This window comes from Arsenicicoccus piscis (genome assembly GCF_022568835.1).
GTDB lineage: Bacteria > Actinomycetota > Actinomycetes > Actinomycetales > Dermatophilaceae > Arsenicicoccus > Arsenicicoccus piscis.
In genome coordinates, this window is the sequence record NZ_JAKZHV010000002.1 from 56,725 (window position 1) to 168,936 (window position 112,212).

The 112,212-nt window shown below is 70.7% G+C and carries 108 protein-coding genes, 2 tRNA genes and 6 pseudogenes (1 of these 116 only partly in view); 55 read left to right on the forward strand and 61 right to left on the reverse strand.

The window, feature by feature from the left end; all coding sequences use genetic code 11:
- The 11 genes from metK to pyrR form a co-directional block, all read right to left on the reverse strand.
- On the reverse strand, positions 1–479 hold the start of the coding sequence (gene metK, locus MM440_RS03255) for a methionine adenosyltransferase (protein ID WP_241441835.1). The gene continues 736 nt to the left of window position 1, outside the view; only the first 479 of its 1,215 coding nucleotides appear in the window; the start codon lies at positions 477–479; the stop codon falls past the left edge of the window.
- Between the two features lie 41 nt (positions 480–520).
- Positions 521–1,900, reverse strand: a complete 1,380-nt coding sequence (locus MM440_RS03260; RefSeq protein WP_241441836.1) for a bifunctional phosphopantothenoylcysteine decarboxylase/phosphopantothenate synthase — start codon at positions 1,898–1,900, stop codon at positions 521–523.
- Entirely contained in the window at positions 1,900–2,163 is a 264-nt protein-coding gene (gene rpoZ / locus MM440_RS03265; protein WP_241441838.1) for a DNA-directed RNA polymerase subunit omega, read from the reverse strand. Before rpoZ ends, MM440_RS03260 begins: the two co-directional genes overlap by 1 nt.
- Positions 2,164–2,179: 16 nt before the next feature.
- Positions 2,180–2,740, reverse strand: a complete 561-nt coding sequence (gene gmk, locus MM440_RS03270) for a guanylate kinase (protein ID WP_241441840.1) — start codon at positions 2,738–2,740, stop codon at positions 2,180–2,182.
- On the reverse strand, positions 2,740–3,054 hold the full coding sequence (gene mihF / locus MM440_RS03275) for an integration host factor, actinobacterial type (protein WP_241441841.1): 315 nt from the start codon (positions 3,052–3,054) through the stop codon (positions 2,740–2,742). Before mihF ends, gmk begins: the two co-directional genes overlap by 1 nt.
- A gap of 250 nt (positions 3,055–3,304) precedes the next feature.
- Entirely contained in the window at positions 3,305–4,189 is an 885-nt protein-coding gene (gene pyrF / locus MM440_RS03280) for an orotidine-5'-phosphate decarboxylase (RefSeq protein WP_241441842.1), read from the reverse strand.
- Positions 4,189–7,491 (reverse strand): carbamoyl-phosphate synthase large subunit, encoded by a 3,303-nt coding sequence (carB, locus tag MM440_RS03285; protein WP_241441843.1) that lies wholly within the window; start codon positions 7,489–7,491, stop codon positions 4,189–4,191. The genes pyrF and carB overlap by 1 nt, the downstream gene beginning before the upstream one ends.
- Positions 7,491–8,672 carry a glutamine-hydrolyzing carbamoyl-phosphate synthase small subunit gene (gene carA, locus MM440_RS03290; RefSeq protein ID WP_284284265.1) on the reverse strand — a complete coding sequence of 394 codons (1,182 nt, stop codon included), beginning with the start codon at positions 8,670–8,672 and terminating at the stop codon, positions 7,491–7,493. Before carA ends, carB begins: the two co-directional genes overlap by 1 nt.
- Complete coding sequence (locus MM440_RS03295; protein WP_241441847.1) at positions 8,672–9,964, reverse strand: dihydroorotase; 1,293 nt, start codon at positions 9,962–9,964, stop codon at positions 8,672–8,674. Before MM440_RS03295 ends, carA begins: the two co-directional genes overlap by 1 nt.
- The gene (locus tag MM440_RS03300; RefSeq protein WP_241441849.1) at positions 9,961–10,908 is read right to left on the reverse strand and encodes an aspartate carbamoyltransferase catalytic subunit; all 948 of its coding nucleotides are present in this window, start codon (positions 10,906–10,908) and stop codon (positions 9,961–9,963) included. The genes MM440_RS03295 and MM440_RS03300 overlap by 4 nt, the downstream gene beginning before the upstream one ends.
- A complete protein-coding gene (pyrR, locus tag MM440_RS03305) occupies positions 10,905–11,513 on the reverse strand; it encodes a bifunctional pyr operon transcriptional regulator/uracil phosphoribosyltransferase PyrR (protein WP_420914125.1) in 609 nt (202 codons plus the stop codon). The genes MM440_RS03300 and pyrR overlap by 4 nt, the downstream gene beginning before the upstream one ends.
- 385 nt (positions 11,514–11,898) lie before the next feature.
- Here pyrR and bldD point away from each other — a divergent pair, with 385 nt between their 5' ends.
- The gene (gene bldD, locus MM440_RS03310) at positions 11,899–12,396 is read left to right on the forward strand and encodes a transcriptional regulator BldD (protein ID WP_241441851.1); all 498 of its coding nucleotides are present in this window, start codon (positions 11,899–11,901) and stop codon (positions 12,394–12,396) included.
- A 77-nt stretch (positions 12,397–12,473) separates the two neighbouring features.
- Here the strand turns inward: bldD and nusB are convergent, their stop codons facing one another.
- The 4 genes and pseudogenes from nusB to MM440_RS17240 all read right to left on the reverse strand — a co-directional run.
- Positions 12,474–12,899, reverse strand: coding sequence for a transcription antitermination factor NusB (gene nusB / locus MM440_RS03315; RefSeq protein ID WP_241441853.1), 426 nt, complete (start codon positions 12,897–12,899; stop codon positions 12,474–12,476).
- A 1-nt stretch (position 12,900) separates the two neighbouring features.
- Positions 12,901–13,461: an elongation factor P gene (gene efp, locus MM440_RS03320; RefSeq protein WP_241441855.1), complete on the reverse strand. Its 561-nt coding sequence runs from the start codon at positions 13,459–13,461 to the stop codon at positions 12,901–12,903.
- A 163-nt stretch (positions 13,462–13,624) separates the two neighbouring features.
- Entirely contained in the window at positions 13,625–13,936 is a 312-nt protein-coding gene (locus tag MM440_RS17235; RefSeq protein WP_338155600.1) for a dienelactone hydrolase family protein, read from the reverse strand.
- A 17-nt stretch (positions 13,937–13,953) separates the two neighbouring features.
- Positions 13,954–14,124, reverse strand: a pseudogene (locus MM440_RS17240) (dienelactone hydrolase family protein); the annotation flags it as partial.
- 107 nt (positions 14,125–14,231) lie between these two features.
- On the opposite strand from MM440_RS17240, the gene MM440_RS03330 reads away from it, so the two are divergent.
- The 3 genes from MM440_RS03330 (at position 14,232) to MM440_RS03340 (ending at position 17,274) form a co-directional block, all read left to right on the forward strand.
- Positions 14,232–15,869, forward strand: coding sequence for an FMN-binding glutamate synthase family protein (locus tag MM440_RS03330; protein ID WP_241441856.1), 1,638 nt, complete (start codon positions 14,232–14,234; stop codon positions 15,867–15,869).
- 74 nt (positions 15,870–15,943) lie between these two features.
- A complete protein-coding gene (locus MM440_RS03335; RefSeq protein WP_241441857.1) occupies positions 15,944–16,633 on the forward strand; it encodes a response regulator in 690 nt (229 codons plus the stop codon).
- A 203-nt stretch (positions 16,634–16,836) separates the two neighbouring features.
- Positions 16,837–17,274, forward strand: a complete 438-nt coding sequence (locus tag MM440_RS03340) for a DUF4342 domain-containing protein (protein WP_241441858.1) — start codon at positions 16,837–16,839, stop codon at positions 17,272–17,274.
- A 32-nt stretch (positions 17,275–17,306) separates the two neighbouring features.
- Here the strand turns inward: MM440_RS03340 and ftsY are convergent, their stop codons facing one another.
- The 4 genes from ftsY to MM440_RS03360 all read right to left on the reverse strand — a co-directional run bounded on the left by ftsY (position 17,307) and on the right by MM440_RS03360 (position 22,909).
- A complete protein-coding gene (gene ftsY, locus MM440_RS03345; RefSeq protein ID WP_241443341.1) occupies positions 17,307–18,560 on the reverse strand; it encodes a signal recognition particle-docking protein FtsY in 1,254 nt (417 codons plus the stop codon).
- A gap of 70 nt (positions 18,561–18,630) precedes the next feature.
- Positions 18,631–18,861 carry a hypothetical protein gene (locus MM440_RS03350; protein WP_241441859.1) on the reverse strand — a complete coding sequence of 77 codons (231 nt, stop codon included), beginning with the start codon at positions 18,859–18,861 and terminating at the stop codon, positions 18,631–18,633.
- A 79-nt stretch (positions 18,862–18,940) separates the two neighbouring features.
- A complete protein-coding gene (smc, locus tag MM440_RS03355) occupies positions 18,941–22,525 on the reverse strand; it encodes a chromosome segregation protein SMC (RefSeq protein WP_241441861.1) in 3,585 nt (1,194 codons plus the stop codon).
- A 57-nt stretch (positions 22,526–22,582) separates the two neighbouring features.
- Complete coding sequence (locus MM440_RS03360) at positions 22,583–22,909, reverse strand: acylphosphatase (RefSeq protein WP_241441862.1); 327 nt, start codon at positions 22,907–22,909, stop codon at positions 22,583–22,585.
- A gap of 53 nt (positions 22,910–22,962) precedes the next feature.
- On the opposite strand from MM440_RS03360, the gene MM440_RS03365 reads away from it, so the two are divergent.
- Positions 22,963–24,924 (forward strand): M3 family metallopeptidase, encoded by a 1,962-nt coding sequence (locus MM440_RS03365; protein ID WP_241441864.1) that lies wholly within the window; start codon positions 22,963–22,965, stop codon positions 24,922–24,924.
- Positions 24,925–24,942: 18 nt separating this feature from the next.
- Here MM440_RS03365 and MM440_RS03370 read toward each other — a convergent pair whose 3' ends face one another.
- The gene (locus MM440_RS03370) at positions 24,943–25,920 is read right to left on the reverse strand and encodes an NAD-dependent epimerase/dehydratase family protein (protein WP_241441865.1); all 978 of its coding nucleotides are present in this window, start codon (positions 25,918–25,920) and stop codon (positions 24,943–24,945) included.
- A gap of 501 nt (positions 25,921–26,421) precedes the next feature.
- Between MM440_RS03370 and MM440_RS03375 the strand changes: the two genes are divergently transcribed.
- The gene (locus tag MM440_RS03375; protein ID WP_241441866.1) at positions 26,422–26,679 is read left to right on the forward strand and encodes a type II toxin-antitoxin system Phd/YefM family antitoxin; all 258 of its coding nucleotides are present in this window, start codon (positions 26,422–26,424) and stop codon (positions 26,677–26,679) included.
- A 2-nt stretch (positions 26,680–26,681) separates the two neighbouring features.
- Positions 26,682–26,942 carry a Txe/YoeB family addiction module toxin gene (locus MM440_RS03380; RefSeq protein WP_241441868.1) on the forward strand — a complete coding sequence of 87 codons (261 nt, stop codon included), beginning with the start codon at positions 26,682–26,684 and terminating at the stop codon, positions 26,940–26,942.
- Positions 26,943–26,987: 45 nt separating this feature from the next.
- Here the strand turns inward: MM440_RS03380 and MM440_RS03385 are convergent.
- A pseudogene (locus MM440_RS03385) lies at positions 26,988–27,143 on the reverse strand (zinc finger domain-containing protein); the annotation flags it as partial.
- Between the two features lie 89 nt (positions 27,144–27,232).
- Entirely contained in the window at positions 27,233–28,477 is a 1,245-nt protein-coding gene (locus MM440_RS03390; protein ID WP_241441595.1) for an IS256 family transposase, read from the reverse strand.
- 671 nt (positions 28,478–29,148) lie between these two features.
- Here MM440_RS03390 and trxB point away from each other — a divergent pair.
- The 8 genes and pseudogenes from trxB to chrA all read left to right on the forward strand — a co-directional run bounded on the left by trxB (position 29,149) and on the right by chrA (position 35,130).
- Positions 29,149–30,123: a thioredoxin-disulfide reductase gene (trxB, locus tag MM440_RS03395; RefSeq protein WP_241441869.1), complete on the forward strand. Its 975-nt coding sequence runs from the start codon at positions 29,149–29,151 to the stop codon at positions 30,121–30,123.
- Complete coding sequence (trxA, locus tag MM440_RS03400; RefSeq protein ID WP_241441871.1) at positions 30,120–30,446, forward strand: thioredoxin; 327 nt, start codon at positions 30,120–30,122, stop codon at positions 30,444–30,446. Before trxB ends, trxA begins: the two co-directional genes overlap by 4 nt.
- Positions 30,443–31,552: an ACR3 family arsenite efflux transporter gene (gene arsB / locus MM440_RS03405; RefSeq protein WP_241441872.1), complete on the forward strand. Its 1,110-nt coding sequence runs from the start codon at positions 30,443–30,445 to the stop codon at positions 31,550–31,552. The genes trxA and arsB overlap by 4 nt, the downstream gene beginning before the upstream one ends.
- Positions 31,549–32,541, forward strand: coding sequence for a metalloregulator ArsR/SmtB family transcription factor (locus tag MM440_RS03410; protein ID WP_241441874.1), 993 nt, complete (start codon positions 31,549–31,551; stop codon positions 32,539–32,541). Before arsB ends, MM440_RS03410 begins: the two co-directional genes overlap by 4 nt.
- A 16-nt stretch (positions 32,542–32,557) precedes the next feature.
- Positions 32,558–32,956, forward strand: a pseudogene (locus MM440_RS03415) (arsenate reductase ArsC); the annotation flags it as partial.
- Positions 32,957–33,010: 54 nt separating this feature from the next.
- Positions 33,011–33,403: pseudogene (locus tag MM440_RS03420) on the forward strand (arsenate-mycothiol transferase ArsC); the annotation flags it as partial.
- A 178-nt stretch (positions 33,404–33,581) separates the two neighbouring features.
- The gene (locus tag MM440_RS03425; protein ID WP_241441875.1) at positions 33,582–33,917 is read left to right on the forward strand and encodes a PadR family transcriptional regulator; all 336 of its coding nucleotides are present in this window, start codon (positions 33,582–33,584) and stop codon (positions 33,915–33,917) included.
- Entirely contained in the window at positions 33,910–35,130 is a 1,221-nt protein-coding gene (chrA, locus tag MM440_RS03430; protein WP_241441876.1) for a chromate efflux transporter, read from the forward strand. The genes MM440_RS03425 and chrA overlap by 8 nt, the downstream gene beginning before the upstream one ends.
- A gap of 316 nt (positions 35,131–35,446) precedes the next feature.
- On the opposite strand, the gene mutM (MM440_RS03435) is transcribed toward chrA, so the two are convergent.
- The 3 genes from mutM (MM440_RS03435) to MM440_RS03445 form a co-directional block, all read right to left on the reverse strand.
- Positions 35,447–36,286, reverse strand: coding sequence for a bifunctional DNA-formamidopyrimidine glycosylase/DNA-(apurinic or apyrimidinic site) lyase (gene mutM / locus MM440_RS03435; protein WP_241441877.1), 840 nt, complete (start codon positions 36,284–36,286; stop codon positions 35,447–35,449).
- A gap of 657 nt (positions 36,287–36,943) precedes the next feature.
- Positions 36,944–38,452, reverse strand: coding sequence for a multicopper oxidase family protein (locus MM440_RS03440; protein WP_241441879.1), 1,509 nt, complete (start codon positions 38,450–38,452; stop codon positions 36,944–36,946).
- Positions 38,453–38,656: 204 nt separating this feature from the next.
- Positions 38,657–39,103: a DUF6153 family protein gene (locus tag MM440_RS03445; RefSeq protein WP_241441881.1), complete on the reverse strand. Its 447-nt coding sequence runs from the start codon at positions 39,101–39,103 to the stop codon at positions 38,657–38,659.
- A gap of 151 nt (positions 39,104–39,254) precedes the next feature.
- Between MM440_RS03445 and MM440_RS03450 the strand changes: the two genes are divergently transcribed.
- From MM440_RS03450 to MM440_RS03515, 14 genes and pseudogenes are all read left to right on the forward strand, one after another.
- Positions 39,255–39,464, forward strand: a complete 210-nt coding sequence (locus tag MM440_RS03450) for a heavy-metal-associated domain-containing protein (RefSeq protein ID WP_241441883.1) — start codon at positions 39,255–39,257, stop codon at positions 39,462–39,464.
- 145 nt (positions 39,465–39,609) lie between these two features.
- Positions 39,610–41,879 (forward strand): annotated as a pseudogene (locus MM440_RS03455) (heavy metal translocating P-type ATPase).
- A 52-nt stretch (positions 41,880–41,931) separates the two neighbouring features.
- A complete protein-coding gene (locus MM440_RS03460) occupies positions 41,932–42,204 on the forward strand; it encodes a YHS domain-containing protein (RefSeq protein ID WP_241441884.1) in 273 nt (90 codons plus the stop codon).
- A 145-nt stretch (positions 42,205–42,349) separates the two neighbouring features.
- Positions 42,350–42,937, forward strand: a complete 588-nt coding sequence (locus tag MM440_RS03465; RefSeq protein WP_241441885.1) for a YdhK family protein — start codon at positions 42,350–42,352, stop codon at positions 42,935–42,937.
- 43 nt (positions 42,938–42,980) lie between these two features.
- Positions 42,981–45,164, forward strand: a complete 2,184-nt coding sequence (locus tag MM440_RS03470; RefSeq protein ID WP_241441887.1) for a heavy metal translocating P-type ATPase — start codon at positions 42,981–42,983, stop codon at positions 45,162–45,164.
- Positions 45,165–45,175: 11 nt separating this feature from the next.
- Complete coding sequence (locus MM440_RS03475; protein ID WP_241441889.1) at positions 45,176–45,526, forward strand: metal-sensitive transcriptional regulator; 351 nt, start codon at positions 45,176–45,178, stop codon at positions 45,524–45,526.
- Positions 45,527–45,577: 51 nt separating this feature from the next.
- Positions 45,578–46,102 carry a carboxymuconolactone decarboxylase family protein gene (locus tag MM440_RS03480; RefSeq protein ID WP_241441890.1) on the forward strand — a complete coding sequence of 175 codons (525 nt, stop codon included), beginning with the start codon at positions 45,578–45,580 and terminating at the stop codon, positions 46,100–46,102.
- 332 nt (positions 46,103–46,434) lie between these two features.
- Positions 46,435–46,935 carry a hypothetical protein gene (locus MM440_RS03485; RefSeq protein ID WP_241441891.1) on the forward strand — a complete coding sequence of 167 codons (501 nt, stop codon included), beginning with the start codon at positions 46,435–46,437 and terminating at the stop codon, positions 46,933–46,935.
- Positions 46,936–47,379: 444 nt separating this feature from the next.
- Entirely contained in the window at positions 47,380–47,952 is a 573-nt protein-coding gene (locus tag MM440_RS03490) for a hypothetical protein (protein WP_241441893.1), read from the forward strand.
- Positions 47,953–48,225: 273 nt separating this feature from the next.
- A complete protein-coding gene (locus tag MM440_RS03495; RefSeq protein WP_241441895.1) occupies positions 48,226–48,615 on the forward strand; it encodes a TlpA family protein disulfide reductase in 390 nt (129 codons plus the stop codon).
- Between the two features lie 51 nt (positions 48,616–48,666).
- Positions 48,667–49,434: a cytochrome c biogenesis CcdA family protein gene (locus MM440_RS03500; protein WP_241441896.1), complete on the forward strand. Its 768-nt coding sequence runs from the start codon at positions 48,667–48,669 to the stop codon at positions 49,432–49,434.
- A gap of 51 nt (positions 49,435–49,485) precedes the next feature.
- On the forward strand, positions 49,486–49,845 hold the full coding sequence (gene cmtR, locus MM440_RS03505; protein ID WP_241441897.1) for a Cd(II)/Pb(II)-sensing metalloregulatory transcriptional regulator CmtR: 360 nt from the start codon (positions 49,486–49,488) through the stop codon (positions 49,843–49,845).
- Positions 49,842–51,782 carry a heavy metal translocating P-type ATPase gene (locus tag MM440_RS03510; protein ID WP_241443344.1) on the forward strand — a complete coding sequence of 647 codons (1,941 nt, stop codon included), beginning with the start codon at positions 49,842–49,844 and terminating at the stop codon, positions 51,780–51,782. The genes cmtR and MM440_RS03510 overlap by 4 nt, the downstream gene beginning before the upstream one ends.
- Positions 51,783–51,900: 118 nt before the next feature.
- Positions 51,901–52,068, forward strand: a complete 168-nt coding sequence (locus tag MM440_RS03515; protein WP_241441899.1) for a hypothetical protein — start codon at positions 51,901–51,903, stop codon at positions 52,066–52,068.
- A gap of 338 nt (positions 52,069–52,406) precedes the next feature.
- Here the strand turns inward: MM440_RS03515 and MM440_RS03520 are convergent.
- The 3 genes and pseudogenes from MM440_RS03520 to MM440_RS03530 form a co-directional block, all read right to left on the reverse strand.
- Positions 52,407–52,526 (reverse strand): annotated as a pseudogene (locus tag MM440_RS03520) (zinc finger domain-containing protein); the annotation flags it as partial.
- 362 nt (positions 52,527–52,888) lie between these two features.
- On the reverse strand, positions 52,889–54,133 hold the full coding sequence (locus tag MM440_RS03525; protein ID WP_241441595.1) for an IS256 family transposase: 1,245 nt from the start codon (positions 54,131–54,133) through the stop codon (positions 52,889–52,891).
- 200 nt (positions 54,134–54,333) lie between these two features.
- Entirely contained in the window at positions 54,334–55,260 is a 927-nt protein-coding gene (locus tag MM440_RS03530; RefSeq protein ID WP_241441900.1) for an alkene reductase, read from the reverse strand.
- Positions 55,261–55,307: 47 nt separating this feature from the next.
- On the opposite strand from MM440_RS03530, the gene MM440_RS03535 reads away from it, so the two are divergent.
- Positions 55,308–56,569, forward strand: a protein-coding gene (locus MM440_RS03535) for an IS3-like element ISTesp3 family transposase (protein WP_241441902.1) whose coding sequence is annotated in 2 segments (ribosomal slippage) — positions 55,308–55,656 and positions 55,656–56,569 — 1,263 coding nt in all. Because the reading frame shifts where the segments join, the coding sequence is not laid out codon by codon here.
- On the opposite strand, the gene MM440_RS03540 is transcribed toward MM440_RS03535, so the two are convergent.
- On the reverse strand, positions 56,547–56,780 hold the full coding sequence (locus MM440_RS03540) for an oxidoreductase (RefSeq protein WP_241441903.1): 234 nt from the start codon (positions 56,778–56,780) through the stop codon (positions 56,547–56,549). The genes MM440_RS03535 and MM440_RS03540 overlap by 23 nt on opposite strands.
- A gap of 440 nt (positions 56,781–57,220) precedes the next feature.
- Here MM440_RS03540 and MM440_RS03545 point away from each other — a divergent pair, with 440 nt between their 5' ends.
- Positions 57,221–58,309 (forward strand): IS110 family RNA-guided transposase, encoded by a 1,089-nt coding sequence (locus MM440_RS03545; protein WP_420914133.1) that lies wholly within the window; start codon positions 57,221–57,223, stop codon positions 58,307–58,309.
- A gap of 1 nt (position 58,310) precedes the next feature.
- Positions 58,311–59,549: an IS256 family transposase gene (locus MM440_RS03550; protein ID WP_241443346.1), complete on the forward strand. Its 1,239-nt coding sequence runs from the start codon at positions 58,311–58,313 to the stop codon at positions 59,547–59,549.
- Positions 59,550–59,682: 133 nt separating this feature from the next.
- On the opposite strand, the gene MM440_RS03555 is transcribed toward MM440_RS03550, so the two are convergent.
- The 5 genes from MM440_RS03555 to MM440_RS03575 all read right to left on the reverse strand — a co-directional run bounded on the left by MM440_RS03555 (position 59,683) and on the right by MM440_RS03575 (position 63,035).
- Positions 59,683–60,333, reverse strand: a complete 651-nt coding sequence (locus MM440_RS03555; protein WP_241441907.1) for an NAD(P)-dependent oxidoreductase — start codon at positions 60,331–60,333, stop codon at positions 59,683–59,685.
- Positions 60,334–60,374: 41 nt separating this feature from the next.
- Positions 60,375–61,283, reverse strand: a complete 909-nt coding sequence (locus MM440_RS03560) for an NmrA family NAD(P)-binding protein (RefSeq protein WP_241441909.1) — start codon at positions 61,281–61,283, stop codon at positions 60,375–60,377.
- A gap of 80 nt (positions 61,284–61,363) precedes the next feature.
- Positions 61,364–62,245, reverse strand: coding sequence for an NmrA/HSCARG family protein (locus MM440_RS03565; RefSeq protein WP_241441910.1), 882 nt, complete (start codon positions 62,243–62,245; stop codon positions 61,364–61,366).
- Entirely contained in the window at positions 62,242–62,601 is a 360-nt protein-coding gene (locus tag MM440_RS03570; RefSeq protein ID WP_241441912.1) for a nuclear transport factor 2 family protein, read from the reverse strand. The genes MM440_RS03565 and MM440_RS03570 overlap by 4 nt, the downstream gene beginning before the upstream one ends.
- Positions 62,598–63,035 carry a DUF6069 family protein gene (locus MM440_RS03575; RefSeq protein WP_241441914.1) on the reverse strand — a complete coding sequence of 146 codons (438 nt, stop codon included), beginning with the start codon at positions 63,033–63,035 and terminating at the stop codon, positions 62,598–62,600. The genes MM440_RS03570 and MM440_RS03575 overlap by 4 nt, the downstream gene beginning before the upstream one ends.
- 84 nt (positions 63,036–63,119) lie before the next feature.
- Between MM440_RS03575 and MM440_RS03580 the strand changes: the two genes are divergently transcribed.
- The 5 genes from MM440_RS03580 (at position 63,120) to MM440_RS03600 (ending at position 66,900) form a co-directional block, all read left to right on the forward strand.
- Positions 63,120–63,590, forward strand: a complete 471-nt coding sequence (locus MM440_RS03580) for a MarR family winged helix-turn-helix transcriptional regulator (RefSeq protein WP_241441916.1) — start codon at positions 63,120–63,122, stop codon at positions 63,588–63,590.
- Positions 63,587–64,366 carry an SDR family NAD(P)-dependent oxidoreductase gene (locus MM440_RS03585; RefSeq protein WP_241441918.1) on the forward strand — a complete coding sequence of 260 codons (780 nt, stop codon included), beginning with the start codon at positions 63,587–63,589 and terminating at the stop codon, positions 64,364–64,366. Before MM440_RS03580 ends, MM440_RS03585 begins: the two co-directional genes overlap by 4 nt.
- Positions 64,363–64,794 (forward strand): nitroreductase/quinone reductase family protein, encoded by a 432-nt coding sequence (locus tag MM440_RS03590; RefSeq protein ID WP_241441920.1) that lies wholly within the window; start codon positions 64,363–64,365, stop codon positions 64,792–64,794. The genes MM440_RS03585 and MM440_RS03590 overlap by 4 nt, the downstream gene beginning before the upstream one ends.
- 69 nt (positions 64,795–64,863) lie before the next feature.
- On the forward strand, positions 64,864–65,775 hold the full coding sequence (locus MM440_RS03595) for an SDR family oxidoreductase (protein ID WP_241441921.1): 912 nt from the start codon (positions 64,864–64,866) through the stop codon (positions 65,773–65,775).
- A 366-nt stretch (positions 65,776–66,141) separates the two neighbouring features.
- Complete coding sequence (locus MM440_RS03600) at positions 66,142–66,900, forward strand: Abi family protein (protein WP_241441922.1); 759 nt, start codon at positions 66,142–66,144, stop codon at positions 66,898–66,900.
- Between the two features lie 69 nt (positions 66,901–66,969).
- On the opposite strand, the gene mutM (MM440_RS03605) is transcribed toward MM440_RS03600, so the two are convergent.
- The 8 genes from mutM (MM440_RS03605) to MM440_RS03640 all read right to left on the reverse strand — a co-directional run bounded on the left by mutM (MM440_RS03605) (position 66,970) and on the right by MM440_RS03640 (position 74,655).
- Entirely contained in the window at positions 66,970–67,815 is an 846-nt protein-coding gene (mutM, locus tag MM440_RS03605; RefSeq protein ID WP_241441925.1) for a bifunctional DNA-formamidopyrimidine glycosylase/DNA-(apurinic or apyrimidinic site) lyase, read from the reverse strand.
- A 15-nt stretch (positions 67,816–67,830) separates the two neighbouring features.
- Positions 67,831–68,598: a ribonuclease III gene (gene rnc / locus MM440_RS03610; protein ID WP_241441927.1), complete on the reverse strand. Its 768-nt coding sequence runs from the start codon at positions 68,596–68,598 to the stop codon at positions 67,831–67,833.
- Between the two features lie 13 nt (positions 68,599–68,611).
- Positions 68,612–68,806, reverse strand: coding sequence for a 50S ribosomal protein L32 (rpmF, locus tag MM440_RS03615; protein WP_241441928.1), 195 nt, complete (start codon positions 68,804–68,806; stop codon positions 68,612–68,614).
- A gap of 1 nt (position 68,807) precedes the next feature.
- Complete coding sequence (locus MM440_RS03620) at positions 68,808–69,380, reverse strand: YceD family protein (protein ID WP_241441929.1); 573 nt, start codon at positions 69,378–69,380, stop codon at positions 68,808–68,810.
- Between the two features lie 157 nt (positions 69,381–69,537).
- Positions 69,538–70,041 (reverse strand): pantetheine-phosphate adenylyltransferase, encoded by a 504-nt coding sequence (gene coaD / locus MM440_RS03625; protein ID WP_241441931.1) that lies wholly within the window; start codon positions 70,039–70,041, stop codon positions 69,538–69,540.
- Positions 70,038–70,658: a 16S rRNA (guanine(966)-N(2))-methyltransferase RsmD gene (gene rsmD / locus MM440_RS03630; RefSeq protein WP_241441933.1), complete on the reverse strand. Its 621-nt coding sequence runs from the start codon at positions 70,656–70,658 to the stop codon at positions 70,038–70,040. The genes coaD and rsmD overlap by 4 nt, the downstream gene beginning before the upstream one ends.
- Positions 70,658–72,940 carry an ATP-dependent DNA helicase RecG gene (locus MM440_RS03635; RefSeq protein WP_241441934.1) on the reverse strand — a complete coding sequence of 761 codons (2,283 nt, stop codon included), beginning with the start codon at positions 72,938–72,940 and terminating at the stop codon, positions 70,658–70,660. The genes rsmD and MM440_RS03635 overlap by 1 nt, the downstream gene beginning before the upstream one ends.
- Before the next feature lie 2 nt (positions 72,941–72,942).
- Positions 72,943–74,655 (reverse strand): DAK2 domain-containing protein, encoded by a 1,713-nt coding sequence (locus MM440_RS03640; RefSeq protein WP_241441935.1) that lies wholly within the window; start codon positions 74,653–74,655, stop codon positions 72,943–72,945.
- Positions 74,656–74,937: 282 nt separating this feature from the next.
- Here MM440_RS03640 and rpmB point away from each other — a divergent pair, with 282 nt between their 5' ends.
- Entirely contained in the window at positions 74,938–75,132 is a 195-nt protein-coding gene (gene rpmB, locus MM440_RS03645) for a 50S ribosomal protein L28 (RefSeq protein ID WP_241441936.1), read from the forward strand.
- Positions 75,133–75,248: 116 nt separating this feature from the next.
- Here rpmB and thiL read toward each other — a convergent pair whose 3' ends face one another.
- Entirely contained in the window at positions 75,249–76,340 is a 1,092-nt protein-coding gene (gene thiL, locus MM440_RS03650) for a thiamine-phosphate kinase (RefSeq protein ID WP_241441937.1), read from the reverse strand.
- A gap of 102 nt (positions 76,341–76,442) precedes the next feature.
- Here thiL and MM440_RS03655 point away from each other — a divergent pair, with 102 nt between their 5' ends.
- Positions 76,443–76,676, forward strand: coding sequence for an Lrp/AsnC ligand binding domain-containing protein (locus MM440_RS03655; RefSeq protein WP_241441938.1), 234 nt, complete (start codon positions 76,443–76,445; stop codon positions 76,674–76,676).
- Between the two features lie 11 nt (positions 76,677–76,687).
- A complete protein-coding gene (locus MM440_RS03660) occupies positions 76,688–77,173 on the forward strand; it encodes a DUF3515 family protein (protein ID WP_241441939.1) in 486 nt (161 codons plus the stop codon).
- Positions 77,174–77,204: 31 nt separating this feature from the next.
- Here the strand turns inward: MM440_RS03660 and MM440_RS03665 are convergent, their stop codons facing one another.
- Positions 77,205–78,335, reverse strand: coding sequence for a D-alanine--D-alanine ligase family protein (locus MM440_RS03665; protein WP_241441941.1), 1,131 nt, complete (start codon positions 78,333–78,335; stop codon positions 77,205–77,207).
- A 66-nt stretch (positions 78,336–78,401) separates the two neighbouring features.
- Here MM440_RS03665 and MM440_RS03670 point away from each other — a divergent pair, with 66 nt between their 5' ends.
- A complete protein-coding gene (locus MM440_RS03670) occupies positions 78,402–79,505 on the forward strand; it encodes a trans-sulfuration enzyme family protein (RefSeq protein WP_241441942.1) in 1,104 nt (367 codons plus the stop codon).
- Here the strand turns inward: MM440_RS03670 and MM440_RS03675 are convergent.
- Together MM440_RS03675 and MM440_RS03680 are read right to left on the reverse strand one after the other, a co-directional pair.
- Positions 79,502–80,506, reverse strand: a complete 1,005-nt coding sequence (locus MM440_RS03675) for an NAD(P)H-dependent glycerol-3-phosphate dehydrogenase (protein WP_241441943.1) — start codon at positions 80,504–80,506, stop codon at positions 79,502–79,504. The genes MM440_RS03670 and MM440_RS03675 overlap by 4 nt on opposite strands.
- Positions 80,503–81,288 carry a lysophospholipid acyltransferase family protein gene (locus MM440_RS03680; protein ID WP_241441945.1) on the reverse strand — a complete coding sequence of 262 codons (786 nt, stop codon included), beginning with the start codon at positions 81,286–81,288 and terminating at the stop codon, positions 80,503–80,505. Before MM440_RS03680 ends, MM440_RS03675 begins: the two co-directional genes overlap by 4 nt.
- A 125-nt stretch (positions 81,289–81,413) precedes the next feature.
- Between MM440_RS03680 and cofC the strand changes: the two genes are divergently transcribed.
- Positions 81,414–82,037, forward strand: a complete 624-nt coding sequence (gene cofC, locus MM440_RS03685; protein WP_241441947.1) for a 2-phospho-L-lactate guanylyltransferase — start codon at positions 81,414–81,416, stop codon at positions 82,035–82,037.
- A gap of 59 nt (positions 82,038–82,096) precedes the next feature.
- Here cofC and MM440_RS03690 read toward each other — a convergent pair whose 3' ends face one another.
- The 3 genes from MM440_RS03690 to leuC all read right to left on the reverse strand — a co-directional run bounded on the left by MM440_RS03690 (position 82,097) and on the right by leuC (position 85,208).
- On the reverse strand, positions 82,097–82,774 hold the full coding sequence (locus tag MM440_RS03690; protein WP_241441948.1) for an HU family DNA-binding protein: 678 nt from the start codon (positions 82,772–82,774) through the stop codon (positions 82,097–82,099).
- A 413-nt stretch (positions 82,775–83,187) separates the two neighbouring features.
- Positions 83,188–83,787: a 3-isopropylmalate dehydratase small subunit gene (gene leuD / locus MM440_RS03695; protein WP_241441950.1), complete on the reverse strand. Its 600-nt coding sequence runs from the start codon at positions 83,785–83,787 to the stop codon at positions 83,188–83,190.
- A gap of 5 nt (positions 83,788–83,792) precedes the next feature.
- Entirely contained in the window at positions 83,793–85,208 is a 1,416-nt protein-coding gene (gene leuC, locus MM440_RS03700) for a 3-isopropylmalate dehydratase large subunit (RefSeq protein WP_241441952.1), read from the reverse strand.
- Between the two features lie 177 nt (positions 85,209–85,385).
- Here leuC and MM440_RS03705 point away from each other — a divergent pair, with 177 nt between their 5' ends.
- The gene (locus MM440_RS03705; protein ID WP_241441953.1) at positions 85,386–86,114 is read left to right on the forward strand and encodes an IclR family transcriptional regulator; all 729 of its coding nucleotides are present in this window, start codon (positions 85,386–85,388) and stop codon (positions 86,112–86,114) included.
- Between the two features lie 121 nt (positions 86,115–86,235).
- Here the strand turns inward: MM440_RS03705 and MM440_RS03710 are convergent, their stop codons facing one another.
- Positions 86,236–86,901, reverse strand: coding sequence for a FadR/GntR family transcriptional regulator (locus MM440_RS03710; protein WP_241441954.1), 666 nt, complete (start codon positions 86,899–86,901; stop codon positions 86,236–86,238).
- 53 nt (positions 86,902–86,954) lie between these two features.
- Between MM440_RS03710 and MM440_RS03715 the strand changes: the two genes are divergently transcribed.
- The 4 genes from MM440_RS03715 to MM440_RS17565 all read left to right on the forward strand — a co-directional run bounded on the left by MM440_RS03715 (position 86,955) and on the right by MM440_RS17565 (position 90,529).
- Entirely contained in the window at positions 86,955–87,947 is a 993-nt protein-coding gene (locus MM440_RS03715; RefSeq protein ID WP_241441956.1) for a fumarylacetoacetate hydrolase family protein, read from the forward strand.
- 67 nt (positions 87,948–88,014) lie between these two features.
- Complete coding sequence (locus MM440_RS03720; RefSeq protein ID WP_241441957.1) at positions 88,015–88,776, forward strand: alpha/beta fold hydrolase; 762 nt, start codon at positions 88,015–88,017, stop codon at positions 88,774–88,776.
- Positions 88,777–88,865: 89 nt separating this feature from the next.
- Positions 88,866–90,170 carry a metal-dependent hydrolase family protein gene (locus MM440_RS03725; RefSeq protein WP_241441959.1) on the forward strand — a complete coding sequence of 435 codons (1,305 nt, stop codon included), beginning with the start codon at positions 88,866–88,868 and terminating at the stop codon, positions 90,168–90,170.
- Complete coding sequence (locus MM440_RS17565) at positions 90,167–90,529, forward strand: DUF1636 family protein (protein ID WP_420914126.1); 363 nt, start codon at positions 90,167–90,169, stop codon at positions 90,527–90,529. Before MM440_RS03725 ends, MM440_RS17565 begins: the two co-directional genes overlap by 4 nt.
- Positions 90,530–90,585: 56 nt before the next feature.
- Here the strand turns inward: MM440_RS17565 and MM440_RS03730 are convergent.
- Together MM440_RS03730 and MM440_RS03735 are read right to left on the reverse strand one after the other, a co-directional pair.
- A tRNA-Glu gene (locus tag MM440_RS03730) sits at positions 90,586–90,658 on the reverse strand.
- 105 nt (positions 90,659–90,763) lie between these two features.
- Positions 90,764–90,838, reverse strand: a tRNA-Gln gene (locus MM440_RS03735).
- Positions 90,839–91,050: 212 nt separating this feature from the next.
- Here MM440_RS03735 and MM440_RS03740 point away from each other — a divergent pair.
- Complete coding sequence (locus MM440_RS03740; protein WP_241441960.1) at positions 91,051–92,373, forward strand: chymotrypsin family serine protease; 1,323 nt, start codon at positions 91,051–91,053, stop codon at positions 92,371–92,373.
- A gap of 371 nt (positions 92,374–92,744) precedes the next feature.
- Here MM440_RS03740 and MM440_RS03745 read toward each other — a convergent pair whose 3' ends face one another.
- On the reverse strand, positions 92,745–93,476 hold the full coding sequence (locus MM440_RS03745; RefSeq protein ID WP_241441962.1) for an HAD family hydrolase: 732 nt from the start codon (positions 93,474–93,476) through the stop codon (positions 92,745–92,747).
- A 23-nt stretch (positions 93,477–93,499) separates the two neighbouring features.
- Here MM440_RS03745 and MM440_RS03750 point away from each other — a divergent pair, with 23 nt between their 5' ends.
- Positions 93,500–95,203, forward strand: coding sequence for a glutamine--tRNA ligase/YqeY domain fusion protein (locus MM440_RS03750; protein ID WP_241441963.1), 1,704 nt, complete (start codon positions 93,500–93,502; stop codon positions 95,201–95,203).
- A gap of 4 nt (positions 95,204–95,207) precedes the next feature.
- Here MM440_RS03750 and gltX read toward each other — a convergent pair whose 3' ends face one another.
- Positions 95,208–96,719: a glutamate--tRNA ligase gene (gene gltX / locus MM440_RS03755; protein ID WP_241441964.1), complete on the reverse strand. Its 1,512-nt coding sequence runs from the start codon at positions 96,717–96,719 to the stop codon at positions 95,208–95,210.
- Between the two features lie 117 nt (positions 96,720–96,836).
- Here gltX and MM440_RS03760 point away from each other — a divergent pair, with 117 nt between their 5' ends.
- Entirely contained in the window at positions 96,837–97,523 is a 687-nt protein-coding gene (locus MM440_RS03760) for a hypothetical protein (protein WP_241441965.1), read from the forward strand.
- Between the two features lie 21 nt (positions 97,524–97,544).
- Here the strand turns inward: MM440_RS03760 and MM440_RS03765 are convergent, their stop codons facing one another.
- Both MM440_RS03765 and MM440_RS03770 read right to left on the reverse strand, forming a co-directional pair.
- Entirely contained in the window at positions 97,545–98,330 is a 786-nt protein-coding gene (locus MM440_RS03765) for a fumarylacetoacetate hydrolase family protein (protein WP_241441968.1), read from the reverse strand.
- 49 nt (positions 98,331–98,379) lie between these two features.
- Positions 98,380–98,904 (reverse strand): DnaJ family domain-containing protein, encoded by a 525-nt coding sequence (locus tag MM440_RS03770; RefSeq protein ID WP_241441969.1) that lies wholly within the window; start codon positions 98,902–98,904, stop codon positions 98,380–98,382.
- Between the two features lie 17 nt (positions 98,905–98,921).
- On the opposite strand from MM440_RS03770, the gene MM440_RS03775 reads away from it, so the two are divergent.
- The gene (locus MM440_RS03775) at positions 98,922–99,827 is read left to right on the forward strand and encodes a 3-methyladenine DNA glycosylase (protein WP_241441970.1); all 906 of its coding nucleotides are present in this window, start codon (positions 98,922–98,924) and stop codon (positions 99,825–99,827) included.
- 109 nt (positions 99,828–99,936) lie between these two features.
- Here the strand turns inward: MM440_RS03775 and cimA are convergent, their stop codons facing one another.
- Positions 99,937–101,577, reverse strand: a complete 1,641-nt coding sequence (gene cimA / locus MM440_RS03780) for a citramalate synthase (protein ID WP_420914127.1) — start codon at positions 101,575–101,577, stop codon at positions 99,937–99,939.
- A gap of 119 nt (positions 101,578–101,696) precedes the next feature.
- Here cimA and MM440_RS03785 point away from each other — a divergent pair, with 119 nt between their 5' ends.
- Positions 101,697–102,746, forward strand: coding sequence for a type IV toxin-antitoxin system AbiEi family antitoxin (locus MM440_RS03785; RefSeq protein WP_241441973.1), 1,050 nt, complete (start codon positions 101,697–101,699; stop codon positions 102,744–102,746).
- Between the two features lie 159 nt (positions 102,747–102,905).
- Positions 102,906–105,017: a phosphocholine-specific phospholipase C gene (locus MM440_RS03790; protein WP_241441974.1), complete on the forward strand. Its 2,112-nt coding sequence runs from the start codon at positions 102,906–102,908 to the stop codon at positions 105,015–105,017.
- A 70-nt stretch (positions 105,018–105,087) separates the two neighbouring features.
- On the opposite strand, the gene MM440_RS03795 is transcribed toward MM440_RS03790, so the two are convergent.
- From MM440_RS03795 to selA, 4 genes are all read right to left on the reverse strand, one after another.
- Positions 105,088–106,182 carry a branched-chain amino acid aminotransferase gene (locus MM440_RS03795; protein ID WP_241441976.1) on the reverse strand — a complete coding sequence of 365 codons (1,095 nt, stop codon included), beginning with the start codon at positions 106,180–106,182 and terminating at the stop codon, positions 105,088–105,090.
- A gap of 128 nt (positions 106,183–106,310) precedes the next feature.
- Positions 106,311–107,387 (reverse strand): 3-isopropylmalate dehydrogenase, encoded by a 1,077-nt coding sequence (locus MM440_RS03800; RefSeq protein ID WP_241441977.1) that lies wholly within the window; start codon positions 107,385–107,387, stop codon positions 106,311–106,313.
- Between the two features lie 73 nt (positions 107,388–107,460).
- Positions 107,461–109,242 carry a selenocysteine-specific translation elongation factor gene (selB, locus tag MM440_RS03805; RefSeq protein WP_241441979.1) on the reverse strand — a complete coding sequence of 594 codons (1,782 nt, stop codon included), beginning with the start codon at positions 109,240–109,242 and terminating at the stop codon, positions 107,461–107,463.
- Positions 109,230–110,639: an L-seryl-tRNA(Sec) selenium transferase gene (selA, locus tag MM440_RS03810; RefSeq protein ID WP_241441980.1), complete on the reverse strand. Its 1,410-nt coding sequence runs from the start codon at positions 110,637–110,639 to the stop codon at positions 109,230–109,232. The genes selB and selA overlap by 13 nt, the downstream gene beginning before the upstream one ends.
- Positions 110,640–110,725: 86 nt before the next feature.
- Between selA and MM440_RS03815 the strand changes: the two genes are divergently transcribed.
- Together MM440_RS03815 and MM440_RS03820 are read left to right on the forward strand one after the other, a co-directional pair.
- The gene (locus MM440_RS03815) at positions 110,726–111,742 is read left to right on the forward strand and encodes a serine hydrolase (RefSeq protein ID WP_241441982.1); all 1,017 of its coding nucleotides are present in this window, start codon (positions 110,726–110,728) and stop codon (positions 111,740–111,742) included.
- A 69-nt stretch (positions 111,743–111,811) separates the two neighbouring features.
- Positions 111,812–112,177 carry a hypothetical protein gene (locus MM440_RS03820; protein ID WP_241441984.1) on the forward strand — a complete coding sequence of 122 codons (366 nt, stop codon included), beginning with the start codon at positions 111,812–111,814 and terminating at the stop codon, positions 112,175–112,177.
- Positions 112,178–112,212 lie beyond the last annotated feature (35 nt).

Consider the following 112,212-nt stretch of genomic DNA (forward strand, 5'->3'; position numbering starts at 1 on the left):
GCGGTCAGCTGCTCGGCGAGCCGGTGCGCGAGGAAGATCGGCAGCGGCATCAGCTCGGGCGTGTCGGTGCAGGCGTAGCCGAACATCAGGCCCTGGTCCCCGGCGCCCTGCTTGTCGAGCGCGTCGACCCCACCGGTCCGCGACTCGTAGGCCGTGTCGACGCCCTGGGCGATGTCGGGGCTCTGCGCGCCGATCGAGACCTCGACCCCGCACGAGGTGCCGTCGAAGCCCTTGGTCGAGGAGTCGTAGCCGATGCGCAGCACCGTGTCGCGCACGACCTGCGGGATCTCGACATAGGCGGAGGTGGTGACCTCGCCGGCGACGTGGACCAGACCCGTGGTCACCATCGTCTCGACCGCGACCCGGGCGTGCGGGTCGTCGGTGAGCATGGCGTCGAGGATGCCGTCGGAGATCTGGTCACAGATCTTGTCGGGGTGGCCCTCGGTGACGGACTCGGAGGTGAAGAGGCGTGCAGACACGAATGAACTCCTGTGGGGCAGCGGCTGCTGACCCGGTCACTCTAGTCAGGCAGGCGGGCTTCCCCTGCACCGGTCCACGACCTGTCGCCACGGGCGGCCACGACGTCCCAGATGCCGTGGCTCACCACGGTCTTGCTGGCCGGGCCGAGCGGCACCGGCTCCCCGCCGTCTCGGTCGAGCACGGTGACGGTGTTGTCGTCCTGGCCGAAGGTCACCGACCGGCCGACCTCGTTGACGACCAACAGGTCGCAGCCCTTGCGGGCGACCTTCTCGCGACCGAGCTCGAGCACGCTGTGCCCGGTGTCACCGGTCTCGGCGGCAAAACCGACGATGAGCGGGCGACGACGCGAGCCACGCTCCCGGACCAGCCCGGCGAGGATGTCGGGGTTGCGGACCAGCTGCAGCGTGGGGGCCGAGTCGTCCTCGGTCCCGTCGGCGGCGGTGCGGTGAGACTTCTTGATCTTGGTCTCGACGTAGTCGACCGGGCGGAAGTCGGCCACCGCGGCGGCCATCACGACCACGTCGGCGCTGTCGGCGAGCACGGTCATGGCGGCCTGCAGGTCCAAGGCGGACTCGACCCGCACGACCTCGATGCCGTCCTGCTCGGGCAGCGGGACCTCGACGTGGGCGGCGACCAGCGTGACGGAGGCGCCGCGGGCCGCGGCCGTCTCGGCGAGGGCTACGCCCTGCTTGCCGGACGAGCGGTTGCCGAGGAAGCGGACCGGGTCCAGGGCCTCACGGGTGCCACCCGCCGACACCACCACCCGTAGACCGTGCAGGTCACCGGAGGGGGCCGCGGCGCCGGGCACCGCGTCGCGCGCCGCGGGACCCGCGCCCGTGTCTACCGGGGTGAGCGGCGCCGCCGCGTCGACGACGGACATGGCGGCCGCGTGGATGTCCTGCGGCTCGGGGAGCCGACCGGGGCCGGAGTCCTTGCCGGTGAGCCGGCCCGAGGCGGGCTCGATCACGGTGACGCCACGGGCGCGCAGGGTGGCAACGTTGGCTACCGTGGCAGGGTGCTGCCACATCTCGGTGTGCATCGCGGGGGCGAGCACGACCGGGCAGCGGGCGGTGAGCAGGGTGTTGGTGAGCAGGTCGTCGGCGAGCCCGTGGGCCGCCTTGGCCAGCAGGTCGGCGGTGCAGGGGGCGACGAGCACGAGGTCGGCGCCCTGGCCGAGCCGCACGTGCGGCACCTCGTGGACGTTCTCGAAGACGTCGGTCTCGACGCGGTTGCCGGAGAGCGCGGCCCAGGTGGGAGCTCCGACGAACCTCAGCGCCGAGGCGGTGGGGACGACGTCCACCGCCCAGCCGTCCTCGCTGAACAGGCGCAGCAGCGAGACGGCCTTGTAGGCAGCGATGCCCCCGCCCACACCCAGAACGACACGGCGTGCCCGGGCAGGGCGGGGGTCATCGGGAGTCATCACTCCTCGAACGGCTCGGAGGCCAGCAGCCCGTCGTTGATCTCGCGCAGGGCGATGGAGAGCGGCTTCTCGTGGACCTGGGTCTCGACGAGGGGCCCGACGTACTCGAGCAGGCCCTCGGAGAGCTGGCTGTAGTAGGCGTTGATCTGGCGAGCGCGCTTCGCGGAGTAGATCACCAGGGCGTACTTGGAGTCCGCTGCCTCGAGCAGGTCGTCGATGGGCGGGTTGGTGATCCCGATCGGGTTGGCCACGGTACCGGGCACGGTTCGTCTCGCTTCGCTAGTCGACAGGGGGTGAACTCATCAATGATACGAGTTCCTCGCCGGCCTCGCGAACATCCCGGTTGACCACGGTGACGTCGAACTCCGAGGCCGCCGCCAGCTCGCGCCGCGCGGTGGCGAGCCGGCGCTCGCGTTCCTCGGCGTCCTCGGTGCCCCGGCCGACGAGCCGGCGCACCAGCTCCTCCCAGCTCGGGGGCGCGAGGAAGACGAACAAGGCCTCCGGCATCGACGCCTTGACCTGGCGGGCGCCCTGCAGGTCGATCTCCAGCAGCGCCATCCGGCCGGCGGCCAGCGCCTCCAGCACGGGCCGGCGCGGGGTGCCGTAGCGGTGCCGGCCGTGGACGACGGCCCACTCGAGCAGCTCGCCGTCGGCGACGAGGCGGTCGAAGGCCTCCGGGGTCACGAAGTGGTAGTGCCGACCGTCGATCTCGCCGGGACGCGGGGGCCGGGTGGTCGCCGACACCGACATCCACACCTCGGGGTGCTCCCGGCGCACGTAGTCGGCCACCGTCCCCTTGCCGACCGCGGTGGGGCCGGCGAGGACCGCCAGCCGGTGCACTACTCCCCGAAGCGGTCCAGCAGGGCCGCGACCTGGTTGGCACCGAGGCCGCGCACGCGACGGGTGCGCGAGATGCCGACCTCTTCCATGATCTGGCGGGCGCGGACCTGGCCCACGCCCGGGAGCGACTCGAGCAGCACGTAGACCTTCATCTTGCCGATGATGTCGTCGGTCTTGCCGTCCTCGAGCACCTGGCGCAGCGAGCCCTGGCCGTACTTGAGGCGATTCTTGACGGCGGCCCTCTCGCGACGGGCGATGGCGGCCTTCTCGAGCGCCTGTGCTCGTTGTTCCGCGGTCAAGGTCGGCAGGGCCACGTCGTTCTCCTCAGGCTGGCAGCGTTTCGAGCCTCGGGGGCTCGCGTCGGGCAGAGCCTCAACCTACTGATGTCGGAGTCCCGACCGCAACGTGCGGGAAGATCCTCCGGCAACGCAGGAGCGGCGCCTCGATCCTAGCGCGCGAGATCGGCTCGACACGGTTTGGAATCCGGTCTCAGAACATTCCGGACGGTTCGTGGGCAAATGGCCTCCCGCGTCGGAATCTCCACGCCCGCAAGCCCTTTCAGCTTCAACTACTGCTGGGTAGGGTCCGGCTCCTGGGCACGGCGTCGGCCGTCGCACGGGCGGTCGAGCGCAGCGCCGCCACGTCCGGTCCGGCGCCGAGCACCTCCCGGCTCGAGGACACCAGCACCTGGCCGAGCGCCGGGCCGAACACCCGGCGGAGGTCCTCGCCCGTGCCCCCCTGGGCGCCGAAGCCGGGAGCGAGCAGCGGGCCGCCCATCGCCGCGAGGTCCAGGTCGAGGTCGGACACGGCCGACCCGACGGTCGCCCCCACGACGAGCCCGACGCTGCCGAGCTCGCCGCGGGCGCGGGCCGGGGCGTTGTCGACGGTCGCTCCCGCCACGACTCCCCCGGCCACCGAGCCGGCTCCGGTAGACCCCCCGCTCCGGGCGTGCTGCACCGCCGCGCCCTCGGGGTTGGAGGTGAGGGTGAGGACGAACACTCCCCGCCCGGTCGCCGCGGCGAGGTCGAGGGCCGGCCGCAGCGAGCCGTAGCCCAGGTAGGGGCTCACGGTGATCGCGTCGGCGCGCAGCGGCGAGGCCTCGTCGAGGTAGGCGTCCGCGTAGGCGCCCATGGTGGAGCCGATGTCGCCGCGCTTGACGTCGAGCAGGCTGAGCGTGCCGGCGTCCCGCAGCCCCGCGAGCGTCGCCTCGAGCACCGCGACCCCGCGCGACCCGAACCGCTCGAAGAACGCCGACTGCGGCTTGACGCACGCGACCTGACCGCCGAACGCCTCGACGCAGGTGGCGGCGAACCGCTCGAGCCCCTCGACCGAGTCGGGCAGCCCCCAGGCGCCCAGCAGCCCGGCGTGCGGGTCGATGCCGACGCAGAGCGGGCCGTGCTCGGCCATCGCGGCGGCGAGCCGGGGACCGAAGGGCTGGGCGGCACCCATCAGCTCGCCCGACCCGCGCGCAGCTGCTCGGCGTGCTCCTGCAGCGACATCACCCGCAGCGTGCCGGCGCGCTGCGCCTCGATGCCCTGGACGGCTGCCGCGAGCTCCTGCACGGTCGTGATGATCGGCTTGTCCATCGCCGTCGTGGACGCGCGGATGGCGTAGCCGTCGGCACGGGCCTCCTGGCTCTCCGGGGTGTTGACGACCATGTCGACCTGGTTGTCGTAGATCAGGTCGACCACCGTCGGCTCGCCGTCCGGGCCACGACCGGTGCTGTGCTTGCGCACGACCTCGGCGCGAACCCCGTTGCGGCGTAGGACGTCGGCGGTGCCCTCGGTGGCCATCAGCCGGAACCCGAGGTCGGCCAGCCGCTTCACCGGGAAGATCATCGCCCGCTTGTGCCGGTTGGCGACCGAGACGAAGACGGTGCCGTCGTTGGGCAGCCCGCCGTAGGCGCCGAGCTGGCTCTTGGCGAACGCCGACCCGAAGTCGGTGTCCAGGCCCATGACCTCGCCGGTCGAGCGCATCTCGGGGCCGAGCAGGCTGTCGACGACCTCGCCCTCCTGGGTGAGGAAGCGCTTGAACGGCAGGACCGCCTCCTTGACGCACGTCGCCGCGTCGGGCGGCAGGGTGGTGCCGTCCCCCTCGGCGGGCAGCAGGCCGTCGCGGCGCAGGTCGGCGATGCTCTCCCCCAGCATGATCCGGCTCGCGGCTTTGGAGATCTGCACGCCGGTCGCCTTGGCGACGAACGGAACCGTTCGGCTGGCGCGGGGATTGGCCTCGAGCACGTAGAGGATGTCCTGGGCGAGCGCGAACTGGACGTTCATCAGCCCCCGCACCCCGATGCCCTCGGCGAGCTTGCGGGTGGACTCGCGCACCCGCCCTACCTCGGCCCGTCCGAGGGTGACCGGCGGGAGGACGCACGCCGAGTCGCCGGAGTGGATGCCGGCCTCCTCGATGTGCTCCATGATCGCGCCGATGTAGAGGTCCTCGCCGTCGTAGAGCGCGTCGACGTCGATCTCGATCGCGTCGTCGAGGAAGCGGTCGATGAGGATCGGGTGGTCGGGCGAGGCGAGGGTGGCCTTGGCCACGTACTCGCGCAGCGAGTCGTCGTTGTAGACGATCTGCATGCCCCGACCGCCGAGCACGTAGGACGGGCGCACCAGCACGGGATAGCCGATGCCACGGGCGATCTCGAGCGCCTCGTCGACGGACGTGGCGGTGCCGTACTTCGGGGCGGGCAGCCCGGCCGTCGCGAGGACGTGACCGAACGCGCCGCGGTCCTCGGCGAGGTGGATGGCCTCGGGGCTGGTGCCGACGATCGGCAGCCCCTCGTCCTTGAGCGCCTGGGCGAGCCCGAGCGGGGTCTGCCCACCGAGCTGCACGACCACGCCCGCCACCGGGCCCGCCGCGGCCTCCGCGTGGTAGACCTCCAGCACGTCCTCGAGCGTCAGCGGCTCGAAGTAGAGCCGGCTGCTGGTGTCGTAGTCGGTGGACACCGTCTCGGGGTTGCAGTTGACCATGACGGTGTCGAATCCCTTGTCGCGCAACGCGAACGACGCGTGCACGCAGGAGTAGTCGAACTCCACGCCCTGGCCGATGCGGTTCGGCCCGGAGCCGAGGATGAGGACGGCGGGGCGCTCGCGCGGGGCGACCTCGGTCTCCTCGTCGTAGGTCGAGTAGTGGTAGGGCGTCTGCGCGGCGAACTCCGCGGCACACGTGTCCACCGTCTTGTAGACCGGCCGCACACCGAGCGCCTGCCGCACCCCTCGGACCACCGGCTCGCTCATCCCGGCCAGCTGCGCCAGCTGGGCGTCGGAGAAGCCGTGCCGCTTGGCGAGACGCAGCAGCTGGGGGTCGAGCGACGGGGCCGCCGCGACGAGCTCGGCGACCTCGTTGATCAGCGCGATCTGGTCGAGGAACCACGGGTCGATCTTGGTGACCTCGTGCACCTCCTCGACACTGAGGCCGGAGCGAAGTGCCTGCTGCAACAGCACGATTCGTCCGTCGGTCGGCCGCTGGGCCTGAGCCAGCAGCTCGCGCCCCTCCTCCTGGGTGGGGGTGGCACCGCGCCAGTGGAAGGCCGAGTCGCTGCGCTCCAGAGACCGCAGCGCCTTCTGCAGCGCCTCGGTGAAGCTGCGGCCGATCGCCATCGCCTCACCGACCGACTTCATGGTCGTGGTGAGCGTGCTGTCGGCGAGCGGGAACTTCTCGAAGGCGAACCGCGGCACCTTGACGACGATGTAGTCGAGGGTCGGCTCGAACGACGCCGGGGTCTCCTTGGTGATGTCGTTCGGCACCTCGTCGAGGGTGTAGCCGATGGCCATCTTGGCGGCGATCTTGGCGATCGGGAAGCCGGTGGCCTTGGACGCCAGGGCCGACGACCGGGACACGCGCGGGTTCATCTCGATGACGATGATGCGCCCGTCCTCGGGGTTCACCGCGAACTGGATGTTGCAGCCGCCGGTGTCGACACCCACCTCGCGGATCACGGCGATGCCGATGTCGCGCAGCCGCTGGTACTCACGGTCGGTCAGGGTCAGCGCGGGAGCGACCGTGATGGAGTCGCCGGTGTGCACACCCATCGGGTCGAAGTTCTCGATGGAGCAGACCACGACCACGTTGTCGGCGTGGTCGCGCATGACCTCCAGCTCGTACTCCTTCCACCCCAGGATGGACTCCTCGAGGAGCACCTCGGTGGTCGGCGACGCGAACAGGCCGGCTCCGGCGATCCGCCGCAGCTCCTCCTCGTCGTGGGCGAAGCCGGAGCCGAGGCCACCCATGGTGAACGACGGACGCACCACGACCGGGTAGCCGAGATCGTTTGCGGCAGAGAGGCACTCGTCCATCGTGTGGCAGATGAGCGAGCGCGCCGACTCGGCGCCGCAGCGCTCGACGACGCCCTTGAACCGCTCGCGGTCCTCCCCGAGCTGGATCGCCTCGACGTTGGCGCCGATCAGCGGGCAGTCGTAGCGCTCCAGCACGCCCCGCTCGTAGAGCTGCATCGCGCAGTTGAGGGCGGTCTGCCCACCGAGGGTGGCGAGCACCGCGTCGGGCCGCTCCTTGGCGATGATCGCCTCGACGACCTCGGGCGTGATCGGCTCGACGTAGGTCGCGTCGGCGAACTCGGGGTCGGTCATGATCGTCGCCGGGTTGGAGTTCACCAGGATGACCCGGATCCCCTCCTCGCGCAGCACCCGGCAGGCCTGGGTGCCGGAGTAGTCGAACTCGCAGGCCTGGCCGATGACGATGGGCCCGGACCCGATGACGAGGACGCTGCTGATGTCGGAACGCTTGGGCATCAGGCGCTCTCTCCCTTGCTGGTGCTCATGAGGTCGACGAATCGGTCGAACAGGTAGGCGGAGTCGTGCGGGCCGGCGGCGGCCTCGGGGTGGTACTGGACCGAGAAGGCAGGCAGGTCAAGGCATTCCAGCCCCTCGACCACGTCGTCGTTGAGGCAGACGTGCGACACCCGCACCCGACCGTAGTGGGTCTCGCTCTCGCGGTCGATCGGCGCGTCCACGGCGAAGCCGTGGTTGTGGGCGGTGACCTCGACCTTGCCGGTCGCGCGGTCCATGACCGGCTGGTTGATGCCGCGGTGGCCGTACTTCAGCTTGTAGGTGCCGAATCCCAGTGCGCGGCCGAGCATCTGGTTGCCGTAGCAGATGCCGAAGAACGGCACCCGGGCGTCGAGCACCTGGCGCAGCACCTCGATCTCGTGGGTGGCGGTGGCCGGGTCGCCCGGCCCGTTGGACATGAACACGCCGTCCGGCTCGAGCGCGAGGATCTCCTGCGCGGTGGCCGACTGCGGCACCACGTGGACCTCGATCCCGCGCTCGGCCATCAGCTCGGGGGTCATCCCCTTGATGCCGAGGTCCATCGCCACGACCCGGTGCCGCCGCTCGCCCTGGGCCGGCACGACGTAGGTCTGGTCGGTGCTGACCTCGGCGGCGAGCGCGGCACCGACCATGGCCGGCTGCTCGGTCACCTGGGACAGCAGCTCGGCCACCGGGCGGGCGGCCGCGGCACCGCTGAACACGCCGACCTTCATCGAGCCGCGCTCGCGCAGGTGCCGGGTCAGTGCCCGGGTGTCGATGCCGCAGATGCCGACGACGTCCTGGGCGGTTAGCGCGTCCTCGAGCGTCCCGGTCGAGCGCCAGCTCGAGGGGCGCACGGCGGGGTCACGCACGACGTAGCCGGCGACCCAGATGCGCGAGGACTCGTCGTCCTCGTCGTTGAACCCCGTGTTGCCGATGTGCGGCGCCGTCATCACGACGACCTGACGGTGGTAGGACGGGTCGGTCAGCGTCTCCTGGTAGCCCGTCATGCCCGTGTTGAAGACCGCCTCTCCCACGGTCTCCCCCACGGCGCCGTAGGACTGCCCGGTGAAGGTGCGGCCGTCCTCGAGGACGAGCACGGCTGGTTGACGGGAGGCGAGTGGGTTCACGTGCGAGGGTCCGTTCGGGTCGGAGGGAATCAGCATCAGTCGACGAGCTCGCCGTCGCGCGCCGTGACCCGGCCGCGCAGCATGGTGAGCGACACGGCACCGGTGAGCGTGCGACCGTGCCAGGGGTTGTTGCGGGACAACGACTTCGAGCGCGCGCGGTCGATGGTGACCGTGGCGTCCGGGTCGACGAGCGTGAGGTTGGCGGGCTCCCCCACCGCCAGCGGCCGGCCCTGGTCCTCGAGCCCGGCGATCGTCGCGGGCGTCGTCGACATGACCCGCGCGACGTCGGACCAACCGATCAGCCCGGGGCGCACCATGACCTCGCTGACGACGGCCAGCGCCGTCTCGAGGCCGAGCATGCCGAACGCCGCGGTGACGAACGCGTGCTCCTTGTCGTTGCGCGCGTGCGGGGCGTGGTCGGTCGCGACGACGTCGATCGTGCCGTCGGCGAGCGCCTCGCGCAGCACCTGCACGTCCTCGTCCGGACGCAGCGGCGGGTTGACCTTGTAGACCGGGTCGTAGCCCGCGAGCAGGTCGGTCGTCAGCATCAGGTGGTGGGGCGTGACCTCGGCCGTGACGGGGATGCCCTGCGCCCTGGCCCAGCGCAGGATCTCGACCGACCCGGCCGTCGACACGTGCGCGACGTGCACCCGCGCCCCGGTGTGCCGAGCCAGCATCACGTCGCGGGCGACGACGACCTCCTCGGCGACGCCCGGCCAGGACGGCAGCCCGAGCCGGCCGGACAGCTCGCCCTCGTGGCAGCAGGCGTTGGCGTCGGCCAGCTGGGAGTCCTGCGAGTGCTGGGAGATCACGCCGCCAAAAGCCTTGACGTAGTCCAGGGCTCGCCGCATCAGCCGCGCGTCCTGGACGCACCGGCCGTCGTCGGAGAAGACGCGCACCCGCGCGCGGGACCGCGCCATCAGGCCCAGCTCGGCGAGCTCGGCGCCGGCGAGGCCCTTGGACACCGCACCGACCGGCTGCACGTCGACCAGTCCCACCCGGCGGCCGAGGTCGTAGATCCGCTCCGCCGCCTCGGCGGTGTCCGTCACGGGCTCGGTGTTGGCCATGGCCAGCACGGCGGTGTAGCCACCCACGGCGGCCGCCGCCGACCCGGTGCGGATCGTCTCGGCGTCCTCGCGCCCCGGCTCGCGCAGGTGGGTGTGCAGGTCGACCAGACCCGGCAGAGCCACCAGGCCGTCGGCGTCGACGACCGTGGCGCCGGCGGGACGGTCTACGGAGCCTGCGGCGCGGATGACGCCGTCCTCGACGAGCAGGTCGCCGCGACCCGCCCCGGCCAGGTCGGCCCCGGTGATCAGGGTGGTCGTCACTGCACGTTCCCTTCGCCGGCGAGCAGGTGGTAGAGGATGGCCATCCGCACCGCGACCCCGGCCGAGACCTGGTCGAGGATGACCGAGGACGCGGCGTCGGCGGCCTCGGGGCTGATCTCCAGGCCGCGGTTCATCGGGCCGGGGTGGGCGATGACGGCACGCTCGTTGCGGCTCATCAAGGTCGCCAGGCGGTCTCGCGTCAGTCCGTAGCCCTCGGTGTACTCCCGCTCGGTCGGGAAGAACCCGCCGCTCATCCGCTCCCGCTGGACCCGCAGCATCATCAGCACGTCCGGGCCCGCGGCGAGCGCCTCGTCGAAGTCGTAGGTCAGCGCGAAGCCGTCCCTGGCCGCCCAGTCGCGGATCCCCGACGGCATCAGCGTCGGCGGCGCGACGATGGTGACGTCGGCGCCCTGGGTGCGCAGCGAGATCAGGTTGGAGCGCACCACGCGCGAATGCAGCAGGTCGCCGACGATGGCGACCTTGAGGCCCTCCACCCGGCCGTGGTGCTGCTTGATCGTGTAGGCGTCGAGCAGCGCCTGGCTGGGGTGCTCGTGGGTGCCGTCGCCGGCGTTGATGACGACCGCGTCGACCCACTGGGCCACCTGGTGCGCCGCGCCGCTCGCGCTGTGCCGCATCACGAGGGCGTCGACGCCCATCGCGCAGATCGTGAGCACCGTGTCGCGCAGCGACTCGCCCTTGCTCGTCGACGACCCCTTGCCGGAGATGTTGATGGTGTCGGCCGACATCCACTTGCCCGCGATCTCGAAGCTGGACCGGGTGCGGGTCGAGTCCTCGAAGAACAGGTTGATGACGGTGCGCCCGCGCAGGGTCGGGATCTTCTTGACGTCGCGGTGCTGGACCTCCTGCATCTGCACCGCGGTGTCGAGCAGCAGCTCGATGTCGGCGAGGCTGAGGTCGGCCATGGAGAGCAGGTGCTTGTTCATCGACGTCCTTGCAGGATGCGGACCTCGTCGCGGCCGTCGGTCTCGGCGAGCCGCACCGAGACGCGCTCGCTGCTCGAGGTGGGGAGGTTCTTGCCGACGTGGTCGGCGCGGATCGGCAGCTCGCGGTGGCCGCGGTCGACGAGGACCGCGAGGCGCACGGCGGTGGGGCGGCCGAGGTCGGCGAGCGCGTCCAGCGCCGCCCGGATCGTGCGGCCGGAGTAGAGCACGTCGTCGACGAGCACCACGGTCGCGCCGTCGATGCCGCTCGGCGGGATGGACTGACCCGCGAGCGCACGGATCGGCTTGGCGCGCAGGTCGTCTCGATACATCGTGACGTCCAGGGTGCCGTGCGGGAGCCGCACCCCCTCGGACTCCTCGATCATCGCGACCAACCGGTCGGCGAGCGGACCGCCGCGGCGCGGGATCCCGAGTACCACCAGGCCGTCGGTGCCCTTGTTGCGCTCGATGACCTCGTGGGCCATCCGGCGCAGCGCCCGGGCCATCTCGGCGTCGGTGAGGACGACGCGCCCCTCGCCCTCGCCGTCGGGGGTCGTCGGGCCAGGGTCGCTGTTGGGACTGGGCTTGCCTTCTGGCGTGGGCGCCACGGCGCTCCCTCCTTCCCCGCCTCACGGGACGGGTCTTAAAGGACGGTCTCCTCGCGATCCGCGAGGCGGTCCTCATCGTAGACCCTTCCCCAGCCCCAGCCGGTCGGCCGTCCACGCGCCGTCGCTCCGTCCCGCAGCCTCCCCTGCCGACCTTCCCCGGGTGGTCACTCAAGTGGCGGACTAGTCCCAGATGATGCGTCCGGTTGGGTGTATTGGTCGGTATCAACCGACCACACCAAGAGCGCCGTTTCAACTACTATGTGCGCCGATGTCCTGCCCTAAGGATGAATCCTCAGGAGGGTTTCACGATTTGACTTGCTGAAACCGTGACGTTCCGTAGCCTTGATGGTGTTACACACAGTGACCCGATCGGAGACGTGACAACATGGCGAGCGACTACGCCAAGGCCCTCGGAGCGCGGCTGCGGTCCATCCGCACCCAGCAGGGGCTGTCCCTGCACGCCGTGGAGGAGCGGTCCGGGGGGAAGTGGAAGGCGGTCGTGGTCGGCTCCTACGAGCGGGGCGACCGCGCGGTGACCGTGCAGCGCCTCTCCGAGCTCGCCGACTTCTACGGCGTGCCGGTCTCGGCCCTGATGCCCGACTCGGAGGTCCCCGTGGCCACCGAGGCGCCGGCCAAGCTGATCATCGACCTCGAGGCCCTCGCGCAAGTGTCTGCCGAGCGCGCCGGCCCGCTCGCGCGCTACGCCGCCACGATCCAGAGCCAGCGCGGGGACTACAACGGCAAGGTGCTGTCCATCCGCCAGGAGGACCTGCGCACCCTCGCCGTGATCTACGACACCTCGGCCGGCCAGCTGGCCGACGAGCTCGTGGGCTGGGGCGTGCTCGACCCCGCCGCCCGCCGCGGGATCCCGGACAACCAGTAGGTCGAGCAGGCCCGCCGGTGGCGCCGCCACGGCCCACCGGCACCGCCCGCCTGAGGCGCCACCAGCCAAGCCGACCCTCACACGAGGGTCGGCTTGACCTCTTGCAGGCGCGAGAGCAGCCCGTTGACGAACGTCGGCGAGTCGTCGGTCGACAGCTCGCGCGCGAGCGCGACGGCCTCGGAGATCGCGACCCCCTCGGGCACCTCGGTGGAGAAGAGCACCTCGTAGGCCCCGATCCGCAGGATCGAGCGGTCCACGGCCGGCATCCGGTCCAGCGCCCAGCCCTGGCTGTAGGTGCCGAGCGCGTCGTCGATCGTCGCCCAGTGGGCGACGACGCCACGGACCAGGTCAGCCGCGAACGGCGCGACCGGGTGGTCCTCCTGACCCGCGCGACGCGGGTCGAGGATCCGCTCGTCGAGCAGGGTCACGGCATTGACGCCGCGCTGCTCGGCCTCGAAGAGGATCTCGAAGGCCCGCTTGCGGGCCTTGCTGCGGGCCGACACGTCAGTTGACGCGACCGAGGTAGGACCCGTCGCGGGTGTCGACCTTGACCTTGGTGCCGGTCTCGAGGAAGAGCGGGACGCTGATCTGCGCGCCGGTCTCGAGGGTGGCCGGCTTGGTGCCACCGGTCGAGCGGTCGCCCTGCAGGCCCGGCTCCGTGTAGGTGATCTCCAGGACGACCGACGCCGGCAGCTCGACGTAGAGCGGGGTGCCGTCGTGGGTGGCGACGATCGCCTCCTGGTTCTCCAGCATGTACTTCGCGGCGTCACCCACGAGCTGCTCGGAGACGTAGAGCTGGTCGTAAGTCTGACCGTCCATGAAGACGTAGTCGGTCGCGTCCTTGTACAGGTACTGCATGGTGCGCTTGTCGACGTTGGACGTCTCGACCTTCACACCGGCGTTGAAGGTCTTGTCGACGACCTTGCCGGACAGGACGTTCTTGAGCTTGGTGCGCACGAAGGCCGGGCCCTTGCCGGGCTTGACGTGCTGGAACTCCACCACGGACCACAGCTGGCCCTCGAGGTTGAGCACCATGCCGTTCTTCAGGTCGTTCGTCGATGCCACGTAGTCGTCACTCTCGTCTGCCGGGCACGCTCGCGCCCGTGTCTACCGTCGGGTTTTCCGCACCAGTCTACCGGTCCGCGCAGCAGGCACCGCGCGTGCCCGGGGTGGTCGCGCGCCTGGTCGGACCTGGTCGGACATGGGCGGACATGGTCGCGCGCATGGCCTAGGGACGCAGGTGCCGGTCGAAGAACGCCTCGATGCGGTCCCAGGCGTCGCGGGCCGAGGCGGGCTCCGGCCCGGCGCCCATGATCTTCATGAGCGGGCGCAGCGGCGCGGGTCCGTTGGGGGCGTCGGCGAGGAACGAGTGCCCGGCGTCCGGGTACTCCCGCACGTCGTGCTCGACCCCCAGCCGGTCGAGGGCGTGGTCGAGCTTGGCCGCCGCGCCGCGCAGCGACCTGTCCTTGCCGCCGTAGCTCGCGACGACCGGGCAGGCGCCGCGAGCGCGAGGTAGCCGAGGGAGGCGAGGTGGTCGCACTGGCGGCGCAGCACGTCGTCGACGCCCCACGCCTCCTGGAGGACGACGACGCCCGGCCACGGTCCCGGCGTCGTCGGACGGGCGAGGTAGCCCGTGAGCCCGGGCGAGGTGCCGACGGCCGATTCGGCTGAGGCGGCCGGGTCTGCTGCGGGGCTCGAGGCGGCGGGCGTGAGGTCGACGATCGGCATGGACCGACTCTACGAACTCTGCGGGGAGGGCACCCGGCGAGACGGGCGCGAGGCGCGCTGGTGCGGCGTTGCTTGCCCAGGGCACCCGCCGGGCACACACTGACCGCATGTCGCTCACCAAAGCCGCTGGGCTCGCCGCCGCTGCCGTCGCCGGGGTCGGCGCCCACGACCTGTTGCAACGCAAGCACAGCCTCCTGCGCAACTTCCCCGTGATCGGCCACGGGCGCTACCTGATCGAGGCGATCGGGCCCGAGCTGCGCCAGTACATCGTGGCGGGCAACGACGAGGAGCGACCGTTCAGCCGCGACCAGCGCCGCTGGATCTACACCTCGGCGAAGGGCACCAACAACTACTTCGGGTTCGGCACCGACAACAACCTCGAGAGCGCGACGAACTACGCCGTGATCAAGCACCGCACGTTCGCGGGACCGACTCCCCCGACTCACTCGCACGCCGGCGAGATCGAGCCGCTGCCGTGCGCCAAGGTGATGGGCCGGGCCCGCGGACGCGCGAAGGCGTTCCGGCCCGAGTCGGTGGTGAACGTGTCGGCGATGAGCTTCGGATCGTTGTCCGCCAACGCGATTCGCTCGATCAACGAGGGCGTGGCGCTGACGGGGGCGATGCACAACACGGGTGAGGGCGGGCTGTCCCAGCACCATCAGCACGGCGGTGACCTGATCTGGCAGATCGGCACCGGCTACTTCGGCTGCCGCGACGAGCAGGGCCGGTTCGACCTCGACCGGCTCGTCGAGACCGCCGCCGCCAACCCGGTGCGGGCCATCGAGATCAAGCTGTCCCAGGGGGCCAAGCCGGGCCTCGGCGGGGTGCTGCCGGCCGCGAAGGTCACGCCCGAGATCGCAGCGATCCGGGGCATCCCCGTCGGCCACGACTGCATCAGCCCCTCGCGCCACGGCGAGTTCACCGACGTCGACTCGATGCTCGACTGGATCGAGAAGATCGCCGACGCCACCGGGCTCCCGGTCGGCGTCAAGTCGGCGGTCGGCAACATGGAGATCTGGGAGGAGCTCGCCAACCGGATGGCCGAGGAGGACCGGGGCGTCGACTTCATCACCATCGACGGTGGCGAGGGCGGCACGGGCGCCGCGCCCCTGACGTTCTCGGACTCGGTGTCGCTGCCGTTCCGCGAGGGGTTCGCCCGGGTCTACGGGACCTTCGCGGCGCGCGGCATCACCGACGACGTGGTGTTCATCGGCTCGGGCAAGCTCGGGCTGCCGGACAACGCCGTGGTCGCCTTCGCGCTGGGCGCCGACATGGTCAACGTAGCCCGTGAGGCGATGCTCGCGATCGGCTGCATCCAGGCGCAGAAGTGCCACACCGACCGCTGCCCCGTCGGGGTCGCCACCCAGGACCCGTGGCTCTCCCGGGGCATCGACCCCACGTTGAAGTCGGTGCGGCTCGCGAGCTACCTGCGCACCGTGCGCCGCGACCTGGTCAAGGTGGCCGAGGCGTGCGGCGTGTGGCACCCCAGCCTGATCACCGCCGACGACATCGAGCTGCTCGACGGGCAGGGCGCGTCGGTCAGCCTGCGCGAGCGCTACTCCTACCAACCCGGCTGGGGGGAGCTCGGTCCCGAGCTCGTCGAGGAGATCACCGAGCTGATGCGATTGCTCGCTCCGGTCGGCGGCTCCGCCCCGCCCTCCGAGGACGCCGAGCGGCCCGCAGGTCAGCCCGCCGCGACACAGGGGTCGACGAACCTCGCCGGCCGTCGGTCGCGGATGCCCTGACCCGGGTCGCGCTAGCCTGGCGCAGGACGCAGGCGGGAGGCCCGTAGGGGCCGTGAGGTGACGGGGGACGCGGGATGCACGAGGGCTTCGAGGAGGACCGCTCGGTCCGGGTGCTGCTGGTCGACGACGACGCCTTGGTGCGGGCCGGGCTACGGCTCATCCTGGGCGGCCGGCCCACGATCGAGGTGGTCGGCGAGGCTGCCGACGGGATCGAGGCCGTGGCCGCGGTCGCGGCGCACCGCCCCGACATCGTGCTGATGGACATCCGGATGCCGCGCCAGGACGGCATCACCACCACGGCCCAGCTGCTGGACGGCGCCCGCGGGGACGCGAAGGCACCGCAGGTCATCGTGCTCACGACCTTCGACGCCGACGACCACGTCGTCATGGCGCTGCGGGCCGGCGCGAGCGGCTTCCTGCTCAAGGACACGCCGCCGGCGCAGATCGTCGAGGCCGTGCTCCGCGTCCACGCGGGCGAGCCGATGCTCAGCCCGAGCATCACCCAGCAGCTCATCGGAGCCGTGGCGGCCGGCACTCCGGACCCCCGCAAGGCCGACGCGGTGCGCCTCGTCGAGACGCTGAGCGACCGCGAGCGCCAGATCGCCGTCGCCATCGGCGAGGGGTGCACGAACGCGGAGATCGCCGCGCGGCTCTACCTGTCGGTGGCCACCGTCAAGGCGCACGTGACCCACCTGCTCACCAAGCTGGACGCCGAGAACCGCGTGCAGATCGCCATCCGCGCCCACGACGCCGGCCTGCTGTAGACCTCTTCAACAGGTTGGGGGCAGAGCTCCGGTCGGGCTCAGGGTCAGGGTCGAGTGGGTGCCGGGTGGGGGTCGTCCCCGAGGGGGCGGGCGGATCGGGTCGCTCTACGGTGAAGGGACCGGGTCGGCGAGATGGCGGCCCCTCTCTTCCATCTACCCTTCACCCCATCCCTTCACCCCATCCCTTCACCCAGGAGCGATCGATGAACGACTCGACCCACGACACCCACGACAGCCAGGGCCCTCAGGACACCCAGGACACCCGCAAGAGCTTCACCGAGCGGATCGAGGTGGCCGGCGACCAGCTCGTCTCGACGGTCAACCAGCTGGTCAAGGACGGCAACGCCCGACGCGTCATCGTGCGCGACCAGCATGGCAAGGAGCTGATGAGCATCCCGCTCAACCTGGGTGTCGTCGGCGGCGGCCTGGTCACCCTCGCCGCCCCGGGGCTCGCCGCCGTCGGTGCCCTGGCCGCCCTCGTGGCCAAGGTCCAGCTCGACATCGAGCGCGTCCCCGACGCCGGCGACGTCCCGGCGGCCAGCCCTACCGACACCGACACCTCGACGGACGAGGCGGCGGTGAACGAGCCGGGCGCACACGACGACGGCGCGGAGCACGACACCCCGCCCACCGCCGACTGACCGCGACCCGGCCCCGGTGGGGTCCGGACGATCTACTCGAGGATGGCGTCCACGAAGGCGACGGGGTCGAACGGCGCCAGGTCGTCGGGCCCCTCGCCGAGGCCGACGAGCTTGACGGGGACGCCGAGCTGACGCTGAACGGCGACGACGATGCCACCCTTGGCGGTGCCGTCGAGCTTGGTGAGGGCGATGCCGGTGATGGCGACCTCCTGGGCGAAGACCTCCGCCTGGCGCAGGCCGTTCTGCCCGGTCGTCGCGTCGAGAACAAGGATCACCTCGTCGACCGGCGACTGCTTCTCGACGACCCGCTTGATCTTGCCGAGCTCGTCCATCAGGTTGGTCTTGTTGTGCAGGCGACCGGCGGTGTCGAGTATGACGACGTCGACCTCGCCCTCGATCCCGGCCTTCACGGCGTCGAACGCCACGGCCGCGGGGTCGGCGCTCTCGCGGTCGGAGCGGACGGTGGGCACACCGACTCGAGCGCCCCAGGTCTGCAGCTGGTCGGCGGCCGCCGCGCGGAAGGTGTCGGCCGCTCCCAGCAGCACGTCCCGGTCCTCGGCGACGAGCACGCGGGCGAGCTTGCCGACGGTGGTGGTCTTGCCGGTGCCGTTCACCCCGACGACCATGATCACGGCCGGGCGGCCCTCGCCGTCGTCGGTGGGCCGGCGCGAGGACGCGATCCGGCGGTCCATGGTCGGGTCGACCAGGCGCACGAGGTCCTCGCGCAGCCAGGTCCGCACCTCGTCCTCGGCCGACGAGCCGTCGACCTTGACCTGGGTCTTGAGCGAGGCCATCAGCTCGCTGGTCGCCTGGGTGCCGAGGTCGGAGAGCAGGAGCGTCTCCTCGACCTCCTCCCAGGCCTCCTCGTCCAGCTTGCCGCTGGAGAGCAGGCCGAGCAGCGCCCTGCCGAACGCCGTGTTGGAGCGGGCCAGCCGCGAGCGCAGCTTGCGCATCCGGCCGCGCGCCGACTCCGGCTGCTCGATGCGGGTGCCGGTCGTCTCGCGCGGCGTGACCAGCTCGACCTCGTCCGCGGCGTCCGTGCCGTCCGTGCCGTCGGTCGCGTCACGCAGGGTGCCCTGGCGCGTCTCGGCGGGGGGTGACTTCGGCTCGAGGACGTCCGACCAGGTGGGGGCCGGGCCGTCCGTCGAGGTGCGGGTGGGCGGCGGTGGTGCCTGCTTGGTGCGGCCCCCTCGGCCGCGCACGAGCCCGATGAGGGCACCGACGCCGACGACCGCGATGGCGACGACGAGAAGGAGGATCTCCTGGAGTTGGCTCACGGGCCCCAGTGTGGCAAACCGGACCCGGGCCTGCCCAACCCGTCCGGCGGCCCGGCCAAAGGCACAGTCTGCGAGCCGGTCAGCGGGCGGAGCTGCCGACCTTGTCCCGCACGACGCTCACGGCCTCGCCGGTGGCGCTGCGGACGGCGGACACGGCAGTGCCGGTGCGGTCGACGATCTGGTTGACCGTCGCCTCGCCCTCCGCGGTCCAGAAGCTCTCGCCGTCCCGCTGGGCGGGGACCGCCACGGCTGCGACGACGAACAGGGCCAGCGCGATGCACACAAGCATCCCAAGGATCACCATCAACATGAGTCCCAGGGTGCCCGTGCGCCCCAGCCCGTCCCCGACCCACCGGGCCGCGCGTGCCCAGATGGTGACCGGGTCGTGATCAGGCCGTGACCAGCCGCTCGTGGTCCACGTCGGCGAGCCGCTGGGACACCACGGTGGTCACGCCGTCGCCGCGCATGGTCACGCCGTAGAGCGCGTCAGCGACCTCCATCGTGCGCTTCTGGTGGGTGATGACGATCAGCTGGGACGAGTCGCGCAGCTCCTCGAAGAGCGAGATGAGCCGCCCGAGGTTCGCGTCGTCGAGCGCCGCCTCCACCTCGTCCATGATGTAGAACGGGCTCGGCCGGGCCTTGAAGATCGCCACCAGCAGGGCCACCGCCACGAGCGACCGCTCGCCGCCCGACAGCAGCGAGAGCCGCTTGATCTTCTTGCCCGGGGGCCGTGCCTCGACGTCGATGCCGGTCGTGAGCATGTTGTCCGGGTCGGTCAGCACGAGCCGACCCTCGCCGCCCGGGAAGAGCCGCGCGAAGACACCCTCGAACTCCCGCTCGGTGTCCTGGTAGGCCTCGGTGAAGACCCGTTCGACCCGCTCGTCGACCTCCTTGACGATGTCGAGCAGGTCGCGCTTGGAGCGCTTCAGGTCCTCCAGCTGCTCGGTGAGGAAGGTGTGCCGCTCCTCGAGGGCGGCGAACTCCTCCAGCGCCAGCGGGTTGACCCGGCCCAGCGCGGAGAGCCCCCGCTCGGCCTTGCGCAGGCGCTTCTCCTGCTCCTCGCGCACGAACGGCACGGTCCGGGGCTCTTCCTGGCTGGGCTCCTCGAGCACCGGCACCGGCTGGTGCGGGCCGAACTCGTCGACGAGGACGTCCGGGTCGACGCCGAGCTCCTCGACGGCCTTGGTCTGCAGCGCCTCGATCCGCAGCCGCTGCTGGGTGCGGGCGACCTCGTCACGGTGGACCGAGTCGGTGAGCTCGCGCAGCTCGTCGCCGCGCTCCCCCGCGCGGCGGCGCAGCTCGTGCAGGCGGACGTCCCGCTCGGCGCGCTCCTGCTCACCGGCCGCCCGCGCGCCGTGAGCGCGGTCCACGGAGGCGGCCACGAGGTCTACGGCACGAGCGGCGGCGACGCCGACCATGCGGGCCAGCTCGGCCTCGCGGCGACGACGTGCGGCACGGGCGGCGGCCTGCTCGCGGGCGGCGCGTTCCTGCTGGGCCCCACGCTCGAGGCCGGCGGCCCGACCACCGAGGGCCCGGACCCGCTCCTCGCGGGTGCGCAGGGTGAGCCGCAGCTCGATCTCGGCGGCGCGCGCGGCGGTGGCGGCGCCGGCCAACCGGTCGCGCTCCTGCGTCGACGGCTCGTCCTGGTCCTCCTCGCCCTGCGCCTCGGCGTCGGCGAGCCGCTGGACCAACGCCTCGAGCTCGCCCCGGTCGGTCTCGACGGCCGCCGTGGCCTCCTCGATCCGGGCGCGGACGCGCCCGGACTCGGCACGGGCCGAACGCATCTGCGCGCCGAGGGTTCCGAGCCGTTCGGCGACCGCCGACATGGTCGCGTCGTTGTCGTGCAGCCGGTCGAGCGCCTCGTCGACCCGTTCCTTGGCCTCGGCGAGCCGGGCCGACGCGGTGGCGAGGGCGAAGCCGGCCCGCTCCCCGTCGCTGCCGACCCGCTGGACGAGCTCGCGGGTCTCGTCCACCGCGGCCTGCACCTCGATCAGGCTGGGCGCGGCCGCCGAGCCGCCGCGCACGAAACCGGGTGCGAAGACGTCGCCGTCGGGCGTCACCGCTGTGATCCCCTCGCGGCGACCGACGAGGTCTACGGCTTGGTCGAGGTCGGTGGCCAGGGCGACCCGGTCGAGCAGGTGCACGACTGCGGGCCGGACGTCCGGCGACACGGTCACCACGTCGACGGCCCAGCGGGCACCCTCGGGCAGCGCGGGCCAGGACGGTCCACCGTCCGTCGGCGCCGTCTCTGCCACCAGCAGCCCGGCGCGGCCGGCGTCCTGCTCGCGCAAGGTGGCGAGCGAGTCACGCGCCGCCCCGACCCCGGACACGACGACGGCGTCCGAGGCCCAGCCGAGGGCCGCGGCGACCGAGGTCTCGTGCCCGGCCTCCACCTGCAGCAACGCAGCCAGCGAGCCCAGCACGCCGCGCCCGCCGTCGATCTGCTCGGCGGCCGCCAGCAGGGCGGCCGCTCCGTCCTTGCGGCGCAGCCCGAGCTCCAGCGCCTCCAGCCGCGCCTGCGCGGCGGACCGCTCGCGCTCGGCGGTGCGATGCGCCTCGCGCCAGCGCTCGACCTCGGCCGTCGCCTCCTCGAGCTCGGCCTCCGCCTGCTCGTAGGCTGTGTCCAGGCCTTCCTCGCCCTGCTCGTGGACGGCGATCGAGCCCTCCAGCTCGGCGAACTCGCGCTCGGCGCTGGCAGCCTGGTCGTCGGCCGCGGTCCGCGCCTCCGCGAGACGTCCGATCTCGGCCTCGGCCGCCTCCAGCCGCGAGCGGCGCGCGGCGACCTGGCCGGCGAGGCGGGCGAGCCCCTCGCGGCGGTCGGCGGCCGCCCGCACCAGCCGGGCGAGCCGCTCGCCCTCGGCCTGATGGGCGTGCTCGGCGGCCTGGCGCTCGGAGACCGCGGCGGCGAGCTCGGCGCCGGTGCGCTCGACCTTGGCAGCCAGCGCCTGCTCCTGCTCGCGGACGGCAGCCGCCTCGGCGGCGAGCTGATCGGGGTCACGGCCGGCGGGGGTCTGCTGGCCGTCGTCCTCGGCGAGCAGCCGGGACCGCTCGGCCGCCAGGTTGGCGGTGGCGGTCAGCCGGTCGCGCAGGCTGGACAGGGTGAACCAACGGTCCTGCGCCGCGGCCAGCTCGGGCTGGGCCTCGGCTGCCGCCTGCTCCAGGGCGGCAAGCTCGGTCTGGACGGCCCGCAGCTCGGTCTCGACCTCGGCGCGGCGGGCCAGCAGCGCGGACTCGTCGGCGACCTCCTGCTCGACGGTCGCGGTGAGCTGGACCAGGTCGTCGGCCAGCAGCCGCAGCCGTGCGTCGCGGGCGTCGGCCTGGATCACGGCGGCCCGGCGCGCGGTCTCGGCCTGGCGCCCGAGCGGGCCGAGCTGGCGGCGGATCTCGCCGGTGAGGTCCTGGACGCGGGTGAGGTTGCCCTCCATCTGGTCCAGCTTGCGCAAAGCCCGCTCCTTGCGCTTGCGGTGCTTGAGGACTCCCGCGGCCTCCTCGATGAAGCCGCGGCGCTCCTCCGGCGTCGCGCGCAAGATGGTGTCGAGCTGGCCCTGGCCGACGATGACGTGCATCTCGCGGCCGATGCCCGAGTCCGAGAGCAGCTCCTGGACGTCGAGCAGGCGGCAGGGGGTGCCGTTGATGGCGTACTCGGAGCCGCCGTTGCGGAACATCGTGCGCCGGATCGTCACCTCGGTGTAGTCGATCGGCAGTGCGCCATCGGTGTTGTCGATGGTCAGGGACACCTCGGCGCGCCCGAGCGGAGGCCGCCCGGCGGTGCCGGCAAAGATGACGTCCTCCATCTTGCCGCCGCGCAGGGTCTTGGCCCCCTGCTCCCCCATCACCCAGGCGAGCGCGTCCACGACGTTGGACTTGCCCGAGCCGTTGGGGCCGACGACACAGGTGATCCCCGGCTCGAGCTTGAAGCTCGTCGCCGAGGCAAACGACTTGAAGCCCTTCATGGTCAGGGTCTTGACATACACGCGCCCACCATAGCCGCGGGGGCGCGCGTCACCCGGGACGTCGCGGGCCTCGCTCGGTCAGCGCTCCTCGAAGCCGGTCAGCCCGGCACGCACCTCACCGGGCACGCCGGTGCACGTCTCGACCAGGCCGGGCCGCCGGTGCGGCACCGGGGACGCGCTGAGCAGGGCGCCCATCTCCTCGACCGCGGTGGCCGGTCCCTGGACGACCACCTCGACGCGGCCGTCGGAGAGGTTGCGGGCGTGGCCGACGAGTCCGAGCTCCAGCGCGCGGGACCGGGTCCACCAGCGGAACCCGACGCCTTGCACGGTCCCGCGGACGAAGTAGGTCATCCGCACGTCGGGCTGGGTCGGGTCGTCGGCTCGGTTGTCCCTGGACGTGTCCATGGCACCAGGGTAGGCAGGATGCGCCCGGTGCGGCGGCCACTAGAGTGGGCGGGGTGACGAATCCCCTCGCCCCGCTCGAGCTGCCCCCGACGCCGCAGGACTGGACCGACTGGCTGCGCACGCGCGTGGATCACGACCTCGCCGAGGCGGCGCGGCTGCGCGACCGGCTGCGCACGCTCGGCCGCAACGCCCCCGGTGGGGACGGCTCCAGCGGCACTCCCGAGCAGCACCGCAACCAGGTGCTGGGCACGTGGAACGAGCTCTACCGCACGCTGCGGGGCATCTCGGCGCTCACCAATCTGGTGGTCAACGTGCACCCCGAGGCCGCGACCCGTGAGGTCGGCGAGGAGGCCGAGCGACGGATCAGCGAGCTCTACACCGCCCTGGGGCAGGACGAGCTGCTCTACCGCGCGCTGCGTCAGGTGCCGACCGACGACGTCGACGAGACCACCCGGCGGATGGTCGAGCTGGAGCTGCGCGACTTCAAGCGTGCGGGTGTCGACGCCGACCGCGCCACCCGCGAGCGGCTGGTCCAGCTGAGCAAGGAGCTCACCGAGCTGGGGCAGGAGTTCGACCGGCGGATCCGCGACGACGTGCGCTCGATCACGATCGACGCGAGCCGTCTCGGCGGGCTGCCGCAGGACTGGATCGACGCCCACCAGCCGGACGAGAACGGCCAGGTGACGATCACCACCGACTACCCCGACCTGCTGCCCTTCACGACGTTCGCGCAGGACCGTGAGGCGCGGCTCGCGCTCAGCACCGTCAGCCTGCAGCGCGGCTGGCCGGACAACCAGGCGACCCTCGCGGCGATGATCGAGCGCCGCAACGAGCGCGCCCGGCTGCTCGGCTACCCCGACTGGGCCGACTACGACGCCGAGGTCAAGATGATCGGCGAGGGTGAGGCCATCGCCGCATTCATCGACGACGTCGTCGCCAAGGCCCGGCCGGCCGCCGAGGCCGACCGCGAGCTGCTGCTCCGCCGACTGCGCGAGGACCACCCCGACGTCGACACGGTCTACAACACCGACGCGAGCTACTACACCGAGCTAATCCGGCGCGAGCAGCACGGAGTGGACTCCCAGCACGTGCGCTCCTACTTCAGCTTCCCGCAGGTGCGCGACGGCCTGCTCGACGTCACCGGCAAGCTGTTCGGGATGACCTGGACGCCGCGCCCCGACGCCCCGCTCTGGCACGAGGACGTCACCGCCTACGACGTGGACGTCGACGGCGAGACGATCGGGCGGATGTATCTGGACCTGCACCCGCGCGACAACAAGTTCAAGCACGCGGCGCAGTTCGACCTCGTCGCCGGCATCGAGGGGCGCCAGCTCGCGGAGGGCGTCCTGGTCTGCAACCTGCCCACCGGCCTGATGGAGCACAACCAGGTCGTCACCCTCTTCCACGAGTTCGGGCATCTCGTCCACCACCTGCTCGCCGGGCGCCAGCGGTGGGTCCGCGACGCCGGCATCACCACCGAGTGGGACTTCGTCGAGGCCCCCTCGCAGATGCTCGAGGAGTGGGCGTGGGACGCGGCGGTCCTGCGGACCTTCGCGCGCAACGCCGAGGGCGAGCCCATCCCCACCGAGCTGGTCACCAAGATGCGCGCAGCCAGCGACGTGGCCAAGGCGTGGCGCGCGACGGTGCAGATGTTCTACGCGTCGCTGTCCTACTACTTCCACCACGCGCCGCAGCCCGACCTGGACGCCCAGCACCGGGAGCTGATGGCGCGCTACAACATCGCGGATCTGCTGCCGGACACCCACATGCACACGAGTTTCGGCCACCTGCACGGGTATTCGTCGGCCTACTACACCTACATGTGGTCCCTGGTCATCGCCAAGGACCTCTACTCGGCGTTCGACCACGACGACCCGTTCGACCTCGAGACGGCCCGTCGCTACCGCGACAAGGTCCTCGCCCCGGGTGGTTCGCGCGACGCCGCCGAGCTCGTCGAGGACTTCCTCGGCCGCCCCTACACCACCGACGCGTTCACGGCCTGGCTGGCCGAGTAGCCTTCTCCCCCAACGGATCTAGGCCTTCAGCGGGCCCGCCACGGCGAGCTCGCCGTCGTCGATCAGCCGGCGCACCGACTCCAGGATGGCCGCGTCCGGCTCGTACGCGGGCGCGTAGCCAAGCAGCGACTTCGCCTTGTCGATGCTGAACACCTGGCTGCGGTGCAGGTGACCCCAGCTCTGCTCGGCGTAGTCCGGCGTCGTCGCGGCGCGGTAGGCGTGCCACGTGATCGGCTCCACGGTGGCCGCCTGCCCGAACCACCCGGACGCGATCTCGACGTAACCCCGCACGCTCAGCGCGGTGGGGGCTACGACCGAGAAGTCCTCCCCCGCAGCGGCGTCCCGGTGCGAGACGGCCAGCTCGAAAGCCTGGGCGACGTCGTCGGCGTGCACGTGGTGCAGGGTCTCCATCCCGCTGCCGGGCACCTGCAGCACGCCACCGGACGAGAGCACCTGCCACACCTGCGGGTCGATGTTGCCGAGCGGACCCGTGGGGTGCCAGCCCGGACCGACGATGTGACCGGGGTGCAGGGAGGTGGTGACCAGCCCACCGGCGGCGGTCTCGTCCTTGAGCAGCCGCGCGATCGCTGCCTTCTGCACGCCGTAGTCGTCGAACGGTGGGTCGGCGGAGTCGGAGTCCTCGGTGATCGGCAGCTTGCGGCTGGGGCCGTGGCGCCAGATCGACCCGCAGTGGATCAGGTGGTCGACCTTGCCGCGCAGCGCCTCGACCAGCGCCGTCGCCGACTCGACGGTGAAGCAGACCAGATCGATGACGACGTCGGGCTCGAGGGCGACGATGGTCTGCCCGAACGTGCCCTCGGCGTCCTGCTGCTCGCGGTCCGCGGTGACGTGCCGCACCTGCTCCCACTCCGGTGCGTCTGCGTAGCCCGTGCCCCCGCTGCGCGTGACACTGACGACCTCGTGGCCGGCGCGAACCAGCCGTGGGACCAGGAAGGTGCCGATGTGGCCGCTCCCACCGATGACGACGACTCTCATGGGCCTCAGCCTAGGCACGCTTCTCGGCGTCTTCCTGTCGGCGACCGCCCGGCCGCTCGTCCAGGCGCTGGTTGTTCGCCCACTCGACAGCTTGAGCCACGCCCCGGCGACGGCTGACACGGCAGTTGCCCGCCGAGACGGCACCTCGTGACGCCCCCACCGCCGACACGGCAGCTAGCCACCGAAACGGCTGGCACAACAGACATCTCAGTCCCTAACAGCCATCTCGACGCCGCCTGCGTCACCAACCACCATCTCGGTCGCCAACCACCATCTCGGCGCCGGCACCACGCCCCGGACCCCACCCCCGAGGTCCCCAGCCCATCGAAACTGCAGATGTCGGACACGATCACGGCGTGTCGTGTCCGACAGCTGCAGGTTCAACGCGCCACACCCCCCGATCCCCCGGCAGCCGAAGCTCTCCCGCCCGGCGCGGACGCCCGCTACGTCATTGCGACCCGCTGGAGCACCTGTACGCTTTTCTGTACGGAAGGAGTCGACATGAAGACCATGAGCTACACCGAGTCTCGCGCTCGTTACGCCGAGGTGCTCGACTCGGTGATCGACGACCGCGAGGAGGTCGTGATCACCCGCGCCGGTCACGAGCCCGTCGTCATCGTCTCGCTCTCCGACTTCGAATCCCTGCGCGAGACGGCTTATCTCATGCGTTCGCCTGCCAACGCACGCCGACTCCTGGATGCGATGGAGCACCTGGAGAGCGGCGCCGGAGAGTCCCACGAGCTGCTCGACGCCGAGTGATCATGCGGCTGGTGTGGGACGCCAACGCCTGGGAGGACTACGTGTGGTGGCAGACCCAGGACCGCGAGACGCTCAAGCGGATCAACCTGCTCATCCAGGATGTCGTCCGCAACGGCAACGACGGGATCGGCAAGCCTGAGCCGTTGAAGCACGACTTCGCCGGCTACTGGTCCCGTCGCATCTCGGACGAGCATCGGCTGGTCCACAAGGTCATGGAGGCCGAGATCCGCGTCGCCGCCTGCCGCTACCACCACGGGAAGTAGCGACCTCCTGCGGCTGGCAAGAACTTCTTAGTCTCGGGTGCTTGGCTACGTGGTCGACCGAGGCCTCGGCTGGCAGCGCGGGCAGAAGTGCGAGGAGCGGTTCATGAACTCCTCGCGGCGCACGAGGGTGCCGCATCGGGGGCACGACCGGCCCTGCTGCCCGTAGACCGCGAGCGACCTGTCGAAGTAGCCCAACTTCCCACGATAGATACATTGAAAAACTGAGAGTCTCCGATGGTCAAGTCCGCTGGGGTGGTGTACGAGGTTGATCCCTCGGTTGGGTGTGTCGGTCAGGCTGTGAGGGCCTGGGGTTCTAGGTCGGTCACCTCCTCGACGTGGTTGGTGTCGACGGCCTGGGCTCGGGCGAGGACGTCGAGTCCGAGGTAGCGGCGGCCTTCGGCCCACTCGTCGTGCTGCTCGGCCAGCACGGCACCGACGAGCCGGATGATGCTGGCCCGGTCGGGGAAGATCCCAACAACGTCGGTGCGCCTGCGGATCTCGCGGTTGAGCCGCTCGTTGGGGTTGTTCGACCAGATCTGGCGCCAGACCTCCTTCGGGAACGGCGTGAACGCGAGGATGTCGGCGCGAGCGATCTCGAGGTGCTCGGCCACGGCGGGGAGCTTCTCGTGAAGGGCGTGGATGACCCTGTCGAACTGGGCGTGTACCGCTTCGGCGTCGGGCTGGTCGTAGATCGAGTGCAGCAGCGCCTTGACCCATGGCCACGACGACTTCGGTGTCGCGGACATGAGGTTCGCCGCGTAGTGGGTGCGGCAGCGCTGCCACGCGGCGCCGGGGATGGTGGCCGCGATCGCGTTCACTAGGCCAGCGTGAGCATCGCTGGTGACCAGCTTGACCCCGGACAAGCCGCGGGCAGTCAGGTCGCGGAAGAAGGCGAGCCAGCCGGCGCCGTCCTCGCTGGTGGTGACCTGCACGCCGAGGATCTCGCGGTGCCCATCGGCGTTGACGCCGGTCGCGACCAGCGCATGCACGGGCACCACCCGGCCGCCTTCGCGGACCTTGAGCACGAGCGCGTCGGCAGCGACGAATGTGAACGGTCCGCCGTCCTCCAGGCGCCGGGTGCGGAACTGTTCGACGTGCTCGTCGAGTTCCTTGGCCATCACCGAGACCTGGCTCTTGGACAGTCCGGTGATGCCGAGGGTCTGGACCAGCTTGTCCATCCGGCGCGTGCTGACCCCGAGCAGGTAGCAGGTCGCCACCACCGAGGTCAGGGCCCTCTCAGCCCGCTTCCTTCGTTCGAGCAGCCACTCCGGGTACAGGCTGCCCTGACGCAGCTTCGGGACAGCGACGTCGAGGGTGCCGACCCGGGTGTCGAGGTCACGGTGGCGGTAGCCGTTGCGGGAGTTGACCCGCTCCGGGCTTCGCTGGTTGAAGCCCGCGCCGCACACCGCGTCGGCCTGCGCGGACAGCAACGCGTTGACGAAAGTGGTGAGCAAGTCCCGCATCAGGTCGGGGCTCGCCTGGGACAGCTGCTCGTTCAGGAACTGGGCAGGGTCGATACTGGGCACAGCGGTCATCAAGGTGTCCTTCTTCGAGTCGGTTGTGAGAGATCACTCGAAGGATCCACCTGGTGGCCGCGCCTACGTTGGAGGCACGCGCTCACTCAGGTCCGTCGTACACCACTCTGCTGGACTCCACTTCTCCGATGATGCGTTTCCGCTGGCCAGAGGCCACATCACCGCAGAATGACGCGCGAATGACGTGTGCTGCCTACACACCAGAGTACGGCCTCAGGACTTCAATATGCCAACGGCCCAGTCGAAGCAAGAATCGGGCATCCACGACCGTGCGCACGGGACGCCGCCGCCATCGAAGATGGGCACGACATCGCCTCTGATGCAGTCCCGGCCTCCGCTTCTCTTCTTCTCTTGGCGTCCTGTTCGAGCAGGTGATCCGAGAAGACCTGGGCGATGAACTTTGTCTGCTCGCGCGTCAGTGGCGGTGCGGCCTCGCGGATCCTCTGGACGTGCTCGGCGTGCGCAGCTAGACCGAACGCTCGGTCCAGATCGGACACTCGGATCAGTGTCTTGATGACCGAGCGTCCGTCGCGGCCGTCCGCCCTTGTCACCGTCACCGTGGGAGACAAGAGCTATGGCATACACCCCTCGACCCAACATCCGAGATGAACAGCTGGTGAACCTCCACGCCCTGGCTTGACCCTTGATTCGATGCCCTTCAATATAGAAGCATGTCGAATCAAGATACAGAGTTGGTCATCGTCGGATCGGGCCCAGCCGGGTACACGGCAGCGGTCTACGCCGCACGAGCAGGCCTCTCCCCAGTAGTGATCGCCGGCTCGGTCACGGCTGGCGGCGCGCTGATGACGACGACCGAGGTGGAGAACTTCCCCGGTTTCGTAGACGCCGTCCAAGGACCTGAGCTGATGGAGGCGATGCGCGCACAGGCGGAGCGCTTCGCGGCCGAGATCATCTACGACGATGCCATCCGCCTCGACCTCACCGGCGGCGCGAAGATCGTCGAGACCGGAAACGGCGTCACGTATCGAGCCCGCGCGGTCATCCTGACCATGGGCTCGGCCTACCGGAAGCTCGGCCTGCCCGAGGAGGACCGCCTGTCCGGGCCCGGCGTCTCCTGGTGCGCCACCTGCGACGGCTTCTTCTTCCGCGACCAGCAAATCGCGGTGATCGGCGGCGGGGACTCGGCGATGGAGGAGGCATTGTTCCTCACACGGTTCGCCTCGAAGGTGACCGTCGTCCACCGCCGGGACGAGTTCCGGGCGTCGAAGATCATGGCGCAGCGAGTCCTGGAGCACCCGAAGATCGAGGTCGCCTGGAACAGCGAGGTCGCCGAGATCCTCGGCGACGAGCGGGTGGCCGGGCTGCGGCTGCGCGACACCGACAGCGGGACCGAGCGGACCCTCGACGCCACCGGCGTATTCGTCGCGATCGGCCACGATCCGCGCTCCGACCTCGTGGCCGGTCAGGTCAGCACCGACCAGGACGGGTACGTGAAGGTCGAGCACCCGTCGACGCGGACGAATCTGCCGGGCGTCTTCGCGGCCGGCGACCTGGTCGATCGCACCTACCGGCAGGCGATAACCGCCGCCGGGACCGGCTGCGCCGCAGCGCAGGACGCCCAGCACTACCTGTCGAACCTCGCTCCCGTCACCTCGGCGGAGCCCATCCTGGAGGTCTCCGCATGAGCACCATCCTCCACGTCACCGACTCGACCTTCCAAGCCGAGGTGTCCGAGTCAGAGCTGTCCGTCGTCGTCGACATCTGGGCGACCTGGTGCGGCCCGTGCAAGGCGATCGCTCCGATCCTGGACCAGCTCGCCGAGGAGTACGACGGTCGCGCCCGGATCGTCAAGGTGGATGCCGACCAGAACCCGGAGACCGTGAGCGCCGCCGGAGTGACCTCCATCCCGAGCCTCGCCTTCTACAAGGGCGGAGAACGGGTGGACGTACTGATCGGCGCGCATCCGAAGCCCACCGTCGCCGCGAAGATCGAGGAGCTGCTCGCATGACCACCGAAACCGTCGCTACTGCCCGCACCGCGCCAAAGCGGCTCTCCACCCTGGACAAGTGGCTGCCGCTGTGGATCGGCCTGGCCATGGTCGCCGGGCTCCTGCTCGGCCGCTTCGTCCCTGCCCTGTCGGACCTGCTGAGCCACCTGGAGGTCGGCGGGATCTCGGTGCCGATCGGGCTCGGCCTGCTGGTGATGATGTACCCGGTGCTCGCGAAGGTCCGCTACGACAGGGTCGCCGCCGTCACCGGCGACAAGAAGCTGCTGGCCTCCTCTCTCGTGCTGAACTGGCTCGTGGGACCGACGGCGATGTTCGCGCTCGCGTGGATCTTCCTGCCCGACCTGCCCGAGTACCGCACCGGCCTCATCATCGTGGGCCTCGCGCGCTGCATCGCCATGGTCGTGATCTGGAACGACCTCGCCTGCGGCGACCGCGAGGCGACCGCGGTGCTGGTGGCCATCAACTCCGTGTTCCAGGTCGTGATGTTCTCCCTGCTCGGCTGGTTCTACCTGACGGTCCTGCCCGGCTGGCTCGGCCTTGACGCGCAGGGGCTGGAGGTCTCGGTCGGGCAGATCGCGCTGAACGTGCTGGTGTTCCTCGGCGTGCCGCTCGTCGCGGGCTTCGCCTCGCGGTGGATCGGCGAGAAGCGCCGCGGCCGGGACTGGTACGAGCAGAAGTTCCTTCGTCGCATCGGTCCGTGGGCCCTGTACGGGCTGCTGTTCACGATCGTGCTGCTGTTCGCCCTGCAGGGCGACGCGGTGCTGGGCAAGCCGTTGGACGTCGCACGCATCGCCCTGCCGCTGCTGGTGTACTTCGGGCTGATGTGGTTCGCCGGGATCCTGCTCGGCAAGGGCCTCGGCCTCGGCTACGCGCGGTCGACGACCCTGGCCTTCACCGCGGCGGGCAACAACTTCGAGCTGGCGATCGCCGTCGCCATCGGGACCTTCGGGGCAGCGTCCGGCCAGGCGCTGGCAGGCGTCGTCGGACCCCTCATCGAGGTCCCGGTCCTGGTAGGCCTCGTCTACGTCTCGCTCTGGGCCGCCCGCGCCTGGTTCCGCACAGACCCGTACGCCGCTGAAACCATCACCGAATCGAGGACATCATGAGCGAAGACATCCTGCTGACTGAGCCCTGCGCCCCGACCGAGACGCACGCGATCAGCGCCGAGGCCGCGACCACGGTCGCGACCGCGTTGAAGGCCCTGGGCGACCCCTTCCGGCTTCGGATGCTCTCGGCGATCGCGGCAGACCCGCGCGGGGAGTCCTGCGTGTGCGACCTCGCCGAGCTCGCCGAGGTCTCCCAGCCCACGGTCTCCCACCACCTGAAGGTCCTCAAGAACGTGGGCCTGCTGGACGCCGAGCGCCGCGGCACCTGGGTCTGGTACCGCATCAACCCGGCACGCCGTTCGGCGGTGACCGCACTGCTGGACGCCTTCGCCCCGGCGGCCATCGCCGAGGCAGCGCCCGAGGCACTGCCTGACGCGGACCCTGCGGACACGGACGCGCAGATCGCCCATCTCGCCGCGGACCTCGCGGCCGCGACCCCGGCCCTGCCGCCCGAGACCGTGACGGGCATCGTGCGGGAGTCCTACGCCGCGCTGGCCCGAAGCGCGAAGATCACCCGCTACATCGTGCCGCTGACCGAACGGTTCGCGAGGCAGCGCCTGGCCGACCTCACCCGCGACCGCGCGAGCGCCGCACCCCAGGTGCTGTTCGTCTGCGTCGCGAACGCCGGCCGCTCCCAGCTCGCCGCCGCCCTGGTCACCCAGCTCTCCAACGGACGGGTGATCGCCCGCTCGGCCGGATCGACTCCCGCCGCGGACGTGCACCCGCACGTCCGCTCCCTGCTCGCAGAGATCGAGGGGGACGATGCCGCGCAGCGCTTCCCGAAGCCGCTCACCGACGACGCCGTGCGCGCCGCCGACGTGGTCGTGACCATGGGCTGCGGCGATGTGTGCCCGGTCATCCCCGGAATCCGCTACGAGGACTGGGCCGTGGGAGACCCGGCCCTCGCCTCGCCCAAGGGCGTCGCAGCCATCCGTGATGACATCGAATCCCGTGTCCGCAAGCTGCTCGACACGCTCCTCACCGACTGAAACCGAAGGAACCTCTATGACCGACCAGAAGCCCTCCGTCCTGTTCGTCTGCGTCCACAACGCCGGACGATCCCAAATGGCCGCCGGCTACCTCCGCGACCTCGCCGGCGACCGCGTCGAGGTCCGCTCCGCAGGATCGATGCCGGCCGAGCAGATCAACCCGATCGCGGTCGAGGCCATGCGGGAAGTGGGCATCGACATCACCGCCGAGCAGCCCAAGGTGCTCACGACCCAGGCCGTGCAGGACTCCGACGTCGTGATCACCATGGGCTGCGGCGACGCCTGCCCGTTCTTCCCGGGCAAGCGCTACGAGGACTGGAAGCTCGAGGATCCGGCCGGGCAGGGCATCGAGGCGGTCCGGCCCATCCGCGACGAGATCCGCTCGCGCATCGAGGCGCTCATCGACGAACTGCTCGCATCGGCCGACGCACCGCAGGATGACGAGCGGCACCCGTCGGTGCTGTTCGTCTGCAAGAAGAACGGCGGGAAGTCCCAGATGGCCGCCGCCCTCATGCGCAGGCTCGCCGGCGACGCGATTCAGGTCCACTCCGCGGGCACGGCCCCGGGTTCGGCGCTCAACGCCTTGTCCGCCGCGTCCGTCGCCGAGGTCGGGGCGAGCATGGACGGCGAGCACCCGAAGCCGATCGAGCCGGGCCTCCTGCTCTCCGTGGACCGCGTCGTCGTCATCGGCGACGAGGCCGTCGTCGAGCCCGTGCCCGGGATGGCCGGGGCCATCGAATCGTGGTGCATTGATGAGCCCTCAGAGCGAGACATCGAGGGCAAGGAGCGGATGCGACTGATCCGCGATGAGCTTGCCAAAAAGGTCCGCGACCTCGCGTCGGAGCTGGCATCTGAAGACTGAGCGGACCTCTGCTAGAACGAACGGCGCGTTCACTCGTGCCCGCTGGGGATCGGACTCTCTCGCACCAAGGCAGAGGCTCCTGCCGTCTCGTGACACTTCAGATGTTCGTTGAGTCATCAAGACACGCGGCTGAGCCCCTATTCACTATCCGTCCTCGATATCGATGTACGATACTGATATGGAGTCCAACGACGACGCTTCGACGGAGTTCGAGCACCACGACCTGCTGTCCGGGCTCGTGCGCATGCATGTGCTGCACCACGCAGCGCAGGAGGAGATCTACGGCGCGTGGATGATCGAGGAGCTCGCGGGCCACGGCTACCGGCTCTCCCCGGGGACGCTGTACCCGATGCTGCGCCGGATGGTCGCCGACGGATATCTGACCGTGCGCTCCGAGCGCGACGGACGCACGGTGCGCAAGTACTACTCCGCCACCGACAAGGGACGCGAAGGGCTCGCCCTGGCGCGGGAGCGCGTCCAGATCTTCACCCGAGAGGAACCCGAGCATGACTGATACCGTGTCCGCACCCACGAGAGCCGCGCGCGGCTCCGCCTGGGAGGTGTTCCGCGTCTTCCTCAGGCTCGGCGTCACCTCCTTCGGCGGGCCGATCGCGCACCTGGGCTACTTCCGCACCGAGGCCGTCGAGCGCCGGAAGTGGCTGGACGACCAGGAGTACGCCGACCTCGTCGCGCTCTGCCAGTTCCTGCCGGGCCCCGCGTCGAGCCAGGTCGGATTCGCGATCGGCATGCACCGCGCCGGGGCTCTCGGCGCGCTGGCGGCGTTCCTCGCCTTCACGCTGCCGTCGGCGGCGCTGATGGTCGCGTTCGCCTACGGGGCGTCGCTGTTCACCGGCCCCGTCGGCGAGGGACTGCTCATCGGGCTGAAGATCGTCGCGGTCGCCATCGTCGCCCAGGCGGTCCTGGGGATGGCCAAGAGCCTGGCTCCCGACAGGCAGCGCGCGTCGATCGCAGCCGTCGCCGCGGCCGCGGCCCTGCTGCTGGCCGGATCGGCAGGGCAGGTCATCGCGATCGTGCTCGGCGCGGTCGCCGGGTACTTCTTCTGCCGCTCCGGGAGCGCCTCGTCCGGCGGGGCGCTGCACTTCCCCGTCCGGCGTGGCGTCGGCGCAGCGAGCCTAGTCCTGTTCGGGATCCTGCTGCTCGGCCTGCCAGTGGCAGTGATCGCGACGGGCTCGGGAGACCTGGCTCTCTTCGACTCCTTCTACCGCGCGGGCTCCCTGGTCTTCGGCGGCGGGCATGTCGTCCTGCCGCTGCTCCAGTCCGGAGTCGTCGAGACCGGATGGGTGAGCGATCAGCAGTTCCTGGCCGGCTACGGTGCCGCGCAGGCGGTGCCCGGACCGCTGTTCACCTTCGCCGCGTTCCTGGGCACGGCATCGACCACTGGGCCCGGCGGAGTCCTCGGAGCGGCGATCGCCCTTGTCGCCGTCTTCCTGCCCGGATTCCTGCTCCTGGTCGGCGTGCTGCCGTTCTGGAACTCGCTGCGCCAGCGCCCCTGGGCCCAGGCCGTGATGCGCGGAGCCAACGCCGCGGTCGTCGGCATCCTCGCCGCAGCCCTGTACTCCCCGGTGTTCTCCACCGCGATCACCGGCCCCGGCCCGTTCGCTCTCGCGCTGGTCTGCTTCGTGCTCCTGATCGCGTGGAAGCTGCCGCCGTGGGCCGTCGTGATCGTCGGCGCTGCAGGTGGAGTTCTGCTCTCGTTCGTGGCCTGAACGGACAGCTTGTGTCGTCCGCCGGAGCCCTGAGCACTTTCTCCACACCTGTCTGCTCAGCGTCCGTGACCTTGCTTCCTCAGGCGCACTCCTCATCACGCCAGGGTCGTTGTCGATGCTCGATCATTGATCAATTGCAGAGACCCCGCGATCGCAGGCTCGATCAGTTTTCCCGATGAATGTGGGCGACCACGACCATTCGCCCCAGAATCCACGATGTCGCGTCGACGTTCCGTGCGTTGACGCAGCGTTCTTCGAACGCACGGCTCCAACGATGGAGTCGATCACTGTCGTGACTCGCCCATGGGCTACTGATCTACCGCTTTCGCTGACAGGTCGGACACGAGTGGCTCGAGCGGTTCATGAATTGTTCCCGGACGATCGGCGTCCCGCAGCGCGTGCAGGGCTGACCGGCAAGACCGTAGGCATTAAGGCTCCGGGCAAAATAACCACTGCTGCCTGCCACGTCGACATAGAGGGAATCGAACGACGTTCCACCCTGGTCGAGTGCCGCGGCCATGACCTCGCGCGCAGCATTGATCAGCGCAGAGATCCTCGGCTTGCTCAGCGACGATGCGGGCGTCTCCCCGTGCACCCTGGCAGCCCACAGAGCCTCGTCGGCGTAGATGTTCCCGATGCCGGACACCACCGTCTGGTCCAGCAAGACGCGCTTGATCCCGGTGCGCTTGGTCTTGATCCGCGCAACCGCCGCCGGCTGGTCGAACAGCGAATCGAACGGGTCCCGTGCGATGTGGGCGATCGGCGAGGGCAGTGCTGCTCCGCCTTCGTCGTACATCAGATGGCCGAACGTGCGCTGGTCGTCGAAGCGCAGATCGTGGCCGCCGTCGGTGAAGGTGAACCGCGCCCGCTCGTGCTCACCGACCGCAGCATCAGGGGACGTGATGAGCATCTGCCCGCTCATCCCCAGGTGCGCGAGCAGCGCATCTTCTTCGTCCAGGATCAGCCACAGGTACTTGCCTCGGCGGGCAGTCCCCGTGATCGTCGCGCTGACCATCCGCGCTGCCAGATCCGCGGGACCTCCGACATGGCGACGAGCGGCCCGGGGATGCCGGACGACAGCCGAGGCGATCGTCCGGCCACGGACATGATCGTCGAGTCCGCGGCGCACGACCTCGACTTCAGGCAGTTCAGGCACAAGCAACACCTTTCAGTGTCCGGGATCCGGGCATACGGCGGTGCGATGCTGAACAGGTCGGGCTATCGAAGTGCTCGGTCAAAGCCTGTCGTGCCAGGTCAGAATGGGATATGCCTCGTTGACTCCGCGCCGGTGTCCGGCACCACCAGGCGCGACTTTGGAGTGCACGGCTTCCTTCGACCCGCTTTAATGCAATGTCGCAGATGCCCGACTCCACACGTTTGTGACATTGATGTACGGGAAGAGCCTCGGACGCCCGTTTCCCCAGGTCAGCAGCATTAGTGCGGGACACGGATCGATTTTCAAGGGACCAGCGCTCCTCCCGATCGGACATGAGCACTCGACCATCATGACATTGAACGGGCACGCTGCGGGCGGTCAGACAGTGCCCGCCGTGACTCCAGCATCTGTCCCTCCCTGGGTCTCAAGAAGGAGATGTCTTCGAGACGCGCCTTCGGAGCACCGCCGAACCTTGCCATTGTCGACGCTGCATCTTCGATGGGACGCGAAAGCAGTCAAAGAACGGGTCGCGATGCTGTCTCGCATCCGCGATGCACCGTAGCGAGCGGCACGGCAACGGCGGCGGGGCGGTGCAACCACAGAGCACGCGGCCCCGCCGCTGATGACCGGTCCTACCCAGAAATGTCCGGCCGGAGTTCAGCCGTTCTGGTAGGCGATCGTCGTCATCATCCCGGCCTCCCCGTGGTAGACGTTGTGGCAGTGCGTGAGCCACCGGCCGGGGTTGTCGGCGTCGAACTCGACGCGGAGCGCCTTGCCGGGCAGGACGATCGCGGTGTCCTTCCGCGGACCGCCGCCGGCGAGCTGGAAGGTGTGCCCGTGCAGGTGCATGGGGTGCCACATCGTGGTCGAGTTCTTGAACTCCAGCGCGATCCGCTCTCCCTCGGCGATGCCGAGGGCGTCGCGCATCGGCTGGTCCATGTCCATGCGCTCGCCGTTGATCGCCCAGTCGTACTTCTCCATGCCCCCGGTCAGCTCGAGGGCGACTGTGCGGTCGGCGGCGCGCTGGGGCAGAGCGACCCGGCTCGTCGCCTTGAGGTCTGAGCCCGTGGCGGGGCTCTTGGTCTGCGGCAGCTTCGCGTCCTTCGTCGGGGCGGTGCCGGATCCGGTGCGCAGGACGGCGAGGGCCTGGTCCTGCTTGCCGATTGCCTCGGCGATCACGGCGAACGCGCCGTCTCCGGCGGTGATGATCGCGTCGTAGCGCTCGCCCATGCCGAGCACGACGCTCTCGGCCTCGAACGGCTCGACGGGGAACCCGTCGGTGTGGGTGATCGTCAGCGGGTGCTCGGCGAGGCCGAACCGGAAGGCGGTGTCGCCGCCGGCGTTGATGATCCGCAGCCTGATCCTCTCGCCGGGTTTCGCGGTGAAGGTCTGCGGGTCGTTCGCGGGCCGGCTGTTGATCAGGTAGAGGGGGTAGTAGACGTCGCCGGCGTCGCCGCCGAGCAGCGGCGAGGTCGCGCCCATCAGGGTGTTGCCCATCCGCATCGGCCCCATGTCCATGCCGCCGTGGTCCATCATCCCCTTCTCGAGCTCCTTGAGGACCTCGTCCGGGGTGGCGGTGACGCCGTCGAGCCAGTCGTCGAGGACGATGACCCACTCCTTGTCGAAGCCGGCCCTCTCGTTCGGGTCGTCGATGATCAGCGGCGCGTAGAGGCCGCGATCGAGCTGGACGCCGACGTGGGGGTGGAACCAGAACGTGCCGGGCTCAGGCAGGGTGAACTCGTAGGCGAACGAGCCGCCGGGCTGGACGGGCTCCTGGGTGAGGCCCGGGACGCCGTCCATGTCGTTGCGCAGGGCGAGGCCGTGCCAGTGCACGCTGGTCGGGTCGGGCAGCTTGTTGGTGAGGGCGACCTTGAGGGTGTCGCCGACGTTGCCGCGCAGCGGCTCGGTCGCCGACGCCCCGCGGTAGGCCCACGTCTTGGCGGTCTTGCCGCCGAGGTCGAGGGCGACCGGCTCGGCGGTCAGGGCGCGCTGCACGACGGTCCCGGTGCGGCGGCGCTTCGCCTCGGCCGCGGTGACCGCGGCGCTGTCGGGCCGGACGAACGAGGTCGTCTTCTTGGTGGTGGAGCTGCAGCCGGCGAGGCCGGCGGCGGTGAGGGTGAGCGCGCCGGCGGCGAGGAACTGGCGGCGGTTCAGGCTGGAGTGCATGGGAGGTGTCCTTCTGTGTCGATGGTGAGCGGTGCCACGGCACCCGGCCGGCGCGCTCGGCGATCACGGGTGATCGGGCGCGCGGGGATGCGTGGGCCCCGGGCGGGGTCCGGCGTCATGGGACGCGGTCGTGGTGGCAAGGTTCGGCAGGGTCGTGGACCCGCCGAGGAGGACGGTGAGCGCCGGGTCGGCGCTCACCGCTGCTCACGTTCGATAGATCGACAGTTCCAGGTGCGACAGCGCCAGCCGTCGGGGCGACTGGAGCGGCGGCACCGGCTCGGGCGCGGGGCCGAGCTCGGGCAGTGTCGCGGCGAGCGGGGCGGGAAGGACGGGGATGCTCTTGCCTGCAGGCCCGGGGACGCAGGTGGAGCCTGAGCCGCTGCTCATGGCACCCGCGCAGCCGCCGGAGCCGTGGACCATGCCGTGCGGTCCGGACGCAGATGACGAGGAGACACTCGCCGCCGCGTGGGTGATGCCGGGCGTCGCCGGGGACGAATGCTTCATCGAGGCCATGGGGGCGCTCATGGCCGACGCCGCGGCACCGTTGGCCAGCGAGTGCATGCCGAGGAGGCCGGCGATCAGCAGAGCCGCGAGGACGACGAGCTGCAGCCGGTGCCGGCTGCGGCGGGGTTCGTCGGTCGCGGTCTCCACGTTGCACAGCATACCCCGGTGGCGTATCCCCGTCTCCGAGGGAGGATCCGTCGGCGCGGCGCACGCCCCGCCTTGCGGGAATACCCAGCAGGGGTATACGGTTGCTCGTACGCGGTACCCACCGGGGGTATCTCTACTGAGGAGGCAATCGATGGCTGCGAACGAGTACCAGGTGACGGGCATGACCTGCGGGCACTGCGAGATGTCGGTCCGCGAGGAGGTCAGCGAGGTCCCCGGCGTCGAAGACATCCAGGTCAGCGCTCAGACCGGCAAGCTCGTCGTCTCCGGCTCCGGCGAGATCGACGACGCGAAGGTCCTGGCCGCCGTCGAGGAGGCCGGCTACACCGCCGTGCGCGCCTGACGACGCCACCAGCGCGACTCAGGCTCCCCGTCGACCTCGACGGCGACGGGAAGCCGAGCGCGCACCACTGATCGCACGGGCGACATGACCGCCCTGCGCACGAGCCGGACGCCGAGAGCCCGGAGGAGAGAAAGGACAGCAGAGGATGACTGCACCAGCGCCGCTCAGCGCGGACGCCGGCATCGAGCTCGAGATCGGCGGGATGACCTGCGCCTCCTGCGCGAACCGGATCGAGCGCAAGCTCAACAAGCTCGACGGCGTCGCCGCCTCGGTCAACTACGCCACCGAGAAGGCCAAGGTCACCGTCCCGGTGGCTACGACCCGGCACTGCTGGTCGCCGAGGTCGAGAAGACCGGCTACACCGCGGCCCTGCCCACGCCCCCGAGCTCCACGGCCCCTGAAGCGGCCGACGGCGCGGGCAGGGACGCCGACCCCGAGCTGACCTCGCTCAAGCAGAGACTGATCGGGTCGATCGTGCTCACCGTCCCGGTGATCGCCATGGCGATGATCCCGGCCCTGCAGTTCACCTACTGGCAGTGGGCATCGCTGACCCTGGCCGCGCCGGTGATCGTCTGGGCGGGCTGGCCGTTCCACAAGGCCGCGTGGACCAACCTCAAGCACGGCACCGCGACGATGGACACGCTCGTCTCGATGGGCACCTCGGCGGCCTTCCTGTGGTCGCTCTACGCGCTGTTCTTCGGCCACGCCGGCATGCCGGGCATGAAGCATCCCTTCGAGTTCGCCCTGGCCCGCTCCGACGGCGCGGGCAACATCTACCTCGAGGCCGCCGCCGGGGTGACGATGTTCATCCTCGCCGGCCGCTACTTCGAGAAGCGCTCCAAGCGCCAGGCCGGAGCGGCCCTGCGCGCCCTGCTCGACCTCGGCGCGAAGGAGGTCTCGGTGCTGCGGAATGGGGCCGAGGTCAAGATCCCGACCTCCGAGCTGACGGTCGGCGACGAGTTCGTCGTCCGGCCAGGTGAGAAGATCGCCACCGACGGCATCGTCGTCTCCGGCACTTCTGCGGTGGACGCGTCCATGCTCACCGGCGAGTCCGTGCCCGTCGAGGTCGGCGACGGCGACCCGGTCACCGGGGCCACCGTGAACGCCGGCGGCCGCCTGGTCGTGCGCGCCAGCCGGGTCGGCTCGGACACCCAGCTGGCGCAGATGGCCAAGCTCGTCGAGGACGCCCAGTCCGGCAAGGCCGCCGTCCAGCGGCTGGCCGACCGGATCTCCGGGGTGTTCGTCCCGGTCGTCATCGCCATCGCCCTCGTCGCCCTCGCCGCCTGGCTGATCTCCGGAGCCGGTGTCGCGACCGCGTTCACCGCCGCCGTCGCCGTTCTCGTCATTGCCTGCCCCTGCGCCCTCGGCCTGGCCACTCCGACCGCGCTGCTGGTCGGCACCGGTCGCGGCGCGCAGATGGGCGTCCTGATCAAGGGCCCCGAGGTCCTGGAGTCCACCCGCAAGGTCGACACCGTGGTGCTCGACAAGACCGGCACCGTCACCACCGGCAAGATGACCCTGGTCGAGGCGATCCCAGAGCCCGGCACGGACCGGGCCGAGCTGCTCCGCCTGGCCGGAGCCCTGGAGGACGCCTCCGAGCACCCCATCGCCCAGGCCGTCGCCAAGGGCGCGGTCCAGGAGGTCGGCACCTTGCCGACGCCGGAGGACTTCGCCAACGTCGACGGCAAGGGCGTCCAGGGCGTCGTCGACGGCCACGCGGTGCTCGTGGGCCGGGAGTCCCTGCTGGCCGACTGGTCCCAGCGCCTCTCCCCCGACGTCGCTGCCGCCAAGGCCGCGGCCGAGGGCGAGGGCAAGACCGTCGTCGCCGTCGGCTGGGACGGACAGGCCCGCGGCATCCTCGTCGTCGCCGACACCGTCAAGCCCACCAGCGCCGCGGCCATCCAGGGCCTCAAGGGCCTGGGCCTGACCCCGGTGCTGCTCACCGGTGACAACGAGGCCGTGGCCAAGCGGATCGCTGCCGAGGTCGGCATCGAGCAGGTGATCGCCGAGGTCCTGCCCAAGGACAAGGTCGACGTCGTCGCCCGCCTGCAGGGCGAGGGCAAGGTCGTCGCGATGGTCGGCGACGGCGTCAACGACGCCCCCGCCCTCGCCCAGGCCGACCTCGGACTGGCGATGGGCACCGGCACCGACGTCGCCATCGAGGCCTCCGACATCACCCTGGTCCGCGGGGACCTGCGGGCCGCGGTCGACGCGATCCGCCTGTCCCGCAAGACACTGAGAACGATCAAGACCAACCTGTTCTGGGCCTTCGCCTACAACGTCGCCGCCATCCCGGTCGCGGCGCTGGGCATGCTCAACCCCATGCTCGCCGGCGCGGCGATGGCGTTCTCATCCGTCTTCGTCGTGGGCAACAGCCTCCGCCTGCGCGGGTTCCGCAGCGTCATCGAGCAGTGACGCCGCGGCACCCATTCCACCCGCACGAGAACACGGAAGGCACCCACAGACAATGAGCAACGAGTCACTGGCACCGGCCAGCTGCTGCAGCACCACGAACGCCGAGGGGCCCGTGGTCTCCGCCGACGGCCGCGAGAACCTCCTCGGCGGCGACGACGACATGACCACGTGCCCCGTCATGGTCGGCAGCCCGGTCAGCAAGAGCGCGGCCGAGGCCGCCGGTCTCTTCCGCGACCACGAAGGCCAGCGCTACTACTTCTGCTGCGCAGGCTGCGGACCCACCTTCGACTCGGCCCCGGCCAAGTACGCCGCCAACGCGGCATGAGCCCTCGGTGCCATGCCGCGGCACCGACTCCCAGCGGCCCGCCCGGAGCAAGCGAACCGTCCTGACCAGGCCCGACCGACCGATTGCCATATACCCCATAGGGGTATATGGTTGGTCGTGTTAGACCGAATCGATAGGAGACCATATGCGCAAGCGCCTCATGACGACCCTCGCCGCAGGAGTGCTCGGAGGAGCACTGGTGCTGACGGGCTGCAGCACCGGCGGAGGCCAGGACCACTCTGGCCACGGCGGCAGCAGCTCGACGAGCTCACCGGCCAGCAGCGACGGCGGGATGTCGATGGAGCACCCGATGGACGGCGGCCCCGCTCCGGCGGGCATCGAGAAGGCCGCGTCCCCGAAGTACCCGGTCGGCACGAAGGTCACGCTGACCGCCGACCACATGGAGGGCATGAAGGGTGCAAAGGCCACGATCGTCGGCGCTTACACGACCTACACCTATGCGGTGAACTTCACCCCCACCACCGGGGGCGAGCCGGTCAAGGACCACAAGTGGGTGGTCCAGCAGGAGATCAAGGACGCCGGCAATAAGCGGCTGCCCGACGGCACCGAGGTCACCCTCGAGGCCGAGCACATGAAGGGCATGAAGGGCGCGAAGGCCACCATCGCCTCCTCCACCGACCAGACCGTCTACATGGTCGACTACGAGACGGGCGGCATGAAGATGACCAACCACAAGTGGGTCGTCCAGAGCGAGATCCAGCCGGTCTCCTGACCGGCGAGACGCACACGACCCGATCGAGGGGAAGCGAAGAGCGATGACGGACCCGAACGCGCACCACCATCACCACGGCGATGTCGCCGATGAGACGCCGCACGGCCCGGATGGCGCGGCCGCCGTCGTCGCGACGACCGACGACGCGCACGCGGCGCACGCGGCGCACGAGGGCCACGGCATGGACCACAGCGCTCACGCCGGGCACGGTGATCACGGCAGCGGCCATGGCAACCATGCCGGCCAGGGGGACCACGTCGGCCAGTTCCGCCGGCTGTTCTGGATCAACCTGGTCATCGCGGTCCCGGTGGTCGCGCTCTCGCCGATGTTCGCCATGCTGATCGGCTACTCGGTGCCCGGCTGGGCGGGCTGGGTCGCTGCGGCGCTCGGCACCGTCATGTACGTCTGGGGCGGCAGGCCGTTCCTCACCGGGGCCGTCAGCGAGCTGAAGAGCCGCAAGCCGGGGATGATGCTGCTGATCGCGCTCGGGATCACCGTCGCGTTTCTCGCCTCCTGGGCCGCCACGGTCGGGCTCGTCCACCACGAGCTGGAGTTCTGGTGGGAGCTGGCACTGCTGATCGTGATCATGCTGCTCGGCCACTGGATCGAGATGCGCTCGCTGGCCCAGACCACCTCGGCGCTGGACTCCCTGGCCGCGCTGCTGCCCGACGAGGCCGAGCGCGTCGAGGGCGACGACGTCGTCAAGGTCGCTCCCTCGGATCTCAGGGTCGGCGACGTCGTCATCGTCCGCCCCGGCGGCAGCGTCCCCGCCGACGGAACCGTCATCGACGGCCGCGCCGACATGGACGAGTCGATGATCACCGGCGAGTCGCGACCGGTCTCCCGCGGCGAGGGCGACCCCGTCACCGCCGGCACCGTCGCCACCGACTCCGGCCTGCGCGTGCAGATCACCGCCACCGGCGACGACACCGCCCTGGCCGGCATCAACCGGCTCGTCGCCGAGGCGCAGGGCTCCTCCTCCCGAGCCCAGCGGATCGCCGACCGGGCCGCCGCTCTCTTGTTCTGGTTCGCCCTCGGAGCCGCGCTGATCACCGCGGTCGTCTGGACCCTGGCAGGCAGCCCCGACGACGCCGTGGTGCGCACCATCACCGTGCTCGTCATCGCCTGCCCCCACGCCCTGGGCCTGGCGATCCCGCTGGTCGTCTCGATCGCCACGGAGCGCGCCGCCCGCGGCGGCGTCCTGGTCAAGGACCGCCTCGCCCTGGAGTCCATGCGCCAGGTGGACGCCGTGCTGTTCGACAAGACCGGCACCCTCACCCGGGGCGAGCCCACCGTCACCGGCGTCGAGCCGACCGGCGACCTGGACGCCGACCAGGTGCTCGCCCTGGCCGCGTCGGCCGAGGCCGACAGCGAGCACCCGCTCGCCCGGGCCATCGTCGCCGCCGCGAAGGACCGCAGCCTCGCGTTCGAGCCCGGCAGCGGCTTCGCCTCCTCGCCCGCCGTCGGCGTCACGGCCACGGTGGCCGGCCACGAGATCCGCGTCGGCGGGCCCCGCCTCCTTGAGGAGACCGGGCAGTCCGAGGTCGACACGGCCGAGGAGTGGCGCGCCGAGGGCGCGATCATCCTGCACGTCCTGCGCGACGGGCAGGTGATCGGCGGCCTCAGGCTCGCCGACGAGGTCCGGCCCGAGTCCCGCGACGCGGTCGACGCGCTCCATGAGCTGGGCGTCGAGGTCGTCATGATCACCGGCGACGCCGAGGCCGTGGCGAACGAGGTCGGCCGGGAGCTCGGCATCGACCGCGTCTTCGCCGGCGTCCGCCCCGAGGACAAGTCCGCGAAGGTCGCCCAGCTGCAGCACGAGGGCAAGAAGGTCGCCATGGTCGGCGACGGCGTCAACGACGCCCCGGCGTTGGCCCAGGCCGATGTCGGCATCGCCATCGGGGCCGGCACCGACGTCGCCATCGCCTCCGCCGGGGTCATCCTCGCCAGCTCCGACCCGCGCAGCGTGCTCTCGGTCATCCAGCTCTCCCGGGCCGCCTACCGGAAGATGAAGCAGAACCTGTGGTGGGCCGCCGGCTACAACCTCATCTCGGTGCCGCTGGCCGCCGGCGTGCTCGCGCCCGTCGGGTTCGTCCTGCCGATGTCGGTCGGGGCGATCCTGATGTCCTTGTCGACTGTCGTCGTCGCGCTCAACGCCCAGCTGCTGCGGCGCATCGACCTCACCCCCGAAGCCAGCACCCGCTCCGTCCTGGAGCGCCAGAAGTGAAGGACACACTCATGACACTCGACACCGCCGCCGACGACGACACGGTCACCGAGCCCGGGACCGACGCCGAGGCCCACCAGCACGGCTACATCAGCGACAAGGACCGCTACCTGGCGCGCATGAGGCGCATCGAGGGCCAGGCCCGCGGCATCGCCAAGATGATCGACGACGAGAAGTACTGCATCGACATCCTCACCCAGGTCTCCGCGCTCACTCGGGCGCTGCAGGGAGTCGCCACCGGACTGCTCGACGACCACCTCAAGCACTGCGTCCTCGACGCCGCCAAGCAGGGCGACGACGACGCGGCCATCGCGAAGATCCAGGAAGCCAGCGACGCCATCAACCGGCTCGTTCGCTCCTGAACGGTCGACGAGCAGCACCCTGTCGCCTCCGGCACGTCGAGGAAGGAATCTATGCCCCGCTTTGGTCGACTGACCGAGCAGACCGCCGTCGGCGCGTCGCGCGAGATGCTCAGTGAGCTCGTCGAGCGCCACGGCACCGTGGGCGACATGGTATCGACCATGGCGCACTCCCCCGCCGTCCTCGGCGGCTACCTGCAACTGAGCAAGGCGATGCGCCGCGCCAAGCTCGACCGCAGGACCAGCGAGCTGGTCTCCATCGCCGTGCAGTCCCAGCAGGGCTGCGGCATGTGCCTGGCCTCCCACGTCCAAGCCGCGCGATCGCTCGGTGTCTCCGAGGAGGAGATCGAGCTCGCCCACCGGGGCACGTCCTCAGACCCTGCCGTCGCCGCGATCATCGGCCTCGGGCTGCAGGTCTACCGCGAACCGGCCTCCATCACCGACGCGCAGATCGACGAACTCCGGGCGCTCGGCTACACAGACCGGGCGATCGCCGACGTAGTCGGCGTCGTCTCCCTCAACATCCTCACCGGCGCGTTCAACCTGGTCGCTGGACTCACGCCCGGCGATCAGCGTTGAGGCTCGCGTCGCTGTGGCATCTGTCCTACGCAGGAGGGCCGTCCGGTCACACGGCTCCGCTGGGAGCGCTGCCTGGGGTCTGTCCCCGGGCAGGGTCGCCCGGTCGAGCCTCGCCGGTAACGGATTGGAACCGGCTGGTAGCGCCTCACGCGTGATGCTCGGGCCGGCGGTTTCAGACTCGCAGCAGGCCTGGCCACGGAGCAGTTCGCGAGGTGCTCGGCACCCGGCCGGGTTTGGCTGCCGGCAGCCGTTAGCGAATACTTTTCCGTGACACAGCTCGTCAGCCGCGATCCGGCTGGACCCAGTTGCGGCAGAGAGGAGGCGGGACAGCAGTGCGTCAGATCCTCAGCGCGGCCCGCCGATTCTCGCCCCTGCTCGCGATCATCACGGTTGCGGGACTCCTCATGCTGCAGCCGTCCGCTGACACCGGCGAGATGATGGCAACGTCACGTGCATCGGGCGCTGCTGCCGCTGTCGGCCCGAGCCATGCCGTGCGAGTGGTCAGTGCCGGCGTGCCGAACATGCCCGTTGGTGCAGCGGACAGGGAGCACCGGATGCCCGGTGAGGCGTCCGCCGGCACGAGCCACGGCCTGCGCTGCCCCGGATGCGGCTCGCCTGAGCAGCCCTCCCCGAGCCCCATGGACTGCGTCGCCGCGGGCTGCCTGGTGCTCATGGTGCTGCTGGTCGGAATCGGCCGCGTCCACGCCACTGCCCGCGCGCGGGGCTGGTCGCTACCGGCCGCTCCGCTCCGCTCCGCTGCCGAATCGGCCGTTCTCCGCCGCTGGGCGAGCCCGCCGCGCGGTCTGCTCGAGCTGTCCGTCATAAGGACCTGAGCGCGGAGCCGAGAAGGCTTGCGCCGTGAGTCCCGGTCCAAAAGCGACCGCGGACGCCCAGGCGACCCACCGCCGACGTCAAGCGCGCGACGGCCCATCTCGTCCGCAACGATCCGTCTGCCTGGGGATCCGCGGCCGACGACCGCCGGATCAAGTGCCCCAAGAAGATCTCGACGACGGCATCGTCCTCAAGGTCGGCTCCAAGCCCGACCGGAGGCACGGTGCCTCACCGCCGGTGCCGTCGTCCTCCGACCTCGTGGAAGACACATGACCAAAAAGAAGACGTCCAAGCAGCAGAGTGCATCCGCCCCCACTGCGCCTCGCCCATCGAGGAGCAAGGGCCCGGCCGGGCCCTCCGCCCGAGCCCGGCTCCGCCAGATCCAGCAACAAGAAGCCAAGGCGCGCCGCCGCCGTCGACTCGTCTACGGAGTCGTCCTCGCCGTCGTGGCCATCGCCGTCGTCGCCGGCACGGTGGTCATCGCCAGTCTCAGGAGCCGGACGTCGGGCGAGGCGAGCCATGCGGCAGCCGGGCGGCGCGACATGCCGCCGTGGAGCCTGCCCGCGAACCCGGCAGAGGCGGCGAAGTCCGCAGGGCTCCGGGTGGGTCCGATGGAGGGCACCGCAGCCCACTTCCACTCCCACCTCGACATCACCGTCAACGGGCAGCCGATTGCCGTCCCCGCCAACATCGGCGTCGACACAGGCAGCGGGCAGATGTCAGAGCTCCACACCCACGACGAGCGCGGCGTCCTTCACGTCGAGGCTCCAACGGCCGACGGCCGCTACACCCTCGGACAGGTGTTCACCGAATGGCAGGTCCGCCTCGACTCCGACGGCATCGGCGGTCTGAACGACACGAAGACCGACAGCCTGCGCGCCTATGTCAACGGGAAACCCTTCGCCGGAGATCCCGCCACCATCGAACTCACCGCGCACCGCCAGGTCGCGCTGATCTACGGACCCCGAGACGCCACGGACGAGCCAGCCGCCAGCTACTCCTTCGGCCCGGGCGAGTAGCCGATTCCCGGACATCCAACTATGCGCAGAACCCACCCAACCGACCCGGCGAGCCCCGCCACACCGGAAGTCAGCACCGATTCAACCGCCCTGGCTCGGGGACTGGCCCCGGTCACCCTGGTGATGGTCCTGATCTTGACTGCGGGGTGTGCGGCAGCCCGACCCAATGCCTCGCCGTCGACCGCCGGCGGCGGCCCCGGACCGAGCTCCGGCGTGCAGCTCTTCGCTCCGGACCAGCGGAAACCCGCCTCAGTCGCCGAAGGCCCAGCGGTCATGGACGGCCGCACCGTGACGACCGGCCACCCGGGAAAGGTGGTCGTGGTCAACGTCTGGGCCTCCTGGTGCGGCCCCTGCCGCAAGGAAGCCCCCGACCTGGCCGCCGCGAGCCGCGATACCGCCGGGACCTCCCGGTTCGTCGGGCTCAACATCCGTGACCAGCGCGACGCCGCCCAGGCGTTCAGTCGAGCGTTCAACACCCCGTACCCCAGCATCTTCGACCCCGAGGGCAAGCAACTGGTGAAGTTCTCCGGGCAACTGACGACCACGGCCATCCCGACCACCCTCGTGATCGACCGGCACGGACGCAGCGCGGCACGCATCACTGGACCGGTCGACCGCCGCACCCTCGTAGAGCTCATCACCGACACCGCCAAGGGCAAGTGACGCCAGGCAACCGCGCACCGACAGTGCGCGCCGACGACGAGAGGACAACCCGTGCTGCAACAACTCGGAGACTGGTCAGCGCAGGCCGTTGGTGGAGCGATGCCGGTGGCGCTGCCGGTCGCCTTCCTCGCCGGCCTGGTGTCGTTCTTCTCGCCGTGCGTGGTGCCCCTCCTGCCCGGCTACATCTCCTACGCCACCGGGCTCTCGGCCGCCGAGATCGTCGCCGCGCCGAACAGGACGAGAACGAGGCGCACACTCGCCGGGACGGCGCTGTTCGTCGCGGGCTTCGGCACCGTGTTCGTCGCCGGCGCGACCCTGGTCGGCGGCGTCGGTGGCGCGCTGCTGCGCTGGCAGGGTCCACTTACTCGCGCGGCGGGCGCAGTCATGATCGCTCTCGGGCTGATCTTCGCCGGCATGGTCAGCTTCGGCCAGCGCGAGTTACGCATCGACTGGGTCCCGCGCGCTGGAGTCGCGACCGCGCCACTGCTCGGCTTCGTGTTCGGACTGGGCTGGACCCCCTGCATCGGCCCCACCCTGGGCGCGGTCCTGACGATGGCGCTGAGCCAGGGCAGCGCCGCCAAGGGAGGCTGGTTGGCCGTCGCCTACGCCGTCGGCCTCGGCCTGCCGTTCATCGCCGCCGCGACAGCCTTCCACCGCATCAGCCGCGTCGCCGCCGTCCTGCGACGACGGCAGCGGGCGATCATGCGGATCGGCGGGGTGCTGATGATCGCGACCGGGACGCTGATGGTCAGCGGGCTCTGGGAGCAGCTGGTCGGAGCCATCCGCCAGCTCGTCAGCGGCTTCGTAACCGTGATCTGAGCATCTGCGTCGAAGCCGCTATCTAGTCAGCGATCAGTGTATAGTCAGTGTGTGCTGACCATTGCTTCGCGGGTCGACGTCATGAACCGGCTCGGCCGGGCCATGGCTGATCCGACGCGCTCCCGGATCCTGATGGCTCTGCTCGACGGCCCGAGCCACCCCGCCGTGCTCTCGCGCGAGCTGGAGCTGACCCGCTCGAACGTCTCCAACCACCTGACCTGCCTGCGTGACTGCGGGATCGTGGTCGCTGAGCCGGAGGGCAGGCGGACCCGCTACGAGATCGCCGACCCGCATCTCACAGCCGCGCTCACGGCACTGATCGACGTCACGCTCGCGGTGGACGAGCACGCGCGGTGCATCGACTCGGCCTGCGTCGTGCCGGGCTGCTGCGGGACGGGAGCGGGCGCGTGAGCGCGGCGTGCGGCTGCGACGAGCCCGAGACCGTGGTCGGCGAGGAGGTCGACGAGCACGAGCGGCCGCGGTGGCGGGACCGGGGCGTCATGGTCCCGGTCTGCTCCGGCCTAGCCTTCGGGGCAGGCCTCGTCCTTGAGTGGTCGGGACTGGAGACCCCCGCGCTGGTGCTGTTCTGGATCGGCCTGTTGCTGGGCGCGTCGACGTTCACCCCCGGTGCGATCCGCAAGCTGTTCAGGGGCAAGCTCGGCATCGGGCTGCTGATGACGATCAGCGCCGTCGGCGCGGTGACCCTCGGCTACGTCGAGGAGGCCGCCGCGTTGGCGTTCCTCTACTCGATCGCCGAGGCGCTCGAGGACAAGGCGATGGACCGCGCCCGCAACGGGCTGCGGGCGCTGCTCAAGCTCGTTCCGGAAACCGCGACCATCCGGCGCGACGGTGCCCCGGTCGAGGTCGCGGCGAAGGACCTCGCGGTCGGGCAGCTCATGCTGGTGCGGCCCGGCGAGCGGGTCGCGACCGACGGGGTCGTCCGGTCCGGCCGCTCCAACCTGGACACCTCGGCGATCACCGGCGAGTCCATCCCGGTCGAGGTCGAGCCTGGCGACGCAGTGAACGCGGGGGCGATCAACACCGCCGGCGTCATGGAGGTCGAGGCGACCGCCGCCGGCACCGACAACTCGTTGACCACGATCGTCGAGCTGGTTGAGCGGGCGCAGTCCGAGAAGGGCGACCGCGCCCGGCTGGCCGACCGGATCGCCCGGCCCCTGGTGCCCGGTGTGCTCGTCCTCGCCGCCCTCGTCGCCCTGGTCGGCTCGCTGCTGGGAGACCGGGAGCTGTGGATCACCCGCGCACTGGTCGTGCTCGTGGCGGCCTCGCCGTGCGCGCTGGCGATTTCCGTGCCGCTGACCGTGGTCGCCGCGATCGGGGCTGCCAGCAAGTTCGGCGTGATCATCAAGTCCGGTGCCGCGTTCGAGCGCTTCGGCACTATCCGTCACGTCGCGGTCGACAAGACCGGCACGCTGACCCGCAACGAGCCCGCGGTGTCGGCAGTCCTCACTTCGGACGGCGTGACCGAGGCGCAGGCGCTGGCCTGGGCGGCCGCGCTGGAACAGCACAGCACCCACCCGCTGGCCGCGGCAATCACCGCTGCTGCCCCCGGGGCCCCGGCGGCCAATGCCATGTCCGAGAAGGCCGGGCACGGCATCGAGGGCACCTACGACGGGGCGCGGATCACCGTCGGCAGCCCCCGCTGGCTCGACGCCGGCGAGCTCAGCCCGCAGGTCGAGAGCTTGGAGGAGCAAGGCATGACGGTCGTCATAGTCCACCGCGGCGACAAGCCGGTCGCCGCGATCGGCGTCCGCGACGAGCTGCGCCCCGAGGTGCCCGACGTGGTGAGCGTGCTCGCTTCCCAGGGCGTCGGGGTGACCATGCTCACCGGAGACAACGGCCGGACCGCTCGTGCACTGGCCGCGCAGGCCGGGATCGCCGACGTGCGCGCCGAGCTGCGCCCCGAGGACAAGGCCGCCGCGATCGGCGAACTGCGTCGGAACGGCTCGGTGGCGATGATCGGCGACGGCATCAACGACGCCCCGGCACTGGCCGCCGCCGACATCGGCATCGCGATGGGCGCGATCGGCTCCGATGCCGCGATCGAGTCCGCCGACGTCGCCTTCACCGGCCACGACCTGCGGCTGCTCCCGCGAGCGTTCGAGCACGCCCAGCGCGGACGGCGCGTCATCAACCAGAACATAGTGCTGTCGCTACTGATCATCACGGCGCTGCTCCCGCTCGCCATGTTCGGCGTGCTCGGACTCGCCGCCGTGGTGCTCGTGCACGAGATCGCCGAGGTGATCGTGATCCTCAACGGCCTCCGCGCCGCGCCGCGTCCAACTGCCCCGCGGGTGAGCAGTGCTACGAGGGAACGGGTCTCGGCATGACGCGAATCAGCTCGCTGGGGTCCGCCTCCCGATCGTTTGCACGTTCGCGCCCGGGCCGGGCAGGCAACAGATCGAGCGCTGGCGCGCCCTCGGCGTCGAGTGTACGGAGACCAGCGTCGTGGACCACGCGCGGACCGACGACCCGGCCCGGCGGCTGCGAGAGCTTGTCGCGATCGAAAGCTCCTGCTGCTCGTTCGTCGACTGGAGAGTCGAGGACGAGCAGGAGCACCAGCGCCTCATCATCAACGGCACGCCGGAGCAACTCGCGGCGCTCGACGTCGGATAGTCGCGACGACGGCGCAAACCTTACTGGTCTGACACCACTACATCCCCCACGCCTCTCCACGACGGGCACTTGGGGGATTTTCTCGGCCTCCGTCCAGGAGGTGCGCCGATGCCCCAGCCGCGCACCGCTCCCCGCCTCGCCCGCGGGGACCGTGCGCTACGCCAAGCCGCCGTTGGAGCTGGTCGACTCCCGGCCGGCGATGAACCTGCGCGGCATGGGGATCCCCGACGACTGGGTAGGCGACCGTTCTGGCGTCGACACCTCGACTGAGACGCCTGGCGAGCCGTCATGTCAGAGGCCGCCTGCCACTTGTCGCCGCGTTGGCACGACCGGCTCGACTATCGTTTTCGCTGGCAGCGCGAGCAGAAGTGGCTCGACCGGTCCATGAAGCGCTCACGCACGATCGGAGAGCCGCAGCGCTTGCACGGGCGACCCTCCCGGCCATAGACATTCAACGTGCTTCTTCCCGACTCCACACGTTTGTGACATTGATGTACGGGAGGAGCCTCGGACGCTCGTTTCCCCAGGTCAGAAGCATTCGGGCGGGTCATGGGTCGGACCTCCAAGGGACCAGTGCTCCTCCCGATCGGCCATGGGTACTCGACCATCATGACATTCAACTGACACGTTCGGGCGGTCAGACAGCACCCGCGTGACTCCAGCAACTGTCTGGTTCAGCGTACGGATGATCCGCCCCCCGCCACGAGCTCGTCGAGCGGTGAGATGCATTCCCGACCGGAGATTCCCGCGGGCGAAGACCCGCCTGGGTCAAGTCCGCTGGGGTGGTGTACGAGGTTGATCCCTCGGTTGGGTGTGTCGGTCAGGCTGTGAGGGCCTGGGGTTCTAGGTCGGTCACCTCCTCGACGTGGTTGGTGTCGACGGCCTGGGCTCGGGCGAGGACGTCGAGTCCGAGGTAGCGGCGGCCTTCGGCCCACTCGTCGTGCTGCTCGGCCAGCACGGCACCGACGAGCCGGATGATGCTGGCCCGGTCGGGGAAGATCCCAACAACGTCGGTGCGCCTGCGGATCTCGCGGTTGAGCCGCTCGTTGGGGTTGTTCGACCAGATCTGGCGCCAGACCTCCTTCGGGAACGGCGTGAACGCGAGGATGTCGGCGCGAGCGATCTCGAGGTGCTCGGCCACGGCGGGGAGCTTCTCGTGAAGGGCGTGGATGACCCTGTCGAACTGGGCGTGTACCGCTTCGGCGTCGGGCTGGTCGTAGATCGAGTGCAGCAGCGCCTTGACCCATGGCCACGACGACTTCGGTGTCGCGGACATGAGGTTCGCCGCGTAGTGGGTGCGGCAGCGCTGCCACGCGGCGCCGGGGATGGTGGCCGCGATCGCGTTCACTAGGCCAGCGTGAGCATCGCTGGTGACCAGCTTGACCCCGGACAAGCCGCGGGCAGTCAGGTCGCGGAAGAAGGCGAGCCAGCCGGCGCCGTCCTCGCTGGTGGTGACCTGCACGCCGAGGATCTCGCGGTGCCCATCGGCGTTGACGCCGGTCGCGACCAGCGCATGCACGGGCACCACCCGGCCGCCTTCGCGGACCTTGAGCACGAGCGCGTCGGCAGCGACGAATGTGAACGGTCCGCCGTCCTCCAGGCGCCGGGTGCGGAACTGTTCGACGTGCTCGTCGAGTTCCTTGGCCATCACCGAGACCTGGCTCTTGGACAGTCCGGTGATGCCGAGGGTCTGGACCAGCTTGTCCATCCGGCGCGTGCTGACCCCGAGCAGGTAGCAGGTCGCCACCACCGAGGTCAGGGCCCTCTCAGCCCGCTTCCTTCGTTCGAGCAGCCACTCCGGGTACAGGCTGCCCTGACGCAGCTTCGGGACAGCGACGTCGAGGGTGCCGACCCGGGTGTCGAGGTCACGGTGGCGGTAGCCGTTGCGGGAGTTGACCCGCTCCGGGCTTCGCTGGTTGAAGCCCGCGCCGCACACCGCGTCGGCCTGCGCGGACAGCAACGCGTTGACGAAAGTGGTGAGCAAGTCCCGCATCAGGTCGGGGCTCGCCTGGGACAGCTGCTCGTTCAGGAACTGGGCAGGGTCGATACTGGGCACAGCGGTCATCAAGGTGTCCTTCTTCGAGTCGGTTGTGAGAGATCACTCGAAGGATCCACCTGGTGGCCGCGCCTACGTTGGAGGCACGCGCTCACTCAGGTCCGTCGTACACCACTCTGCTGGACTCCACTCCCGCCTGCTCCGGACCGACAATGCCCGGGACCACTCACGGTCCCGGGCATCGCCCTCACTTGCGACGTGCGTAGGGGTCAGCCGAGTGCCGGGTAGTCGGTGTACCCCTGCTCGGTGCCGCCGTAGAACGTGGTCCGGTCGGGCTCGTTGAACGGCCCGCGCGCCTTCAAGCGCTCGGGGAGGTCGGGATTGGCCAGGAAGAGCGCCCCGTAGGAGATCATGTCCGCCGTGCCGTCTTTGACCAGATCGATCGCGTCGGGCCCGGTAGGCACGCCGAAGCCGGTGTCGGGGTTGAGGATGAACACCCCGGCCCAGGCCGCGCGCAGCTTCGTCGTGAGCTCGCGATCGGCCTGCTCCATCAGGTGCAGGTAGGCAAGATCGAGCCCAGCCAGTTCTTCGACGAGCGGGACGTAGGTCGCGGCCATGTCGGGGTCGTCGGTGATGTCGTTGAACTTCGCGCCGGGCGAGAGGCGGATGCCGACCTTGTCGGCACCGATCGCTGCGACGGTCGCCTTGGCGACCTCGAGGGCGAAGCGGGCGCGGTTCTCGGCTGAGCCGCCCCACTGATCGGTGCGCCGGTTCGCGTTCACCGAGAGGAACTGATGGACGAGGTATCCGTTCGCGCCGTGGATCTCCACGCCGTCGAAGCCCGCCGCGATCGCGTTGCGCGCCGCGTTCGCGAAGTCGGCGATGGCCTCCTGGATCTCCGCCTCGGTCATCTCCTTCGGCTCCACGAAGTCGAGCATCCCCTCGTGCGTGAACACCTTCCCCTCGGCCTTCACTGCGGACGGGCCGATCGGCACCAGGCCGTCGGGCAGCAGCACCGGGTGGCCGATGCGGCCGGTGTGCATGAGCTGGGCGAAGATCACACCGCCCTCCTTGTGGACGGCCTCGGTGACCGGCTTCCACGCCTCGACCTGCTCGGCCGAGTGCAGGCCCGGCGTGTTGGTGTAGCCCTGCCCGGCGACCGACGGCTGGGGGGCCTGACCCCGGTTCTTGGACACGCTGAATCCAGCACGTGGTGCTGGGGAAGCGAGATGATCCGAGAATCATGGCTAGGAAGAACTATTCCGAGGAGTTCCGTCGTCAGGCCGTCGACTTGTACGAGTCCACCCCGGGTGCCACGGTCCGCGGCATCGCCGAGGACCTCGGCATCGTGCGTGGCACGCTGCGGGGTTGGCTCGAGGTCTACGGGACCGGCAAGAAGACCGCTGCTGACGGGACGTTGACCTCCAGCCCACTGCAGTCCAGGCCGTCGAGGAAGAACTCCTCGGCGCCCGAAGGTGAGACGCCGGAGCAGAAGATCGACCGACTGGAGGCCGAGAACGCGGCGCTGCGGGCCGAGACCACCAAGCTCACCACCGAGCGGGAGATCCTGCAGCGGGCGGCCAAGTATTTCGCCGGGGAGACGCGCTGGTGAGTCGCTTCCAGTTCGTCGCCGACAACTCCGCCACCTTCGAGGTGAAGCGACTGTGCGAGCTCGTCGAGATCGAGCGCTCCTCCTACTACGCCTGGCTCAAGGCAGCCCCGGCACGCGAAGAGCGAGCTCGGGCCGATGCCGAGCTCGCGGAGCGGATCAGGGCCGTCCACGCCGAGGACAACACTTGCGGTGCGCCGCGGGTCACCGCCGAGCTCAACGACAACACCCCTGCCGGTGAGCGGGTCAACCACAAGCGCGTCGCGCGGGTGATGCGGGCCGAGGGCATCCGTGGCTATGTGAAGAGGCGGCGGGTGCGGACCACGATCCCCGAGCCGTCGGGGCAGAAGTACCCCGACCTGCTCCAGCGCGACTTCACCGCCGAGCGCCCCAACCGGCGCTACGTCGGCGACATCACCTACCTCCCGCTCGCGGACGGGACGAATCTGTACCTGGCGACCGTGATCGACTGCTACTCCCGACGGCTCGCCGGCTGGGCGATCGCCGACCACATGCGCACCGAACTCGTCGAGGAAGCGTTGAACGTCGCGGCCGCGACCCGAGACAGCCTCAAGGGCGCGATCTTCCACAGCGACCACGGGTCGGTCTACTGCTCCAAGGCCTACGCCCAGCTCTGCAAGAAGTTCGGCGTCACCCAGTCGATGGGCGCCGTCGGCTCGTCGGCCGACAACGCACTCGCGGAGTCGTTCAACGCCACGATGAAGCGCGAGGTCCTCCAAGACACCGCCTGCTGGCCCGACGAGCTGACCTGCCGCCGGCAGGTCTTCAGATGGCTCGTCCGCTACAACACCCGCCGCCGTCACAGCTGGTGCGGCTACCTCTCCCCGTCCACCTACGAGGCCCGCCGGGCCGCTACGCTGCCAACCGCCGCGTAATCACACCCCGTGTCCAAGATCCGGGGGTAAGGCCCTGGGTGCCCTCGGTGATGACCAGGCCCGCGGAGGCGCGCTGCGCGTAGTAGACCGCCGTGAGGTCGGTCGGGATGCGCTCCGGCTCCTTGGCGCGGCTGCGGGTCATCGGAGCCATCGCGACCCGGTTCTTCAAGGTCTGGCCACCGAGCTCGATCGGGTCGAACACTGTCGTCATGTTGGTGCTTCCTTCATTTCTTCTTTGGTGCCCCGGCGATGTGATGCAGTTGAGTCCCCGATAGTGGTGTAGCGCGGTCGCCGTGATCGTCGCCGGCGTGTACGCCGGACGTAGACGCGGCCACCGCGTGATCCTTCGAGTTCACCTCCTACAGCTCACTCGAACGGAGTCATCACGATGACCGCACCACACATTGTCGACAGTGATGATGGAGTTCGGTACCCCGGGCGGGGGTCTGACTCAATTGTCGACAGGCGTCAGTGGCTGCCTTTGCATGGGATTTGTCGGCCTCACGGCCCGGGGTACCTCGCATGTGACCGGACCTGTGGTGTGACCTTATAGGAGCTTGAGCAGTAGCCCCATCACTGTCTTGTCCATCTCGTGGTCCCGGTCTCGTGCTGTCCCGTGCAAATGGATCTGAAAGGCGGCACTGCATCATGATGACGGAGCACTCTCCGGCCCTGGAGGTCTTTGGCGGCGTTGACACCCACTCGCTCACCCACCACGCCGCGGTGGTCGACCCGCTCGGCCGCGAACTGGACGACCGCGAGTTTCCCGCCACATCGGCCGGTTACGAGGCCCTGAAGGACTGGCTGGTCGGTTTCGGGCAGCTCGTGAAGGTGGGCATCGAAGGGACCGGTTCCTACGGTGCGGGACTGATGCGGGTACTCACCGGGGCCGGGATCGTCGTGGTCGAGGTCGACCGCCCTGACCGTACGGCGCGCCGCTCGCTGGGTAAGTCCGACCCGCTCGATGCCTATGCAGCGGCCCGGGCAGCAGCATCCGGACGCGCCTCCGGCACGCCGAAGTCGCGCGATGGCATCGTGGAGTCGATCCGGTGCTTACGCCTGGCGCACCGCTCGGCAGTGAAGGCGCGGACCCAGTGCATCAATCAGATCCGAGCGTTGCTGCTCAACGGGCCAGCTGATCTTCGCGAGCACCTCGCGCCGCTGCCCACGGCGCAGATGGTCAAGTCCATCGCCCGTCTGCGGCCCGCCGCTGACCTGACCGATCCTCAGGTGGCCTGCAAGCTGGCGTTGCGGTCCTTAGCTCGCCGCTACGCCAGCCTGGACGAGGAGATCAGACAGCTGCACCGCGGGCTGAGCGAACTCACTCAGGAGGCGGCCCCGCAACTGCTCGACCGTCCCGGTGTCGGCGTTCAGGTCGCGGCTCAATTGTTGGTCACCGCCGGCGATAACCCCGGCCGTCTGGGCTCTGAGGCCTCCTTCGCTCATCTGACCGGAGTTGCCCCGGTCCCGGCCTCCTCCGGGAAGCGTCAGCACCGGCACCGACTCAACCGCGGCGGTGACCGCGCCGCGAACAACGCGCTCTACACCATTGCGCTGGTCCGGATGCGCTACCACCCGCCGACCCGGGCCTACGTGGAGCGGCGCACCGCCGAAGGTCTGTCGAAGAAGGACATCATGCGTTGTCTCAAACGCGCGATCGCCCGGGAGGTCTATCGTCTACTCACCAAGCCAACCGATCTGCCGGCACGTCCCCTCACGGCACTACCAGCAGCAGCTTGACATCTATAGGAGCATCCCTGCACGCCTGCTCGGCGAAGCTCTCGCCGAAGCGTCGCCGGATCTGATGCGCCAGTTGTTGCAGACGATGATCAATGCCCTGCTGTCCGCGGATGCCGATGCTGTCGTGGGCGCTGAGTACGGCCGCCCCAGCCCGGGCCGGACCGCGCAGCGCAACGGCTACCGCCACCGCGACCTGGACACCCGCGTCGGGACCCTCGAGGTGGCGATCCCCAAGCTGCGCAAGGGCACCTACTTCCCCGAGTGGCTCCTCGAGCGCCGCAAGCGTGCCGAGACCGCTCTCATCACCGTCGTGGCCGACTGCTACCTCGCCGGCGTGTCCACGCGGCGGATGGACAAGCTGGTCAAGACCCTCGGCATCGACTCACTGTCCAAGTCGCAGGTCTCAAGGATGGCCGCTGAGCTCGACGAGCACGTCGAGCAGTTCCGCCACCGGCCGTTGGACGCAGCTGGGCCGTTCACGTTCGTCGCCGCGGACGCGTTGACCATGAAGCTCCGCGAAGGCGGGCGGGTGATCAACGCCGTCGTGCTGCTGGCCACCGGCGTGAACGGCGACGGGCACCGCGAGGTCCTCGGTATGCGAGTGGCCACCGCTGAGACCGGCCCAGTCTGGAACGAGTTCTTCGCCGACCTGGTTGCCCGCGGCCTGACCGGGGTCCGTCTGGTCACCAGCGATGCGCACGCCGGCCTGGTCGAGGCGATCGCAGCCAACCTACCCGGAGCCTCGTGGCAGCGCTGCCGCACCCACTACGCCGCCAACCTCATGTCGGTGACCCCGAAGTCGATGTGGCCCGCGGTCAAGGCGATGCTGCACAGCGTGTACGACCAGCCCGACCGACCCGCGGTCCACGCCCAGTTCGACCGACTCCTGGACTACGTCGCCGACAAGCTGCCCGAGGTCCACGACCACCTCGACGGCGCCCGCGCCGACATCTTGGCCTTCACCGGCTTCCCCAAAGACGTGTGGACCCAGATCTGGTCCAACAACCCCGCCGAACGCCTCAACCGCGAGATCCGGCGCCGCACCGACGCCGTCGGGATCTTCCCGACCCGCCCAGCGATCGTGCGGCTCGTCGGAGCCGTCCTGGCCGAGCAGACCGACGAATGGGCCGAAGGCCGCCGCTACCTCGGACTTGAGGCACTCGCCCGCTGCCGCGTCAACATCGTTCCCACCACCCAACCCGAGATCGGAGCCGATGACCTACCAGCCTTGACCGCCTGACCAATCCAGAGGGAGAACGCAGCGCTACACCACTACCCGGGACTTGACCATGTGATGCCGGCGCGATTCTTGTCTGGACAGGTAGAACGGGCCGCGGTCACTGGGTCGCCTCGGCGACCGCTCCCGGAGCCGCTCAGGACGGTGTCGCGGCGCTGATCAGCTGGCGGTCCCAGATGTTGGTGAGGGCGGCCTCGAGGATCACCCAGGCGGCGTCCTCGTAGGACACGGCCATGCCGGCGACCCGGTTGACGCGGATCGTGGAGGCGACGTCGGGGCTGCGGTGGCCGGCCGGGGTCATGCGTCCCGGGCAGAAGATCACGTAGTTCACGCCGGCGTCGCGGATGGCGTCGATGCAGGCCTGGTGGGCCTTGTAGATCGCCTCGGCGTTGAAGCCGGCGTTGGCGTAGGCCTTGTAGGCGGGCGTGATGCCGTCGTCGGCGAGGAGGTTCGTGCCGCCAGCGGGCCAGAGGAGCTTCCGGACCCCGTTCCTCTTGACGGCCTCGGCCATCTCGCGGGCCATCTTCTTGTGCGCGCCGTTGCCGGAGAGGACCACGTCGATGCCCTGCATGGCCTCGTCGAGAGCGGCCGGGTCGGTGGCGTCGCCGACGGTGATCCTCGTCAGCCTGACGAGGGTGTCGGCGTCGAGGCGGTCTTCGAGCTTGGTGCGGTCGCGGACCATGACGGAGACCTGCGCGCCTCGCTCGAGGGCCTCGTGGACCATGTGCTCGCCCAGGCCCCCTACCCCGACGACCAGGATCCTCTCGCCGTTGCTCTGCGTGTTCATGCGTGCTCCTTCGATTGATCGGTCATGGTCCGCGGCCGGGCTCAGAGGCCCTCGGCGCGGACGTAGTCGCGGATGGTGGTCGGGGTGATGTGCGGGTAGCGGTCGTTCTGCGTCGGCTCGAGCTGGCCCTGGCCGCGCAGCTGGGCGCGGTAGTACATCAGCGGGAGGTAGGAGCGCAGGTCGGCATCGGGCACGGAGGTGAGCTCGGCGATGCGGGCGTCGAGGTCTTCCAGGGACCCCAGCCGCTCGACAGTCAGCGTGCTGCCGCTGGCCTCCTCGTAGGCGGCGACGACGCCCGGGAAGTCGAGGGTGTCGCCGGCGGCCTTGAACGTCGACCCGATCGGCTCGTCGTCCACGGCGACCGCGGCGGTGTAGCGGGCGGTGTCGGCGTAGGTGGTCCAATCCGTCGGGTACTGCCCCTCACCCCACACGTAGGCGGTCTTCGCCTCGGGGTCGATGACGCGGATGAACCCGAACAGCACGCCGCGGTCGAGGAACCCGCCGATGAGGACATGGACGACTTCGACGTCGCCGCGCTGCTCGTCGGCGATGCGGGCGAAGGCGCGGCGCATGTCCGCGGTGACGATCCCGCCCTCGGGCACGGTGAACATGTCCAGGGAGAAGTCGGACGGCACGAACCGGCGCACGCCCGCGGCCTTCGCCGCGGCCAGCAGCCGGGTCTGGCCCCCGATGATCTCGTCCGGGCCGCCCTGGATCGCCGAGACCACGGTGTAGGCGTCCTTCGTCAGTGCGGCAAGCGCCGCCTCGTCGGAGAGGTCGCCCTCGACGACCTCCGCGCCCCGGGCCTCCAAGTCTGCGGCCTTGGCCCGGCTGGCCGGGCGCACCAGAATCCGCAGCTGCACATCCGGGTTGCTGAGGAGTTCACCGGCGATCAGGCCGCCGAGGTGCCCGGTCGCTCCGGCCAGGGCGATGGTCTTCTTCGTGCTCATGTCGTGATGGTCCTTCCGTGCGGATGTCGAGGAGAGAGACGGAGGGCCCAGCCGATCTGCGGCTGGCCCCCCGATGGGGATCAGTTGCCGGCGGTCCAGCCGATGTGGGCGATCCAGGCCTTGAGGTCGAGGACCTCGGGGTCGAGCTTGCGAGTGGCGGCGAAGTCGGCCTGGTAGGCGGGGAGCTTCGTGAACCACTCGAACATGGTCGCGGCGTCGCCCATCCCGGCCAGCGCCTCCAGGGGCAGCGCCTCGTAGCGGGCGGGCAGGCCCGCGGCCTCGCCGAAGGCGGCGGCGATCTGCGGCCCGGTGAGCTCGTCGCCGGCGATTTCGACGCCCTTGCCCTCTACTGCGGTGCCTCCGAGGAGGATGCTGGCGGCGACGCGGCCGATGTCGCGCACGGCGACCATCTGCAGCGGGATGTCCTCCGGGAGGGGCTGGCGGACCACGACGGTGCCGTCCTCGACGCTGACGCCCATGCCGAGGAGGTTCTCCATGAAGAACACGGGGCGGACGAAGGTCGCGTGGATGCCGAGGGACTCGATGTGCTCCTCGACGCGGCGCTTGGACTCGAAGTGGTCGATGCCCGAGTGGCGCTCGGCCCCGCCGACGGAGCTGAACACCAGGTGCGGCAGGCCCGTGCGCTTGGCGGCGTCGGCGACGGCCTTGCCGGTGGAGATCTCGAAGTCGGTGCCGCCGGGCCCGCCCATGGTGGTCATGGCGAACGCGGCGTCCGCGCCGGTGAGCACCGTGTCGATGCTCTCGGGCGTGGTCAGGTCGCCCTGGATGAGTTCGACGCCGCGGGCGGCGAGGGCCTTGCCCTTGTCCCCCTCGGGGTCGCGGACCAGGGCGCGGACGGTGACGCCGCCGCGCTCGAGGAGGGCGTCGACGACGGAGCCTCCCTGCTGGCCGGTGGCTCCGATGACGGCGATCGTGGTCGGGGTGCTGGGGGTCGTGGTCATGCGTTGTTGTCCTTTCCGAAGACCGCGCGCGCATCGAAGGTGATCCGCACGCGGGTGATCAATCCGTTCTCGACGTGGACCCAGTTGGCCACGGGAGTGCTGTCGGGGCTGTTCGCGTGGTGGAGGTCGAACCAGGTCAGGGTGTCGCCGCACTCGGTCCACTGCTTCACCACGTCGATGCCCCGGGTGATGGAGAAGATGTGGCCCAGCGCCTGCTCATACTTGGCCGCGCCGGAGATGTGCCCGAGCGGGCCGATCACGTCGACATCGGGCGCGAGGATCCCGCGCAGCAGCGAGGAGTCGCGGGTGCTCCAGGCCTCGAAGTAGCGGTCGACGGATTCCGAGGGCGCGCTCATCGGGCTCGCCGTCCCGTGCTCGCCAAGCCGAAGAACCACGCAGCACCCGCGACCAGGTGCATCGCGGCCAGCGAGACGGCGGTCGCGGAGTCCTGGGCGACGACGAACGGGCTGATCATCGACAGCAGCGCGACCGCGAGGCCGAGCCACTGGGCGATCCGGCGGAAGCCGGGGAACCTGCGCGCGACGAGCCAGGTGGCTCCCCCGGCGACCAGCAGCGGCAGCAGGGTCGCGACGGCGCTCATGACGAGGGTGATCTGGGAGTAGGCGGGCGAGTCGATGCTCATCGACGCCCCCGCCGCGGAGCCGACGGCGAACACGAGGGTGTTCGCGACGGCGGCGATCACCGCGGTGATCGCGAGGCGTCCGTAGCGGAACGGGCGCGAGCCGGCCGCGGCTCTCGCCGGGGCCGCGGCTGCGGGAGTGGTGGTCATGGGGCTCCTTGCCTGCTTCGATGTGTTGATGGACTCGACAATAGTGGACTAGTCAATGATTGGCAAGTCATGTATTGTGGTGGCATGAGCAACCACGACGCAGACATCGCAGAGTCCCGGGACCTCGCCCGGATGATCGTCACCGTCGCCGAGCGGGCGCGAGCGGACTTCGCCGCCGCGGTCGAGCCCCTCGGCGTGCCGGTGCACCTGGCGCGGACCGTGCTGCTGCTGGGCGAGCCCCAGTCCATGCGCTACGTCGCGGGCGAGCTGGCCTGCGACCCGTCTCACGTCACCGGCATCGCCGATCACCTCGAGGAGCGCGGGCTCGCGGTCCGCGCCCCGGGCGCGGACCGCCGCATCAAGATGCTGAACCTCACCGAGGACGGCGAGGCACTGCGACAGCAGCTGGCCGAGGCGGTCAACACAAAGGCCAAGTTCGCCGGGCAGCTGGACGCCGGCCAGAAGCAGACGCTGCGCGAGCTGCTCGGCCTCCTGCTGGAGCCCCGCAGCAGCGCCAGCGCTCAGACCACGGGATCGAAGGAGAAGACGGCATGACCACGCTCACAGGAGACGAGCTCTCGGGACGCGACGCGGTCGTCGTGGGCGGGACCGGCAACGTCGGCTCGTTCCTCGTCGACGGATTCCTCCGCGCCGGCGCGCGCGTCATCGTCCCCTCCCGCCGCCAAGGGAACCTCGACCGGCTGATCGCCCGGTACGGCGAAGACCGGGCCGACCGGCTCGTCGGCTTCATCGGCGACATCGGCACAACCGATGGCGCGAAGGCCCTGCACGACGAGATCGCGCAGACCAGCACCGACCTCGCGGCCGTCGCCGCCGCGCCGGCGAGCTGGCACCAGGTGCCGTCCATGCTCCGCGCGGGCTTCGACGACTTCCGCTCCGTGATCGAGACGCGGCTGTTCCCGCACTACCTGGCGGCCGAGGCGCTGCTGCCGCTGCTGTCCCCGGACGGCGCGTACACCGCGATCAACGGCCCTGCCGGCTTCATCCGCCCGCCGCAGCCCGGCATGGGCGCGATCGCCACCGTCGCCGCCGCCCAGTCCAAGCTCATCGAAGCGATCAGCGCCGAGACCGGCGGCAGGCCGCGGGTCAACGACCTCGTGATGATGGCCTTCCTCGGCCCGAACGGCACCCGCCCCGGGTCGCCGCTGACCGGCGAGCAGGTCGCCGACTTCGTCGTCGCCCTGTCCACCGACCGCGCCTCCGCGGTGCACGGCCGCAGCATCGACCTGCGCGACCCGCGCCAGGTCGAGGACGCCCTCGCCGGGCGATTCACCACACGCACCGACACGAACAGAGAGGACGCACGATGAGCAATCCCCAGTACGACGACATGAACCGCCAGATCATCGACGAGTTCCGCGCCAACGGCGGCACGGTCAGCTCGCGGCCCTTCGGCCGCAGCCTCGTCCTCGTCCACCACATCGGGGCGAAGACCGGCACCGAGCGGATCAACCCCGTCATGCACATCCGCCAGGACCCCGACACCTGGCTGATCGCCGCCTCCAAGGCCGGCCAGCCCGAGAACCCGGCCTGGTACCACAACCTCCTCGCCCACCCCGACACCGTCATCGAGACCCCCGACGACGGGACCGTGCCGGTCCACGTCACCGACCTCGAGGGCGAGGAGCGCGACGCCGCCTGGGCGCAGTTCACCGCCGCCAGCCCTGGCTTCCGCTCCTACGAGGAGCGCACCACCCGGACCATCCCCGTGCTCGCCCTCACCCGGCGCGAGGCCTGACCACGACCAAGCCGCAGCCAGAACCATCCAGGCGGGGCCGATCCCCCGCCGCCCGAGAGGAAACCCACAATGACAGACCAGACTCCGCAGACCCCCGGCCCCGTGCTCGTCGTCGGCGCGACCGGCAGCCTCGGCGGCAAGGTCGTCCGCGCCCTGCTCGACCGCGGCAAGAGCGTCCGCGCCCTCGTCCGCCCCACCACCGACGCCAGCAGGCTCGAGGCCCTCGGCGTCGAGATCGCCCGCGGCGACATGCTCAACGAGCCGTCACTGGTCAAGGCCATGACCGGAGCCGACGCCGTCATCACCACCGCGGCCGGATACACCCGCGGCGGCAAGCAGGCCCATGACATCGACACCGTCGGCAACGCCAACCTCGCCGAGGCCGCTGCCAAGGTGGGAGTACGACGGTTCGTGCTGCTGAGCATCCTCACCAGCGACCAGACCCCCGACGTCCCCCACTTCTGGCACAAGAAGCTCGCCGAGGACCGCCTCGAAGAGCGCGGCGTCCCGTTCGTCGCGCTCCGTCCCGGAGCGTTCCTCGACCAGATCGCCGCCATGGGCGGAAGCCCCTTCGAGAAGCGCTCGGCCATGTGGCTCGGCGACGCGAAGGTACCCCTGACCTTCGTCCTCACCGATGACCTCGCCGAGTACCTCGCCGCGGCCGTCGACGCCGACGTGGAGAACAGAGAGCGGATCGACATCGGCTGGACCCGCCCCATCTCGATGAAGGAGTTCGCCGAGATCGGCTCTCCTCACGCGACAGGACGCATCAAGGTCCGCGCCATCCCACGCAAGCTCCTCACCGCCGTCGGCAAGCTGATTGGCCGCTGGCAGCCGCTCGTGCCCGACATGGCCGCCATGGCCAAGTGGTTCGACACCGGCAAGTACGTCGCCGACACCACCAGGCAGGCACAGGTCTTCGGCGAGGTGCCGACGCCCGAGGACGCGATCGCCCGGTTCGCCGAGCAGCAGAAGGCGTAACGACACGACCGTTCTGGAGCACCGAACCAGTCCGTGCTAACCTGAGACCACTACATCCCCCACGCCTCTCCACGATGCGCACTTGGGGGATTTTCTCTGCCCGCGCCTAGGAGGAGCGCCGATGCCCCAGCCGCGCCGCGCTCCTCGCCCGTCTCGTCCGCGCGGGACCTCGCGCTACGACAAGCCGCCCATGGAGCTGGACGACCTCGTCGATCGTCTCGCCGACCGCGGGCTGGTCATCGCCGAACGGGGCCGCGCGCTGCGGTACCTGCGCCACATTGGCTACTACCGCCTCTCCCCCTATACGATCCCGTTCCAGCAGAGCGGTCCCGAGCATCGCCTTCGCGACGGACGTCGTTCGACGACGTGCTCGACCTCTACGTCTTCGACCGTGCTTTGCGCCTGGTGGTCATGGATGCCCTCGAGCGCGTCGAGGTCGCAGTGCGCGCGGCGTTGACCGACCACATGTCCACCGTCTACGTCGACCCGCACTGGTACACCGACGCCTCGCACTTCCGCGACCGCGGCAGGCACACTGGGCTCCTCAAGATCGTCAGGGATAGCTGCGACGAGAGGCTCCGTGGGACTCCCGATGCCGGGGAGGATTCGCTGGTTCACCGCTCGGCGCTCGAGCACTACCTCACCACCTACGGCTCACCCGAGCTCCCGCCATCCTGGCTCATGGTCGAGACCTTGACCGTTGGGCAGCTCACCAGCGCGTACCGCAACCTCAAGCGCCGCTCCGACCGGACCGCTGTTGCCCGGAGCATCGGCCTGACGGCCCCGCTGCTCGAGTCCTGGATGCAGACCTATGTCCGCGTCCGCAACGTCTGCGCTCACCACGGCCGGCTGTGGAACGTCGGCCTCGGCGTCTACCCGGCGATCCCGAACTCGTCCACGGTGGCCTGGCTCGAAGAAGACGAAGCGCTGCCCGAGAGATCGAGGAAGCGGCTCTACCCTGTCCTCGTATCCCTGCAGACAGCCCTGGGGACGATCTCCCCGCGCAGCGGCTGGGCGAGGAGACTGCACGAGCTGGTCGATTCCCGGCCCGGGATGAACCTGCGCGGCATGGGCATCCCCGACGACTGGGCAGACGACCCGTTCTGGCGTCGACATCTCGACTGAGCCGTCTGGCGAACCACCACGAACGTGGTCTGCCAACCACTCGTCGCCACGTCGTACGCGAGCATCCTGCTAGCGTTTTCGCTGGCAGGTCGGGCAGAAGTGGCTTGAGCGGTTCATGAAGCGCTCGCGCATGATCGGGGTGCCGCAGCGCTTGCACGGGCGACCCTCCCGTCCGTAGACATTCAATGTCATTCGTCCGCTGGCACCGTTGACGTTCACGTAGAGCGCGTCGAAGCTCGTGCCGCCCTGCCCGAGCGCCTCGCGCATCACCTCGGCCGCCTGGTCGAGCACACGCGCGAGCGTCGGCTTGGTCAGGGTGGAGGTGATCCGCCGGCCATGGACACCCGCGCGCCACAGCGCCTCGTCGGCATAGATGTTGCCGATCCCCGACACCAACCCCTGGTCCAGCAGCGCCCGCTTGATCTCGGTGTTCTTGGCCTTCAGGGCGCGCACCACCCCCGCCTGGTCGTAGACCGTCTCCAGCGGGTCGGGGGCGATGTGGGCTACCGGCTGGGGCACCTCCCGACCCCCGCGACCGAGCACCAGGTCGGTCAGCGCCAGCCCGCCGAACGTGCGCTGGTCGACGAAGCGCAGCTGCGGCCCGTCGTCGGCGAAGTCGAGAGTGGCGTGCAGGTGCCGCTCGCGCGGCGAGTCGGCCGGCTCGACGAGCAGCTGCCCGCTCATGCCGAGGTGGATGACCAGGGCCTCGCCGTCGAGGACCAGCCAGAGGTACTTGCCACGCCGCTCGGCGGCGCGCACCTGCTGGCCGGCCAGGCGGTGCGCGAGGTCGAGGGGGCCGGGCAGGTGCCGCCGGGCGACCCGGTTGCCGGTGACCTCGGCGGCGGCGATCCGCCGCCCGACCACGTGGTCGGCGAGGCCGCGCCGGACGACCTCGACCTCGGGCAGCTCAGGCACGGGGTGCCGACCCGGTCAGTCCAGGTCGGCGGCCCGGCCGGGCTCGCCGTGGCGCTCGGTCACCGTGGCCCAAGCGATCGAGGCGGCCTTCTGCTCGGCCTCCTTCTTGGACCGCCCGACGCCCTCGCCGAGGACCTCGTCGCCGATCACCGCGCCAGCGGTGAAGACCTTGAGGTGGTCAGGGCCCTCGTCGGTGACGCGGTACTCCGGGACGCCGAGGCCGTGCGCCGAGGTGAGCTCCTGCAGCGAGGTCTTCCAGTCCAGGCCGGCGCCGAGGTTGGCCGACGACTCCATCAGGGGGTCGAGCATGTGGTGCACGAGGCGTGCGGCGACGTCCATGCCGTGCGAGAGGTAGACCGCACCGATGACCGCCTCCGTGGTGTCGGCGAGGATCGACGTCTTGTCCCGCCCGCCGGTCGTCTCCTCGCCCCGTCCGAGCAGCAGGAAGTCACCGAGACCGAGCTCACGGGCTACATCAGCCAGCGCCCGCATGTTGACGACCGCGGCACGCAGCTTCGCGAGCTGCCCCTCGGGCAGGTCGGTGTGCGTGCGGAACAGGGTGTCGGTGACGACGAGACCGAGCACGGAGTCCCCGAGGAACTCCAACCGCTCGTTGTGCGGCATCCCTCCGTGCTCATAGCTGTAGGAGCGATGCACCAGAGCACGACTCAGCAGCGGCTCGTCGACGCGCTCACCCAAGATCTGGAAGAGACCTTCGATCAACGCGGCGACGGGCCGCTGCTGAGCTGCCTTGGCGCTGGACGCACGCTTGCTGGAGCCCACGCGCGCCCTCCGATCAGCCCTGGAGCTCGGTGCGCTCCGCGGCCGCGTAGCGACGGCCAGCGTAGGTGCCGCACGAGGGGCAGGCGTTGTGCGGCTGCTTCGGGGCCTGGCACTGCGGGCACGGGGTGAGCGTGGTCGCAGTGGTGCGCCAGTTCGCGCGACGCGAACGGGTGTTGGAGCGCGACATCTTCCGCTTCGGGACAGCCACGTCAGTTCCTCTTCTCTTCGGGCTTGCTGATGAGTCCTTGCAGTGCCGACCAGCGGGGGTCGAGCACCTCGTGCTGGTGGTCCGGGTCGTCCGCGAGCCGGGCTCCGCACTGGGAGCACAGGCCGGGGCAGTCGTCCTCGCACACGGGCTGGAACGGCAGGGTGGGCACCACTGCGTCCCGCAGCACAGGCTCGAGGTCGATCAGGTCGCCGTCGAGCGTGTGCAGCTCTTCCCCACCCTCGTCGGCCCCCACCTCGTGGTGGTGCGCCGCGCGGTCGGCGTAGGCGAACAGCTCCTGGATGGTGGCCGTCACGGGGACGGTCACCTCGTCCAGGCACCGCACGCAGGCGCCGGTCGCCCGAGTCGTGACCTCACCAGAGACCAGGACACCTTCGACCACCGACTCCAGACGCAGGTCGAGCTGCAACGGCTCTCCCGGCTGAACGGCGATGACCTCGGTGCCGAAGTCCGTGGGGGCCTCGACGGTGCGCTGCAGCTCGAGCATGGAGCCCGGCCGTCGACCGAGCTCCCGGGTGTCGAGCACCAGGGGCGAACGCGGGTCGAGGTGAGGCATAGCTCCAGCCAGTTGCTGCAGGACGGATGGGGTTGCACGATGATCGTGCGTCAGCGCATGCCGCAGCACACACCGACGCACCAGCCTACCGGACCGGTCGGGCTGCACCCAAACCGCGAGAGCCACCCCAGAGTCCAGCCCTCAGTCCAGGCCAGGCCTAGGCGTCGCGGCGGGCCTGCAGCGCCTCGGCCACGTTGGGCGGCACCAGGTCCAGGCCGTAGCCCCCGAGCGCGTGCACCTCCTTGATCAGCGAGCTGGACACGTGCTCGAAGGCCGGCGCGCCCGGCAGGAAGACCGTCTCGACGCCGGTGAGGTGACGGTTCATCAGCGCCATCGGCAGCTCGTAGGCGAAGTCCGTGCCCGAGCGCAGCCCCTTGACGATCGCACAGACGTCCTCGCGGGTGCAGAGGTCGACCAGCAGCTCGCCACCGGACGACACGACCCGGACCCGGGGGATCTCCTCGGCCGCCACGGCGCCCTCGATCAGGGCGACCCGCTCGTCGACGGAGAACATCCCCTGCCCCGACTTCGCGGGGTTGAACAGCACCGCCACCACGACCTCGTCGTAGAGCGCGCTGGCCCGCCGGATGATGTCGAGGTGCCCGAGGGTGATCGGGTCGAACGACCCCGGGCACACGCAGCGACGCGTCGTCTCGCTCATGGCTCCACGGTATCCGTCGCCTCGGCGCAATCCGTCGCCCCGGCGCTATCCGTCACCTCGGCGTACCAGACCGAGGTCTCGCCGTAGCGCTTGTGCGCCACCTGCTCGAGACCGTTCGGCCAGCGCGGCTCGCCCGAGCGCGACGACCGCTCGACCACGACCACGGCCGCCGGCGCCAGCCACCCGTGGTCGACCAGAGCCACCAGGTCGGCGTGCAGCGCGCCGTCACCGAGGTCGTAGGGCGGGTCGCTCAGGACCACGTCGAACCCCGTCCCGGCACCCCCGGACGGCCCCGCACCGAGGAGGGTCGCGACCGGCCGGGTGACGACGCGCGCCTGGCGCAGCCCCAGGTCCCGGATGTTGCCGGAGATGATCTGTGCCGCGGCCCGGGACGACTCGACGAGCAGCGCCTCGGCGGCACCCCGCGAGCACGCCTCAAGCCCGAGCGCGCCGGAGCCGGCATAGAGGTCGAGCACCCGGGCCCCCTCGAGCAGGTCCTCGTGCTCGAGCCGGGAGAAGATCGCCTCGCGGACCCGGTCGCTGGTGGGCCGGGTGCCGCTGCCCGAGGGGGTGGCGATCCGGCGCCCGCCGGCCACCCCGGCGATGATGCGCGTCATCAGCCACGCTCCACGAAGTCGGCCTGCTGGTCGTCGACGTACGTGCGCAGGTAGCGCAGCAGCTCGGGGCTGCCCTCGAGGGTCGGGTCGGCGTCGACCAGCCCGCGGGCGTCCTCGCGGGCCAGCTCGATCAGGTCGCTGTCCTCCCGCAGGCGCAGCAGCGCGAGACCGCCGCTGCGACCGCTCTGCAGGGCGCCGAGGACGTCGCCCTCGCCGCGCTGGTCGAGGTCGACCTCGGCGAGCTCGAAGCCGTCGGTGGTCGCCGCGACCGCCTCGAGCCGGTCCCTGGTGGGGGTGCCCTCGTCGGCGAGGCAGACCAGGAAGCAGCTGCTCGGGTGCTCGCCCCGACCGATCCGGCCGCGCAGCTGGTGCAGCTGGCTGATGCCGAACCGATCGGCGTCGAGGACCACCATGAGGCTGGCGTTGGGCACGTCGACCCCCACCTCGATGACCGTGGTGGCGACCAGGATGTCGATCTCGCCGGCGGCGAACGACGTCATGATCCGCTCGCGCTCCTCGGCGGGCAGCCGGCCGTGCAGCACCGCCCGGCGCAGTCCCTTCAGGACGGGCACCTCGGCGAGCATCGCGTCGGTGTCGACCACGCTCGCAGCCGCCCGCCGCAGCCGGGCCTCCTCGGCGAGCCGCGCCGCGGTGGCCTTCTCGTCCTCGTCGTCCGGGTTGACCTGGTCGCCGCGCGCGCGGGCCTCCTCGGCCTGCTGCTTGGCCTGGGCGCGCTCCCAGTAGGTCAGGTCGTCCCCGGAGGAGCCGTCGCCGACGCGCGGGCACACGACGTAGACCTGGCGGCCGGCGGCCACCTCCTCGGCCATGCGCTCCCACACCCGCTGCACCCAGGTGGGTCTGGTGGCCGGCACCACGAAGGTCTTGATCTCGGCGCGTCCGGACGGCAGCTGGCTGAGCGTCGAGGTGTCCAGGTCGCCGAAGGCGGTGATGGCGACCGTGCGCGGGATCGGCGTAGCCGTCATGACGAGCGTGTGGGGCACCCGAGCTGCCTTGCCCCGCAACACGTCTCGTTGCTCTACGCCGAAGCGGTGCTGCTCGTCCACGACGACGAGGGCCAGGTCGGCGAACGCGACCTTGTCCTGGAGCAGCGCGTGGGTGCCGATGACGATGCCGGCCTCACCGCTGGTGGCGAGGGCGAGGTTGCGCCGCTTGTCGGCCGCGCTCTGGCTGCCGGTGACCAGGGCCACCCGCGTGCCTATGTCGTTGCCGCCGAGCATGCCGCCCATCGCGAGGTCACCCAGCATCGCGGTGATGGTGCGGTAGTGCTGCTGGGCCAGCACCTCGGTGGGCGCCAGCAGGGCGGCCTGACCACCGGAGTCGACGACGTGCAGCATCGCGCGCAGGGCCACGACGGTCTTGCCGGAGCCGACCTCGCCCTGCAGCAGGCGGTGCATCGGTCGGTCGCGAGCCAGCTCCTCGGCGAGCACCTCGCCGGTCTCGACCTGGCCCTCGGTGAGGCGGAAGGGCAGCCGTGCGTCGAACGCGTCGAGCACTCCCCCGACCGCACCGGCACGGGCTACGGCGGCGTCACCCGACGTGGCGGCGCGGCGCATCGCGAGCACGACCTGGATGGCCAGCGCCTCGTCGTACTTCAGCCGGCGGCGGCCGATCTGTGGCTCGTCGAGATCGACCGGGCGGTGGACCAGCCGAAAGGTCTCGTAGAGCGGCGGCAGCTCGTGCCGCGCGGCCAGCTCCTGGACCGGGTCGGCCACCGCCCACAGCGAGTCCAGCGCGACGATGACGGCCTTGGCGATGCCCCAGGAGCCGAGCTTGGTGCCCATCCGGCGGTAGATCGGGATCAGCGGCGACTCGGCGAGCGTCTCGATGGTCTGGTCGTCGACGCCGTTGCTGCTGAGCAGGACGTATTCAGGCTGGGCCAGCTGCCAGCGACCGTTGAAGGCTGCGACCTTGCCCGCGAACAGCGCCCGCCGCCCCGGCGACAGGATGAACTTGTGCGGGCGGGTCTGGAAGAAGGTGAGCTCGAACTTCTGGTTGCCGGCGTCGACCAGCACCTTGAGCAGCGAGCCCTTGCGCGAGCGCATCGGGACCTCGCGGCTGCTCACCACGTCGGCCACTAGGTGCACGCGCTCGCCGTCCTCGAAGTGCCGCTCGATCGGCACCGAGCTGAGGTAGGTGCGTGGGACCCAGTGCATCAGGTCGGAGAGGGTGTGCAGGCCGCGCGCCGTGAAGATGTCGACCTCGCGCTTGGCGAAGACCCGGCGCAGCGGCCAGTCCAGGGCTCCCTCGCGCGAGATGGCCATGGCTACTCGACCCCCAGCAGGAGCAGGGCGGGGGCGAACCCGCCCTGGTGGACGGTGATCTCGGGTGCCGGCTGCCGCGACCCGACGTGTGCGGCGAGCCTGTCGAGCGACTCGTCGGGGCAGTCCTGGCCACCGAGCGCCGTGACCAGCTCGCCGCCGTCGGCGAGCAGTCGGTCCACCACGTCGCGGGCGACCTCGTCGAGCGAGTCGCCGACCTCGACGATCTCGCCTGCGACCAGGCCCAGGACGTCACCGGCGCGGCACGGCCCCGCGGCCGTGTCGGCGTCGCGGCTCGCCACCGTCACCTCGCCGTAGCCCGTCGCGGCCACCGTCTGCTCGACGACGACACGGGACTCGGCGAAGTCGGCCGCCGGGTCGACGACCGCCTGAGCGGCCAGGCCCTGCACCACCGACCGGCTCGGCACGACGACCACGTCGAGACCCGTGGCACGCGCATCCTCCGCAGCGGCCTCGGAGGCCAGGACCAGGTCGGAGTCGTTGGGCAGCAGCAGGACTCGCCCCGCGCCGCTGCCGTGGAGAGCGGCGAGCACCTGGCCGATGGAGGCCCGCCTGCCGGCGGAGCTCTCGACCACGACGGCACCGGCGTCGCGCAGCAGCGTGACCAGGCCCTCGCCCGACGCGCACTGGACGACCGCTGTCGCATCGGGGTCGGTGCCCGACACCAGCGGCGTGATCTCGACCGCGTCGGGGTCGCCGAGCTCGCGCAGCACGACGAGGGCGGCGTCGGTGTCGTCGACGTGCACGTGCACCCGCCACAGACCGGCGTCGCCCATCACGACGACGCTGTCGCCCAGCTCGGCGAGCTCGCGTCGGGCGCGCGGGAGGTCCTCGTCGGCTCCCCCGCGCACGAGCGCCATCAGCTCGAACGCCGGCCCGCTGTAGCCCGAGCCACGGGCCGCGCAGCCGGTCCGGCCGGCGGTGAGGTCGTGCTCGTCGGCGAGGTCGACGTCGGTGAGCGACTCGAGCATGTCGTCCATCGCCGGCAGCAGCTGGTGGTCGCTCGGGCCGCCGTCCTCGACGACCCGGCGCAGCGCGTCGAGCAGGATCACCAGACCCGCGGCCCCGGCGTCGACCACCCCGGCGGACGACAGCGCAGGCAGCTGGTCCGGCGTCTCGGCGAGCGCGACGTAGGCGGACTCTGACGCCGCGGTGACCACGTCGAGCAGCTGCGCGCCGGGGTGGCCGGCCACCTGCTCGGCGGACTCGGCCGCGATCCGGGCCACGGTGAGGATGGTGCCCTCGGTGGGCGACCCGACGCTGGCGTAGGCCCGCGTGCTGGCCTCGCGCATGGCTGCGGCGACCACGGCGGGACCGACCGGGCCGGCGTGCTCGACCACGACGTCGGCGAGCCCCCGGATCAGCTGGCTCATGATCACGCCGGAGTTGCCCCGCGCCGCCAGCATCACCTCGCGCGAGAACGTGCGGACCGCCTGACCGTCGTCACCCGCCGACCCCGTGAGGTCGAGGGGGTCGTCGGCCGCGACCCGATCGGCGTCGATCATCGCCTCGACCGCGGAGTCGAGGGTGAGGAACATGTTGGTGCCGGTGTCGCCGTCGGGCACCGGGAAGACGTTGAGCGCGTCGATGCGGGTGCGTCTGCTCGCGAGCGCCGCCCGTCCGAGGACGGCCCAGCGAAGCAGCGCGGCCAGGTCCAGCCGGGTGAGCGGGAGCCGCTCGGTGCCTGCGTCCTGCACCTCACCACCTGCCCTTCGCCGGACCACCGGGTCGTCGCGGATCGCGCCGTCCTCGCTCGTGCTGGCCTGTCATCGTCTTGCCGCAAACCCTAGTCGACGCCTCCGACAGACCCCCCCTGACCAGAACGCCCGCCTGCCAGGAGTCGTCGACTCACGTGCGGGTGCCCGCATTTTGGAGGCGTCGACGCCGATCGGCTATGCTGGACCGGTTGCCCCGCTGCTCGAGGCTGCTCGACGGCTGGTGGCGACCAATCGACACCACTCAAGCGTAGGAGATCACCCGTGGCTGCCAACTGCGATGTCTGCGGCAAGGGACCGTCCTTCGGTCACAGCATCTCGCACTCGCACCGTCGCACGAAGCGTCGCTGGAACCCCAACATCCAGCGCGTCCGCGCCATGGTCGGCGAGGCGGGCGCAACGCCCAAGCGTCTCAACGTCTGCACCTCCTGCCTCAAGGCCGGCAAGGTCCAGCGCTGAGCTGACTCGTTCGAGAGGGACGGCACCGCACGCGCGGGCCGTCCCTCTTGTCATGCTCAGCCTGACCCCGCTCAGCCTGACCCCGCTCAGCCTGGCCCCACTGCGACTGGCCAGGCTCAGCCCGAGAAGTGGTCCCAGCCACCGCTCACGGGCTCGCCGTCCAGCGTGACGTGCGCTCCGTCCGGCGTGGCGGCGACGACCTCGCCGATCACCCACCAGTGCACGTCGGGGTCGGTCTGCTGAGTGATCAAGGGGCAGTCGGCGGGGAAGGTCGCGAGCAGCGAGTGCTCCTCCCCACCGGTCAGCACGTGGTGCAGGGCCCGCTGGGCGCCGAGCGCCATCTCCAGCGGGGTGTCCTCCACGAAGTCCGCCACGAGCCGCGAGCGCGACAGCTGCAGGCACACCCCGCTCGCCCGACCGATCCGCGCGGCGTCGCGCGCCAGCCCGTCGGACAGGTCGATCATCGCGGTCGCACCGCGGTCGGCGGCCAACGGCCCGGAGCTCACCGAGCAGGTCGGGGTGCGGTGGACCCACATCAGGTGGTCCCGGGCACGGTCTACCTCGGCGGCGGCGAGCGCCTCGTGAACGCTCGCCCAACGGGTCGGCCGCTCCCCGGCGAGGTACAGCTCCAGGCCGCCGCCGGACTCCCCGAGGCTCCCGTGAACGGCGACGACGTCGCCCACCCGCGCACCCGAGCGCAGCACGGGGCGACGCCCCTGCAGGTCACCGAGAGCCGTGATCGAGACCATCACCGTGCCGGCGCCGGCCGAGGACAGGTCGCCGCCGACGACGGGCACGCCGTCCCACGCGGCCGTGTCGGCGACGCCGTCGGCGAAGTCCACCGCCCAGCCGAGCGGCAGCTGCGGGTCGGCGGCGAGGGTGACGAGCAGCCCGGTGGCGACCGCGCCCATGGCGGCGATGTCGGCGAGGTTCTGAGTGACCAGCTTGGAGCCGACGTCGTGCGCGTCGGACCACTCGTCGTGCCAGTCCTGGCCACGCACCATCGTGTCGGTGGTGGCGACGACCGATCCCGACGGCTGGATCACGACGGCGGCGTCGTCGCCCGGGCCGATCAGCACCGACGGGCCGGTCCGGAGGTTGGGGAAGATGCGCCGGAGCACCTCCTCCTCGTCGACCTCGCTGAGCGGCTGCGGCCAGCCGGCACCGCGACGCTTTGGCCGGTCCGGTCGCCCTTCGGTCGGTCTCATGCCTGCTCCGCGTGTCGTGGCCTCACGTGGGCACGATAGCGTGAGGCCAGCGACGCGGCCGGGCGGTCCGTCGTCCCGATCTCGTCCCGCGCAGGAGGAACCATGGTCCAGGCGTACATCCTCATCCAGTCCGAGGTGGGCAAGTCATCGCACGTGGCCCGCGAGGTCGGTGCCATCGACGGGGTGGTCAAGGCCGAGGAGGTCACGGGTCCCTACGACGTGATCGCCCGGGTGGAGCAGGAGAACGTCACCGAGCTCGGCCAGCTCGTGATCGCCAAGATCCAGGACATCGGCGGGATCACCCGCACCCTGACCTGCACCGTCGTGCACGGCTGAGGCGCGACCTGGTGGGTGCGGGGCTGGGCCGGCGGGCCTATCTGGTCGCTGCCGCGAGCGCCGTGGTCGCCATGCTGGTGGCGGTGCTCGTGGGATCGTGGGCGTTGCGCCGCGCCACCACCGTGCAGGTCGTCGACGCGTCCGGCGCCGCCACCCCCGCCTGCCAGAAGGTCTCCGCCCAGTGGCCGGCCACGGTGGCGGGCGCGTCCCGCCGGGCGACCACCGGGTCTACGGCGTCCGTGGCGTTCGGGGACCCGGCCATCGTCGTGCGGTGCGGCGTGCCCGCGCTCGCGCCCACGAGCGACGAGTGCGTGGACGTGTCCGGGGTGGCCTGGGTCGTGCACCCGCTCTCGGACGGCTCGCGGCTCACGACCTACGGCACCGACCCGGCCCTCGAGCTGCTCGTGCCGTCGTCCTACGGCGCGGCGCCGCTGGTCGCTGCGGACCTCGGCGCGGTGGCGCGCCTGCTGCCCACGAACGGCCGCACCTGCCAGTAGATCTCAGCGCGCAGCCCCCAGCGGGGCGGCGTCAGCGCAGCCCCACCTTGCGGTCGAGCGCCAGCCGGATCAGCTCGTCGATCAGCTGCGGGTAGCTGACGCCGGAGGCGGCCCACATCCGCGGATACATGGAGTGCGGGGTGAAGCCGGGCATCGTGTTGATCTCGTTGACGACGACGTCGCCGCGCTCGGTGTAGAAGCAGTCCACCCGCGCGATGCCCTCGCAGCCGAACGCCTCGAACGACGCCACGGCCAGCCGCCGGACCTCCTCCCGCACCTCGGCGGGCAGGTCGGCCGGGCAGGAGAGGGTCACCTCGGTGTCGGCGAGGTACTTCGCCTCGAAGTCGTAGAACTCGTGGCCGGACTCGACGATGATCTCGGCGACCTCGCTCGGCGTGGGCGCGTCCGTGCCGTGGCCGCCGAGGACACCACACTCGACCTCGCGACCGACGATGCCCTGCTCGACGATGACCTTGAGGTCGTGCTCGCGCGCCGCCTCGATCGCCGCCACGAGACCGCCGGGGCTGTCGACCTTGGTGATGCCGATGCTCGACCCGGCCCGGCACGGCTTGACGAACACCGGGAACTGCAGCGCCTCGACCGAGGCGAGCGCCCCCTCCTGGTCGACCTGCCACTGGCGGTCGGTGATGACGACGTAGGGGCCGATCGGCAGGCCGTGCCCCGCGAGCACGAGCTTCATGTAGTGCTTGTCCATGCCGGCCGCGGACGCGAGGACGCCCGACCCCACGTAGCGCGTGTCGGTCAGCTCGAGCATGCCCTGCAGGGTGCCGTCCTCGCCGTAGGGACCGTGCAGCACCGGGAAGACGACGTCGACCTCGCTGAGCAGCCGGTCCGGCTCGCCGGGACGCAGCACGCGCAACGACTGCTCGCGCGTCGAGAGCGGGCTGATCACCGTCGCGGCCTCGGCCGACACCTCGGGGATGTGCCCCGGCCGCAGCTCGAGCGACTCGATCGGGTCGGTGAACTCGACCCAGCGGCCGTCGGTGGTGATGCCCACCGGCACGACGTCGTAGACCTCGCGATCGATGGCGCCCATCACCCCCGCCGCGGTCGCGCAGGACACGGGGTGCTCGGACGATCGGCCGCCGAAGACGATGGCGACGCGGGGCTTGGCGGGCCCGGAGGCGGGGTTCGTAGTCATCGTGGCCCAGCGTAGTCCGACAGGGGCGGCGATCGGCCTCAGGCCACCCCCACTACGCTGACCGGCATGAGCGAGCAGCCCTTCTCCCCCGGCGCCGACCCGCAGTGGGCCGGCTCGACCCGAGCCGTGGCGCTCGGCCGCCCGGCGCACCGGCCCGGCGCGCCGGTGAACCCAGGCATCGAGCTGACCAGCACCTACCTCGCGGGCGGCGACCCGGTCTACGCTCGCGGGGGGAACGCGACCTGGACGGCCTTCGAGGAGGTGCTCGGGTCGCTCGAGGGCGGGTGCGCACTCGTCTACGCCTCCGGGATGGCGGCCATCGCCGCGGTCTTCGCGTTGGTGCCCGTGGGCGGCGTCGTGGTGGTGCCGGACAACGCCTACAACACGACCCTCAGCCTCGCGGACGAGCTGCTGGCGTCCGGCCGGCTGGCCGAGGTGCGCCGCGTCGACGTGGCCGACACCGCCGCGGTGACGACTGCCGTCCGTTCCGAGCCGCACCCCCAGCTGGTCTGGCTGGAGTCCCCCACCAACCCCCTTCTCGACGTCGCCGACATCACCGCCCTCGCCGACGCGACTCACCAGGTGGGGGCAATCGTGGTGTGCGACAACACTTTTGCTACGCCGATCCTGCAGCAGCCACTCACCCTCGGCGCGGATGTCGTGGTCCACTCGGTCACCAAGTACCTCTCCGGCCACAGCGACGTCGTGCTCGGGGCGGCGTGCGCGGTCGACGCCCAGCTGCTCGACCGGCTGCGCACCCACCGCACCGTGCACGGCTCGATCGCCGGTCCGTTCGAGACGTGGCTCGCGCTCCGGGGCATCCGCACGCTGCCGCTGCGGCTGGAGCGCGCCGGAAGGTCGGCGCGCGTCCTCGCGGACCGGCTGATCGGCCACCCGCAGGTCGAGCGCGTGCGCTACCCGGGGTTCGGGGCGATCGTCTCGATCGAGGTGGCGGGCGGGCTGGACGCCGCCGACCGCGTGGCCGGGGCCACCCGGCTGTGGACCAACGCCACGAGCCTCGGCGGGGTGGAGTCGCTGATCGAGCGCCGGCGCCGGCACGCCAACGAGCCGACGACCGTGCCCGTCAACCTGCTCCGCCTGTCGGTCGGCGTCGAGGACGTCGAGGACCTCTGGACCGACCTTGAGCGAGCCCTCGACGGGGCGCGCTAGCTGCCCTCGGCCTTGCGCGCGCGCGACATCAGCAGGTCGGCGACGTGGTCGGGGCGCCGCTCACCGGCGACGACGGCGTCGACGTTCTCGACGATCGGCATCTCGACGCCGTGGGTCCGCGCCAGCTGCAGGATCGAGCGGCAGCTCTTGACGCCCTCGGCGGTCTCCCGGGTCTCGGCCGTGGCCTCCTCGACCGTCATGCCCCGTCCGAGACGCACGCCGAAGGAGTGGTTGCGCGACAGCGGCGACATGCAGGTGGCGATGAGGTCGCCGACACCGGCGAGTCCCGAGAAGGTCACCGGGTCGGCACCCAGGCGCAGGCCGAGGCGGCTGGTCTCGGCGAGGCCGCGAGTGATGATCGACGCCTTCGAGTTGTCGCCGAGCCCCATGCCCTCCGCCATGCCGACCGCGAGGGCTACGACATTCTTCACCGCGCCGCCGAGCTCCACCCCGACGACGTCCGTGGACGTGTAGGGACGGAAGTAGCGCGCGGCGCACAGTCGCGAGACCTCTTCTGCGACAGCGGTGGTCGGGGACGCGACGACGCTGGCGGCCGGCTCCCGACGACCGATCTCCTTGGCCAGGTTGGGCCCGGACACCACGACGACGCGCTCCGGATCCACGCCGCCGGCCTCCTGGATGACCTCGCTCATCCGCTTGGAGGTGCCGAGCTCGATGCCCTTCATGAGCGACACGAAGATCTGCTGGTCGTCCAACAGCGGTCGCCAGTCGGCGAGGTTCGCGCGCAGCGTCTGCGAGGGCACGGCGAGCACCACGACCCGGGCACCGTCCAGCGCCGCGGCGGGGTCGTTGGTCGCCGAGATCGCCTCGGGCAGAGCGACTCCCGGCAGGTAGCGCTCGTTGGTGTGTCGCTCGTTGATCTCGGCCACCGCCTCGGGACGACGGCCCCAGATGCGCACGTCCGAGCCGACGTCGGCCAAGATCATGGAGAACGCCGTGCCCCAGCTGCCGTTGCCGAAGACGGCGACGTGACCGCTCATCGACCGTCCTCCCCGCGGTGATCTGGGCGCACCGTCCGGTGCTGGCCCGGCTTCCCGGACTGGTCGCCCTGGTGCTGACGCAGGTCGTAGCGCTCCACCGGCGCCTTCTCGCCGCGCAGCTCCTCGAGCTGGACGATGATCGCCGCCATGATGCGGTCGGTGGCCTCGCGCAGCACCTCGGCGGTGACCGGCCGGTCGTAGAGGTCGTCGAGGTCCACGGGAGGTCCGGCCAGCAGGTGCATGGTCTTGATCGGGAAGAGCCGCAACCGACCCGAGTAGGGCGGCATGATCTCCTGAGCTCCCCACTGCGCCAACGGGATCACCGGGCAGCGGGTCTCGAGCGCGATGCGCGCAGCGCCGGTCTTGGCGGTCATCGGCCACACGCCGGGGTCACGGGTGATCGTCCCCTCCGGGTAGAGCGGCACGGTGGCCCCCTGCTGCACGCGGGACACCGCCTCGCGATAGGCGTCGGCGGCGCGACCTGTGTTGCGGTGCACCGGGATCTGCCGGGCCGCCTTCAGCAGCCGACCGACGACGGGGATCTCGAACAGCGTGGACTTGGCGAGGTAGAACGGTGGCCGCCCGTTGTCGTAGAGGAAGTGGGCGGTCGCGATGAAGTCCACGTGCGAGATGTGGTTGGGGCACACGATGATGCCGCCCGGGCGGTCCAGGTGCTCGGCCCCGCGCCAGTCGCGCCGCATCAGGGGCACCGCGGCCGCCTTCGCGATGACCACGCACAGGCGATAGGCCAGCGGCAGCCGCACCCTGGGGCTGGACGTCACGGTGGATCTCCTTGGTCGGTGCCGGGCGGCGTTGCCCGACCGCTCCGGCGCCCATCTTGGCCTGATCGTGGGGGGATGTCGAGACCGGGCACCGGCACGGCGCCGGGGTGTCGTAGCCTCAAGACGTGTGGAGTGCAGTGGTCCCGGTCAAGGCGACGAGCACCGGCAAGTCCAGGCTTGCGCCGCCTCGCGGCGTCCCCCGACAGCGGTTGGCGCTGGCGATGGCGATCGACACGCTGGCCGCCGTCGGCGGTGCAGTGGGCTTCGACCACGTGGTGGTCGTGACCGACGACGAGCAGGTGCGTGAGCTGGCCGAGGGACGCGGCTCGCGCGTCGTGGCGGACCCGCGCCTCGGCCTGAACGACGCCATCCGCGCCGGCGCGGCCGCCGTCCTGGCGCTGCCCGACGGCTCCACGCGAGCGGTGGCCGCGGTGCTCGGGGACCTGCCGTCCCTGCGCGCGGATGACCTGGTGCTGGCGCTGACCAATGCCGCCGCGCACGAGCGCGCCTACGTGCCCGACCTCGCCGGCACCGGCACGGTGCTGCTGACCGCGCGGGCGGGCGTGGAGCTGCTGCCGAGGTTCGGCCGCCGGTCGGCCGCTCTGCACCGAGAGGCGGCAACACCGTTGTCCGGCATGCCGATCCGGCTGCGCACGGATGTCGACGACCAGGCCTCGCTGCTGCGGGCGATCCGCCTCGGCTGCGGTCCGCAGACCCGGGCAGCCCTCAACGAGGCGCACTGGACCTGACGCGCCCTGGCACGCCGACGGTTCTCGGGCGACGCCTGGGCGTCGCCCGGGAACGGTGCTCAGCGGGCGCGCTTGGTCGCGGCGCGCTTGGTGGTGGCCTTGGCGGGCGTCGCCTTGGTCGCCGACTTCTTCGCGGTGGCCTTGGACGGAGCGGTCGCTCGCTTGGTCGTGGCCTTCGCCGGTGCGGCCTTGGCGGTCGACGCCTTCTTGGCGGTCGAATTGGCTGCGGCGGCCTTGGCGGTCGACCTCGCGGCCGTGGCCTTGGCCGCGGTCGTCTTGGACGCGGCAGCCTTCGTGGCGGCGGTCGCCCGCTTGGCGGGAGCGGCGGCGGTGTCGGTCTTGCGGGCCGGCGCGGCCTTGGTGGCGGCCTTTCGCGTCGTGGTGCGCTTCGCCGGCGCAGCCGCGGCGGCAGCGGTCGCGGAGCCGGCGCGGGCACCGGCGACACCGGACTTCGGGAGCTTCTTCGGGTCGGAGACCATCTCCTTGAACTGCGTGCCGGGGCGGAACTTCGGCACGTTGGTGCGCTTGATGCGCACGGTCTCGCCGGTGCGCGGGTTGCGGCCGGTGCGGGCGGCGCGGGCGGAGCGCTCGAACGTGCCGAAGCCCGTGATGCCCACCTTCCCACCCTTGGTGACCTCACGGATGATGACGTCGACCATGGCCTCGAGGGCGTCCGCCGCGGCCTTGCGGCTACCGAGTCGCGCTTCGAGGGCGTCGAGCAGATCTGCCTTGTTCACTATTCCTCCAGGACAGGGAAATCGGGGTTTCCCGGCCCAGTGCCGGTCGACCCGGCCGGACCCGTTGTGTGGCCTCGACCACTTCTGACGGTAGAGCGCCCCGACACCGGCGTCCACCATTTCGCGAGATCTCGGAAGCGTTGGGCGGCAACGCTTTTGGCCAGGTCAGAGCACCGGCTGACGGCTCGTCGGCCGACCTGCGCGGGTTGACGAACGTCGCGGGCCGCTCTAATGAGTCTGGCGCATCTCGTGAAAGGCGTTGTTCCACAAAGCACTTCGGCTCACACGACACAGCGCGAGGTCAGCCCCACCCAGGCCACGGAGCGTGACCGGAGGGGCGGACCTCGATGCTGACGGGGTATTCGAAATGCCATCGGCCGCGCGAGAATTCGTGTCCCGGCGACGCGCCGACGTTAGGCCGAACGAGGGACGCTGGTCGGTTTGTACGCCGGCCGGGACTTCTCGAACTCGGTGATGTCCTGCTCGTTGCGCAGGGTGAGGCCGATGTCGTCGAGCCCCTCCAGCAGGCGCCAGCGGGTGTAGTCGTCGACCTCGAACGGCGCCACCAGGTCGCCCGCCGAGATGGTCTTGGCGACCAGGTCGACGGTGATCTCGACGCCGGGCTCGTTCTCCATGACCTTCCACAGCAGCTCGACGTCATCCTGCGCGACCTCGGCCGTGAGGAGCCCCTGCTTGCCGGAGTTTCCGCGGAAGATGTCGGCGAAGCGCGACGAGATCACCACGCGGAAGCCGTAGTTCATCAACGCCCAGACGGCGTGCTCCCGCGACGAGCCGGTGCCGAAGTCGGGGCCGGCGACCAGCACCGACCCGTTGGCGTAGACCGGCTGGTTCAGCACGAAGTCGGGGTCGTTGCGCCAGGCGGCGAAGAGTCCGTCCTCGAAGCCGGTGCGGGTGACGCGCTTGAGGTAGACGGCGGGGATGATCTGGTCGGTGTCGACGTTGCTGCGGCGCAACGGAACTCCGACGCCGGTGTGGGTGGTGAAGGCTTCCATCGGATCTACTCCCCTGCGGTCGTGACGAGCTCGAGGTCGGCCGGGCTGGACAGCGTGCCGCGGATGGCCGTCGCGGCGGCCACCTCCGGGCTGACGAGGTGGGTGCGTCCGCCCTTGCCCTGACGGCCCTCGAAGTTGCGGTTGGAGGTCGAGGCGGACCGCTCGCCGGGGGCCAGCTGGTCCGGGTTCATGCCGAGACACATCGAGCACCCGGGGAGACGCCACTCGGCACCCGCTTCGATGAAGACCTGGTCGAGGCCTTCCGCCTCGGCCTGGACCTGCACGCGGCCCGAGCCGGGGACCACCAGCATGCGGACCGAGTCGGCGACCTTGTGCCCCTTGAGGATTCCCGCGACGGTGCGCAGATCCTCGATGCGGCCGTTGGTGCACGACCCGACGAAGACGGTGTCGACGGAGATGTCGCGCAGCGGCATCCCCGGCGTCAGACCCATGTAGTCGATCGCGCGCTGGGCGGCGGCCTTGTCGACGTCGTCGCCGATGGTCGCCGGGTCCGGCACGCTGGCGCCGAGCGGCAGACCCTGGCCCGGGTTGGTGCCCCAGGTGACGTACGGCGTGAGGGTGCTGGCGTCGATGTCGACCTCGGCGTCGAAGACGGCGTCGTCGTCGGAGCGCAGCGCGCTCCAGTCGGCCACCGCGGCGTCCCAGTCGGCACCGGTCGGGGCGTGGTCGCGGCCCTGCAGGTAGTCGAAGGTGACCTGGTCCGGCGCGATCATGCCCGCGCGGGCGCCGGCCTCGATCGACATGTTGCACACCGTCATTCGGGCTTCCATCGACAGCGCCTCGATGGCCTCGCCGCGGTACTCCAGGACGTAGCCCTGACCGCCGCCGGTGCCGATCTTGGCGATGACGGCGAGGATGACGTCCTTGGCGGTGACACCGTCGGGCAGCGCGCCGTTGACGTTGATCGCCATGGTCTTGAAGGGCTTGAGCGGCAGCGTCTGGGTCGCGAGGACGTGCTCGACCTCGCTGGTGCCGATGCCGAAGGCGAGGGCACCGAAGGCACCGTGGGTGGAGGTGTGCGAGTCACCGCAGACGATGGTCATGCCCGGCTGGGTGAGGCCGAGCTGCGGGCCGACGACGTGGACGATGCCCTGCTCGCGGTCGCCCATCGGGAAGATGCGCACCCCGAACTCCTCGCAATTGCGGCGCAGCGTCTGCACCTGCGTCAGCGAGACCGGGTCGGTGATGGGGCCCGGCGTCGTGGGGACGTTGTGGTCCTCGGTCGCGAGGGTGAGGTCGGTCCGGCGGACCGGCCGGCCCTCCAGCCGCAGCCCGTCGAACGCCTGGGGGCTGGTCACCTCGTGCAGCAGGTGCAGATCGATGTAGAGCAGGTCGGGCTCTCCCTCGGCACGCCGCACGACGTGCGCGTCCCAGACCTTCTCGGCAAGGGTGCCGCTCATCAGTTCCTCCAGTCGGCCGGTCCCGGCGGCAGCCTGGCCCGGTCGGGCGGCGACGCACAGAAGAGACCGTAGAATCAGATCGGGATCGGATGTCGTCATCGGATCGTCAAGAAGGCTCGCGCACCCCTCGTCCACGGCGGATTTGCGTCTCAGGGTCCGAGACGGCAATATCGAAGCATGGACAACACCAGTGGTGTCGGGGTTCTCGACAAGGCGGCAATCGTGCTCGGCGCCCTCGAGGCCGGCCCCTCCACGCTCGCGCAGCTCGTCCAGGCCACCGGCCTGGCCCGCCCCACGGCCCACCGTCTCGCCGTGGCCCTCGAGCACCACCGCCTGGTGAGCCGCGACATGCAGGGCCGCTTCGTCCTCGGCCCGCGCCTCGGCGAGCTGGCCTCGGCCGCCGGCGAGGACCGTCTGCTCGCCGCCGCCGGCCCGGTCCTCGGCGCGCTGCGCGACCACACCAACGAGAGCGCGCAGCTGTTCCGCCGTCAGGGCGACCACCGCATCTGCGTCGCCGCCGCCGAGCGCCCGATGGGCCTGCGCGACTCCATCCCGGTCGGGGCGTCGCTGTCCATGCTCGCCGGCTCCGCCGCCCAGGTCCTGCTCGCGTGGGAGGAGCCCGACCGCCTCCACCGCGGCCTGCAGGGCGCGAAGTTCACCGCCACCACGCTCTCGGGCGTCCGCCGCCGCGGCTGGGCCCAGAGCGTCTCCGAGCGCGAGCTCGGCGTCGCCTCGGTGTCCGCCCCCGTACGCGGCCCGTCCGGTCGCGTCGTCGCCGCCGTGTCGATCTCGGGTGCCATCGAGCGCATCTCGCGCCAGCCCGGCCGGCTGCACGCCGCCACCGTGGTCGCGGGCGCCAACAAGCTGACCGAGATCCTGCAGCGCTCGGCCGTCCCCACCGCCTGATAACCACCGACCGCCCTGGCTTGAGCCGACGCAAGCGGTCTGCACCGACCACGGGCCGGATGCTTCCCTCTACCGCCGCTGTGGAGCCGTTCCGCCCAGGGCCAACCGCCGCGCAGCCGGGCTAGACGCGGCCCAGCAAGTTGTCCGCGACATGCTCGAGGTGGACTCGCATGGTCCGCTCGGCCTTTTCCGGATCGCGATCGACGAGCGCGCCGACGATGGCCTCGTGCTCCTGGTGGTAGCAACCGCGCCGCTCAGGGGTCGATGTGCGGCGTTTCAGAGTGCCCCACACCGGCAGCGTGCGAGCGGTGTTCATCACGTCGAACATGCTCAGTAACAGACCGTTGTGCGCCGCATGGGCGATGGCCCGATGCAGCTTGGCGTCCCACGCCTCGAAGTCCTCGAACGTGCTGCTGGCGCCACCCGCCTGCAGGCACTCCACGATCCGGTCGAGGTCGGCCTGGGTGGCGAGGCGCGCCGCCAGCATCGCCACCGGGGGCTCGATGACGAGGCGCACCTGCATGATCTCGACCGGACTGGTGTCGGGTGGCGCCGCTTCGGCGCCGGCTCGCGCCGACTCGGTGAGGAAGGTTCCGCGACCGACGTGTCTGGTCACCACACCCTCGCCCTCCAGCGTGTCCAGGGCTCGCCGGACGGCGCTGCGCGGCGCATCGAGCTGCGCGACCAGGGCGCGCTCAGTGGGGAGCCGTGACCCAGGGCCGAGCTCTCCGTTGGCGGTCTTGTCGTCAAGATACGCGCGCAGGGACTGCTCCACGGTTGTCTTCACGACGCCACCCTACACCAACTGAACCAATCGAGACCAATTTATAGGGCGGCGACATGCTGTCGAATCGCAGACATCTCGGGGTGGACAGGCCGGCCGGTAGCTCTATCGTGAACCAATCAGGAACTTGGTCTCCTATTGGTTCAGATTGGTCAAGAATGAAACTCGTCACGTTCACCACCGGGTCCGCCGAGCGGGTCGGCGCCGTCGACACCGAAGCATCCATGGTCCACGACATCACCGAGCAGCTCGAGGCGGCCGGCGCTTCAGGCGTCCTGGGGGCCATTCGTCATTGGGACGACCTCCGCGACGATGTGGAAGCCGCGGTCCGCTCAGGGGCAGGGCACCGCATGGACTCGGTCAGCCTGCTGGCGCCGCTACCGCATCCTGTCCGCAACATCTTCTGCGTCGGTAAGAACTACTCCGACCATGTCAAGGAGTTCGGGCGCAGCGGCTACGACAGCCCCACCCGATCCGAGGAGCTGCCGACGAAGCCGATCATCTTCTCCAAGGCGACGACGTCCGTGACCGGCCCCTATGACGACATCGACGCGCATCACGGCGTCACCGCAGAGCTCGACTACGAGGGAGAGCTCGGGGTCATCATCGGCAAGGGCGGGCGAGGAATCCAGCGAGACGATGCGTTCTCCCACGTGTGGGGATACACGATCATCAACGATGTCACCGCCCGCGACCTTCAGCGCGATCACAAGCAGTGGCTGCTGGGCAAGTCCCTGGACACGCACTGCCCGATGGGCCCCTACGCGGTCAGCGCCGACGAGGTCGCAGACGTGGGAGCCCTCCAGGTGGAGACCCGCGTCAACGGGCAGACCCGGCAGAGCGCACCGGTCAGCGATCTCATCTTCGACATCCCCGAGCTCATCGCCACGATCTCGGCCGGCATCACCCTGCTGCCTGGTGACGTCATCGCCACCGGCACGCCGGCTGGGGTGGGCATCGGCTACGAGCCGCCGAAGTTCTTGACCAGCGGCGACGTGGTGGCGGTCTCGATCTCCGGACTCGGCTCACTACGCAACCGGGTCGCCTGAGCCCGCTCGACATGACGCAGTTGCACAACCCAGCGACTGCGTTCGACCCCCCGACGAAGGAGAAGGCATGCAGATCAACGGACACGAGCTGGCGGTCGAGATCCAGGGAGATGGGCCCGCGGTGCTCATGGTCCACGGGCTCGGCGGCACCTCGAACTTCTATCAGGTGCAAACGGATTCGCTGGCTCAACGCTTCCAGGTCATTCGAGTGGACAGCGCCGGTGCCGGCCGTTCAGCGCTCGCCAGTGATATCAGCATCGAGTCCCACGCCGACGATCTCGCCGCGCTGCTGGACGCCTTGGAGATCCCCAGCGCAGCCGTCGTCGCGCACTCGATGGGGACGCTGGTGGCCCGTACGTTCGCGGCGCGGCATCCAGACAAGGTCACCAAGCTGGTCCTGCTCGGGGCCGTCGGCGAGCCGTCGGAGGCGGGGCGGCGGGCACAGCACGAACGCGCTGCCCTCTTGCGCGCTGAGGGGAGCGCAGCAGTGGCACCAGGCGTAGTGGCAAATGCGTTGTCGGAGAGCACCCGGCGCGACAAGCCCGAGGTCGCCGCATTCGTCCGCGAGCTCGTGATGCGGCAAGACCCGGAGGGCTACGCCCGAAACTGCGAGGCACTGGCCGCGGCCGTCGAGCCCGGGCCCATCTCTTCGGACCTGCCACTTCTGCTCGTCACCGGCAGCGAGGACAAGGTTGGCCCTCCGTCGGTGAGCGAGGGGCTGGCCCAGGCGCACGGATCAGCCAAGGTCAGCGTCATCCCTGGGATCGGCCACTGGACCGCGCTCGAAGCCGCCGGTGAAGTCACCGACCAGCTCGCCGAGTTCCTCTGAACGCGTTCAACACCATCACGACACAGCACGTTCCAGCACCACCCCAAACCTGACAGCCTCAACGAAGAGAAGCCATAGCAATGACACACGTGACAGAACCATCCGAGAAGACCTTGTTTCGCAACGTCTCCATCCTCGACTCGACCGGAGCCGAACCCTACCCGGGTGACGTCCTCGTCGAGAATGACCGAATTGTCGCTGTGGGCGAGGTCGACGAGTCTCGCGCCGAGGGCGCCCGCGTCATCGAGGGCAACGGCCGCACCCTGATGTCGGGACTGTGCGACGCTCACACGCACTTCTCCTGGAACAACTCTGCAGACCTCGACGGCCTGGGCACCATGCCGGTGGAGGAGCACCTTCTCTTCTGCCTGGAGTCCGCACGCACCTACATCGACTCTGGCTACACCATGTGCCTCGGGGCCGCCTCGGCCAAGGACCGCTTGGATGTGGTGTGCCGCGACGCGATCAACTCAGGACGATTCCCCGGCCCCCGATACCTGGCGAACGGCCCAGAGATCGCGGTCACCGGCGGTGCCCTGACCCACTCCATCACCAAGTTCGCCGACGGGCCTGAAGGAATGCGCAAGGCAGTGCGCGAGCTCGTAGCGCTCGGCGTCGATCAGATCAAGCTGTCCATGACTGGCGAAGAGATCACGGGCACCCAGCGGGCCGAGGACACCTACTTCTCTGACGACGAGGTCGCCGCAGCGGTCAGCGAGGCGCACCGGCGGGGCAAGAGAGTCTGCGCCCACGCCCGCAGCGCCGAGAGCGTCAAGATGTGCGTGCGCCACGGAGTCGACGTGATCTACCACGCGAGCTTCACCGATGAAGAGGGCATGGACATGCTCGAGGCCAACAAGGACTGGGTCTGGGTTGCTCCCGGACTGAACTGGCTGGTGGCGACCCTGTACGAAGCCGAGGCGTTCGGGTTCCCTCAGGAAGCCGCAGAGGCCGTCGGCTACAAGAAGGAGCTCGACATCGCGGTCGCCGGGCTTCGCGAGATGCACCGACGCGGCGTCCGGATCCTGCCGGGTGGTGACTACGGGTTCGCCTGGACCCCGCACGGCACCTACGCCCGCGACCTGCAGCACTTCGTCGAGCTGCTCGGGTTCACGCCGATGGAGGCCATCCTGTCCGCGACCGCACTGGGTGGGGAGCTCATGATGCGCGGGGACGAGCTCGGAAAGGTTCAGAGCGGCTACCTAGCCGACCTGATCCTGGTGGACGGCGACCCACTCGCCGACATCACGGTGCTGCAGGACCAGGACAAGCTCCACTACATCATGAAGGATGGGCGCTTCCACAAGGAGCAAGGGGACGCTCCCGCACCGCCGCCGGACCAGGACGAGCTGGTCACCAGCGGGACACAGCACGTCGTGGAGCGCCGCCCATGACGTTGCTCGTGTGCAGCACCTGCCCCCGCTACGACCGCCACCGCAGCGGCCACTTCGGGCGAGCCTTGCGACGGGCCATCGCGGAGGATCCTCGCGACGTCCCGGTCAGGTCGGTGGCCTGCCTCGGCGGATGCCCGGACCACGGGGTCGTCGCTCTCGACGGACCGGGCATGGCCAGGGTCAGATTCACCCGCCTCGAGCCGGTGGATGCTCGGGCTGTCATCACTGCGGCCCAGGCCCATGCGGCCAGTCCCACGGGAGACCCACAGGCTTGGCCCGTGCCCCCGGAGATCGCAGACCGGCTGAGCTCCGTCACCACCAAACGGGCCCCGCAGCCCGCGCGGAGCCACCAGGCGTAAACCGACCGCGCACAACGAGAAGACCCCCTGCTCGAGAAGCAGGGGGTCTTTGGGTGTAGCCCCGACCGGATTCGAACCGGCGCTACCGCCTTGAGAGGGCGGCGTGCTAGGCCACTACACAACGGGGCCAAACGTGCTGACCAGGGCGTTTGCGCCTGGGCAACGAGGAGAAACTCTACCAGAACGGGAGGGCCATCTCCGAATCATCGCGAGCCGCGCGAGCGACCGTGACGATGGCTGGGGTACCAGGACTCGAACCTAGAATGACGGTACCAGAAACCGTAGTGTTGCCAATTACACCATACCCCAACGGGACTCACCCGAGCGCCCGTGACCGGACGAGCAGGCGAACCGATGGACAACTCTACCGGCTCCCCTGCCCCCGCCTCAAATCCGCGCCCGCCGACCCTGGCGACCACCCCAGCACCCGGTGAGGTCGCCCACCAACCCGGCGCGGGGACTATTTCTCCCGGACCGGTCCGGGCTACCGTTTGAGGACGGCACATCTCGGGGGGAATCGCATGACACGCACATATCGGTCCGTAGCTCTCGCTGCTCTCGTCCTGGTCGTCGCGGGCACCAGCGGAGTCGTCACCGGCACAGGCCCCGCAGCCTCGGCGGAGGCGAGCGGCCGGCCGGTCGCTGCCGCCGGCTCCGTGGGCGCAACCGTCGACGTGGTCTCGACCTACGGGCGGGTGGACCCGCTCATGCAGGCGACGCCGAGCCAGTGGGGTGGGGCGTTCGTCGACGACTCCGGTCGGCTCGTCGTCCGCTACGTGGGGCAGTCACGGTCCGCAGCCGCCGCCGCTCTCGCCCGCGTCGGCGTGCCCCAGACCGCGGTAGACCTGAGGGCCGGCACCGTGTCCCTCACCACCTTGCAGCGCCAGCAGACGCGGCTGAGCGGCCTCGCGCGCACGAGCGGCCAGCTGACCAGCGTCGGCCCGGACTACGCCGCCGGTCGGCTGCGCGTCGAGGGCGCCGGCTCGGCCTCGCGGCTGACGAGCGACGTGACCCGCCTGCTAGGTGGCGACGGACCCGCGCCCGTGGTCACGGCTCGACCGGCCACTCCCCTGCCGGCGGCCAAGACCAGCTCGCGCTACTACGACACCGGCTCCCTGCACGGCGGCGGCCTGATCAACCTCACCGGCAACGCCGGGGGCTACCAGTACACCAGTCACTGCTCCACCGGCTTCTCCTGGATCGGCCGCGACGGCGCCGCCTACGGCCTCACCGCCGGCCACTGCTTCCTCGAGCCGGGCGCCCCCGCCATGGGCACCGTCAGCGTCCGCACCTCCGGCAGCACCACGAGGGTCGTCGGGACGGTCGCTGCCACCACCGTCACCAAGGGCACCAATGTCAAGGGGCGACGCGGCGACCTGGCGGTGTTCAAGCTCAACCGCAGACCCGGCCAGCCGGTCAGCGCGCTCACGTCGGGGCGGATCTACACGGGGCTCGGCAACAGCACGACGACGCGTGCGGTCCGCGGCAGCGTCCTTCTCCCCCAGGGCTATTCGTCGGCCGCGATCCGCACCTCAGGCTCCTCGGGCTACCAGGTGTCGCGCCGACTCGGCGAGATCAGCCCGACCCGCATCACCGCCGTCGACCGCACGATCACCTGGCCGGACGGCCAACAGTTCACCGGCATCACCATCGCCGCCGACCGCACCGAGCACACCTCGGCCGGTGACTCCGGCGGCGCGGTCTACCTCAAGAACGCCAACGGCACCGCGGCCGCCGTCGGCATCATGTCCGGCTACGCCTACGACCCGCTCAGCAAGTCCTACTGGAACTACTACACGCCGCTGAAGTACGTCCCCGTCGCCGGCCGGCTCAAGAACGGCTGACCAACCTGGTCGTGGACGGCGTGGTGGCGCGGGGCCGAGCGGGTGCTGTGGCTGGTGGGGCTGGTGGTACTGGAGGGGTCTACGGGGTGGCGTCGTGGGTGTGAGCACGCGCAGGAACCCGTGTGGTGCGCACTAAGCCGTGGTTTGCCGGGGTCCGGACCCTGCGCGTGTCACGGTTTCGGCGGCGGGTCACGGGTTCGTGCGCATCTGCCGAGCTGTTCCGCCCGGCCACTGCGCCGGAGCGAGCGCCGTTTGCACTGGGCCAGCTGTCCAGCGATGGGCGAGCTGCTCAGCGCTGGGTGCAGATGGCCATCGCAGAACAGCTCGGGCAGCGACGAACAAGTAACCCAGTAGATCCGGGCGCGCGGCGATCACCGCACGGCGAACGTGATCTCGTCCAGCGTCGAGACCCGGGTGACCTCGGGCGGGACGGGCGCAGACGTCTCGCCGCGACGGTCGAGCCAGACGCCGGTCAGCCCGGCCTGCGCGGCCGCCACCGCGTCCACGTCCAGCGCGTCCCCCACGTAGACCGTGCGCTCGGGCACCGCGCCGAGCAGCCGGCACGCCTCGTGAAAGGCGCGCGGGTCGGGCTTGCCGAAGCCGAGAGTGTCCGTGGTGGCGACAGTGCTGAAGGCGTCGGCGAGCCCACCCGCCTGGAGCTTCAGGGTCGTGAACGTCTCCGACGAGTTGGTGAGGGCGCCGACGAGCACCCCTGCGGCAGCGGCGCGCCCGAGCAGTGGTCGGACGTCGTCGAAGACGATCGTCGCTCCGGTGAAGGCCGGCGCCCACGCCGTCTCGAAGTCCTGCCAGTCGGCGTGCGACCAGGCCAGGCCAGCGTCGTCGACCACGGCGCGCAGCCGGCCCTCGCGCTGCTGCTCGAAGGTGAGGTCGCCCCGCGTGTAGGCGACGAAGTAGCCCTCGGGGTCCACGTGGTAGCGCACCCCGAGCTCGCGGGCCTGCGCCTCCGTCAGCTCGGGCCACACCTCGCGCAGGCACCGAGCGGCCGCCGCGCGCAACGAGGTCCGGGTGTCGATGAGCGTGTCGTCGATGTCGAGGAGAAGGGCCGCACCGGGTGCTGCGACTAGGCCAGGCGTCCGGGTCACCCGTGCATGCTAACTTCGGGGTCATGGTCGAGTCGCACGTCCCCACGCCCACCGCCGGTGACTTCGTCAGGGACCTGGTGCAGCGCGACCAGGAGCAGGGCACATTCGGCGAGCGGGTGCAGACCCGGTTCCCCCCGGAGCCCAACGGCTACCTCCACATCGGCCACGCCAAGGCCATCACGGTCGACTTCGGCACCGCCGAGGCGTTCGACGGCCTCTGCAACCTGCGGCTGGACGACACCAACCCCGACACCGAGGAGGCCGAGTTCGTCGACTCGATCCTCGAGGACATCGAGTGGCTGGGCTTCACGCCGCCGCGCCCCGTCCGGCACGCCTCGGACTACTTCGAGCAGCTCTACGCCTGGGCCGAGCACCTGATCACCGAGGGGTTCGCCTACGTCGACGAGCAGGACGCCGAGACGATCTCGGCGCAGCGCGGCGGCTACGGCAAGCCGGGCGTCGAGAGCCCCTATCGGGACCGCCCGGTCAAGGAGAGCCTCGACGTGTTCCGCCGGATGCGCGCGGGCGAGTTCCCTGACGGGGCAAAGGTGTTGCGCGCCAAGATCGACATGCAGCACGAGAACATGCAGCTGCGCGACCCGGTGATGTATCGCATCCGTCGCGGTCACCACTACCGCACCGGCGACGCGTGGTGCATCTACCCGACCTACGACTGGGCGCACGGCCAGAGCGACGCCATCGAGGGCGTGACGCACTCGCTGTGCACGCTGGAGTTCCAGAGCAACCGACCGCTCTACGACTGGTATCTGGAGCACCTGCCGCTGCCCGGCGACCAACCGCGCCAGATCGAGTTCGCCCGCCTGGAGCTGACCCACACCATCACGTCCAAGCGCAAGCTCAAGCAGCTGATCGCCGAGGGCGTCGTCGACGGGTGGGACGACCCGCGCATGCCCACGCTGCGGGGGCTGCGGCGAAGGGGCTACCCCGCCAAGGCGATTCGCGAGTTCCTCACGTCAATCGGTGTCGCCAAGACCAACTCGCGCCACAGCATCGAGCTGCTCGAGTCGTTCATCCGACGCGACCTCAACCTCACGGCGCAGCGGCGGATGGCGGTACTGCGGCCGCTCAAGGTCGTCATCACCAACTGGCCGACCGACGAGACCGGCCAGCCGGTGGTCGAGCACTTCGAGGTGGCCAACAACCCCGAGAACGCCGACGACGGCACCCGCCAGGTCGCGTTCAGCGGTGAGCTGTGGATCGAGCAGGAGGACTTCGCGGAGGTCCCGCCGCCCAAGTACTTCCGCCTCTCCCCCGGTCGCGAGGTCCGGCTGCGCGGCGCCTACTTCGTCACCGCCACCGACGTCGTCAAGGACGCCGACGGCACCGTCACCGAGGTGCACGTGACCTACGACCCGGAGACCAAGGGCGGCACCGCCCCCGACGGGCGCAAGGTGAAGTCGACGATGCACTGGGTGTCTGCGCCGCACGCCGAGGACGCGACCGTGGCGCTCTACGAGCGGCTGTTCACCGCCGAGAACCCCGGCGAGGCGACCGGCGACCCGCTGGACGACCTCGACCGGAACTCACGCGAGGTCCTCACCGGGGCCAAGGTCGAGCGTGCGCTCGCCGACACCGCGCCCGGCGAGGTCGTGCAGTTCGAGCGGCTCGGCTACTTCGCGCACGACCCGCGCGAGCCGATGCTCTTCCACCGGACGGTGGGGCTGCGCGACGAGTGGGCGGCGATCCAGAAGCGCACCGCGCGCTGACCCGCTACAGGGTCGCGCGCAGCCGCCGCAGTCGGGCGAGCGTGGAGTCGCGACCGAGGATCTCCATCGACTCGAACAGCGGCGGAGACACCTTGCTGCCGGTGAGCGCGACGCGCACCGGGCCGAAGGCGACGCGCGCCTTGAGGCCGAGCCCGTCGACGAGCGCCTCGCGCAGCGCGGCCTGGATCGGGTCGGTGGTGAAGTCCGCGAGCCCGGCCAGCGCCTCGATGGCGGCGTCCAGGATCGCGGGGGCGTCGGCGGGCAGCGAGGCGCGGGCGTCGTCGGCGATCTCGAGGGAGTCGTCGGCGGCGAACAGGAAGGCGAGCTTCGGGCCGGCCTCGCTGAGCAGCTGGAGCCGCTCCTGGATGAGCGGCGTTGCGGCAGTGACGAGCTCGACCTGCTCGGGCGTTGGCTGACCCGGCAGCTCGCCCTGCTCGACCAGGTGCGCGACGATGCGGCGCGCGAGGTCGTCGGGTGCGAGCGCGCGGATGTAGTGACCGTTGAGCCAGCCGAGCTTGTCCATGTCGAAGATGGGCCCGACGGTGCTGACCTTGGCCCAGTCGAAGTGCTCGACGAACTCCTCGAAGGTCGCGACCTCGGTGTCCTCGTGGACGGGCGGGTAGCCGATCAGCTGCAGGAAGTTGCGCAGCGCCTCCGGCAGATAGCCCTGCTCGCGGAACCACAGCAGCCGGGCCGCAGGGTTCTTGCGCTTGGAGATCTTGGACTTGTCGGTGTTGCGCAGCAGCGGCATGTGCGCGAACTGCGGGACCGGCCACCCCAACCAGCGGTAGAGCAGGATGTGCTTCGGCGTCGAGGAGATCCACTCCTCGCCGCGCACCACCGTGGTGATGCCCATGAGGTGGTCGTCGACGACGACGGCCAGGTGGTAGGTCGGGAACCCGTCGGCCTTGAGGATGACCTGGTCGTCCGGACGGGGTGCGTTGACCTGCCCGCGGATGATGTCGTCGAAGGTCAGCTCGACATCGTCGGGCACGAGCATGCGCACCACCGGCTGCTCGCTGAAACCGGGCAGCGCGGCGCGCTCCTCGCGCGTCTTGCCCAGGCACAGTCGGTCGTAGCCCGTGCCGGACTTGGTCCGCTGCTGCTCCTCGCGCATCGCGGCGAGCCGCTCGGTCGAGCACCAGCAGTAGTAGGCGTGCCCGTCGGCGATCAGCTGGTCGACGAACGGCCGGTAGGTGTCGAGACGCTCGCTCTGCCGGTAGGGCCCGAACGGACCGCCGCCGTCGGGCAGGTCGGGGCCCTCGTCGTAGTCCAGCCCGAGCCAACGCAGGGTGTCGAAGATCTGCTGCTCGCTGCCCGGCACGTAGCGCACCCGGTCGGTGTCCTCGATCCGCAGCACGAACTTCCCCCCGGTCTTGCGCGCCCAGGCCAGGTCGAACAGCGCCATGTAGGCGGTGCCGACGTGCGGGTCACCGGTGGGTGACGGGGCGACGCGGGTGCGGGCGGGGGTCGTCGGGTCGACGTCGGCGGTCTGAGGGGGCAGGGCTGCAGTCATGGTGCTCCCAGCCTAGCGAAGCCCGGCCTCACCACCCTTTCTCCGCCCGTCCCCGGCCCTTCCTCTGCCCTTCCTCTGCCCTTCCCTCTGGCGAAGCGCCGGTGCGAAGATGCCAGCATGCACCAGGCCAGGGAGGGGAACGGGTCAACGCGTCGCGGCGCGGGGTTCGCCGGCGCAGCGCGTCGCGGCGCGGGGTTCACCGGCGCAGCGGCGCTCGGCATGCTGCTGGCGACGACGCTCGCGGGGTGCGGTGGGGCGACGACCGCACCGACAGCGCCGTCCACGTCCGCGCCGTCCTCCCTCGCGTCGGCGGTCGCGACTCCGTCGGCTGCGGTGACTCAGCCGTTGACGGCCGGTCGGCTGCCGCCGGGCGCCCCGGCGAGCTACGCGCAGGCCGTGACGCACGTCGACCGGGCCCGACCCGACCCCACGCAACCGGCGGCCTTCCGGACACCGAGCGGCAACATCGCGTGCGTGCTCGGCGTGCCCGGCGACGACCAGGCCATGGTGTGCGAGATCACCGAGGGTGCGGTGGCGTCACCGACGTGCGGCGACGCCACCTCGAACCCGGACGGCCGTCGCGAGGTTGGCCGGCTCGTGCTCAAGGACGGCGTCGTCGACCAGGTGTGCAACAGCGACACCGTGCGGACCGGACCGGAGCCGGTGCTGGCCTACGGCCGGTCGACCAGCGTGCCGCAGGCCCCGGTGCAGTGCGTCAGCGAGAGCACCGGCGTGACCTGCATCGACCGGCAGCGTCGTGCCGGTTTCACGCTCGCCCGTGGGGGCTACCTCATCTGGCGGTAGACCGTCCCGCGGCGGGCAGGGTCAGCGGCGCACGAACGGGTTGGAAAGGGTGCCGATGCCCTCGACCTCGACCTCGACGCGCTGGCCGGGCTGCACCGGCCCGACGCCCGCCGGGGTGCCGGTCAGGATCACGTCGCCGGGCAGCAGCGTGAACGCGCGGCTGGCGTAGGCGATGAGGTCCGCGATCGGGAAGATCAGGTCGCGGGTGGTGCCGTCCTGGACGACCGTGCCATCCAGGCGGGTGACGACGCGCAGGTCGCTCGGGTCGAGCTCGGTCTCGATCCACGGGCCGATCGGCTTGGACGTGTCGAAGCCCTTGGCGCGCGCCCACTGCCCGTCCGAGCTCTGCAGGTCGCGGGCGGTGACGTCGTCCGCGACGGTGTAGCCGAACACGGTCGCGAGCGCGTGCTCAGGGTCTACGGACTTCACGACCTTGCCGATCACGACGGCGAGCTCGCCCTCGTAGTGGATGTTGCTGGACTCCTCGAGCATGACGACCGGGTCGCCGGGGCCGACGACCGCGGTGTTGGGGACGAGGAACATCAGCGGCTGGGTGGGCACGTCGTTGCCCATCTCCTTGGCGTGGTCGGCGTAGTTGCGGCCGATCCCGATCACCTTGCTGCGCGGGATGACCGGCGCGAGCAGGCGCACGTCCTCGAGCGGGTGGGTCTTGCCCGTCCGCGTCACGGGGGCGTAGAGCGGGTCGCCGTGGATCTCGTGCACGACCATCGACTCGGGCTGGTCGGCATCGCCCTCGACGATGCCGAAGGCCGGGTCCTCTCCCAGGGTGAATCTCGCGATACGCATGGGTCCGACTCTACCGAGGGTCCCGCTCGGCCGTCGCCCGGCGCCGATGTCAGCCCCGGCGCTGCCACCAGCGTCTGGGTCGGGCAGCGAGGGCAGCAGCACGCGCCTCGGCCTCAGCCGCCGCCTGCGCCTCACGCTCGGCGCGACGTCGCTCTGCGGCCTCGCGCCACAGCGCCACCATCTCCTCGACGTCCAACGTCTTGGCGATGGGCGGCATCTCGCGGCCCGTCGCGGGCCGGAGCCGGTCCAGCTTGACCCGTCGGTTGAAGTCCTCGACCACCCGGCGCACGGCCTGCTCGCTGGGGAGCCCGACCACCTCGCCCGGCAGGTCGGCGGCCTCGCGGCGCAGCGCCATCGTCGGGGACATCGCGCCGGACATGTCGAGCTGCTCGCGCTCGATCAATCCGTTGATCCACCAGTCCTCGCGGTAGGGCTGATCGATCGACGGCAGCGGCTTGCCGGACCCCTTGAGGTTGTCGAACTCGCCACGCTCCATCGCCTCGCGGATGCGCTTCTCGGCGAGGGTCTCGACGTAGGGCGGCCGGTAGGACGGCCGCTTGGCGGGCTCAGCCATGCCGTCCAGTATCTACGATGGACGCCGTGACGGCCGAGGACCGAGCAGCGGTGGTGCTCGAGCGCGAGCAGTGGTTGCCGCGTGCCGAGGCGCACCAGCGACGGGCCGAGGCGGCGACCCGCGAGCACCGCGCCCGCCGTGCGCGGGGGCAGAAGCACCCGCTGGAGGACTTCCTCTTCGAGTACTACGGGTTCCACCCCGGGCACCTCGCCCGCTGGCACCCGGGCCCGCACGTCGTGCTCCGCGACGCCCCCGAGCACGCCGGCTGGCGCCACTACACCACCGCCGGCGTAGACACCTCGCTGGACCTCCCGGGCTACCTGGCGGCCCGCGGTCGCACCGTCGAGTTCGTGCGAGACCTGTTGGTGCGCACCGACTCTCGTGACGCGCAGTTCGGCTGCTTCGGCCTGCACGAGTGGGCCATGGTCTACCGCTCCACACCAGACAACGTGCGCCACCAGGGGCTGCCGCTGCGTCTCGGGCACGCGGGCACCGACGCGGTGGTCGAGGCGCACGAGATCCGCTGCTCGCACTATGACGCGTTCCGGTTCTTCACCCCCGACGCGAGACCGCGCAACCTGCTCGCGCCGGACCGCGACGGCCAGCGCGACAACGAGCAGCCCGGGTGCCTGCACGCCGGCGCGATGGACCTCTACCGCTGGTCCTTCAAGCTCGCCCCAGGCATCCCCAGCGACCTGCTGATGGACTGCTTCGATCTCGCCCGCGAAGCCCGCATCCTCGACATGCGCAGCTCGCCCTACGAAGTCAGCTCCCTCGGCCACACCAACCTCGCCATCGAGACCCCCGCCGGCAAGGCCGAGCACGTGCGCCGGCAACGCGCCATCGCCGACCGCGCCGGCCCCCTACGGCGACGACTCATCGCCGCCTGCGAGGCCCTGATCACCGGATCCGGTGCGGCGTAGGACACTCTTAGGTATCGGAACATCTTGGGGACTGCACATGTCCTTTTGATCGCGAGCACACACATTCGGCGCGCGAGGAGACACAACCGGACGAAGCACCGAACGGCTGTCAGCGGACGGGCACGCCCTTGCGCCACAGGCCGTAGGTGAGCGCCTCGAGCAGTGCGATCCAGGACGCCTCGACGATGTTGGGCGCCACGCCCACGGTGGTCCACGAGGTGGAGTCGCCGGCCATCTCGAGCAGCACGTGCGTGGTGGCGTCGGTGCCGTGCGAGGAGTCGAGGATCCGCACCTTGTAGTCGATCAGCTCGAACCCGTCGATCTCCGGGTAGATCTCGGCGAGCGCCGAGCGCAGCCCCTCGTCGAGCGCGTTGACCGGCCCGTTGCCCTCGCCGGTGGCGACGATCCGTCGCCCGCCGGCACTCACCTTCACGGTGGCCTCGGAGATCGCCTCGCCCTGGTCCCCGCGGGCCTCCGCGATGACCCGCCAGGACTCGACCTCGCAGTAGCGGATCGGCTCGCCGGTCATCTCCCGCTGCATGAGCAGCTCGAACGAGGCGTCCGCCGCGTCGAACGTGTAGCCCCGCAGCTCCAGCTCCTTGACGCGCGTGACGATCTGCTGCTGCAGCTCGGGGCGACCGGCGAGGTCTACGCCCATCTCGCGAGCCTTGAGCTCGATCGAGGCGCGACCGGCCATGTTGGACACCAGGGTTCGCATCGCGTTGCCGACATGACCCGGGTCGGTGTGCTGGTAGAGGTCGGGGTCGACCTTGAGCGCCGACGCGTGCAGACCGGCCTTGTGCGCGAACGCCGACGCCCCGACGTAGGGCATCCGACCGATGGGCGGCACGTTGGTGATCTCGCCGATCGCGTGCGCAATGCGGGTGGCTTCCTGCAGGTGCTCGGGCTCGACGACCTGCTGGCCCATCTTGAGCTGCAGGTTGCTCATGACGGTCAGCAGGTTCGCGTTGCCGGTGCGCTCGCCGTAGCCGTTGACGGTGCCCTGCACCTGCACGACACCCGCCCCGACGGCTGCGAGCGAGTTCGCCACCGCACACCCGGTGTCGTTGTGGCAGTGGATGCCGAGCTGGGCGCCCGTCTCGGCGATGACCTCCTGCACCACCTCGGTGATGCTGGCGGGCAGCATGCCGCCGTTGGTGTCGCACAGCGCCACCACCTCGGCGCCCGCCTCCATCGAGCGGCGGACGACCTCGAGGGCGTAGGCCCGGTCCAGCTCGAACCCGTCGAAGAAGTGCTCGGCGTCGAGGAACACCCGCCGACCCTCACCGGTGAGGAAGCGGATGGTGTCCTCGATCATCGCGAGGTTCTCGTCCTTGGTCGTGCGCAGCGCCCGCGCCACGTGACCGGTGTGCGACTTCGCGACCAGGGTGATCGCCTTCGCCTGGGAGTCCAGCAGCGCGCGGACCTGCGCGTCCTCGGACGCCTTCGCGTGGGCGCGCCGGGTCGATCCGAAGGCCGTGAAGACGGCGTTCTTGAGGTCTAGCTCCTGCTCCGCGCGGTCGAAGAACTCGGTGTCGCGCGGGTTCGCCCCCGGCCAGCCGCCCTCGATGAAGCCCACCCCGAGCTCGTCGAGGTGACGCGCGATCGCGAGCTTGTCGTGGACCGTGAGGTTGAGCCCCTCCTGCTGGGCGCCGTCGCGCAGGGTCGTGTCGTAGACCTGCAGCGCAGGTCCCGTCGAGCTCGACATCGTCGTCATCGTCTTCCTCCAAGGCACCAGGGGCGCGCCCATCCTCCCGCGCCGTCTCGACCCGTGGCGCGTGCGTCCAGGCTTCAGACGCGCCGGGTCTGCGGACCGCACCTGCGCCCGATGGTGTTCATTCTTCCTTGATGTTCAACTAAAGTGAACGCGTGGCTCCACTGAACGCGCCCGTGATGGACGGCACCCTGGCTACCCGGATCAGCGATCAGCTGCAGGCGCTGGGTGTCCGGACGACGTCACCGACCGAGGGGAACCCGTCCACCCTGACGGCTACCGCGACCGGCGCACAGCCACCCGCCCAGCTCGTCGTCGAGCTGCGGAGCCAGAACAGCCCCGTGCTCCCCGCGCAGGTCGCTCGTTGGAGAGCAGACGCAGTCGATCGCCAGATCATGGTGGCGCAGTGGCACATCACCCCCGCCCGCGGAGCCCAGTACCGTGCGATGGGCCTGCCGTACATCGACGCCGCGGGCAACTGCTCGCTGGAGGCGCCTGGAGTCCACCTACTGGTGGAGGGTCGACAGCCCGTGCACCGCGCGGCAGGGGAGGCACGGCCGTCGCGCGCCTTCGGACGATCCGGGTTGAAGGTGCTCTTCGTCCTGCTGACCCAGCGGCCCCTGCTCGCAGCGCCGTTGCGGCAGATCTCCCACCAGGCTCAGGTCTCGCTCGGGACCGCACAAGCGGTGTTGTCTGACCTCGTCGAGGAGGGCCACGTCCGGGATCGTCCCGACGGCCGGCAGCTCACGGACCCCTCGCGCCTCAGCGAGCAGTGGGTCGCGGCCTACCACCAGCGCCTGGCCCCCACGCTGGCGTCGGAGACCTGGTACGGCGCCGGGCCGGACCGCTGGTTGGCCCTGCTCAAGGAGCACGACCCCGAAGCTGCACTGAGCGGAGAGGCTGCTCTGGCGGCGTTCTCCACGCACGGCGTCCCGGACCTCGACATCCGCCCCGTCAGCACGTTGCTCTACGGCGACCCGCCCTGGCACCAGCTGAAGGTCCTCGGCCAGCTTCGGCGCCACGGATCGGGGTCGCCCGTCACTCTGCGCGAGCGCTTCTGGCGGACCGATACAGCTGATGATCACCGCCTGACGGTGCCGGACCTCCTCGTGTACGCCGACCTCGCGGCGTCACCCGACGACCGGTGGCAGCGGGCGGCCGGTGCCTTGTGGGAGGCCAGCGATGATCTACGACATCTGCGCTGATCGCAACGTGACTGGTAGGTGACGACGTCTGCCGCAGTGAGCGCTTCGCCCGGTCGTGAAGCCGACACGTGCAGGACACGCGCCGCTCACGTGGTTGTCGCCCGGATGGCCGAACGCGGGCGCTGCCCCATCCCCTCAGCGCTGCGAGGTGTCTACGCCATGCCCACCCCTCCCCACCAGCCCGACCGCAACTGGTCGACCATCGACCGTCGCCGCTTCCTGCAGGTCGCCGGTGCCACCACCGCGATGACCCTGCTGTCCGAGAGCATCGCCCACGCCGCCTCGATCCCAGCCAACCGGCGCACGGGCTCGATCAAGGACGTGGAGCACGTCATCGTGCTCATGCAGGAGAACCGCGGGTTCGACCACTACCTCGCGTCGATGCGTGGCGTGCGCGGCTTCGGGGACCCGCACCCCGCGATCCTGCCGTCGGGCAAGACCGTGTGGCACCAGTCCGACGGCACGCGCGACATCCTGCCGTTCCGTCCCGACGTGGACGCGCTCGGTCTGGCCTTCCTCGAGGGCCTGCCGCACTCGTGGAAGGACGGGCAGGCGGCGGTCAACCGGGGGCGCTACGACCAGTGGGTGCCCAACAAGGGCACCACGACGATGGCCTACCTGGAGCGCAAGGACGCGGCGTTCCACTACCAGCTGGCCGACGCCTTCACGGTGTGCGACGCCTATCACTGCTCGTTCATCGGCAACACCGACCCGAACCGCTACTACCTGTGGTCGGGGTGGACCGGCAACGACGGCAAGGGTGGCGGCCCGGTGCTCTACAACGACGAGCTGGGCTACGACTGGACCACCTACCCCGAGCGCCTGGAGCAGGCCGGGGTGTCGTGGAAGGTCTACCAGGACGAGGGCAACGGGCTGGACGCCGCCGGCTCCTGGGGCTGGACCGAGGACGCCTACATCGGTAACTACGGCGACAACTCGCTGCTCTACTTCAACCGCTACCGCAACGCGGGGCCCGGGGACGCGCTCTACGAGAAGGCTCGGCGCGGCACCAGCGCCCGCACCGGCGACGACTACTTCCGGATCCTGCGCGAGGACGTGCAGGCGGACCGGCTGCCCTCCGTCTCCTACATCGCCGCGCCGGAGGCGTTCTCCGAGCACGGGAACTGGCCGACCGCCTACGGCGCGTGGTACATCGCCAAGGTCCTCGACAGCCTCACCAGCAACCCCGAGGTGTGGAGCAAGACGGCCCTGTTCATCACCTATGACGAGAACGACGGCCTCTTCGACCACCTCGTGCCCCCGCTGCCCGCCTGTCCGGTCATCGCCGGTGAGTCGACCGTCTCGACCGAGCACGAGTTCTACCCGGGCAAGCCGGGTGACGCGGGCTACGCACCCGGGCCGTTCGGCGCGGCCCCGCGGGTCCCCATGTTCGTCGTGTCCCCGTGGAGCACCGGCGGCTGGGTCTGCTCGGAAGCCTTCGACCACACCTCGATCATCCGCTACATGGAGCGCCGCTTCGGGGTGCGCGAGCCGCAGATCACGCCGTGGCGTCGAGCCGTCTTCGGCGACCTGACCAGCGCGTTCGACTTCAACAAGGTCCCCGCGAAGGCGCCTCGGATGATGACGGTCGACGCCTTCGCACCGAAGGACCGGCTGCGCCACCCGAGCTACAAGCCGGTCCCGCCCGCGGCGGGCACGATGCCGCACCAGGAGCCCGGGACGCGCCCGGCCCGTCCGATCGGCTACGACCTGCGCGTCGACGAGCAGTCGACCAAGGATGCCCTGACGGTGACCATCCGCAACGCCGGCGACCTCGGGGCCACGCTCCAGGCGCGCCTGCTGAGCCCCGCCGGCGACCCGCACTCCTACACGGTCGAGGCCGGCCGCTCGCTGACCGCCAGCCTGCCCGTGACCGGTGCGTACGCCGTGGACCTGCACGGTCCGAACGGCTTCTTCCGGGGCTTCGCCGGCGACCGGTCCTCCGACGCGGTAGAGATCTCGCTCGAGCCGCGGGGTCGCTCCGGTCAGCTGCACCTGACCGTCACCCGCGCCGGTAGGGAGGTCGACGTCGAGGTCGTCAGCGCCTACGGCGGAGCGCTGCGCGACGAGCACGGCAGGGTCGCGGGCCGGTGCCACGACCGCGGTCGTGGCAAGGCGCGGACCCGCTCGCTGGTGCAGGTGGACACGCGGGGCACCGGTGGGTGGTACGACCTCACCGTCACCGTGCCCGGCACGTCCTTCCGACGGGTGCTCGCCGGCCACCTGGAGAACGGCCGGCCGAGCATCAGCGACCCGCAGCTGGGGCGCTGACGCAGGCCGCGGTCGGGTCTACGGTCTGGTCTGGGACGGGTCTGGTCTGGGGCGGGGCTGAGGCTCCGTCCTAGACCAGGCGCGTCATCCAGCCGTGCTTGTCCTCGCCGCGGCCGTACTGGACGTCGAGCAGCTGGTTGCGGATCGCCACGGCGACCTTGTCGTCGGTGGCCGACGTGCGGTGGTTGACCGACCCGCCGTCCCAGCGCAGCTCACCGACGGGCGTCACGACCGCCGCTGTGCCACAAGCGAACACCTCGACGATGTCGCCGGACGCGGCTCCGTCCTTCCACTCCTGGATCGGGATGCGGCGCTCCTCGGGGGTGAGCCCGAGCTCGGTCGCGATGCCGAGGATCGAGTCGCGGGTGATGCCCTCGAGGATGGTGCCGGTGATCTCGGGGGTGACGATGCGGCCGTCCTGGTAGACCAGGAAGAGGTTCATGCCGCCGAGCTCTTCGATGTAGGTGTGCGTCGAGGAGTCGAGGAACACCGCCTGGTCGCAGCCGTGCTCGTTGCCCTCGAGCTGCCCGGCGAGCGAGGAGGCATAGTTGCCACCGCACTTCGCGGCACCCGTGCCGCCGTCACCGGCGCGCGCGTAGTCCGTGGAGATCCACAGGTTGACCGGCTTGAGCCCGCCGGAGAAGTAGGCGCCTGCCGGTGACGCGATCACCGAGTAGGTGACCTCGTTGGCCGGGCGGACCCCGAGGAAGGCCTCGGAGGCAAACATGAACGGCCGCAGGTAGAGCGAGGTCTCACCCGTCCCGGCCGCCGGCACCCACGCCTCGTCCGCGGAGACGAGCGCCTTGAGCGAGCCGATGAAGTCCTCGGTGGACAGCTCGGGCAGCGCGAGCCGACGGCAGGAGCGCTGCATGCGCGCGGCGTTGGCCTCGGGGCGGAAGCACCAGACCGAGCCGTCGGCGTGCCGGTAGGCCTTCAGCCCCTCGAACACCTCCTGCGCGTAGTGCAGGACCGCCGCGGCGGGCGACAGCTGCAGCGGCCCGAAGGGGACGACGCCACCGTCGTGCCAGCCCTCGCCTGCCGTCCACGTCGCCGTGACCATGTGGTCCGTGAACGTCTTGCCGAAACCGGGGTTCGCGAGGATCGCCTCGCGCGCCTCGTCGGTGGCCGGAGCGGGGTTCTGGGTCAGCGGGAACGAGAGAGTCATGGCTACTCCTAGAGGGAGCTCATCGGACGGTGCGTGCTGGGGTGGCCTGGTCTGGCGCGTGGGCGGCGTTCTGGGACGACCTGCCTTGGAAGGCTACTCGTTGACGTCGCGTCCACCGCAGGACGGCCTCAGAGGCGAGCGGCGACCGCGTCGCCGATCTGGTCGGTGGTGCGGGGCACGGACGGGTCGCGCTCGGCGAGGTCGTCGTGCACGGCCTGGTCCACCCGGGCCGCCAGCTCGGGCAGACCCACGTGCTCGAGCATCAGCGCCACCGACAGGATCGCGGCGGTGGGGTCGGCCTTGCCCTGGCCCTCGATGTCCGGCGCGGACCCGTGGACCGGCTCGAACATCGACGGCGCCGTGCGCATCGGGTTGATGTTGCCGCTCGCGGCGAGGCCGATGCCCCCGGAGATCGCGGCGGCGAGGTCAGTGATGATGTCGCCGAACAGGTTGTCCGTGACGATCACGTCGAAGCGACCCGGGTCGGTCGTCATGAAGATCGTGGCGGCGTCGATGTGCAGGTAGTCGACGGTCACCTCGGGGAACTCGGGGGCGACGGCCTCGACCGTGCGCCGCCACAGGTGACCGGCGTGGACCAGCACGTTGTGCTTGTGCACCAGGGTGAGCTTCTTGCGCGGCCGGGCGGAGGCGCGCTCGAACGCGTCCCGGACCACCCGGTCTACGCCGTATGCCGTGTTGACGCTGACCTCGGTCGCGATCTCGTGCGGGGTGCCGACGCGCAGCGCCCCGCCGTTGCCGACGTAGGGTCCCTCGGTGCCCTCGCGCACGACGACGAAGTCGATGCCGTCCGGGGCGACGCGCTCGATGTCGAGCGGGCTGACCGCACCGGGGAAGAGCACGCTCGGGCGCAGGTTGACGCAGTGGTCCAGGGCGAAGCGCAGCGGCAGCAGCACGCCGCGCTCGAGCACGCCGCTCGGGACGGTGGGGTGGCCGATGGCCCCGAGCAGGATCGCGTCGTGGCCGCGCAGCTCCTCGACGACGGAGTCGGGGAGGGTCTCACCGCTCTTGTGCCAGCGCTTCGCGCCGAGGTCGTAGTCCGTGGTCGTCACCGAGACGCCGACCTGGTCGGTCACCGCACGCAGGACCTTCAGGCCTTGGGCGACCACCTCCGGGCCGATGCCGTCGCCGCCGATCACGGCGAGGTTCAACGAGGTCGGGGCGGGCGTCTTCTGCGTCGGTGCCATGGCCGAGATGCTAGGGCGGGTCTTGCGCCTCGGACACCGGGTCTCAGCATGCGAGTCGCGATGAGTGACGTGCTCAGCAGCCCGGCCGGACGACCTCGCGGTGCTGGGGGTCGACCCGCCGGGTCCAGCCGCGGCCGTCGAGGTGCTCGAGCAGCGGCAGGGCCACGCGACGGGTCGTGCCGAGGGCCTGGCGCGCCTGGCTCGCCGTGAACGGCTGGGGCAGCCCGGCGAGCACACGCATCGCGCGGGCCGGCCCGCTCGGGAGCAGCACCACGTCGTCGACGAGCCGCAGCACCCGGCCGCTGGTCTCGGCGGCGGCGAGCTCGCGCGGCCCAAGACCCCACCCGGCGAGGTCCGGCCGCTCCGGGGCGTCGAACGGATCCGCCCCGAGCCGCGCCTCCAGAGCCCGTAGACCCTGCTCGGCGGCCCCCAGCGACGGCACCACGCCGGGGCGTTGGACGGCACCGTCGACGACGATCAGCCCGGCGGCCGCCGCGAGCAGGCCGACCAGGCGCAGGTCGGGCACGCCGAGGTGGCGACGAGCCGCGTCGAGCGGCAGGGCCGGCCGCATCGGCTGGCGTGCGGCCTGCTCGTCCACGGCCGCGGCGAGGGCGACCGCCCATGCGCCCCAGGCGGACTCGTCGATGAGCCAGCTGTCGTGGCGCAACACCTCGGGGTGGTCACGCTGCAGATCGGCCGGCGGCAGCCCGAGGAGCGCGAGGTCGGCGACGGACACGGCGCCGCGGCGGCGCACCTCGGTGACCAGGTCCAGCTGACCGGTCGCCTGCGTCAGCTCGGACGCTCGCCGGGCTCCGGCACCGCGGCGAGCCAGGGCGGGCGGGTCGGCATCGAGCACCAGCCCGCCGGCGAGGACCTCACCACGGCCGGGGTCGCGCAGGATGAGCCGGTCACCCGGCTCGAGCGCGAGCGGCGGGTCACACGTCAGCCGCGCGAATCCCGTTGACAGCGAACGCACCTGGACCTGCTGGCTGTGCGTGCCCACGTGCAGCATGAGCAGGCGAGGGAGGGGGTCCTCGACCTGGGCGGTGAGCCGCACGTCGACGGATCGGGTGAGCCGCCAGCGCCGTGCGGACAGCAGCGCGGACCCGCGCGAGAGGTCGTCGACGAAGACCCCCCGCAGGTTGACGGCGACCCGGGCCGGGGCCGCCACGAACTCCTCCTCGACACCGAGCGACTGGATCCCCTTGACCCGCAACAGCCTTCGGTCGACCTCGAGCTCGTCACCGACCTGCAGGGTGCCCGAGGCCAGCGTGCCCGTCACCACCGTGCCGGCACCCCGCACGGAGAAGACGCGGTCGATCCACAGCCGGACGCGACCCTCGGTCGTCGGGCGTGGCACCGACCGGATCAGCCCCTCGAGAGCCTCCCGCAGCTCGTCCATCCCCTCGCCCGTGAGTGCCGAGACGCACACAGCGTCAAGGGACTTCAGCGAGGTGTCGGCCAGGCGGGACCGCACGTCGGCGAGGGTCGGAGCAGGGTCGGCGAGGTCGCTGCGGGTGACGACCACGAGCCCGTGCTCGATGCCCAGCGCGTTGGCCGCAGCCACGTGCTCCTGCGTCTGCGCGCGCCAGCCCTCGTCCGCCGCGACGACCAGCAGCACAGCAGGCACCGGACCGACGCCGGCCAGCATGTTGCCGATGAAGCGCTGGTGGCCGGGCACGTCGACGAACGCCAGCTGTTCCCCCGAGGGCAGCCGGGTCCAGGCGTAGCCGAGGTCGATCGTCATGCCGCGGCGGCGCTCCTCGGCCCAGCGGTCCGGCTCCATGCCGGTGAGCGCGCGGACCAGCAGCGACTTGCCGTGGTCGACGTGCCCGGCGGTGGCTACGACGAGCACGACGTGCCTCCCTCGGTGGTCAGCCTGCGGCCCGCCTGCCGCACGGCGTCGGCGACCTGGTCGAGGGTCGCGTCGGGCAGGCAGCGCACGTCGACCACGGTGCGCCCGCCCTCGACCCGAGCGACGACCGGGATGTCGCCGCGGCGCAGCGCGACGGCCAGGTCCTCGTCGTAGGCGACGCCCCAGCCCGGCAGCGGCACCCCCGGTGCCGCTCCCCCACCGACGCGTCCCTCGCTGCGGACGACCTCACCGCCGGCCAGCGCGGCGAGCCGGTCCGCCCGCTGCCGCAGCACGGCGGACGAGACGTGCAGGGCCTCGCTCACCGGGGTGGAGCCGCCCGGTAGGAGGTGCTGGCGCAGGGTCGCCTGCATCGCGGCCAGGGTGAGCTTGTCGACGCGCAGGGCGCGGTAGAGCGGGTGGCGCCGGAGCCGCTCCACCAGCTCCGCCGACCCGAGCACCAGCCCCGCCTGCGGTCCGCCGAGGAGCTTGTCGCCGCTGCACGTCACCAGGTCGGCGCCGGCCTCGAGGGTGGACGCCACGTCGGGCTCGTCGGGCAGCAACGGGTCCGCGCGCAGCAGACCGCTGCCGATGTCTACGATGACCGGGACGGGCAGCGTCGCGAGCTCGGCGACCGAGGCGGCTGCGGTGAAGCCTTCGATGCGGAAGTTGCTGGGGTGGACCTTGAGCACTGCACGCGTGTCGGCGCCCACGGCCTCGGTGTAGTCCGTGAGCCGGGTGCGGTTCGTGGTGCCGACCTCGCGGATCCGGGCACCGGTGCTACGGATCAGCTCCGGCAGGCGGAAGCCGTCGCCGATCTCGACCATCTCGCCCCGACTCACGACCACCTCCCCCGCGTCCGGGCCCACACCGGCCAGCGCGGTCGTGGCGAGGACGAGGGCGGCGGCGCCGTTGTTGACCAGCAGCGCGGCCTCGGCCCCCGTCGCGGACCGCAGGTCGGCGAGCACCTCGGCACCGCGTTGCGCCCGGGCCCCCGTGACGAGGTCGAACTCCACGTCGGTGCTGCCCGCCGCGTCCACCATCGCCGTGACCGCCGAGGCGCCGAGCGGGGCACGACCGAGGTTGGTGTGCAGGACGACGCCGGTGGCGTTGAGGACGGGCCGCAGGCTGCTGGCTCCCCCGGGCAGCGCGTGCAGGACCTGCGCCACCACTCGGTCGAGGAGCACCTCGGCGCCGGCCCGGTCGGCGCCGGCGTCCAGGTCGGCGGTGTCCAGGTCGGCGGTGTCCAAGGGTGCGGCGCCGCTGCGCAGGTCGGCGAGGACCTCGCGGGCGGCCGCCACCACCGCCGCCCGACCGAGCCGCGCCACGGCCGCGGCCAGACGGGCGTCCCCGGCCACGTCGTCGGTGCGCGGCAGGCCACGGCGGGGGTCGGAGCTCATGCATCCGACCCTAACCGAGGCTCAACCGACGAGATGGCGGGTGTCGCTCGTCGCCTGCCCGGCCCGGCTGACCGAGGATGTGGGCCATGAGCTCCCCCGCCAGCCCCTACGCCATTGGATCGGCGCTGGTCGTCGCCGCGACGGTGGCCCTCTCCGGCGCGGTCGCGTGGGGCTATCACGGGGGCGTCCTCGCGCCTGGTGGCAGAGCGGCGTCGGGCTCGACGGCTGCCGGCGCAGCGGTCGCCGCTCCGACGGCAGGCGCGACCGCAGGCGCGAGCTCGCCCGGCGCCCTCCCGACCGCCTCCCCCGGCACCCGGCCGGCCGGCTCGACGGCGTCGCCGGCCTCGTCGACCCCACGCGTCGTCACCCTGCCGGCGGTCAAGCGCGAGAACTTCGCGGCGGCCGTCGACGCGGCGCTCGCAAGCTCCGGCGCGGTGGCGTCGGTCACGGCGCTCGACCTGACCTCGGGTCGGCAGGTGAACTATGGCAGCAGCGAGGCGACGATGCCCACCGCCTCGATCGTCAAGGCGGACATCCTGGCGGCGGTCATGCTGGAGGCCCAGGACGACGGCCGGCCGTTGTCTCGCGCGGAGAAGGCGCTGGCCGAGCCGATGATCACTCAGAGCGACAACGAGGCGGCCCAGACCCTCTGGGAGCAGGCCGGCCGGGCGTCCGGGATCGCCGAGGCCAACGAGGAGCTCGGCCTGAGCGAGACGAAACCGCCCGTCGGCACCGCGTGGGGCGTGGTCCAGAGCCGGGCCAAGGACCAGGTGGCCCTGCTCAGCGCGCTCACCGTCCCCGGGGGCGTGATCTCGGCCGAGAACCAGGCCTACGCCGCCGAGCTGATGGGCGGGGTGGCCGACGACCAGAGCTGGGGCGTGAGCGCCGCCGACGCCGACGGTGAGTGCCTGATCAAGAACGGCTGGCTGCCGTGGGCGGAGGAGTCCGACCGCTGGATCATCAACTCGATCGGCCGGATCAAGGCGCCCAACGGCCACGAGGTCCTGATCGCCGTGATGACGCACAACAACGCCTCGCAAGGTGACGGCATCGCCCGGGTCGAGGAGCTCGCGAAGATCGCCACCGCCGCCGTCACGGCCTGACCGCGGACCGGGCCGAACTCCCAGGTTCCCCACACCGCGGGCCCACGCGGGCGCTCTACGGTGTGGCGCATGAACAAGCTCACCACCACCCTCGGCACCGTGGCGGCCGTCGCTGCGATCGTGTCCTTGTCAGCCTGCTCCAACGAGCAGGCGGACCAGACCGCGGCCCAGGCGTCGGCGGCGGTCTCGAACGCCGCCGGGGCGGCTTCGTCCGCGGCCTCCGGCCTCGCCGGCTCGATCGACACCAGTGCCCTGTCCAAGGAGCGGGTCGAGAAGGCCCTCACCGACGCGGGCGTCCCCGACGCCGCGGCGAAGGCCGACGAGCTGGTCAAGTCGGCACCCCGCTCGGTCGACGAGCTCAAGACCACGCTCGGACGGCTCGGGATCAACCAGAACCTGGTCGACGAGGTGCTGAAGCGGCTGCAGGGCCAGTAGACCCTGCAGCCGGAGAGCCGGAGCGGGACAGGTCT

Excerpts from the sequence above, each read along its gene's own strand:
- MM440_RS03595 (WP_241441921.1), top strand. The coding sequence starts at position 64,864 with ATGACAGACCAGACTCCGCAGACCCCCGGCCCCGTGCTCGTCGTCGGC.
- MM440_RS03260 (WP_241441836.1), bottom strand. The coding sequence starts at position 1,900 with ATGACTCCCGATGACCCCCGCCCTGCCCGGGCACGCCGTGTCGTTCTG.
- pyrF (WP_241441842.1), bottom strand. The coding sequence starts at position 4,189 with ATGGGTGCCGCCCAGCCCTTCGGTCCCCGGCTCGCCGCCGCGATGGCC.
- MM440_RS03770 (WP_241441969.1), bottom strand. The coding sequence starts at position 98,904 with ATGGCTGAGCCCGCCAAGCGGCCGTCCTACCGGCCGCCCTACGTCGAG.
- MM440_RS03590 (WP_241441920.1), top strand. The coding sequence starts at position 64,363 with ATGAGCAATCCCCAGTACGACGACATGAACCGCCAGATCATCGACGAG.
- MM440_RS03665 (WP_241441941.1), bottom strand. The coding sequence starts at position 78,335 with ATGACTACGAACCCCGCCTCCGGGCCCGCCAAGCCCCGCGTCGCCATC.
- MM440_RS03720 (WP_241441957.1), top strand. The coding sequence starts at position 88,015 with ATGCAGATCAACGGACACGAGCTGGCGGTCGAGATCCAGGGAGATGGG.
- MM440_RS03525 (WP_241441595.1), bottom strand. The coding sequence starts at position 54,133 with ATGACCGCTGTGCCCAGTATCGACCCTGCCCAGTTCCTGAACGAGCAG.
- trxA (WP_241441871.1), top strand. The coding sequence starts at position 30,120 with ATGAGCACCATCCTCCACGTCACCGACTCGACCTTCCAAGCCGAGGTG.
- bldD (WP_241441851.1), top strand. The coding sequence starts at position 11,899 with ATGGCGAGCGACTACGCCAAGGCCCTCGGAGCGCGGCTGCGGTCCATC.
- thiL (WP_241441937.1), bottom strand. The coding sequence starts at position 76,340 with ATGAGACCGACCGAAGGGCGACCGGACCGGCCAAAGCGTCGCGGTGCC.
- MM440_RS03565 (WP_241441910.1), bottom strand. The coding sequence starts at position 62,245 with ATGACCACGACCCCCAGCACCCCGACCACGATCGCCGTCATCGGAGCC.
- MM440_RS03675 (WP_241441943.1), bottom strand. The coding sequence starts at position 80,506 with ATGAGCGGTCACGTCGCCGTCTTCGGCAACGGCAGCTGGGGCACGGCG.
- MM440_RS03775 (WP_241441970.1), top strand. The coding sequence starts at position 98,922 with ATGGACGCCGTGACGGCCGAGGACCGAGCAGCGGTGGTGCTCGAGCGC.
- MM440_RS03575 (WP_241441914.1), bottom strand. The coding sequence starts at position 63,035 with ATGACCACCACTCCCGCAGCCGCGGCCCCGGCGAGAGCCGCGGCCGGC.
- MM440_RS03390 (WP_241441595.1), bottom strand. The coding sequence starts at position 28,477 with ATGACCGCTGTGCCCAGTATCGACCCTGCCCAGTTCCTGAACGAGCAG.
- MM440_RS03740 (WP_241441960.1), top strand. The coding sequence starts at position 91,051 with ATGACACGCACATATCGGTCCGTAGCTCTCGCTGCTCTCGTCCTGGTC.
- leuC (WP_241441952.1), bottom strand. The coding sequence starts at position 85,208 with ATGAGCGGCACCCTTGCCGAGAAGGTCTGGGACGCGCACGTCGTGCGG.
- MM440_RS03370 (WP_241441865.1), bottom strand. The coding sequence starts at position 25,920 with ATGAGAGTCGTCGTCATCGGTGGGAGCGGCCACATCGGCACCTTCCTG.
- MM440_RS03705 (WP_241441953.1), top strand. The coding sequence starts at position 85,386 with ATGGACAACACCAGTGGTGTCGGGGTTCTCGACAAGGCGGCAATCGTG.
- MM440_RS03585 (WP_241441918.1), top strand. The coding sequence starts at position 63,587 with ATGACCACGCTCACAGGAGACGAGCTCTCGGGACGCGACGCGGTCGTC.
- MM440_RS03335 (WP_241441857.1), top strand. The coding sequence starts at position 15,944 with ATGCACGAGGGCTTCGAGGAGGACCGCTCGGTCCGGGTGCTGCTGGTC.
- MM440_RS03460 (WP_241441884.1), top strand. The coding sequence starts at position 41,932 with ATGAGCAACGAGTCACTGGCACCGGCCAGCTGCTGCAGCACCACGAAC.
- MM440_RS03300 (WP_241441849.1), bottom strand. The coding sequence starts at position 10,908 with ATGAACAAGCACCTGCTCTCCATGGCCGACCTCAGCCTCGCCGACATC.
- MM440_RS03540 (WP_241441903.1), bottom strand. The coding sequence starts at position 56,780 with ATGACGACAGTGTTCGACCCGATCGAGCTCGGTGGCCAGACCTTGAAG.
- coaD (WP_241441931.1), bottom strand. The coding sequence starts at position 70,041 with ATGAGCGAGACGACGCGTCGCTGCGTGTGCCCGGGGTCGTTCGACCCG.
- MM440_RS03635 (WP_241441934.1), bottom strand. The coding sequence starts at position 72,940 with ATGGCCATCTCGCGCGAGGGAGCCCTGGACTGGCCGCTGCGCCGGGTC.
- MM440_RS03340 (WP_241441858.1), top strand. The coding sequence starts at position 16,837 with ATGAACGACTCGACCCACGACACCCACGACAGCCAGGGCCCTCAGGAC.
- MM440_RS03360 (WP_241441862.1), bottom strand. The coding sequence starts at position 22,909 with ATGGACACGTCCAGGGACAACCGAGCCGACGACCCGACCCAGCCCGAC.
- MM440_RS03790 (WP_241441974.1), top strand. The coding sequence starts at position 102,906 with ATGCCCACCCCTCCCCACCAGCCCGACCGCAACTGGTCGACCATCGAC.
- MM440_RS03765 (WP_241441968.1), bottom strand. The coding sequence starts at position 98,330 with ATGCGTATCGCGAGATTCACCCTGGGAGAGGACCCGGCCTTCGGCATC.
- MM440_RS03465 (WP_241441885.1), top strand. The coding sequence starts at position 42,350 with ATGCGCAAGCGCCTCATGACGACCCTCGCCGCAGGAGTGCTCGGAGGA.
- rsmD (WP_241441933.1), bottom strand. The coding sequence starts at position 70,658 with ATGACGCGCATCATCGCCGGGGTGGCCGGCGGGCGCCGGATCGCCACC.
- MM440_RS03655 (WP_241441938.1), top strand. The coding sequence starts at position 76,443 with ATGGTCCAGGCGTACATCCTCATCCAGTCCGAGGTGGGCAAGTCATCG.
- MM440_RS03570 (WP_241441912.1), bottom strand. The coding sequence starts at position 62,601 with ATGAGCGCGCCCTCGGAATCCGTCGACCGCTACTTCGAGGCCTGGAGC.
- chrA (WP_241441876.1), top strand. The coding sequence starts at position 33,910 with ATGACTGATACCGTGTCCGCACCCACGAGAGCCGCGCGCGGCTCCGCC.
- MM440_RS03800 (WP_241441977.1), bottom strand. The coding sequence starts at position 107,387 with ATGGCACCGACGCAGAAGACGCCCGCCCCGACCTCGTTGAACCTCGCC.
- MM440_RS03820 (WP_241441984.1), top strand. The coding sequence starts at position 111,812 with ATGAACAAGCTCACCACCACCCTCGGCACCGTGGCGGCCGTCGCTGCG.
- MM440_RS03815 (WP_241441982.1), top strand. The coding sequence starts at position 110,726 with ATGAGCTCCCCCGCCAGCCCCTACGCCATTGGATCGGCGCTGGTCGTC.
- MM440_RS03375 (WP_241441866.1), top strand. The coding sequence starts at position 26,422 with ATGAAGACCATGAGCTACACCGAGTCTCGCGCTCGTTACGCCGAGGTG.
- MM440_RS03480 (WP_241441890.1), top strand. The coding sequence starts at position 45,578 with ATGCCCCGCTTTGGTCGACTGACCGAGCAGACCGCCGTCGGCGCGTCG.
- MM440_RS03760 (WP_241441965.1), top strand. The coding sequence starts at position 96,837 with ATGCACCAGGCCAGGGAGGGGAACGGGTCAACGCGTCGCGGCGCGGGG.
- MM440_RS03670 (WP_241441942.1), top strand. The coding sequence starts at position 78,402 with ATGAGCGAGCAGCCCTTCTCCCCCGGCGCCGACCCGCAGTGGGCCGGC.
- MM440_RS03555 (WP_241441907.1), bottom strand. The coding sequence starts at position 60,333 with ATGAACACGCAGAGCAACGGCGAGAGGATCCTGGTCGTCGGGGTAGGG.
- MM440_RS03580 (WP_241441916.1), top strand. The coding sequence starts at position 63,120 with ATGAGCAACCACGACGCAGACATCGCAGAGTCCCGGGACCTCGCCCGG.
- MM440_RS17565 (WP_420914126.1), top strand. The coding sequence starts at position 90,167 with ATGACGTTGCTCGTGTGCAGCACCTGCCCCCGCTACGACCGCCACCGC.
- MM440_RS03750 (WP_241441963.1), top strand. The coding sequence starts at position 93,500 with ATGGTCGAGTCGCACGTCCCCACGCCCACCGCCGGTGACTTCGTCAGG.
- MM440_RS03410 (WP_241441874.1), top strand. The coding sequence starts at position 31,549 with ATGAGCGAAGACATCCTGCTGACTGAGCCCTGCGCCCCGACCGAGACG.
- cimA (WP_420914127.1), bottom strand. The coding sequence starts at position 101,577 with ATGGGCGCGCCCCTGGTGCCTTGGAGGAAGACGATGACGACGATGTCG.
- MM440_RS03620 (WP_241441929.1), bottom strand. The coding sequence starts at position 69,380 with ATGCCTCACCTCGACCCGCGTTCGCCCCTGGTGCTCGACACCCGGGAG.
- MM440_RS03475 (WP_241441889.1), top strand. The coding sequence starts at position 45,176 with ATGACACTCGACACCGCCGCCGACGACGACACGGTCACCGAGCCCGGG.
- MM440_RS03425 (WP_241441875.1), top strand. The coding sequence starts at position 33,582 with ATGGAGTCCAACGACGACGCTTCGACGGAGTTCGAGCACCACGACCTG.
- carB (WP_241441843.1), bottom strand. The coding sequence starts at position 7,491 with ATGCCCAAGCGTTCCGACATCAGCAGCGTCCTCGTCATCGGGTCCGGG.
- arsB (WP_241441872.1), top strand. The coding sequence starts at position 30,443 with ATGACCACCGAAACCGTCGCTACTGCCCGCACCGCGCCAAAGCGGCTC.
- MM440_RS03330 (WP_241441856.1), top strand. The coding sequence starts at position 14,232 with ATGTCGCTCACCAAAGCCGCTGGGCTCGCCGCCGCTGCCGTCGCCGGG.
- MM440_RS03795 (WP_241441976.1), bottom strand. The coding sequence starts at position 106,182 with ATGACTCTCTCGTTCCCGCTGACCCAGAACCCCGCTCCGGCCACCGAC.
- MM440_RS03470 (WP_241441887.1), top strand. The coding sequence starts at position 42,981 with ATGACGGACCCGAACGCGCACCACCATCACCACGGCGATGTCGCCGAT.
- gltX (WP_241441964.1), bottom strand. The coding sequence starts at position 96,719 with ATGACTGCAGCCCTGCCCCCTCAGACCGCCGACGTCGACCCGACGACC.
- trxB (WP_241441869.1), top strand. The coding sequence starts at position 29,149 with ATGTCGAATCAAGATACAGAGTTGGTCATCGTCGGATCGGGCCCAGCC.
- leuD (WP_241441950.1), bottom strand. The coding sequence starts at position 83,787 with ATGGAAGCCTTCACCACCCACACCGGCGTCGGAGTTCCGTTGCGCCGC.
- MM440_RS03715 (WP_241441956.1), top strand. The coding sequence starts at position 86,955 with ATGCTGTCGAATCGCAGACATCTCGGGGTGGACAGGCCGGCCGGTAGC.
- selA (WP_241441980.1), bottom strand. The coding sequence starts at position 110,639 with ATGAGCTCCGACCCCCGCCGTGGCCTGCCGCGCACCGACGACGTGGCC.
- MM440_RS03440 (WP_241441879.1), bottom strand. The coding sequence starts at position 38,452 with ATGCACTCCAGCCTGAACCGCCGCCAGTTCCTCGCCGCCGGCGCGCTC.
- MM440_RS03545 (WP_420914133.1), top strand. The coding sequence starts at position 57,221 with ATGACGGAGCACTCTCCGGCCCTGGAGGTCTTTGGCGGCGTTGACACC.
- MM440_RS03350 (WP_241441859.1), bottom strand. The coding sequence starts at position 18,861 with ATGTTGATGGTGATCCTTGGGATGCTTGTGTGCATCGCGCTGGCCCTG.
- carA (WP_284284265.1), bottom strand. The coding sequence starts at position 8,672 with ATGCTGATTCCCTCCGACCCGAACGGACCCTCGCACGTGAACCCACTC.
- MM440_RS03450 (WP_241441883.1), top strand. The coding sequence starts at position 39,255 with ATGGCTGCGAACGAGTACCAGGTGACGGGCATGACCTGCGGGCACTGC.
- MM440_RS03380 (WP_241441868.1), top strand. The coding sequence starts at position 26,682 with ATGCGGCTGGTGTGGGACGCCAACGCCTGGGAGGACTACGTGTGGTGG.
- MM440_RS03495 (WP_241441895.1), top strand. The coding sequence starts at position 48,226 with ATGGACGGCCGCACCGTGACGACCGGCCACCCGGGAAAGGTGGTCGTG.
- MM440_RS03560 (WP_241441909.1), bottom strand. The coding sequence starts at position 61,283 with ATGAGCACGAAGAAGACCATCGCCCTGGCCGGAGCGACCGGGCACCTC.